The following is a 115,343-nucleotide window of genomic DNA, read 5'->3' as shown; positions in this document are numbered from 1 at the left end:
ATACGCTCGTTCAGTTGGGCAATCAGCTGGGTATGCGCTTGTTCCATTTGTCTTTTTCCTGCCGGGGAGTCTGGTGGGAGTATATCACTGCTTCTTATTTAAGGCGTTTCTTTAATCCCATCAACGAATGCCTGCAACTCCTCCACCGTGCCATTAAATACATTAAAATCCACCGGACCATTGATGCCATCTACCTGTCCACGTTCGGAATGCTGCCAGAAGCGCCAGGCCATTCCGTCATTGTCCGGACGACGTTGATAGTAGTGAGCCACCCACCACGGATATTCATTGAAATAGCCCGCCAGATTCGTGTGATAAAAAACGGCTCCTGAGTAAATAATCGGCTTTTTCCCCGTACTTTTTTCGACCATTTTTAGCCACTGACTTACCCTCTTGCGTAATTCTTTTGCCGATAATTTTCCTCGCTCTTCTACGTCCAGTACCGCAGGGAAATCGCCTTGTGAGAAATCTACCGTTTGCAGAAATAATCGCACCTGAACCGGTGCTGCTACCGACGGGGAGAAATAATGATATGCCCCGCGCAGCAGGCCATTTTCGCGGCTTAGTTGCCAGTTACGCGAAAAATAGGGGTCCTCCAGCTTTTCGCCTTCCGTCGCCTTAATAAAGGCAAATTGTAAGCGAATACCGTTATCGCGCATTTTTGCCACCCGCTGCCAGTCGATCCGCTCCTGCCAGCGCGAAACATCTATTCCGTGAATGGTGTAACTGGCAGGAATACGAATAGCGAAAGATTTAACCGGGCGATAACCGTAGAAGTGGATGTAGTCTGTAATCTGAACTGCTGTCGAATAGAAAAAATTCACCGTCTGACGCGGATAAATTGCAACGATGGAAATTAGCCCAAGAGCGCATAATAGAGCGGTGAGTTTTTTTCGACTGGTAATTCTTAGCTGCATTGGTTTCATCCCTGAATGTCAGTGCCAAAGGCTGACAATAACCAAAGCAGCTATAGTACGGTGCTCACCACCAGGCGTGGAAGTGGTGAACCGGACCAATACCGTGACCAACTTCCAGCGTGTCGGCCTGGGCTAATGCTGATGAAAGCCAGCTTTTTGCCTCCTGTACGGTGTCAGCCCAGTTTGTATGGCGCGGGCGTAGTGCAGCCAACGCCGCAGAGAGCGTACAACCAGTGCCGTGGGTGTTTTTGGTCATAATGCGCGGTGCGGTAAACCGTTGTTCACCCTCGCGGGTAAACAGCCAGTCCGGGCTTTGCTCATCATCCAGATGACCACCTTTCATTAGCACTGCGCCACAGCCCATCGCCAACAGCGATCGCCCTTGTTCCAGCATTTCCTGTTCGGTGCGCGCGTGTGGCGCGTCGAGCAAGGCGGCAGCTTCGGGCAAGTTTGGCGTTATTAATGAAACCTGTGGCAATAATCGACTGCGCAGCGTAGCAACCGCCGAAGGTGAAAGCAGCGGGTCGCCGCTTTTTGCCAGCATAACGGTGTCGAGTACCACGTTTTGGATCTGATAACGTTGCAACCGTTCTGCCACCGCTTCAACAATATCGGTTTCCGCCAGCATACCGATTTTAGTGGTATCGATTCGCACATCGCTGAACACCGAATCGAGCTGGGCGGCGACAAAATCAGGCTCAATGCGATACACCGACTGTACGCCACGGGTATTTTGCGCCACCAGTGCAGTAATAACTGAGCAACCATAAGCGCCAAGTGCCGAGAAGGTTTTAAGATCGGCCTGAATCCCCGCACCACCACTCGGATCAGTACCGGCAATCGTCAGAGCGTTAATTCGTTTCATGCCTGCACCTCCTGCGTCAATTGCCAGAGCGCATCAAGGAAATGTGGAACAAAACTGCCTGGCCCCTCGCTTCTGGCGACTGCGCGTTCTCCGGCTTGTTTCATCCAGTGACAGGCAGATGCGACATTTTCCAGCGTATCGCCTGGTAACGCACAGCAGGCAGCGACAACCGCCGATAATGCACAGCCAGTTCCTACCACTTTGGTCATTAACGGATCACCACCGTGAATACCAATGATACGATGTCCATCGGTAACATAATCCATCTCGCCAGTGACCACGACGATTGCGCCAGTTTCCCGTGCCAGTGTTTGTGCAGCGGGTATCGCGTTAGCTGCGGCGTCAGTGGTATCCACTCCCCGTCCGCCATTAGCAATGCCAGCTAATGCCATGATTTCCGAAGCATTACCACGTATCGCTGCCGGTTTAAAAGATAAAAGTTCATGACAAAAATGGCGGCGATAATCGAGCGCACCCACCGCTACTGGATCAAGCGTCCAGGGTGTTTGAGAGCTTTTTGCTTGCTCAACGGCAGCACGCATCGCCTGAGCGCGTGGCTGCGTCAGTGTGCCAACGTTAATCAACAAGGCACTGGCGATAGCCGCAAACTGACTGGCCTCTTCGGTTTCGATAACCATCGCTGGCGATGCACCGAGCGCCAGCAAGGTATTGGCGGTAAAGGTTTGCACCACATCATTGGTCATGCAGTGCACAAGAGGGGAATGTTGGTGAAAAAGGTGTAACGCGTGCGCAGATTGCGCTGAACCCAGCAGGTCGACTTGCATAGTTTGCTCCTGCCATAACGTGAAGAAGCAATGACCTGGTGGTCCGTGACTTCCCTACGCTGGCATTATCCAGATCAGGTGATACGGGTATTTCTCAGCCTTCACGCAGAAGGGCACCCCGAGTCGTTTGGTTGCGATGATAAATCGCAGAGGAGGATGGTAATGTCCAGCGCACGCGTTGTAAACGAGGAAAAACGGCAGTTTTACAATCGCGTTAATAAATTATTTGATATATGAATCCAGCACCTTCAGAACGACATCCAGATCTTCTTCACGTTTTAGCTCATCCCCCTGGTGAACGATGTGTTCCGTTAGATGACCTTTAATCACTTCCCGCATCAGACCGTTTACCGCGCCACGGATAGCAGCAATCTGTTGTAAAACTGCAGCGCATTCGTGCGGCTCGTCGAGCATTTTCTTGAGCGCCACGACCTGGCCCTGAATCTTACTGGCACGCGCTTTCAGTTTCTGTTTATCACGGATTGTATGAGACATGGCAACACCTGGTTAACAAGAATATGAAAAATCATAGCACTATTAATCTACTGGGGGGTAGTATCAGGTACTGGGGGGGGAGTAGAATCAGATTGCCGAATTAATACTAAGAATTATTATCATGACCGAATTTACAACTCTTCTTCAGCAAGGAAACGCCTGGTTCTTCATCCCCAGCGCCATCTTACTTGGTGCGCTTCATGGCCTGGAACCAGGGCACTCAAAAACGATGATGGCGGCGTTTATCATCGCCATCAAAGGCACCATTAAACAAGCGGTGATGCTCGGACTGGCAGCAACTATTTCGCATACCGCAGTGGTCTGGTTAATTGCCTTTGGCGGGATGGTGATCAGCAAGCGCTTTACTGCTCAATCAGCAGAACCGTGGCTCCAGCTGATTTCCGCAGTGATCATTATTAGCACCGCGTTCTGGATGTTCTGGCGTACCTGGCGCGGCGAACGCAACTGGCTGGAGAATATGCACGGGCATGATTATGAGCATCATCATCACGATCACGAACATCACCACGACCATGGACATCATCACCATCACGAACATGGCGAGTATCAGGATGCCCATGCACGAGCCCATGCCAATGACATTAAACGACGCTTTGATGGTAGAGAGGTCACCAACTGGCAAATTTTGTTATTTGGCTTAACCGGTGGCCTTATCCCCTGCCCGGCAGCAATTACCGTGCTGTTGATATGCATTCAGTTGAAAGCCCTGACACTGGGCGCAACACTGGTCGTCAGTTTCAGCATTGGCCTGGCGTTGGCGCAGCAATCAGCGTTCAGCAGGTCGCAAAACGCTGGAGCGGATTTAACACTCTCGCTAAACGCGCCCCCTATTTTTCCAGTCTGTTGATTGGCTTAGTTGGTGTGTATATGGGCGTACATGGCTTCATGGGCATAATGCGATAACTCAATCCTTTAGGCTTGCATGTTATCTTCAGCCCAGGATGATTCTTAAATCAGCTATTTCCGCTGACTCTCTGCTCGCTAAGGATGCTTTTAGGGCATCCTTTCATTTACACTTTTTACGAAATCATGGGATCACTAACAAAATATCGCTTGTCAGTTATATTGTATGGCAGGAAAGATATGCGACTGATATTACAGATCCCCAAAGTGGAGAGTTTATGACCATTAAAAATAAGATGTTGCTGGGTGCGCTTTTGCTGGTTACCAGTGCCGCCTGGGCCGCACCAGCCACCGCGGGTTCGACCAATACCTCGGGAATTTCTAAGTATGAGTTAAGCAGTTTCATTGCTGACTTTAAGCATTTCAAACCAGGGGACACCGTACCAGAAATGTACCGTACCGATGAGTACAACATTAAGCAGTGGCAGTTGCGTAACCTGCCCGCACCTGACGCCGGAACCCACTGGACCTATATGGGTGGCGCGTACGTGTTGATCAGCGACACCGACGGAAAAATCATTAAAGCCTACGACGGTGAGATTTTTTATCATCGCTAAAAAAAGCCCCCTCGGAGAGAGGGGGAAATGCAGACACCTTATTATTTCTTATTATTAGCCACTTGCTCGTCTTGCTTGTTATTAGTCGTATTTCACGTTGATTAATGCGGTTGCTTCCAGTGCGCCAGATTTAACTTTGTTTGTATCGTAGACGTAGTAACTGGCTGTTATCGGAATTGAAACCGTTGTATCTGTAAGTTTTGACTTTGCCGCAATTTCTTTTAAATTTGTGTATCCTTTACTGCTGTTAGTGATATTTAAAAGTGTGACTGGCGAACTATTACTTTCAAGAATAAATCCTACGCCATTATCTTCCGCACCTTTCAGTATTGTGTTGCTGTTGGTTAACAAGTCAGAACTTGATAAATACACCTGCATTTTCCGTGATGTTTGATTTTGTTGACCTAATAAATTTTTACAACGCAGAATAATATCCCCTTGTTTACTATTTATTGTTGCTTTGTTACCTGTGGCTGGTAATTGTGAAACGGGAATACTGTCTAAAGTAATTAATAAATCGTCCGGTTTGCAGGTTGTGGTTATCGGGTTGTATGACAATGTCAGATTAAAGGAATAGACACCTGCATTTTGTGCCAATGCATTTCTGTAGCTATTTACACATGCATCCCATGACTTGCCACCTAATAAACACAGTAGAAATTGTACTGCGGCACTCCCGCGTGTCGATGATGAAGCACTGGATAATGTTGCAACACCATTAATCATCACTGAACCGCCGCCCCCCGCAGAAACATTCACTTTTGCATTACTGGCCGCAGGTGTCACCGTTACCGAATAACCATTGGTGAAACTGGTCTGATTATTTGACAACGTGATGTTATTTTTATTGGTCCATTCAAAATGTAAATTTAATTTAATGGTATCGTTATAAAGTCCAACAATAATATCCGACGGGCTCATAGGGGTGATAGTATTTGTACTTACGCATGACGAATCATTAAAATTATGCTCATATGTCGCCATTTGTGTTTGAGTAAGTGCAAAATCCCCCTGAACAACCAAGTTGTGCTGAACAGATAACTCACTATAACATGCCGCATAGCTCACAGGCATAACCATCATCATTAATATAAATAGCATTATGCGAATTTCCATAGAACCACCTGACTATTACTGGCAAATATAATTTCTACTTTCATCAATCTCTTTACCGAAGGTGATTGTGCATGAAAGTCCTTGTTGCTTATCAATTGCCACATTAACCGATGGCGGTACTTCATTGGTGCGAATAAATAACTGACTTCCCTGGCCGACAACGCCAATATTATGACCATGGATATCATTGACTTCATAACCAAACGTTAATGATTGCCCATCTGCTCTTAACGCTTTTATAAACCATGGCTTGCGCTGATCGGTATCAAAATTAACAAGTACAACCGCGCCGCGATAAGGGGCGGCAATTTTCCGGTTGCCACGTAATTCTGCTTCGCTATCGCTTTGCGACACATCCAGCATCAGGTGATTTTCCCGATAAGGTGTCATTCCGTCGTATATCACCACTCCATTACGGTTTGTTGTGCGATATTTTTGCCCATTGACATAAGCATCTTTAATTCCTGGCGCATTCATCACAGCAAACGTTTCGGAAAGACGGTTCGCCAGATTAACGCCACCCGACCAGGCGACAATGCCCCCTGAAACACTGGCTCCAGCCTGTCGATAAGTACTCGACTGACTATAACTGCCATTCACTGTCGCAACCGGCGCGTTCCAGGTCAAATTCGCCCCAGCTGTCGTTTCATTTCCCTGATGTTGATGACTCAGGTTGACACCATAATTGAACTGATCCCGACTCCCTACTGTTCCTGATAATCCCGTATTATTTGAGGCAAACCCCTGATCATCAAACGTCGTTGAGTTAGACATATATATTTGCCGACGAGGCGTCGAAACGTCATCACCCCAATCAAAGGGAATCGATATAAAAATATTAAAACGTTTCTCTTCATGATGATTCTCGTCATAAGCCTGGCTTGCCGCGAGGGTATAGCTTATCCGTCGCAGGTTGTTGGAATAACTCAACTGATAATCCTTACTACTGCCGCTACGCCCCCAGTAATCTCGCCATAACGTACTTAATGACACAGACCCCCAACCTTCTGGCAATGACTGGCTCATATTGGCGGAAAAGCTATTTTTGCGGCCAAAATCGTTCTGGTAATAATCGGCAATGTCATAGACATCGTTTTCATCACGGCGATAATTATCTTTATTGTTTGCCCAAACGTGATCGTTAAATGTCCGGTAATCACGCGACGAATAACGCCAGGCCGCCAGACCAAAACGCGTCGACGTTTGGCTCACAAATTTGTTGTAGGCAATTTGATAACTTTGCCCGTCAAACACATCGCCGTTGTCTTGTTTACTATGCGACTTAGTGGCATCGACGGAAATGGCACCAATGCGTGTATTCCAGCCAGCCCCCAAAGTAAACGCGTAATAATTATTCGCGACCATCGAGCCACCATACAGCGTCAATAAATTATTAAAACCATACTGATAACCCGCCTGGACAAAATCACTTTGTTTGCTCGCCCCTTCAATATGGCTACGACCCGCCGCTAAATCATATTTCGACACGCCGGGTTGCAGCATATTTGGCACCGCTGCATAAGGCACCAGATAGGTGGTTACCGAGCCGTCCGCCTCTTTCACGCTGACATCAAGATCTGCTCCACCACCGGCCAACTGCAAATCTGTAATCGCGAACGGGCCAGGAGGAACCTCTTTCTGATAAACCACAAAACCATTCTGTTCAATAGTTACCAGCGCGTTACTCTGAGCAATCCCCTGCACCCGTGGCGTAAAATTTTGTTTCGAGTTAGGCAACATCTGCATATCACGAAACAACCGCACACCTCTGAAGCGAACAGAATCAAAAATATCGCTTGATGTGTACATATCACCCACGCGAAGCGTGCCGAGAAGTTGGGCAAATCCACGTTCCAGATACAGGGTATTGCTTTTCCACACCCCTGGATTGTTATTTGTTTTACTGAAACTGGCATCAGAATGCAGTTGCCACCCCAGTAAATTTAACCCGCTGTTAAAACGTACATATGTACTCTTGTTATTACCCGACGCTTTATAGTCGCTGTAATACTGACTCAGATAATAAGAGGTATAAAACGCATTAATACCCCGCTCCCAGTTTTCCGGTGGAACATAGCCACTTTCCAGTTCTTCCACCCAGGCCTGCGGGACACTGAAATCGAGACGAAAAACCCCGATATCCCAGGTATAGCTCCCACCCTGAACAAGTTGCTCAAATGTTAAACATTGCTTACCGCTGGCGAAGTTATCGCTATTAATGCCTAACCGCTTGATAACTTCTCTTGATAAACATGTTTCTTGCGGGTTGTCTTTAACAATAATCTCATATTTCCCGCGCCATTGCTTATTGACATAAATATCGATGTCATACTGCCCCGGTAAGGGTTGATTATCATCAAGACGAATATTTGCAACCTGCTGGTCTTTCATTCCACCTATCATAAAATGGGTATCAAAGGTTTCTTCAGCTGCATAAGCTTCAATGCCGAGCAATAACGCTACGATTGCTGATGCAAGTGGGGTCATTCTCAACATAGGCAGCTCCTGCAATTAAATTTTGTCACTAATATAGTTGCCATGGTCATCGATAATGGTCAGATGCCAGTTATTTGCATTATTACTTTTGACATTAACACTCTGACTTTCTAAGGGGGCAATCATAATAGTTTCATAATTGACTTTGACATTATTAGCTTTGACATCCGAAATCGTCACCCAATTAGCTGAGTCATTTTTTATCACCAAACCATTGCCACTGCGATTTACCAGCAATTTTTTAAATGTCGCTTTATTTACCGGAGCAATACCCGCTGGCCGGTAAAACAACTTAATTCTGTTTTGCATCGCAAACTTCAGTGCATTCTTACCTTCTTGCTCTGGACTATTTGGTGGAATATCCAGAACATTCAGATAAAAAATGCTTTCTTTATTAGTGGGCAGTTTATTCGGCATAATTTTGATTTTTACTTGCTGCCCGGAATTTGCCCCTATTTTTGCCACTGGTGGCGTTAACATGAAAGGAACCTGAATTTTTTCTGGTGGTAATGACGTATCGCCATCATCAATCCACGCCTGCAGCAGCGAAGAACGGTTTCCCTGGTTCATCAACTGCACCATCACTTCTTTATTTTCTGCCGGGTAAATAATGCGCGTCCCGTAGATAACAATTCCGGCATGTGCAGGAAGGACCATAGAAAAAATGAGTAAAGATAATAATCCTTTCATTTTAATTCCTCTTAAATTAAAAGGCCGCCATGGGATAGCGGCCATGTTTATTACCTGGAGAAACTTACAATTTTATTTATTAATCCTGCGCCACACGCATAACCAGAGAAGATAACACATCACCTGATTGCACTGAGTTATCTGTCAGTTTCAGGTATTTTGCTTTAAACGGAATAGCATATTGACCTTCCGCTTTTTTATAACTCTCAATGTTAAAAGGTGCAGAAACATCCAGGACATCGCTGTTATCACCTAAATAGAGATAGTAACCCACGGTATCGTTGCTACTGGCTATCGCCTTATCGTTACCGGTTATTTTATCGTTGGTAATCAACGAGAGTTTTACACCAGCAACTTCTTTCGGGCAGCTAATTTTTAACATGCTGCTGGTTACACCGACTGCATCATCATAGGTAGAATATTTAGCTTTACCTTCAAAGACACTGGTTGGTACAGTCGGCATATTAATACTTACTGAATCACCACCCGCTTCGAATTTACACGGAGATTCTGCAATATTCCCCTTAATAGTTAATGTTCCGGTATCAACGTCTGCAGCAAATACTCCAGCGCTCATAAAAAAAGAAGAAAAGACAGCGGCAGCAATAATTGAACGTTTCATAATATGTTCCTTAATAAAATTTATTTTTGGTTGTTAAGAGTCTGTATCTCTTGGAAACAAATTTCTCACATCAAAAAAGTTGCCGCAATGTAAACACATTGTTTTATTGATTTAAAACAAATTAACCATTGCAATATAAATACAACAAATATTTAAGAGTATTAACTATTTATCGCATCTATCAATTAATGTAGATTTATGTAAATGGTATTGTTGATATCAATAAAAAAGCCGAAATCATTTATATAAATGATTTCGGCTTTCTAAATGCAATTAAAATCAGGTTGCCAAATTAATCGTAGCGATTTAACACGATTCGACGTTTGCTATCGCTACCTGCAACAACCACTTCTGTCGTTACACCTTTGACGGGCGAAGAAAACAGATGACGGGTGTCAACATTATACGTTAACTGACCACAATGCTGTTGAGGTTGACCATTAACCATAGCCATACTGCATGTTGGGGGACTGATCCTGCCATTAATCGCTAATGTGGCAGTCTCTGAAGAGAATGCGGGAGAAGCCAATCCATAGGCAAGAAAAATAATTCCTGACAGCCAATACTTATTCATTGAACGTTATCCCTGTAGTAAAGGTTATGCCTGGATAGAATGAGTGCATAACAAACTATAGCTGTACATCCACTACACAGCCACGAAGGATGATAATGAAGCATTGCCTGTATGATCAATCGACTTTGTAGAGTTTCGGACGAAGGTCCGCAGAATATTCGCAGTATTAAATAAGTGTTCATTAATGCGGCAAAAACTAATACACCGCATCAATGTAACATCTCTGCGGTGTATGAAGAATAACCAGAATGGTTAATAGGCGTTAGACCGCGCGGAAGGAAATCTCGCCTGGAATGACTTCACCCTGCCAGTAGAGCTGAGCTGCAACGCGGTCAGCCAGCTGGCGGTAGATAGCGGTAAATTCGCTCTCCGGACGGCTGATAACCGTTGGCGTACCTTTATCGAGATCCTCACGTAAGGAGATGTGTAACGGCATCTGCCCCAGCAGCTGTGTATGGTATTTTTCAGCCAGTTTCTCTGCACCACCGGTACCGAAAATCGGTTCATGGTGACCACAGTTACTGCAAATATGCACACTCATGTTCTCGACAATACCGAGCACCGGAACCTCGACTTTCTCGAACATCACAATGCCTTTTTTCGCATCGATCAGCGCGATGTCCTGCGGGGTGGTGACCACGACTGCACCGGTTACTGGAATGTTTTGCGCCAGCGTCAATTGAATGTCACCGGTGCCTGGCGGCATATCAAGCACCAGATAGTCGAGATCCGGCCACAAGGTTTCCTGCAACATCTGCATTAACGCCTTGCTCGCCATCGGTCCACGCCACACCATCGCATTGTCGTCAGTGACCAGATAACCAATTGAATTGGTTGCCAGGCCATGAGACATAATCGGTGCCATATGGGTACCGTCCGGCGAAGTTGGACGCTGATTTTCTGCGCCCAACATTGTTGGGATTGATGGGCCGTAGATATCGGCGTCCAGAATGCCGACTTTCGCCCCTTCTGCCGCCAGCGCCAGTGCCAGGTTTACCGCCGTGGACGATTTACCCACGCCGCCTTTACCGGAACTCACCGCGATAATGTTCTTCACACCGTTAATTCCCGGCTGATTCTTCACGCGTTTCAGAGTGGCTATGTTATGCGACAGTTTCCAGTCGATAGCTTTCGCCCCGGTGATGCGCAGCAGTTCGGCGCTACATTGCTCTTTTAACTCTTCGAACGCGCTATGCCAGACAAACGGCATAACCAGTTCCACATGCAACGTGTCGTCCATCCAGGCGACATGGTGCAACGCTTTCAGCGTGGTGAGGTTATGCTTCAGGGTTGGGTGCTGAAAATTGGCCAGTGTCCCGGCGACCATTGCGCGCAAGGCTTCTGGTGATTTGGCCTGGGATTGTTCGTTCATCCCGACTCCTTTTTTGTATAGATAAACCATCAGCTGATAGTTTACCTGAAGAATATAGAGAAGTACTTACTTAACATTTTCCCATTTGGTACTATCTAACCCCTTTTCACTATTAAGAAGTAATGCCTACTATGACTCAAGTCGCGAAGAAAATTCTGGTGACGTGCGCACTGCCGTACGCTAACGGCTCAATCCACCTCGGCCATATGCTGGAGCACATCCAGGCTGATGTCTGGGTCCGTTACCAGCGAATGCGCGGCCACGAGGTCAACTTCATCTGCGCCGACGATGCCCACGGTACACCGATCATGCTGAAAGCTCAGCAGCTTGGTATCACCCCGGAGCAGATGATTGGCGAAATGAGTCAGGAGCATCAGACTGATTTCGCAGGCTTTAACATCAGCTATGACAACTATCACTCGACGCACAGCGAAGAGAACCGCCAGTTGTCAGAACTTATCTACTCTCGCCTGAAAGAGAACGGTTTTATTAAAAACCGCACCATCTCTCAGCTGTACGATCCGGAAAAAGGCATGTTCCTGCCGGACCGTTTTGTGAAAGGCACCTGCCCGAAATGTAAATCCCCGGATCAATACGGCGATAACTGCGAAGTCTGCGGCGCGACCTACAGCCCGACTGAATTGATCGAGCCGAAATCGGTGGTTTCTGGCGCTACGCCGGTAATGCGTGATTCTGAACACTTCTTCTTTGATCTGCCCTCTTTCAGCGAAATGTTGCAGGCATGGACCCGCAGCGGTGCGTTGCAGGAGCAGGTGGCAAATAAAATGCAGGAGTGGTTTGAATCCGGCCTGCAACAGTGGGATATCTCCCGCGACGCGCCATACTTTGGTTTTGAAATTCCGAACGCGCCGGGCAAATATTTCTACGTCTGGCTGGACGCACCGATTGGCTACATGGGTTCTTTCAAGAATCTGTGCGACAAGCGCGGCGACAGCGTAAGCTTCGATGAATACTGGAAGAAAGACTCCACCGCCGAGCTGTACCACTTCATCGGTAAAGATATCGTTTACTTCCACAGCCTGTTCTGGCCTGCCATGCTGGAAGGCAGCAACTTCCGCAAGCCGACCAACCTGTTTGTTCATGGCTATGTGACGGTGAACGGCGCGAAGATGTCCAAGTCTCGCGGCACCTTTATTAAAGCCAGCACCTGGCTGAATCATTTTGACGCTGACAGCCTGCGTTACTACTACACTGCGAAACTCTCTTCGCGCATTGATGATATCGATCTCAACCTGGAGGATTTCGTTCAGCGCGTGAATGCCGATATCGTTAACAAAGTGGTTAACCTGGCCTCCCGTAACGCGGGCTTTATCAACAAACGTTTTGACGGCGTGCTGGCAAACGAACTGGCTGACCCGCAGTTGTACAAAACCTTCACTGATGCCGCTGAAGTGATTGGTGAAGCGTGGGAAAGCCGTGAATTTGGTAAAGCTGTGCGCGAAATCATGGCGCTGGCTGATCTGGCTAACCGCTATGTCGATGAACAGGCTCCGTGGGTAGTCGCAAAACAGGAAGGTCGCGATGCTGACCTGCAGGCGATTTGCTCAATGGGCATCAACCTGTTCCGCGTGCTGATGACTTACCTGAAGCCGGTACTGCCGAAACTGACCGAGCGTGCAGAAGCCTTCCTCAATACGGAACTGACCTGGGATGGTATCCAGCAACCGCTGCTGGGCCACAAAGTGAATCCGTTCAAGGCGCTGTATAACCGCATCGATATGAAACAGGTTGAAGCTCTGGTGGAAGCCTCTAAAGAAGAAGTGAAAGCAGCTGCCGCGCCAGTTACTGGCCCACTGGCAGATGATCCGATTCAGGAAACCATCACCTTTGACGACTTCGCCAAAGTTGACCTGCGCGTAGCGCTGATCGAAAACGCAGAGTTTGTTGAAGGTTCTGACAAACTGCTGCGCCTGACACTGGATCTCGGCGGTGAAAAACGCAATGTCTTCTCCGGTATTCGTTCTGCCTACCCGGATCCGCAGGCACTGATTGGTCGTCACACCATTATGGTGGCTAACCTGGCACCACGTAAAATGCGCTTTGGAATCTCCGAAGGCATGGTGATGGCTGCCGGTCCAGGCGGGAAAGATATCTTCCTGCTAAGCCCGGATGCTGGTGCTAAACCGGGTCATCAGGTGAAATAATCCCCCTTCAAGGCGCTGCATCGACAGCGCCTTTTCTTTATAAATTCCTAAAGTTGTTTTCTTGCGATTTTGTCTCTCTCTAACCCGCATAAATACTGGTAGCATCTGCATTCAACTGGATAAAATTACAGGGATGCAGAATGAGACACTTTATCTATCAGGACGAAAAATCACATAAATTCTGGGCGGTGGAGCAACAGGGAAACGAGTTGCATATCAGTTGGGGAAAAGTTGGCACCAAAGGGCAAAGTCAGATAAAAAGTTTTTCAGATGCTGCGGCAGCGGAAAAAGCGGAACTTAAGCTGATTGCGGAGAAGGTGAAGAAGGGGTATGTGGAGCAAGCGAAGGATAATTCTTTGCAACCTTCCCAAACGGTAACGGGCTCTCTCAAGGTAGCGGACTTATCCACCATTATTCAGGAACAACCCTCTTTCGTAGCAGAAACCCGTGCGCCTGACAAAAATACAGATGCTGTTTTACCGTGGCTGGCGAAAGATATTGCTGTCGTTTTTCCGCCCGAAGTTGTACACACCACGTTAAGTCATCGCCGCTTTCCCGGAGTTCCTGTTCAGCAAGCAGACAAATTGACCCAATTACGTCGCTTAGCCTGTAGTGTGTCGCAACGGGATAATAAAACAGCCACATTTGACTTCAGCGCCTGTTCTTTAGAATGGCAAAACACCGTCGCCCAGGCGATCAGTCAGATCGACGGCCTGAAAACAACACAGTTACCATCACCAGTAATGGCTGTACTCACGGCACTTGAAATGAAATGCACAAGATATAAAGTGCGTGAGGATGTTATGGATCAGATCGTCCAGGAAGGCGGTCTGGAATATGCTACTGATGTAATAATACACCTTCAACAGATTGATATTGAATGGGATTATGCGAATAATGTCATTATTATTCTGCCGTCTGGCATTGCACCTAGCTACTTGGAGCAATATTCCAGATTTGAATTATGCCTACGTAAACATTTATCACTGACGGAAGAGTCTCTCTGGCAAAAATGTGCACAAAAACTTATTGCCGCAATTCCACATATTCCAGAATGGCGGCAACCATTAATTGCTTTGTTATTACCCGAAAAACCAGAAATTGCACATGAAATTGCCCAGCGTCTACTGGGGCAAAAAAAATTACCCTCGCTTGAGTGGTTAAAAATAGTGGCGACTGATGAGCACATTCTTGCCTCATTAGAAAAATATCACGAACCATATGCCATTTTTGATGATTACTATTGTGGTGCGATATGGTCAGCCACCGTATTACAGGAGCAAGGTGTTGCAGCCCTGCCCCGATTTGCTCCCTATGCCGCAAGTGACTACTGCGCCGATGTGTTGCGTCATATCAATCATCCGTTCGCATTGACACTGCTTATACGTGTAGCCGGGCAAACTAAACGCTGTCACGATCGGATGACGAAAGCCATTGCTGCGTTCCCACATGCAGCAATGGCGGCACTGACGGAACTTCTTGGGCAAAAAGAAGAGAACAGTTGGCGCATTATGCTAATGACAATGCTTATCTCACAACCAGCACTGGCAGAACAGGTCATTCCCTGGCTCTCGACACCCGCAGTTGCCGTACTGAAATCATGCCAGCAACAACTGACACAGCCCTCAAACCATGCCAGCGCCGATCTACTGCCAGCCGTAGTAGTCTCCCCTCCCTGGCTTTCGAAAAAGAAAAAATCGCCGATTCCGGTGCTGGATTTAGCGCCATTAGGCATTGAGCCAATCTGTTATCTGACAGAAGAAATCAGTAATCAACTTTTGGCGAAATATATCTGGTATTCAAAACACATCACGGTTAGCCATGAAGAAAGTACTACCAACCTGTTGGCAAGGATGGGTTTTCAACGACGGATCGCTGGTACATATATTAAAGCTCCCGAAGCGGTAGTTGAGGCATGGCTAAATGAAGATTATTCAACCTTACTAAGTGAATTTAAGGTGTTTCATTCACCTACCGGGCATTATTGGCAGTTGGGGATTTTGACAACATTGCCGCTGGAGAAAGCAGTAAAAGCATGGAATGCCCTTACCCTATCTCCACATACCGATACCGAATACTCCATGTTACATTTTGGACTCAAAGGGTTACCTGGGTTAGTAAACTCACTTGCACGCTATCCACAAGAAGCCTTGCCCATCACGAATTACTTCGCAGCGAGTGAGCTGGCACCTGCCGTCGCCCGCGCCTTCAACAAACTCAAAACCCTACGACAAGACGCCCGTAGCTGGCTGCTAAAATACCCGGAACATGCCATAACCGGCCTGCTACCTGCGGCGCTCGGCAAAGCCGGTGAAGCCCAGGATAACGCCCGCGCTGCCTTGCGTATGCTTACCGAAAACGGTCATCAGCCATTACTGCAAGAAATCGCCCGGCGTTATAACCAGCCGGAAGTAACAGACGCGGTGAACGCTCTGCTTGCGCTCGATCCCTTAGATAATCACCCGACAAAAATCCCCACTCTTCCGGCCTTTTATCAGCCATCGCTCTGGACGCGCCCGGTATTAAAAGCAAACGCCCAATCACTGCCAGATAACGCCCTCCTCCACCTCGGTGAAATGCTCCGCTTCCCTCAGGAAGAGGCTCTATATCCGGGATTATTGCAGGTGAAAGATGCCTGTACCGCCGACTCACTGGCTGAATTTGCCTGGGATCTGTTTACCGCCTGGCAGACCGCTGGCGCGCCGTCGAAAGAAAGCTGGGCGTTCACTGCGTTAGGCGTTCTCGGTAACGATGACACCGCCCGCAAACTGACGCCATTAATCCGCGCCTGGCCTGGCGAATCTCAGCATAAACGTGCCACCGTTGGGTTGGATATTCTCGCTGCTATCGGTAGTGATATCGCCCTGATGCAGCTTAACGGCATCGCCCAGAAACTGAAATTCAAAGCATTACAGGAGCGGGCAAAAGAAAAAATTGCCGACATTGCCGAGAGCCGCGAACTCACGGTGGCGGAGCTTGAAGATCGGTTAGCACCGGATCTCGGTCTGGATGATAACGGTTCGCTGCTGCTGGATTTTGGCCCACGGCAGTTCACCGTCAGCTTTGATGAAACCTTAAAACCGTTTGTGCGTGATGTTTCCGGCAGCCGCCTGAAAGACCTGCCCAAACCGAACAAAAGCGATGATGAAACGCGGGCGAACGATGCGGTTAACCGCTACAAATTGCTGAAAAAAGATGCGCGTACCATCGCCGCCCAGCAGGTAGCAAGGCTGGAATCCGCCATGTGCCTGCGCCGCCGCTGGTCGCTGGAAAACTTCCAGCTCTTCCTGGTTGAGCATCCGCTGGTTCGTCACTTAACCCGCCGTCTGATTTGGGGCGTTTATAGCGCCGAAAACCAGCTACTGGCTTGCTTTCGCGTAGCAGAAGATAACAGCTCCAGCACCGCTGACGATGATCTTTTCACCCTGCCGGAAGGCGATATCTCTATCGGCACTCCTCACGTTCTGGAAATATCACCAACGGATGCTGCCGCCTTTGGTCAGCTTTTTGCCGACTACGAACTGCTACCACCGTTCCGCCAGCTCGACCGTAACAGCTACGCCCTGACAGAAGCCGAGCGCAATGCCAGTGAACTGACCCGCTGGGCAGGCAGAAAATGCCCGAGTGGTCGGGTCATGGGGCTGGCGAATAAAGGCTGGATAAAGGGCGAACCACAGGATGGAGGCTGGATCGGATGGATGATCAAACCTTTGGGTCGCTGGTCGTTAATCATGGAAATCGATGAAGGCTTTACGGTAGGCATGTCGCCAGCCGAACTCAGCGCTGAGCAGCTCTTAAGCAAGCTGTGGCTATGGGAAGGCAAAGCAGAAAGATATGGCTGGGGGAGTAATTCAACACAGGAAGCGCAGTTCTCCGTAATCGATGCCATCACCGCCAGCGAGCTAATTAACGATATTGAAGCCCTGTTTGAATAAGGAAAGAGCATGGACAAGGAATTACCGTGGCTGGCGGATAACGCCCAACTGGAACTGAAATATAAAAAAGGCAAAACGCCGCTCAGTCATCGTCGCTGGCCGGGCGAACCAGTGTCCGTTATCACTGGAAGTCTCATCCAGACATTGGGTGATGAATTGCTACAAAAAGCTGAGAAGAAAAAAAACATTGTCTGGCGTTATGAGAATTTTTCACTGGAGTGGCAGTCCGCCATCACGCAGGCCATCAACTTGATCGGCGAACACAAACCCTCAATCCCGGCCCGGACAATGGCGGCGCTAGCCTGTATCGCGCAAAATGAAAGCCAACAGTTGCTCGACGAAATCGTCCAACAAGAGGGGCTGGAATATGCGACTGAGGTGGTGATTGCACGCCAGTTTATTGCGCGGTGTTATGAGAGTGATCCTCTGGTAGTGACATTGCAGTATCAGGACGAGGATTATGGCTATGGTTATCGCTCAGAAACCTATAACGAATTCGATCTCCGACTGCGTAAGCATCTCTCTCTGGCAGAGGAAAGCTGCTGGCAGCGTTGCGCCGACAAACTCATTGCCGCACTACCAGGAATAACCAAAGTTCGCTGCCCTTTTATTGCGCTGATCCTCCCGGAAAAACCAGAAATAGCCAATGAGTTGGTAGGCCTTGAATGCCCGCGAACTCATTTTCATTCTAAGGAGTGGTTAAAAGTTGTTGCTAATGACCCCACAGCGGTGAGAAAACTCGAACACTACTGGAGCCAGGATATATTTAGCGATCGAGAAGCCAGCTACATGTCGCATGAAAACCACTTCGGCTACGCGGCCTGCGCCGCCCTTTTGCGCGAACAAGGACTGGCAGCCATTCCGCGCCTCGCGATGTATGCCCATAAAGAAGATTGCGGCAGTCTGCTGGTACAAATTAACCATCCGCAAGTCATCCGCACCTTGCTACTGGTGGCTGATAAAAACAAACCCAGCCTGCAACGTGTAGCTAAATACCATAAAAACTTCCCCCATGCGACGCTCGCCGCACTGGCAGAACTGCTGGCGTTAACAGAACCACCAGCCCGCCCTGGTTATCCAATCATCGAAGACAAAAAGCTGCCTGCACAGCAAAAAGCACGCGATGAATACTGGCGTACGCTGTTACAAACGCTGATGGCATCGCAGCCACAACTGGCAGCAGAAGTGATGCCGTGGTTAAGTACTCAACCCCAGTCAGTGCTGAAGAGTTATTTATCGGCACCGCCCAAACCGGTTATTGATGGCACCGATAACAGCAATCTGCCAGAAATCCTCGTTTCACCACCGTGGCGTAGTAAGAAAAAAATGACAGCTCCACGTCTTGATTTGGCACCGCTCGAATTAACTCCGCAAGTTTACTGGCAACCAGGCGAACAAGAGAGGCTTGCCGCCACTGAGCCTGCCCGTTATTTCAGCACGGAATCTCTTGCGCAACGCATGGAACAAAAAAGTGGACGAGTTGTATTACAGGAACTGGGTTTTGGGGATGATGTATGGCTGTTTCTGAATTATATACTCCCCGGAAAACTGGATGCTGCACGCAATTCACTCTTTGTTCAGTGGCATTACTACCAGGGGCGGGTTGAAGAGATCCTGAATGGCTGGAACTCCCCGGAAGCACAATTAGCAGAACAGGCGCTCCGCAGCGGTCACATAGAAGCGTTAATTAACATATGGGAAAATGACAACTACTCACATTATCGTCCGGAAAAGAGTGTCTGGAACCTGTATTTATTGGCACAGTTGCCGCGTGAGATGGCTTTGACCTTCTGGCTGCGTATCAATGAGAAAAAGCATCTGTTCGCGGGTGAGGACTATTTTCTCAGTATCCTCGGATTGGATGCGCTACCAGGTCTGCTGTTGGCTTTTTCACATCGTCCAAAAGAAACATTTCCGTTAATTTTAAATTTTGGCGCAACAGAACTGGCGCTGCCTGTTGCCCACGTCTGGCGACGTTTCGCGGCGCAGCGTGATCTGGCTCGCCAGTGGATTTTACAATGGCCGGAACATACGGCTAGTGCACTTATCCCTCTTGTCTTTACCAAACCCAGCGATAATAGCGAAGCCGCATTACTTGCCCTGCGTTTACTGTACGAACAGGGACATGGCGAATTGCTACAAACCGTGGCAAACCGCTGGCAGCGTACAGATGTATGGTCTGCCCTGGAGCAGTTGCTTAAACAGGGTCCAATGGACATTTACCCGGCACGCATTCCAAAAGCCCCTGATTTCTGGCATCCGCAAATGTGGTCCAGGCCGCGCCTTATCACTAATAATCAAACTGTTACCAATGACGCTCTGGAAATTATCGGCGAAATGCTGCGCTTTACCCAGGGGGGACGTTTTTATAGCGGGCTGGAACAACTGAAAACGTTCTGCCAGCCACAAACGCTGGCAGCTTTTGCTTGGGATCTCTTCACTGCGTGGCAACAAGCTGGTGCCCCCGCAAAAGACAACTGGGCATTTCTGGCGTTAAGTCTCTTTGGTGACGAAAGCACGGCACGGGATCTGACGACACAGATCCTCGCCTGGCCACAAGAAGGCAAATCTGCCCGTGCTGTCAGCGGCCTGAACATCCTTACCCTGATGAATAATGATATGGCGCTGATACAGCTGCATCATATATCGCAACGGGCTAAATCCCGCCCCTTACGTGATAACGCGGCGGAATTTCTTCAGGTGGTCGCAGAAAATCGCGGGCTAAGCCAGGAAGAGCTAGCGGACAGATTAGTCCCAACCCTGGGCCTTGATGATCCGCAGGCGTTGAGTTTTGATTTTGGTCCCCGGCAGTTTACCGTTCGCTTCGATGAAAATCTCAACCCGGTTATCTTTGATCAGCAAAACGTTCGCCAGAAAAGCGTTCCCCGTTTGCGCGCCGATGACGATCAACTGAAAGCGCCCGAGGCACTGGCCCGACTAAAAGGGCTAAAAAAAGATGCTACTCAGGTGAGCAAAAACCTGCTCCCGCGTCTTGAAACGGCCCTACGTACCACCCGACGCTGGTCGCTGGCAGATTTTCATTCTCTGTTTGTTAATCATCCCTTTACCCGTCTGGTTACCCAGCGATTAATATGGGGGGTTTATCCGGCAAATGAACCGCGTTGTTTACTCAAAGCCTTTCGTGTGGCCGCAGAGGGGGAGTTCTGCAATGCGCAAGATGAGCCAATTGACCTGCCTGCGGACGCTCTGATTGGCATTGCCCACCCGTTAGAAATGACAGCAGAAATGCGCAGTGAATTTGCACAGCTTTTTGCCGATTACGAAATTATGCCGCCTTTTCGCCAGTTGTCGCGCCGCACGGTGCTGCTCACACCTGACGAGTCAACCAGTAACAGCCTGACTCGCTGGGAAGGTAAATCCGCTACCGTTGGGCAACTTATGGGAATGCGATACAAAGGCTGGGAGTCAGGCTATGAGGACGCATTTGTCTATAACCTGGGTGAGTACCGGCTGGTCCTTAAGTTTTCACCCGGTTTTAACCACTACAATGTTGATAGCAAAGCGCTAATGAGCTTCCGTTCTCTTCGAGTGTACCGTGACAATAAATCCGTCACTTTTGCCGAACTTGATGTGTTTGATTTGAGTGAGGCGTTAAGCGCACCTGACGTCATTTTCCATTAAAACACAGCGGGCAGTGATGCAACTGCCCGTTATCAACACGACTTACCAGCGGGGAAAGCGATGATCGTGCAAAAAGAGCTGGTTGCTATTTACGATTATGAGGTCCCTGTACCTGAAGATCCGTTTTCCTTCAGACTTGAGATCCATAAATGCTCTGAATTATTTACAGGTTCCGTCTATCGACTGGAGCGATTCCGGCTACGTCCAACATTTCATCAACGTGATCGAGAAGATGCTGACCCGCTAATAAATGATGCGTTGATTTATATAAGAGATGAGTGTATTGATGAGCGGAAATTACGAGGTGAATCACCTGAAACTGTAATAGCAATTTTTAATCGTGAACTACAGAATATATTCAACCAAGAAATAGAATAATATACTCTAAATAATTCAAATTGGTCCGATCCGGCGCAACGTCCCAATGGCCTGGATTATAAATCTCATTATCTTAATTGCAACGGGGTCCAGCCGTGGTTATAATTCGTTCGTTGGAACACGATGTTGCACAGGCTGTGGTGTTAGGCCTGAAAATAGTAAATAAAAGAACCTGCCTCACCAGCAGGTTTTTTTATTTACTGTGATCTGCTTTCCAGATATTTTTCGCTCAAACAACTAATGCGCCAAACATTTATTGCGCGTAAAATATCGTTTATTTCATTAATACATTTCAGGGATGAATATATGTCACCGCAGAATAATCATCTGCAGCGTCCGCCTGCTGCTGTGTTATACGCCGATGAACTGGCAAAATTAAAACAAAATGATAACGCACCTTGCCCGCCCGGTTGGCAGTTAAGTTTGCCTGCGGCCCGTGCTTTTATCCTTGGCGACGAAGCGCAAAATATCAGCCGTAAAGTGGTGATTAGCCCCTCCGCTGTCGAACGTATGTTAGTCACTCTTGCTACCGGCCGCGGTTTGATGTTGGTGGGGGAACCGGGTACCGCAAAATCTCTTCTTTCTGAATTACTGGCAACCGCTATTAGCGGCGATGCCGGGTTAACCATCCAGGGCGGGGCATCTACCACCGAAGATCAAATCAAGTATGGCTGGAACTACGCCCTGCTTATCAATCATGGTCCGTCAACGGAAGCGCTGGTCCCTGCCCCGCTTTATCAGGGAATGCGCGACGGCAAAATCGTCCGTTTCGAAGAGATAACGCGTACACCGCTGGAAGTGCAGGACTGTCTGTTAGGTATGCTTTCTGACAGGGTGATGACGGTGCCGGAACTCACTGGTGAAGCCAGTCAGCTCTATGCGCGAGAAGGCTTTAATATTATTGCCACTGCCAATACCCGCGATCGCGGCGTCAATGAAATGAGTGCTGCGCTAAAGCGTCGCTTCGATTTTGAAACGGTTTTTCCGATTATGGATTTCGCCCAGGAGTTGGAACTGGTCGCCAGTGCTTCGGCGCGTTTGCTGGCCCATAGCGGTATTCCGCATAAAGTGCCTGACGCGGTACTGGAATTACTGGTCCGCACCTTCCGCGATCTGCGTGCCAACGGCGAAAAGAAAACGTCAATGGATACACTGACAGCGATTATGTCCACCGCTGAAGCCGTGAACGTGGCCCATGCTGTGGGCGTCCGCGCCTGGTTTTTAGCGAATCGCGCGGGGGAGCCTGCCGACCTGGTGGAATGTATTGCCGGAACCATCGTCAAAGATAACGAAGAAGATCGCGCGCGTCTGCGCCGTTACTTCGAACAGCGTGTCGCCACACATAAAGAAGCTCACTGGCAGGCTTATTATCAAGCCCGCCACCGCCTGCCGTGAGGAAAGATGCATGAGCGAGCCGTTAATTGTCGGCATCCGGCATCATAGTCCGGCCTGCGCCCGGCTGGTGAAATCGTTAATCGAAAGCCAGCGGCCACGATACGTGTTGATTGAAGGCCCGGCTGATTTTAATGACCGGGTAGACGAACTGTTTTTAGCCCACCAGCTTCCGGTAGCTATTTACAGTTATTGCCAGTATCAGGACGGTGCAGCCCCCGGGCGTGGTGCCTGGACGCCATTTGCTGAATTTTCGCCGGAGTGGCAGGCGCTACAAGCCGCACGTCGCATTCAGGCACAAACTTACTTCATCGATTTGCCTTGCTGGGCGCAGAGTGAAGAAGAGGACGATTCGCCTGATACGCAAGATGAAAGCCAGGCCTTACTGCTGCGTGCCACCCGCATGGATAACAGCGATACCCTGTGGGATCACTTGTTCGAAGATGAAAGCCAGCAAACTGCATTACCCTCTGCGCTGGCGCACTATTTTGCCCAACTGCGGGGCGACGCCTCCGGCGATGCGCTCAATCGTCAGCGCGAAGCCTTTATGGCCCGCTGGATTGGATGGGCGATGCAGCAAAATAATGGCGACGTGTTAGTTGTCTGCGGTGGCTGGCACGCTCCGGCACTGGCAAAGATGTGGCGCGAATGCCCTCAGAAAATTAACAAGCCAGAATTGCCCTCGCTGGCAGATGCCGTTACAGGTTGTTATCTCACACCCTACAGTGAAAAGCGCCTTGATGTGCTGGCAGGATACCTTTCAGGAATGCCTGCCCCGGTATGGCAAAACTGGTGCTGGCAGTGGGGCTTGCAGAAGGCCGGTGAACAACTGCTAAAAACTATCCTTACCCGTTTGCGCCAGCACAAATTGCCCGCTTCTACCGCGGATATGGCTGCCGCTCATCTGCATGCGATGGCGCTGGCACAGTTGCGCGGTCATACACTACCGTTACGCACTGACTGGCTGGATGCCATAGCAGGCTCGCTGATTAAAGAAGCCCTGAACGCGCCGTTGCCGTGGAGCTATCGCGGCGTTATTCATCCCGATACCGATCCGATTCTGCTAACGTTGATAGACACATTAGCGGGTGACGGATTCGGTAAACTTGCCCCTTCTACGCCACAACCGCCTCTGCCAAAAGATGTCACCTGCGAACTGGAACGTACCGCAATCTCCCTTCCGGCGGAGCTTACCTTAAATCGCTTTACCCCCGATGGGCTGGCGCAAAGTCAGGTGTTACATCGGCTGGCAATACTGGAGATCCCTGGGATTGTACGCCAGCAGGGAAGTACACTGACACTTGCAGGCAACGGTGAAGAACGCTGGAAATTAACCCGCCCGCTTAGCCAGCATGCGGCATTGATTGAGGCCGCCTGTTTTGGTGCCACACTCCAGGAAGCCGCACGCAATAAATTAGAAGCCGATATGCTGGACGCGGGCGGAATCGGCAGTATCACCACATGTCTTAGCCAGGCGGCGTTAGCGGGTCTGGCGTCCTTCAGTCAACAATTACTGGAGCAACTCACACTATTAATCGCCCAGGAAAATCAATTTGCCGAAATGGGCCAGGCGCTGGAAGTGCTTTATGCCTTATGGCGGCTGGATGAAATTAGCGGTATGCAAGGCGCGCAGATATTACAAACGACGTTATGCGCGACTATCGATCGCACGCTGTGGCTGTGTGAATCTAACGGCAGATCGGATGAAAAGGAGTTTCACGCTCACCTGCATAGCTGGCAAGCGCTTTGCCATATTCTGCGCGATCTACATAGCGGCGTTAATTTACCCGGCGTTTCTCTTTCTGCGGCGGTAGCCTTACTGGAGCGACGCAGTCAGGCAATTCATGCCCCGGCGCTGGATCGCGGCGCGGCTCTTGGCGCACTAATGCGTCTGGAACATCCCAACGCCAGTGCCGAAGCGGCGCTGACGATGCTGGCGCAGTTATCCCCGGCACAATCTGGTGAGGCGCTGCACGGTTTGCTGGCGCTGGCCCGCCATCAACTGGCCTGTCAGCCGGCATTTATCGCCGGTTTCAGCAGTCATTTAAATCAACTGAGTGAAGCCGATTTTATTAACGCCCTGCCCGATTTACGCGCGGCGATGGCCTGGCTACCACCACGAGAACGCGGGACGCTGGCGCATCAGGTGCTTGAGCATTATCAACTGGCGCAACTTCCCGTTTCGGCGCTGCAAATGCCGTTGCATTGTCCACCACAGGCCATTGCACATCATCAACAACTCGAACAGCAGGCACTGGCATCGCTGCAAAACTGGGGAGTTTTCCATGTCTGAACTGAACGATCTTCTGACCACCCGTGAGCTACAACGCTGGCGATTAATTCTTGGCGAAGCGGCAGAAACGACGCTTTGTGGGCTGGATGACAACGCCCGGCAGATAGACCACGCGCTGGAGTGGCTGTATGGGCGCGATCCTGAACGGCTCCAGCGTGGTGAACGTTCCAGTGGATTAGGTGGCTCAAATCTCACCACCCCTGAGTGGATCAACAGTATTCACACGCTGTTTCCGCAGCAGGTGATTGAGCGGCTGGAAAGCGATGCCGTGCTGCGCTACGGCATTGAAGATGTGGTGACGAATCTCGACGTGCTGGAACGTATGCAGCCTTCTGAAAGCCTGCTACGCGCTGTTTTGCACACCAAACATCTGATGAACCCCGAAGTACTGGCTGCCGCCCGCCGGATAGTGTGCCAGGTTGTTGAAGAAATTATGGCTCGACTGGCAAAGGAAGTTCGTCAGGCTTTTTCTGGTGTCCGCGATCGCCGTCGCCGTTCATTTATTCCACTGGCGCGAAACTTTGATTTCAAAAGTACTCTGCGCGCCAACCTGCAACACTGGCACCCGCAACACGGCAAGTTGTATATCGAATCCCCCCGCTTTAACAGCCGCATTAAACGCCAAAGCGAACAATGGCAACTGGTCTTACTGGTTGATCAAAGCGGATCGATGGTCGATTCGGTGATCCACTCTGCGGTGATGGCGGCCTGTTTGTGGCAGTTACCCGGCATTCGTACCCATCTGGTGGCGTTTGACACAAGCGTCGTTGATCTCACGGCAGACGTTGCCGATCCGGTAGAGTTATTAATGAAAGTACAGTTGTGCGGCGGGACCAATATCGCCAGTGCCGTGGAGTATGGTCGGCAACTTATTGAACAACCAGCGAAAAGCGTCATTATCCTCGTGAGCGATTTTTACGAAGGGGGTTCATCATCATTACTGACGCATCAGGTGAAAAAGTGTGTCCAGAGCGGCATCAAAGTGCTGGGACTGGCAGCGCTCGATAGCACCGCAACACCTTGCTATGACCGCGATACGGCCCAGGCGCTGGTTAATGTCGGCGCACAAATAGCCGCCATGACGCCGGGCGAGCTGGCATCATGGCTTGCGGAGAATCTTCAGTCATGAATTCACTACGTCCGGAATTATTAGAACTGACACCGCAGGCCCTGACGGCGTTAAGCAATGCCGGTTTTGTTAAGCGCAGTCTTAAGGAACTGGAAAATGGCAACGTCCCGGAGATCAGCCATGAGAACGACGCTTTAATCGCCACCTTCAGTGACGGTGTCCGTACCCAGCTGGCGAACGGCCAGGCACTGAAAGAGGCTCAGTGCAGTTGCGGGGCCAACGGTATGTGCCGTCATCGCGTGATGCTGGTGTTAAGTTATCAACGACTTTGTGCCACCACTCAGTCTACGGAAAAAGAAGAAGAGTGGGATCCGGCAATCTGGCTGGAAGAACTGGCTACCCTTCCCGATGCTACCCGCAAACGCGCACAGGCGCTGGTCGCTAAAGGCATCACCATTGAGTTGTTCTGTGCGCCGGGTGAAATTCCCTCTGCCCGCTTACCGATGAGCGATGTGCGTTTTTATTCCCGCAGCAGTATTCGTTTCGCCCGTTGTGATTGTATTGAAGGCACACTTTGCGAACATGTCGTACTGGCGGTACAGGCCTTCGTCGAGGCCAAAGCGCAGCAAGCAGAATTTAACCATTTAATCTGGCAGATGCGCAGCGAACACGTCACATCATCTGACGATCCGTTTGCCAGCGAAGAAGGCAACGCGTGTCGTCAATATGTTCAGCAATTAAGCCAGACATTATGGCTTGGCGGCATCAGCCAGCCGCTCATCCATTACGAGGCAGCATTCAACCGCGCATTGCAGGCGGCAGAGACCTGCAACTGGCGCTGGGTGAGTGAATCGCTACGGCAACTGCGCGCCAGCGTTGATGCCTTCCACGCCCGCGCCAGCCACTATAATGCCGGAGAATGCTTACATCAGCTTGCGGCATTAAACAGTCGATTAAATTGCGCACAAGAGATGGCCCGGCGCGACAGTATTGGTGAAGTTCCTCCTGTGCCGTGGCGCACGGTCGTTGGCTCTGGCATTGCCGGAGAAGCAAAGCTTGATCATCTGCGGCTGGTGTCTTTAGGTATGCGTTGCTGGCAGGATATTGAGCATTATGGTTTACGCATCTGGTTTACCGATCCCGACACCGGCAGTATTTTGCACCTTTCGCGCAGTTGGCCGCGAAGTGAACAGGAAAACTCACCGGCAGCTACGCGTCGGCTGTTTAGTTTTCAGGCTGGCGCACTGGCGGGCGGGCAAATTGTTTCACAAGCAGCAAAACGCAGTGCCGATGGCGAGCTGCTGTTAGCTACCCGCAACCGCTTAAGCAGCGTTGTGCCGCTGTCGCCTGATGCCTGGCAAATGTTGAGCGCGCCGTTACGCCAGCCGGGCATTGTGGCTTTGCGGGAATATTTACGCCAGCGTCCCCCCGCCTGCATACGGCCTCTTAATCAGGTCGATAACTTATTTATTCTGCCGGTCGCTGAGTGTATTTCGCTCGGTTGGGACAGCAGCCGCCAGACGCTGGATGCGCAGGTCATTAGCGGCGAAGGGGAAGATAATGTGCTGACGTTATCATTACCAGCCTCAGCCAGCGCACCTTATGCCGTTGAACGCATGGCGGCGCTTTTGCAACAAACAGACGACCCCGTGTGTCTGGTTTCTGGCTTTGTCAGTTTTGTTGAAGGGCAATTGACACTGGAACCACGGGTGATGATGACAAAAACCCGTGCCTGGGCGCTGGACGCAGAAACTACGCCTGTGGCACCGCTACCTTCTGCCAGCGTTTTGCCTGTGCCGTCTACTGCTCATCAGTTGCTGATACGCTGCCAGGCGTTACTTATTCAACTGCTCCATAACGGCTGGCGCTATCAGGAACAGAGTGCTATTGGTCAGGCAGAGTTGCTGGCGAATGACCTCACCGCGGTGGGTTTTTATCGGCTGGCACATGTGTTGGGACAATTTCGTAATACAGAAAGCGAGGCACGGGTAGAAGCAATGAATAACGGTGTTTTGCTTTGCGAACAATTATTCCCCATGCTTCAGCAACAAGGATGAAATAGTGCTTTTTACTAAGAGTTCTACTCCAGTTCCGGACTGCTCACGCCACGGTATTAGGCATATCCTATATAGTCCCTGGTGAGAGTCACCAGTTCCTTGATTAAATAAAATGGAGTTTTACATGAAGGCTTTCAATAAGCTGTTTTCCCTCGTTGTTGCATCTGTTCTGGTTTTCTCTCTTGCTGGCTGCGGTGACAAAGAAGAATCGAAGAAATTCAGCGCCAATCTGAACGGCACTGAAATTGCCATTACCTATGTCTACAAAGGTGACAAGGTGCTTAAGCAATCTTCTGAAACCAAAATTCAATTTGCCTCCATTGGTGCAACCACCAAAGAAGATGCTGCCAAGACACTTGAGCCGTTAAGCGCCAAATACAAAAACATCGCGGGTGTTGAAGAAAAATTAACCTATACCGATACCTACGCGCAGGAAAACGTGACTATCGATATGGAAAAAGTGGATTTTAAAGCCCTGCAGGGTATTTCAGGAATCAACGTTTCTGCTGAAGATGCCAAAAAAGGTATCACTATGGCGCAAATGGAACTGGTGATGAAAGCCGCTGGTTTTAAAGAAGTGAAATAATCGGTTGGCGGTCATGCTCTAAACATGACCGCCAATTTTTTAGCCTTTTTTCACATGCTGGCGCGCTGCCAGTCCACGCAGAAAATAACGTAAAAATTGATCGCCGCATTCGCGGAAGTTTTTATGATCCGGTGCGCGCATCATCGCTGTAATTTCCGGCATCGAAACGCGGAACTGCTGTTCGGTGAGGATAGCCAGAATGTCATCGGTTTTCAGCGAAAACGCGATGCGTAATTTTTTCAGCACGATGTTGTTATTAATGCGACGTTCCGGCTCCAGTGCCGGAGCAGACTCATCCTTGCCGCGTTTTTCATAAATCAGGCCATTGAGGAATGACGACAAAACAATGTCCGGACAACGCTGAAAACCCTCTTCGTCTTCTTTACGTAGCCAGACGGCGATCTGTTCCGCGGTGGCTTCGACATTACCCAGCGCCAGAATACGCACCAGGTCATTATTATTGGCTTTCAAAATGTAGCGCACGCTGCGCAGAATATCGTTACTTAGCATGAGGCCTTCAGGTGTTGATGAGGCAAAAAGCCATTTTAGCAGTCTTTTACAGGCCAATCGCCTCTTTTAAGCTTTTCAGATAACGGCGGCTGACCGGCACGGTTAAGCCATTACGCAAAATCAACTCGGCCTGGCCGTTATCTTCCAGACGAATCTCCTGTAAATGCGCGAGGTTAACCAGATACTGACGATGGCAGCGCAGTAGTGGTGTACGACTTTCCAGGGTACGTAATGTCAATTCGGTAAAGCCCTCTTTCCCTTCGTGGCTGGTAACGTAGACACCGCTCATCCGACTGCTGACAAATGCCACATCTTTCATTTGCAGCAAATAAATCCGACTATGCCCCGTACAAGGGATAAATTTCAGCGCCTGTTGATTTTCCGGTAACAGCGAAACATCCTGCTTGCTGCGCTCCTGACGCAATCGCGCCAGCGTTTTCTCCAGTCGCGCTTCATCAATTGGCTTCAGCAGATAATCAAAGGCATGTTCTTCAAAGGCTTTAATTGCGTATTCGTCAAACGCAGTGAGAAAAACAATATACGGGCGATGTTCCGGGTCAAGCATCCCCACCATTTCCAGACCACTGATGCGCGGCATCTGGATATCGAGAAACAGCACATCCGGGCGCAGTTTATGCACCGCGCCGATCCCTTCCACGGCGTTTGAACACTCTCCAACGATTTCAATATCGCTCTGCTCCTGCAAAAATACACGCAGGTTCTCCCGTGCTAACGGTTCATCATCGACAATTAAGACTTTAATCATGCCTCGTCCCTCCATGGTAGTCGTAACGTTATTCGGGTGTAACTATCAGGCTCACAGGCGACGCTTATTCCATAGTCATCGCCAAACCGTTCACGTAAACGCTTATCCACCAGATTCATCCCCAGCCCACTGGCATTGGTTACCGGTTGATACAAACCGGCATTGTCTTCGATCTCCAGCATCAAATGTTGCCCCTCACGTCGGGCGCTGATTGCCACTCGCCCTGTATCCAGCAGTTGTGATGTCCCATGTTTAATGGCGTTTTCCACTATCGGTTGCAGGGTAAACGCGGGCAATTGCTGCTGGGATAATTCTTGCGGAATAGCAATGTTGACCTGCAACCGCGACTGGAAGCGCGCCTTTTCAATTTGCAGATAAGCATTCACATGTTCAATTTCGTCGGCGAGAGTAACAAACTCCGAAGGCCGCTTTAAGTTTTTGCGGAAAAAAGTGGAAAGATACTGCACCAGCTGGCTGGCCTGTTCGCTGTCGCGGCGGATCACCGCTTTAATGGTGTTAAGCGCATTAAACAAAAAATGGGGATTCACCTGGGCGTGAAGCAGTTTGATCTCTGACTGGGTGAGCATCGCTTTTTGCCGCTCATATTGCCCGGCAAGGATCTGCGCCGAAAGCAATTGCGCAATCCCCTCACCCAACGTGCGGTTGATTGAACTGAATAAACGGTTTTTGGCTTCATACAATTTGATGGTGCCCATCACCCGCTGATTTTCACCACGCAACGGAATTACCAGCGTCGACCCCAGTTTGCATTGCGGATGCAAAGAGCAACGGTAAGGTACTTCGTTGCCATCAGCGTAGACCACTTCACCGGTTTCAATCGCTTTTAAAGTATAAGTTGAAGAAATCGGTTTGCCGGGTAAATGGTGGTCGTCACCAATTCCGGTAAAGGCCAGCAATTTCTCTCGATCGGTAATCGCGACTGCACCAATATCCAGTTCCTGATACAGCACCTGAGCCACTTTCATGCTGTTCACTTCGTTAAACCCCTGGCGCAAAATGCCTTCCGTCGAGGCTGCCACTTTCAGCGCAGTGGCAGAAAAAGCCGAAGTGTATTTTTCAAACATCGCGCGTTTATCGAGCAATATACGCATAAACAGCGCCGCGCCGACGGTATTGGTGACCATCATTGGCGCAGCAATATTACTCACCAGACGCACCGCATCTTCATAAGGTCGGGCGATCGCAAGGATGATCAGCATTTGCACCATTTCAGCGACGAACGTGACGGCACCGGCGGTAATGGGGTTAAAGACTTTATCAGTGCGCCCGCGGCGGATCAGGATGCTGTGTACCAGGCCACCGAGTAATCCTTCAACGATGGTCGAGATCATGCAACTTAACGCGGTCATGCCCCCCATCGAATATCGATGTAAGCCGCCGGTCAGCCCAACCAGCCCACCGACGACCGGACCGCCGAGTAAGCCGCCCATTACCGCGCCTATCGCACGGGTATTGGCAATAGAATCGTCAATGTGCAACCCAAACCAGGTGCCCATGATGCAGAAGATGGAAAAGACGATGTAGCAGAGAAATTTATGCGGCAGACGAACCGTGACCTGCATTAACGGTATGAATAATGGCGTTTTACTCATTAACCATGCAATGACTAAAAAAACGCACATCTGCTGAAGCAGCAGCAACACCAGATTAAAATCGTACATACCCGCAAACCACACTTCCCTTTAAAACGCGTAACATACATTGCCTGCGTTTAACTTTCTTTGAACTCTTGCAGAAAAATGAGAATTCGTGAGTACGATCACTCAAAATCGCCTGGCAAAAATAAAATCACCCTATAGATGCACAAAAAACGGGCAAAACTACCTGGTTCGCAAAACTGCGTCTAAAGTTAAACCGGGACCTCGCGAGCAAGGGTGAGACGATGGCGCTTTACACAATTGGTGAAGTGGCGTTGCTTTGTGATATTAATCCTGTCACGTTACGCGCGTGGCAGAGGCGTTACGGATTGCTGAAACCGCAACGGACAGACGGCGGTCATCGGCTGTTCAACGATGCCGATATTGACCGGATCCGCGAGATCAAACGCTGGATCGACAACGGCGTGCAGGTCAGCAAAGTTAAAATGCTGCTCAGTAATGAAAATGTTGATGTGCAGAACGGCTGGCGCGATCAGCAAGAAACATTACTGACTTACCTGCAAAGCGGCAATCTACATAGCCTGCGAACGTGGATCAAAGAGCGCGGTCAGGATTACCCCGCCCAGACACTCACCACACATCTGTTTATTCCTCTGCGCCGACGGCTTCAGTGCCAACAACCGACTCTCCAGGCGCTGCTGGCGATCCTCGACGGCGTACTGATCAACTACATCGCCATTTGTCTGGCTTCGGCACGTAAAAAACAGGGTAAAGATGCGCTGGTGGTTGGCTGGAATATTCAGGATACCACCCGTCTGTGGCTGGAGGGCTGGATTGCCAGTCAACAAGGATGGCGCATTGATGTCCTCGCCCACTCGCTCAATCAACTACGCCCTGAACTATTCGAAGGCCGTACATTGCTGGTGTGGTGCGGTGAAAATCGAACCTCCGCCCAACAGCAGCAACTCACCAGTTGGCAAGAACAAGGCCATGATATTTTCCCACTCGGCATTTAATGATTCGTTAACAAATGCGCTTTACTGTACAATCCTTTCGTTAACATAAGGAGTGCATTATGCGCATAGCTAAAATTGGGGTCATCGCCCTGTTCCTGTTTATGGCGTTAGGCGGAATTGGTGGCGTCATGCTCGCAGGTTATACCTTTATTTTGCGTGCTGGCTAAGCGCCTGCACCAGCCTTTCAAACAGGCGGTCTGCGATGATCGCCGCCAGTGCCACCAGTAACGCCCCCTGGATCACATACGCGGTATTAAATCCGCTAAGCCCGATGATGATGGGCGTACCCAGCGTGCTGGCCCCTACCGTTGAGGCGATCGTCGCCGTACCAATGTTGATAATCACCGAAGTTCGCACGCCCGCCAGAATCACCGGAGCCGCCAGCGGTAGCTCGACCTTACGCAGTCGCTGACCACGACTCATTCCCATACCTTTCGCAACTTCTGTCACGCTGGCATCAATCGCTCCCAGCCCGGCAAGTGTCGCCTGCAGGACGGGCAGCACACCGTAAAGGATCAAGGCGATAATCGCTGGTTGCAGACCAAAGCCGATCACCGGAACGGCGATCGCCAGCACTGCGACGGGCGGAAAAGTCTGTCCAACGGCGGCAATAGTTTCCACCAGTGGGCGAAATTCCGCGCCCCACGGGCGAGTGACAGCAATTCCGGCACCAGTGCCAATGATCACCGCAAACAAACTCGAAATTCCCACCAGCCAGAAATGAGCCAGTGCCAGAGCTGCAAAACTTTCTTGCTGATAAACGGGTCGTGGCAGTTGTGGGAACAAGGCAGCAAACAGCGGCTGGCTGTAAGGCAGCCAGAAAATCAGCGCCACAAACAGAGCAATGAGCCAGAACAGCGGATCGCGCAACATCTTCATACGCTTACGCCTCCACCAGCAGATCCTGAAAATGCAGCGTGCCGCAAGGCTGGCCCTGCATGTTCACCACCGGCAGCACCTCGCATCCCCGCGCAACAAACAGAGAGAGCGCATCGCGTAGCGTCATCTCTTCTGCCAGTGCCTCACCATCTGCTCGTTCTTCGCGACGCACGTAATCCGCCACACTACGTAACGAAAGCAGGCGCACACCCAGTTCACTACGTCCAAAAAACTGGCGGACAAAATCATTCGCCGGACGAGTCAGCATCGTCAGCGGATTGCCCTGCTGCACTACTTCACCGTGATCCATCAATACCAGATGTTCTGCCAGCCGTAGCGCCTCATCAATATCATGAGTGACCAGCACAATGGTACGCCCCAGCAAACGGTGAATGCGCGTCATCTCTTGTTGCAACGCGCCGCGCGTTACCGGGTCCAGTGCGCCAAAAGGTTCATCCATTAGTAAGACTTGCGGATCGGCAGCCAGTGCACGCGCCACTCCCACACGTTGCTGCTGACCACCGGAAAGCTGATGCGGATAACGCTCACGCAAATTTGACTCCAGCCCCAGTAGCGCCATTAATTCGTCGATACGATCGTCAATCCGCGCCCGCGACCATTTTTGTAATTGCGGCACGGTAGCGATGTTTTGCGCCACGCTCCAGTGGGGGAACAGGCCAATAGATTGAATGGCATAGCCCATCCGGCGGCGCAACTCCAGTACTGGCAGCGAGCGAATTTCTTCTCCGGCAAAGCGGATCACTCCGCTGTCATGCTCCACCAGGCGGTTAATCATTTTCAGGGTGGTGGATTTGCCGGAGCCAGATGTGCCAATCAGCACCGAAAAACTCCCTTCCTGAAAATTGAGATTGAGATCGTTAACGGCTTTTTGTGCGCCGAACAGTTTGCTGACATGGCTAAATTCAATCATTACGTTTCACCTTCAGCAGTGCGATAAGCAAATCGAACAGCGCGTCGGTAAGCACCGCCAGAACAATTACCGGGATCACCCCCAGCAACACTAAATCAATGGCGCTGCTTAGCAGCCCCTGGAAAACCAGCGCACCAAAACCGCCTGCGCCGATTAACGCCGCAATCACCGCCATACCTACAGTTTGCACCATCACCACCCGCAGGCTGCGCAGAAATACCGGTAACGCCAGTGGTAACTGAACATGCAGGAATCGCCGCGCCCCGCTCATGCCCATCGCTCTGGCGCTCTCCAGCACATCGCGCGGGATCTGGTTCAAGCCGACTACCACGCCGCGCACCAGCGGCAGCAAGGCATAGAGCACCAGCGCAATCAGTGCGGGTGTCATTCCGGTTCCTGCTATGCCGAGCTTCCCCAGCCACGGAAAGGCCGTCACCAGCGCGGCAAGCGGCGCAATCAACAGGCCAAAGAGCGCCACCGAAGGCACGGTCTGAATGACATTGAGCAGAGAAAAAATTGCCCCCTGCCGAGCAGTGGAAAAGTAGCACCAGATGCCCAACGGCACACCAATCACTAACGCAGGCAGCACCGCACCAAACAGCAACGTCAGATGTTGTGCCAGCGCGTCGTCAAACACATCCTGACGGTTGGCGTATTCTTTCATTAGTGAGAGATCGTTAAGCGTGCCGGAGTACAGCAACCACAGCGGAATAATGGCAATCTGCATATGCAACAACCAGCGCCACAGCGGATGCGTGGAGATTCGGCGGATAGCATCGCTACAGGCCAGCAATGCCAGCGCCGCAGCCAGCCAGAAACCACTGCCGAGGCTGGTACGCGCCAGCGCACTGCCATTTTGCGCCAGTTGGGTCGCCGCCTTTCCAGCTCCCCACACCAGCAATACGAAGACGAATTGCGCCAGAATGAGTGCACAAATGCTGCCTTTTTTACCGGGAATAAAACAGGCCGTCAGCCAGGCGCAACCAACGCCCACCAGCATCCAGATCGTTTGCGGCCACAGCTGCCAGAGATGACGCCCCTCACCCGAAACTAAACGATTAGGCGCGTAACTGATAAACGGCAGCGCCGCTGCGATTGCCGTCAGCAACAGCAGCAGCGCCAGAACAGGATTAATACGGAAATAAGTCACGGGAAATTACTTCGTCCACCCTTTTTGTTTCAGGTAGTCGGCAGCCACTTTTTTGGCATCCAGTCCTTCCACAGCAATGCTGGCATTCAGTTGCTGCAATGTTTTTGCATCGAGGCTGGCGAAGACTGGCTGTAGCCACTGTGCCATTTGCGGATACTCCCTCAACACCGACTCACGCACCACTGGTGCAGGCGCGTAGATAGGTTGCACACCTTGCGGATCGCTTAAGGTTTGCAGCCCCAGCGCCGCTACCGGGCCGTCAGTGCCGTAAGCCATTGCAGCATTAACGCCAGAGGTTTGCTGGGCAGCGGCTTTGATCGTCACCGCCGTGTCGCCACCAGCCAGTGACAGCAACTGATCCTGACCGAGCTTAAAGCCATAGGCTTTTTCAAACGCGGGTAACGCATCGGCGCGTTCGATAAACTCTGCCGAGGCTGCCAGTTTGAAGGTGCCGCCCTCTTGCAGATAACGACTCAGGTCGGCAAGCGAAGTGAGTTTATTTTTCTCTGCCACATCCTGACGCACGGCGATAGTCCAGGTGTTATTTGCAGGCGCGGGCGTCAGCCAGATTAACTTGTTGTGCTCCGAATCGAGCTTTTTGACTTTCTCGTAACCTTGCTGCGCGTTTTTCCACGCTGCATCGTTTTCATCTTTAAAGAAGAAAGCGCCATTGCCGGTATATTCCGGATAGATATCCAGTTCACCGGAAGTAATCGCCCCGCGCACCACAGGAGTCGTTCCGAGTTGCACTTTATTCACCGTCGGTACGCCGTGGCTTTCCAGCACCTGCAAAATGATATTGCCGAGTAGCGCACCTTCGGTATCGATTTTTGAACCGACTTTAACGGGGGAAGCCGCCTGTAGCGGCAGGCTCACGGCTGCCAACATAACCAGTGAACCTGCCCAGAGCTTTAAGAGTGGCATGATGCTTTCCTCATTCTTTTACTGTTGTTTTCAGCGAATTAAGAGAAAAGCATAGTTGATAATGGCGGGGTTAGCTTGAGCGGAAGGATTCAGTTGCAGAATCAGATAAATACTTAAGAGGCATATTCGGTCCGGCGTTTCCTGCCGGATGCGGCGCGAGCGCCTTATCCGGCCTACAAAGGGCGAAAATTCAGCAAGTTAAGATATGAACATCAGGCAAAGGGCGCAAACGTCGCGCCCTTACAAAAGCATTACAGCAACTCAAACTCGCCTTTCTTAACGCGTGCGGAATCAGTGCCGATAAAGACATTGAACTTGCCAGGCTCGGCGTCATATTTCATCTGTTGATTCCAGAACTTCAGCGCCTCAATATCAATCGGGAAGCTGACGGTCTGAGTTTCGCCCGGCTTCAGGGTGATTTTCTCAAAGCCTTTCAGCTGTTTCACAGGGCGACTCATGGAAGCCGTCACATCCTGCAAGTACATCTGCACTACCGTGGCACCCTCGCGCTTACCGGTGTTCGTCACCTGCACGCTGGCCGTCACTTTGCCGTCACGCTTCATGGTCGGCGCAGAAAGTTTCACATCAGAGACGGTGAAAGTGGTATAGCTCAGACCATAGCCGAACGGATAAAGCGCCCCGTTAGCTTCATCAAAATAACGCGAAGTGTATTTGTTCGGCTTGTCGGCATTATACGGACGACCGGTGTTCAGATGGCTGTAGTACACCGGGATCTGCCCGACAGAACGCGGGAAGGACATCGGCAGCTTGCCGGACGGGTTGTAATCGCCAAACAACACATCGGCAATTGCATTACCGCCTTCAGTCCCCGCAAACCAGGTTTCCAGAATCGCATCAGCCTGCTGATCTTCTTTCACCAGCGCCAGCGGACGCCCGTTCATAAGCACCAGCACCAGCGGTTTACCGGTGGCTTTCAGCGCCGCAATCAAGTCACGTTGGCTTTGCGGAATAGTGATATCGGTCCGGCTGGAGGCTTCGTGCGCCATCCCCTGTGCTTCACCGACTACAGCCACCACCACATCAGATTGTTTCGCCGTCTGCACCGCTTCATCAATCATCTCTTGCGGCGAACGCGGATCGACTTTGACCGCTTCTTCATACTGATTCAGGAAATCGATAATGCCTTTGTCACTGGTAACGTTCGCCCCTTTGGCATACAGCACTTTACCGTTTTCACCGACGGCATTTTTAATCCCGGTCAGTACGGTCACGGATTGATCGGCAACACCGGCTGCGGACCAGCTGCCCATCACGTCACGTTTACTGTCCGCCAGTGGCCCAACCACCGCAATGGTGGCCGATTTTTTCAGCGGTAACGTTTCGAGACGGTTTTTCAGCAACACCAAGCTTTCGCGCGCCACTTCACGCGCTTCTTTACGGTGCAGGCGGCTTTCGGCATTGGTATCCACCGGGTCAGACTCTTTCGGCCCCAAATGGCTGTATGGGTCGTTAAACAACCCCATATCATATTTAACGTTCAGTACATGGCGGGCAGCATCGTCCAGCTCTGCCATCGTCACTTTGCCGGATTTAATCAACCCAGGCAGATACTTCGAGTAGTACTCGTCGCTCATGCTCATGTTGATTCCGGATTTCAGCGCCACGCGCACCGCATCTTCCGGGTCTGCCGCCGTGCCATGTTTAATCAGCTCTTTGATTGCACCGTGATCGGAAACGGTGATGCCTTTAAAGCCCCACTGGTCGCGCAGAACATCTTTCAGCAGCCAGGAATCGGAGGTGGCTGGCGTGCCGTTCAGCGAGTTCAGCGCCACCATCACCGCGCCGCTGCCTGCGTCCAGCCCCGCTTTGTACGGCGGCATATAATCATTAAACAGGCGCTGCGGACTCATATCGACGGTGTTGTACTCTTTACCGCCTTCTACCGCGCCGTATGCGGCAAAGTGTTTGACGCTGGTCATCACCGAGTAGCGATCTGCCGGGCTTTTACCCTGCATCGCTTCCACCATGGTTTTACCCATTGTTGAGGTGAGATACGTATCTTCGCCAAAACCTTCGGAAGCACGTCCCCAGCGCGGATCGCGCGAGACATCGACCATCGGTGCCCAGGTCATATTCAGGCCATCATCTGCCGCTTCATAAGCAGAGACACGTCCGACCGTTTTCACTGCATCGAGGTTAAAAGACGAGGCCAGACCGAGGCTAATCGGGAACACCGTGCGCTGACCGTGCAGCACGTCGTAAGCAAAGAAAAGAGGAATTTTCAGGCGGCTTAATTCCATCACCTGATCCTGCATGGCGCGGATATCCTGACGGGTTACGGTGTTGAAAATCGCCCCAACCTGACCGTCTTTGATCATCTCGCGGATCGCCTCTTTCGGGTTATCCGGGCCGACGCTGATTAAGCGCAGCTGACCAATTTTCTCATCAACTGTCATTTTCTTAAGCAGTTCGGTGACGAACGCATCCCGCGCTTCGGGCGTTAATGGATGGTTGCCGAATAAATCATCCGCCAGTGCTGGCTGCAGGGCCAGACTCACCGCGATTCCTACTGAACATAGCCATTTCATATGGATTTTTCTTCCTCTGTTGCCCGACGAGGCAGCGAAAATGGTGCAAAAACCGTAGTTTGCCATAAGCATGATGGAGAGAGAAAAAGAATGCTCAGTTTATTGTCTGAATTTTCAAAATATTCACTCGCTGAATTGTCATACAAGGCGCTATTCTAGTTTGTGATATTTTTTCGCCACCACAAGGAGTGGAAAATGTCTTCCATGACAACAACTGATAATAAAGCCTTTTTGAATGAACTTGCCCGTCTGGTCGGTCATTCACACCTGCTCACCGATCCCGCAAAAACGGCCCGCTATCGCAAGGGCTTCCGTTCTGGTCAGGGCGACGCGCTGGCTGTCGTTTTCCCTGGCTCACTACTGGAATTGTGGCGGGTGCTGAAAGCCTGCGTCACCGCCGACAAAATTATTCTGATGCAGGCTGCCAATACAGGCCTGACCGAAGGATCGACGCCAAACGGTAACGGCTATGATCGCGATATCGTGATCATCAGCACCCTGCGTCTCGACAAGCTGCACGTTCTTGGCAAGGGCGAACAGGTGCTGGCCTATCCGGGCACCACGCTCTATTCGCTGGAAAAAGCCCTCAAACCGCTGGGACGCGAACCGCACTCAGTGATTGGATCATCGTGTATAGGCGCATCGGTCATCGGCGGTATTTGTAACAACTCCGGCGGCTCGCTGGTGCAACGTGGCCCGGCGTATACCGAAATGTCGTTATTCGCGCGTATAAATGAAGACGGCAAACTGACGCTGGTGAACCATCTGGGGATTGATCTGGGCGAAACGCCGGAGCAGATCCTTAGCAAGCTGGATGATGATCGCATCAAAGATGACGATGTGCGTCACGATGGTCGTCACGCCCACGATTATGACTATGTCCACCGCGTTCGTGATATTGAAGCCGACACGCCCGCACGTTATAACGCCGATCCTGATCGGTTATTTGAATCTTCTGGTTGCGCCGGGAAGCTGGCGGTCTTTGCAGTACGTCTTGATACCTTCGAAGCGGAAAAAAATCAGCAGGTGTTTTATATCGGCACCAACCAGCCGGAAGTGCTGACCGAAATCCGCCGTCATATTCTGGCTAACTTCGAAAATCTGCCGGTTGCCGGGGAATATATGCACCGGGATATCTACGATATTGCGGAAAAATACGGCAAAGACACCTTCCTGATGATTGATAAGTTAGGCACCGACAAGATGCCGTTCTTCTTTAATCTCAAGGGACGCACCGATGCGATGCTGGAGAAAGTGAAATTCTTCCGTCCGCATTTTACTGACCGTGCGATGCAAAAATTCGGTCACCTGTTCCCCAGCCATTTACCGCCGCGCATGAAAAACTGGCGCGATAAATACGAGCATCATCTGCTGTTAAAAATGGCGGGCGATGGCGTGGGCGAAGCCAAATCGTGGCTGGTGGATTATTTCAAACAGGCCGAAGGCGATTTCTTTGTCTGTACGCCGGAGGAAGGCAGCAAAGCGTTTTTACACCGTTTCGCCGCTGCGGGCGCAGCAATTCGTTATCAGGCGGTGCATTCCGATGAAGTCGAAGACATTCTGGCGTTGGATATCGCTCTGCGGCGTAACGACACCGAGTGGTATGAGCATTTACCGCCGGAGATCGACAGCCAGCTGGTGCACAAGCTCTATTACGGCCATTTTATGTGCTATGTCTTCCATCAGGATTACATAGTGAAAAAAGGCGTGGATGTGCATGCGTTAAAAGAACAGATGCTGGAACTGCTACAGCAGCGCGGCGCGCAGTACCCTGCCGAGCATAACGTCGGTCATTTGTATAAAGCACCGGAGACGTTGCAGAAGTTCTATCGCGAGAACGATCCGACCAACAGCATGAATCCGGGGATCGGTAAAACCAGTAAACGGAAAAACTGGCAGGAAGTGGAGTAAAAATTACGGATGGCAGAGTATCGCCATCCGAATTCACTTAATCGTTCTGTGCCGTCTGCCCCGCCGCCGCCATTTGGGCGGCTTTTTGTTTTTTATAGCTCAACGCTGCTGCCGGCACAGGCATCACTTTACCGGTTTCAATCCAGGTACGCAGGCGGCTGGCATCGGCAAAATGGGTATATTTGCCAAACGCGTCCATCACTACCAGCGCCACCGGTTTATTATTGATAACCGTACGCATCACCAGACAATGGCCCGCCGCATTGGTAAAGCCGGTTTTGGTTAACTGAATATTCCAGTTATCGCGATACACCAGATGATTAGTATTGCGGAACGGCAGCGTATACGTCGGATTAGAGAAGGTTGCCATATCTTCCCGGGTAGTACTTAACTGCCCGATCAACGGATATTGTTTGCTGGCAATGAGCAGTTTGGTTAAGTCACGGGCAGTTGAAACGTTATGCACCGACAATCCGGTAGGTTCAACAAAGCGCGTGTTGTTCATTCCGAGCGATTTCGCTTTCGCATTCATTGCCTTAATAAAGGCTTTGTAACCACCGGGATAATGGTGCGCAAGGCTTGCCGCCGCGCGGTTTTCTGAAGACATCAGCGCCAGCAACAGCATATCTTTACGGCTGATTTCGCTATTCAGTCGTACGCGCGAATAGACCCCTTTCATCTCCGGCGTCTGGCTGATATCCACTTTTAGTTTTTCATCCAGCGGCAGTCGTGCATCCAGCACAACCATCGCGGTCATTAATTTGCTGATAGACGCAATCGGACGCACCAGATCCGGGTGGTTCGAATAGATCACTTTGTTGGTATTCAGATCAACAATCATCGCGCTACCGGAGGCAATTTCCGGTTGTGAAGCGGTGGTAGCGGCTGCCGTTTTCGCAACGGCCTGCGGTGCCAAAGGCACAGCCAGCATCAGGGCCAGGCTAAATAAAGAAACTCGAAATTTCGGCATGATGAGCATTCAGATAGTGGTTCACGCGCACGGGTTGCGCACCGCCGGAGTAAGGATTTACTGAGGCTAGCGACGCCATCATAACGAGCAAAAAGTGCGATCGTCAAAGGAGAATCGTGAGGAAATGCTGCATTGCTGACATTTACGCCAGCAATGCAACGTCAAAGAACTTTCTAGAACAAACGATAACCGTAGCCCCATAGTATAACGGTTAGGGCGAGCAGCACTTCCAGTACCAGCACGCCAATCGCCAGCGTCGAACTAGAGAAGCTAAGGCCTTCCTCTTTGTTGATATTCAGGAAGCTCGGAATACCAAGGTAAAGCAGGTAGCCGGTGTAAAACAGCGCCACCGTGCCGACCAGCGCACACAACCAGACCAGTGGATAAAGCGCCACCAGACCGCTTAAAAACAGCGGAGTTGCAACGTAGCCCGCGAAGACCATGCAGTGCGCAAGTGACGGACGCTGCGGATAATTACGCGCCATCCACCAGATGACCCGCCCCATTACCGCAACCCCAGCCAGCATAACGCCATAAAACAGGACAGCCAGCGCCAGTCCGGTAAACCAGGATAACTTCAGGATAGTGCCATCGCCAAAATTCCAGCCAATCTGTGTAGTGCCAATGAAGGCGCAAATCACCGGAATCGCCGCCATCAGCAAAACGTGGTGGGTGTAATGGTGAGAAATCGTTTCGTTTTCGCGATTAATCACCTGCATTTCACGATCGGGATGGGAAAACAGTCCCCAGACATGGCTCATACCGCCCCCTTGTTGTGAGTTCATGAACCTGACAGTTCAAGTATAAGTCAGCTTGTGATTATTTTTTGTTCGCTCATGTAATTTGCACCGTCTGATGTACGTCCTTTTTCAGCGTGAATGATTTCCAGGGTGTATGCTTAAAGGCAACCAAAGGGAGACAGACTGGCCTATGGATCTCAATACACTCATCTCACAATATGGTTATGCCGCGCTGGTGATCGGTAGCCTGGCGGAAGGTGAAACCGTGACTTTGCTGGGAGGCGTTGCGGCACATCAGGGGCTATTAAAGTTCCCGCTGGTGGTACTTTCTGTGGCGCTTGGCGGCATGATTGGCGACCAGGTGCTTTATCTGTGCGGGCGGCGGTTTGGCGGCAAGCTGTTACGCCGTTTCTCGAAACATCAGGATAAAATTGAGCGGGCGCAGAAACTTATCCAACGCCATCCGTATCTGTTTGTCATTGGTACGCGCTTTATGTATGGCTTTCGGGTGATTGGCCCGACGCTGATTGGTGCCAGCCAGCTGCCGCCGAAAATCTTTCTGCCGCTTAATATTCTCGGCGCATTTGCCTGGGCGTTGATTTTTACCACTATCGGTTACGCTGGTGGTCAGGTGATTGCGCCGTGGTTGCACACTCTCGACCAGCATTTGAAGCACTGGGTCTGGTTGATTCTGGTCGTGGTTCTGGTGGTAGGCGTGCGCTGGTGGCTGAAACGGCGCGGGAAGAAAAAGCCGGATCATCAGGCGTAAAACCATTGCCCTGGGTAAGGCGTTCGCGCCGCATCCGACATCCGGTGCACCATGCCTGATGCGACGCTTGTGCGTCTTATCATGCCTACCAAAATTTTACCCATTGAAATAACCACGCACCTCACTGCGCTATTCTGGGTTGAACTGCGGATTCGCCAACATAAAGCCGCCATCCACTATCAACGACTGCCCGGTGGTGTAATTTGCGCCCTCTGAGCACAGCCACGCTACCAGGCTGGCAATCTCATGCGTTGCGCCAAAACGCCGCAGAGGAATCGAAGGCTCCGCGTCGGGCTTCACGTCGCTGTCATCCATGCCATTCATTGGCGTGGCGATCGCCCCAGGCGCGACTGCGTTCACCAAAATCTTATGCCTGACCAGCTCCAGCGCCATCGCTTTGGTTAACCCACCGAGCGCATGTTTAGCGGCTGTGTAGGCGCTGGCATCCGGCAGCGGCGTATGTTCATGTACCGACGTAATGTTGATGATGCGACCGCCCTGCCCTTGTTTCACCATCTGGCGGGCCGCAATTTGTGAGCATAAAAATGCACCATCGACATCAACGGTAAAAATCTTGCGCCACTCATCGAAAGCCATATCAAGAAACGGCGCTTTGGTCATTGCGCCCGCATTATTCACCAGCACATCAATACGCCCCAGCCGTTGAATGAGTTTCTCCAGCGCCTGCGCACCTTCTGGCAGTTTACCGAGATCCAGCTGCACGATCTCCGCACGTACGCCGTGGCTAACTACCTCACGCGCGGTATCTTTTGCCCCTTCTTCATCTGAGTTCCAGGTAATACCAATATCAAACCCCTGCTGCGCCAGTAATAACGCGCACTCTTTGCCGATCCCCGAATCGGAGGCGGTAATAATCGCAACCTGTGCCATCGAGTTCTCCACTTAACGCTGAATAAACGTTAAGTATAGAAGGCGCATATCATCAGCGTTTGTAACCCCCGCCCAACGCACCAGTGAGTTGAATGGAGGCATCCAGCCACTGCCCTTGCAATAACAGGCCATTGGCCCGCTCACGCAGCGCGGGGATTCTGGCTTCGCTGACGCGGGAACCAGCAATGATGCCCGCGTTAAAGCGCGCCTGCGCAAGACCTACCACACGCAAGGCATCGCGCTCAATTTGCGCCTGATGCTGGTTTTTCTCCGCCAGTGTCTGAACCTGACTGGCTGCCCGCGCCACGTCATTCACCGCTTCAACCACCGCTTTGTTGTAGCTGGCGATAGACAAGTTGCTTTCGGCTTTTGCGATATCGAGATTGGCGTTAAGACGACCACTATCGAAAATGGGTAGCGTCAGGCCTGCCGTAACGCCCATTTGCTGCGCGGAATGACGGAACAGATCGCTTAAGTGCAACGCATCCTGTTGCAGGAAGGCCATCAGGTTGATGTCAGGATAAAATGCCGCTTTTGCCGCATCAATGGTGCTTAGCGATGACTCAACGTACCAGTGCGCCGCCTGCAAATCTGCCCGCCGGGCCAGTAAGGAGTACCCCAGTTCATCAGGAAGCTGGCTTGCCACTTTCGGCAACGCGACCGGTTTAAGCTTCAATGACTTTGTCTGGTTATTTGTAAGTGCGCTTAACCGTGCCTCAATAATTTTCATTTTCCCCGCGACATCGTTGAGCTGCTGCCGGGTTTTGCTGGCATTAATATCGGTTTCCACACCTTCAACTGAAGAAGTAATCCCGTTCTGATATAGCTGGCGATCGGTCGCGATAATGGTGTTCTGCTCTTTTTCTATTTGCTGCAAGACCGTGTTTAACGCCGCCTGGGTTTGCCACTCCCAGTACAGGCGGGCTACGCTGCCAGCCAGCAATTGGCGGGTTTGCTCGCGTTCCGCCGCCCGTGCTTTAACCGTACCCAGGCGGGCAGTAACCTCCGCCCGATTCTTTCCCCAGATATCGAGATGCCAGCCCGCCGTTAAGCCAAAAGTACCGTTGGTGTACCACGGGCCGGTCGTACCTGCGGCCGGATCGTTCAGAGCAAACGGCCCCATTAAGCCTTCTGCCGACATTTTTTGCCGCTCCATATCCGCCGAAAAGTCGATCTGCGGACCATCCTGAGTGGCAACTGCCTTCGCCTGGGCTTCAGCTAGCTGAATGCGCTGTTCAGCCACCTGCATATCCGGTGCGTTCTGTAGTGCATTGTTAATTAAGGAAGTGAGTTGATTATCGTGATACTCCAGCCACCATTGGCTGTCTGGCCAACCATTTTTCAGCGCCGTGGGTAATGCGGTGTCAACTTGTGCAGCGGGCGTTTGCTGGCTTAACGCCTGGCGGGTTTCATGCATAGGCGCACACCCGGCCAGCATCAGTAACAGCGGAAAACAGGCGATGGCTGGATAAAAGGAATCACGATTCATGGGGAAATAATCAGGTAAGAAAAGGTGCGCGGAGATTACCGTGTGTTGCGATATATTTTTTAGTTTCGCGTGGCAATACATCAGTGGCAATAAAACGACATATCCAGAAAAATATACACTAAGTGAATGATATCTTCCGATTTATCTTAATCGTTTATGGATAACGGCAAAGGGCTTCGTTTTTTCCTATACTTATTCAGCACTCACAAATAAAGGAACGCCAATGAAAATTATACTCTGGGCTGTATTGATTATTTTCCTGATTGGGCTACTGGTGGTGACTGGCGTATTTAAGATGATATTTTAAAATTAATTAATGTCATCAGGTCCGAAAATAACGAGAATATTTCAGTCTCTCATCCTGTTGCGCTCCTGTCATGTGCATTGCTTCATATAATCACTGGCGCAAGGAGCGCGCAGGGGGCGGCCAATCGCCGCCGCCCCCTGCACCCCCGGGCTCTGGCGAACAAAATCGCCGCTGCGCGGTGCCCTCGGCTTATCCCTTACGGCTACCGGGTCGGGCGCGAGGTAACATCCCTGTAAAACGCGCCCTCAGCCCACATCCATGTGGGCTGCCCCGGCCTTCAGGGAACGCCTCGGCAATTTTGACGCCACCAAACAACCGTGCGGCCTATTGATAAAGAGCTAACACATTGTCAAAAAACATCACTATGGTTTTTTAGAGTTTCTCGATATCAATTGCCTGAATAGCCCTTGCAATATCAGGGGAATTATTCAACACCCGAACATGCTGAAATAATTCCGTTGCTTCATCGTATTCTTTACGCAAATAACTCAACCACTGTTTAATCCGCGCAACGTGATATAACCCGGTATCGCCCTGCTTTTCCAGACGGGTATATTTTTGCAGCAAAGCAACCACCTCCGGCCACGGCATTCGCGGTTCGTTATATTTTACCACCCGGCTCAGGTTAGGAATATTGAGCGCCCCGCGACCAATCATCACTGCGTCGCAGCCGCTGATCGCCATGCATTGTTGCGCGCTCTGCCAGTCCCAGATTTCACCGTTGGCAATCACCGGAATATTCAGCCGCTGGCGAATATCGCCAATCGCCTGCCAGTCAATATGCTCCGCGCGGTAACCCTGCTCTTTCGTCCGCCCATGCACCACCAGCTCCGTAGCGCCAGCCTGTTGAACCGCATCGGCGATTTCAAATTTCTTCTCACCGCTGTCCCAGCCCAGACGCACTTTCACGCTGACGGGCAAATGCGCCGGTACAGCTTCACGCATCGCTTTTGCACCCTGGTAGATGAGTTCAGGATCTTTGAGTAACGTCGCCCCGCCGCCGCTACCGTTAACCGTTTTCGACGGGCAGCCGCAATTGAGATCCACGCCCCAGGAACCTAACTCCACCGCACGGGCGGCGTTCTCTGCCAGCCATTGTGGGAACTGACCTAACAACTGCACGCGCACCAGCGTACCAGATGGTGTCCGGCTGGCGTTTTGTAGCTCAGGGCAAATGCGATGAAAGACTTTTACCGGCAGCAGTTGATCCACCACGCGGACAAACTCGGTGATGCACAGATCGTAGTCGTTAACTTCGGTCAGCAATTCACGCACCAGAGAGTCAAGCACTCCCTCCATCGGTGCCAGTAACACACGCATATCATCACCCGCAAAAAAATGAGGCGCTATGTTAGCGCCTATGGTCAGCGGATTAAAGGTCTGCAAAGAGGGATTGCTGCAAACTGCAATCCCTCTCTATGCTTGATGTATGCCTGAGTTCGCTGCGCATTGCGTAATGCCGGGGAGCGAAAAAATAAGCGCTGATTTCTTAATGTGATCGGTAGCACGTTTTACGAATTAATTGTATGATGAATCCATCTCATCTGGGGTGTTGATTATGAGTAAGACACTGAACATTATCTGGCAATATTTACGCGCTTTCGTCCTGATTTATGCCTGCCTGTATGCAGGCATTTTCATTGCTTCCCTGCTACCGGTAACCATTCCGGGCAGCATCATCGGGATGCTGATCCTGTTTGTCCTGCTGGCCTTGCAAATTCTTCCGGCAAAATGGGTCAATCCGGGGTGCTACGTACTGATTCGCTATATGGCGCTATTGTTTGTGCCGATTGGCGTAGGCGTCATGCAATATTTTGATTTGCTCCGCGCACAGTTTGGCCCGGTAGTGGTTTCCTGTGCAGTCAGTACGCTGGTGGTTTTTCTGGTGGTGAGCTGGAGTTCGCAACTGGTACACGGTGAACGTAAAGTCGTAGGTCAGAAAGGATCAGAAGAATGATGGCGAATATCTGGTGGTCATTACCGCTGACATTGATTGTCTTTTTTGCCGCCCGCAAACTGGCGGCACGGTATAAGTTTCCCTTGCTTAACCCGTTGCTGGTAGCAATGGTGGTGATCATTCCTTTTTTAATGCTGACTGGCATCTCTTACGACAGCTACTTTAAAGGTAGCGAAGTGCTAAACGATCTGCTGCAACCGGCGGTCGTCGCGCTGGCCTATCCTTTATATGAGCAGCTACACCAGATCCGCGCGCGCTGGAAATCGATCATCACCATCTGTTTTATCGGCAGCGTGGTTGCGATGGTGACGGGGACTTCCGTGGCATTGTTGATGGGCGCTTCACCGGAAATCGCCGCGTCAATCCTGCCGAAATCAGTCACCACGCCTATTGCAATGGCGGTTGGCGGCAGTATTGGCGGTATTCCGGCAATCAGCGCAGTTTGCGTGATTTTCGTCGGCATCCTCGGCGCGGTATTTGGCCATACATTGCTTAATGCGATGCGTATTCGTACCAAAGCTGCGCGCGGTCTGGCAATGGGGACTGCCTCGCACGCCCTCGGTACGGCGCGCTGCGCCGAGCTGGATTATCAGGAAGGTGCATTTAGTTCGCTAGCGCTGGTGTTATGCGGGATAATTACTTCGCTGATCGCACCGTTCCTTTTCCCGATTATTCTGGCAGTAATGGGCTAAAATTTGCGATGCGTCGCGCATTTTTGATGTATGTTTCACGCGTTGCATAATTAATGAGATTCAGATCACATATAAAGCCACAACGGGTTCGTAAACTGTTATCCCATTACATGATTATGAGGCAACGCCATGCATCCACGTTTTCAAACCGCTTTTGCCCAACTTGCGGATAACTTGCAATCTGCACTGGAACCTATTCTGGCAGACAAGTACTTCCCCGCTTTGTTGACCGGGGAGCAAGTCTCATCGCTGAAGAGCGCAACGGGGCTGGACGAAGACGCGCTGGCATTCGCACTACTTCCGCTGGCGGCGGCCTGTGCGCGTACGCCATTGTCGAATTTTAATGTTGGCGCAATTGCGCGCGGTGTGAGCGGAACCTGGTATTTCGGTGCCAATATGGAATTTATTGGTGCGACAATGCAGCAAACCGTTCATGCCGAACAAAGCGCGATCAGCCACGCCTGGTTGAGTGGTGAAAAAGCGCTTGCAGCCATCACCGTTAACTACACGCCTTGTGGTCACTGCCGTCAGTTTATGAATGAACTGAACAGCGGTCTGGATCTGCGTATTCATCTGCCGGGCCGCGAGGCACACGCGCTGCGTGACTATCTGCCAGATGCCTTTGGGCCGAAAGATCTGGAGATTAAAACGCTGCTGATGGACGAACAGGATCACGGCTATGCGCTGACGGGTGATGCGCTTTCTCAGGCAGCGATTGCGGCGGCAAACCGTTCGCACATGCCTTACAGTAAGTCGCCAAGCGGTGTCGCGCTGGAATGTAAAGACGGTCGTATTTTCAGTGGCAGCTACGCTGAAAACGCCGCATTCAACCCGACTCTGCCACCGTTGCAGGGAGCGTTAATTCTGTTGAATCTCAAGGGTTATGATTACCCGGATATCCAGCGCGCGGTTCTGGCAGAAAAAGCCGATGCGCCGTTGATTCAGTGGGATGCCACCTCCGCAACGCTGAAAGCTCTCGGCTGTCACAGTATCGACCGAGTGCTTCTCGCTTAAGCCTGGTGCCGGATGCGGCGTGAACGCCTTGTCCGGCTTGCCAGCCCTCTCCTGGTGTCGAAATTCCCGGCAAACAGTTTGCCGTTTCTTGCGCAAAACCAGCGGGTAAAGTAGCCTGATGGAAATTTTCCTTAGATCGAGTCTCCTGCATGTTAAAGCGCGTGTTCCTCAGCCTGTTAGTCCTGATCGGCTTGCTGCTGTTGACTGTGCTCGGCCTCGATCGCTGGATGAGCTGGAAAACCGCGCCTTATATCTACGACGAATTGCAGGATCTCCCCTACCGCCAGGTCGGTGTGGTGCTCGGAACAGCAAAATATTATCGTACTGGCGTAATTAATCAGTATTATCGCTACCGCATTCAAGGAGCGATTAATGCCTATAACAGCGGTAAGGTAAATTATCTATTACTGAGCGGCGATAACGCATTGCAAAGTTATAATGAGCCGATGACCATGCGCAAAGATTTAATCGCTGCTGGTGTCGACCCATCAGATATTGTTCTCGATTACGCAGGCTTTCGTACGCTGGATTCCATCGTGCGTACACGCAAAGTTTTCGATACTAATGATTTCATTATTATCACCCAACGTTTCCACTGTGAGCGAGCATTATTTATTGCGCTGCATATGGGGATTCAGGCTCAGTGTTATGCCGTACCGTCACCGAAAGATATGCTGTCAGTACGTATTCGTGAATTTGCCGCCCGTTTCGGTGCGCTGGCTGACCTTTATATTTTTAAACGTGAACCGCGTTTTTTAGGGCCGCTGGTCCCTATTCCGGCTATGCACCAGGTACCGGAAGATGCGCAGGGGTATCCCGCCGTCACACCCGAACAGTTACTTGAATTACAAAAGAAACAAGGAAAGTAGTTATGGATGTACAGCAGTTTTTTGTCGTTGCCGTTTTTTTCCTTATCCCGATATTTTGTTTCCGCGAAGCATGGAAAGGCTGGCGCGCAGGCGCGATTGATAAACGGGTTAAAAATGCACCGGAACCGGTGTATGTCTGGCGAGCAAAAAATCCCGGACTCTTTTTCGCTTATATGGTGGCATATATCGGCTTCGGAATTTTATCTATCGGCATGATTGTTTATCTTATTTTCTATCGTTAATATTCCCCTCTCCAGTTAATTATTGAGAATAATTATTACTTCACCTGATAAGCTGCGGATATCACATTCCTAACCGCAGCTATTTGTGAATCTTTTCACAGTTTAAATTCCCCCGCACGCTTAGCCTTAATATCAGTACATTATTATTTACTAAACGCTCGCCTTAATTACCTATAGCATTAAGGAAGATCACATGCCGCAACAAAATTATCTGGATGAACTCACTCCGGCTTTTACGTCTTTACTGGCGATTAAAGAAGCCTCTCGCTGTTTATTATGTCACGACGCTCCCTGTAGTCAGGCTTGCCCGGCACAGACCGATCCGGGGAAATTTATTCGCTCAATCTACTTTCGTAATTTTAAAGGCGCTGCCGAGACAATTCGCGAAAATAATGCCCTCGGTGCCGTTTGTGCCAGAGTGTGCCCGACGGAGAAATTATGCCAAAGCGGTTGTACCCGTGCCGGTGTTGATGCTCCCATTGATATCGGCCGCTTACAGCGTTTTGTTACTGATTTTGAACAACAAACCGGAATGGAAATTTATCAGCCCGGTACTAAAACGCTCGGCAAAGTCGCGATTATTGGCGCAGGTCCTGCCGGATTGCAGGCCAGTGTGACACTGACAAACCAGGGTTATGACGTCACGATTTATGAGAAAGAAGCGCACCCCGGTGGCTGGTTGCGTAACGGTATTCCGCAATTCCGGTTACCGCAATCAGTGCTGGATGCAGAGATCGCCCGTATTGAAAAAATGGGCGTGACCATTAAGTGCAACAACGAAGTCGGTAACACACTCACCCTTGAGCAGCTGAAAGCAGAAAACCGCGCGGTACTGGTCACCGTGGGGTTATCAAGCGGTTCCGGGCTACCGCTGTTTGAGCATAGTGACGTTGAGATTGCCGTCGACTTCTTGCAACGTGCACGACAGGCGCAAGGCGATATCAGCATTCCACAAAGCGCATTAATTATCGGCGGCGGTGATGTCGCGATGGACGTAGCCAGCACGCTGAAAGTTCTCGGCTGTCAGGCGGTAACTTGCGTAGCGCGTGAAGAGTTAGATGAGTTTCCGGCAAGCGAAAAAGAGTTTACCAGCGCCCGGGAGCTGGGCGTTTCGATCATCGATGGATTCACGCCAGTAGCCGTGGAAGGCAATAAAGTCACGTTTAAGCATGTACGGTTATCGGGCGAACTGACGATGGCGGCAGATAAAATTATTCTCGCCGTCGGTCAGCATGCCAGACTAGATGCCTTTGCGGAGTTAGAGCCGCAGCGTAACACCATCAAAACACAAAATTACCAGACCCGCGACCCGCAAGTCTTTGCTGCTGGCGATATTGTTGAGGGTGACAAAACCGTGGTCTATGCCGTGAAAACCGGGAAAGAAGCCGCCGAGGCGATTCATCACTATTTAGAGGGAGCTTGCTCATGTTAACGAAAGATCTTTCGATTACTTTTTGCGGCGTGAAGTTTCCCAACCCGTTCTGCCTCTCTTCTTCGCCGGTAGGCAACTGCTATGAGATGTGTGCCAAAGCCTACGACACAGGTTGGGGCGGTGTGGTGTTTAAAACGATCGGCTTTTTTATCGCCAACGAAGTCTCGCCGCGTTTTGATCATCTGGTGAAAGAAGATACCGGTTTTATCGGCTTCAAAAATATGGAGCAGATTGCTGAACATCCGTTGGAAGAGAATCTGGACGCCCTGCGTCGGCTGAAGGAAGATTACCCGGACAAAGTATTGATCGCTTCGATCATGGGGGAAAATGAGCAGCAATGGGAGGAGCTGGCGCGCCTGGTGCAAGAAGCTGGCGCGGATATGATCGAGTGTAACTTCTCCTGTCCGCAAATGACTTCTCATGCGATGGGTAGCGATGTCGGGCAAAGCCCGGAGCTGGTAGAAAAATATTGTCGGGCAGTGAAACGGGGTTCCACGCTGCCAATGCTGGCGAAGATGACGCCGAATATCGGTGATATGTGCGAAGTGGCGCTGGCGGCGAAGCGCGGCGGCGCAGATGGCATTGCGGCGATTAACACCGTTAAATCCATCACCAATATCGATCTTAATCAGAAAATCGGTATGCCGATCGTTAACGGAAAATCGAGTATTTCCGGATATTCCGGTAAAGCGGTAAAACCGATCGCCCTGCGCTTCATTCAGCAAATGCGCACCCATCCAGAACTGCGCGATTTCCCAATCAGCGGTATCGGCGGCATTGAAACCTGGGAGGATGCGGCTGAGTTTTTATTGCTCGGCGCAGCAACGTTACAGGTGACCACCGGCATCATGCAGTACGGGTATCGGATAGTGGAAGATATGGCAAGCGGGTTGTCGCATTATCTCGCCGATCAGGGATTTGATTCGCTGCAGGAGATGGTAGGTCTGGCGAATAACAATATTGTCCCGGCGGAAGATTTAGACCGCAGTTATATTGTCTATCCCCGTATCAATCTTGATAAATGTGTTGGCTGTGGACGCTGTTATATTTCCTGTTACGACGGCGGTCACCAGGCGATGGAATGGAGCGAGAAAACCCGCACACCGCATTGTAATACCGAGAAATGTGTGGGTTGTCTGCTTTGTGGTCACGTCTGCCCGGTGGGTTGTATTGAGCTCGGGGAAGTGAAGTTTAAGAAAGGCGAGAAAGAACACCCGGTAACGTTGTAAGACCAGAGACGCATCCGGCATTTGGTTCCTGTCGCCGGATGCGGCTTGAACGCCTTATCCGGCCTACAAAACCATACAAATCAGTATGTTGAGCTTATTGTAGGCCGGATAAAACGCGCCAGCGTTGCATCCGGCATTTGGCTCCTGTTGCCGGATGCGGCGTGAACGCCTTATCCGGCCTACAAAACCACACAGATCATGATGTTATGTGCGTTTATGACCGAATGCGGACCACATTCACATCATTTCTTACGCGCGTATTTCAGTGAATCCAGCGCTACGGCGAAGATAATAATCGCCCCTTTGATGATGTACTGCCAGTATGGGTTTACGCCGATATACGTCAGGCCATAGTTGATGACGGTAAAAATAATTACCCCGGTCACCACGCCAATCACCGTCCCCACACCGCCGCTGAACGATACACCGCCTACCACGCACGCCGCGATAGCATCCAGCTCATACATAAAGCCGAGGTTGTTGGTGGCAGAGCCGATACGTCCGGCTTCTAACATCCCGCCAAAGGCATAGAACACGCCAGACAACGCGTAGATCATCAGCAGGTTCAGGCCGACGTTGACACCAGATACTTTTGCCGCTTCCGGGTTACCGCCAATGGCAAAAATGTTCTTACCGAAGCGGGTTTTGTTCCACAACACCCAGACGAACGCCACCGCAATCAACGCGTAGAAGGTGATGTAAGAGAGACGGAAACTCCCCAGCGCGACAAAGCCCTGAGCAAAGGTAGAGAAGCCACTGTCAAAACCAGAAATTGGCGACGCCCCGACAAAGTCGTAATAGAGCGAGTTGATGCCATAGACGATGATCATCGTGCCGAGCGTGGTAATGAACGGCGTCACGTTGAGATAAGCGATAATCAGACCGTTGATCAAACCGATCACCGCACCAATGGCACAGACAATCAGAATAACCAGCGCAATCGGCATCGTCGCCATTTCCGGGAACACTTTGTTGGCGTTATCCATGGACTGCAATAATGTCGCAGCCACCACTGCCGCCAGCCCTACCTGACGACCAGCAGAAAGATCGGTCCCCTGGGTGACAATTAACCCTGCCACACCGAGCGCGATAATAATACGCACCGATGACTGGGTGAGAATATTACTTAAGTTCAACAGACTTAAAAATGTTGGGTCCTGGAAAATAATAATCGCCAGCAAAACTAAAAGAACGACGTAAATACCGCCCTCTTTCAGGTAAGTAAGAAAACTTTTCTTATTTAACGCACTCATGGGAAGCCCCTAATCTTAAAGGTGCAAAGACGCAAGACGCAGAATTTCGTTTTGCGTTGTTGTTTTTGTATCGGCAATTCCGGAAACGAGACCATTGCTCATGACCAGAATACGGTCTGTTATCCCTAACAACTCAGGCATTTCAGAGGAGATAATAATAATCCCCTTGCCTTTCTTCGCCAGTTCGGCAATTAACTGATAGATCTCAAACTTCGCCCCGACATCAATACCGCGCGTCGGTTCATCGAGCATTAATATTTCTGGTTGCGTTAGTAGCCAGCGACCAATAATCACCTTTTGCTGATTACCACCGGAGAGCGAACCAATTTGCGTCCGATGACCCGGCGTTTTTACCCGCATCGAATCAATCACCCACTGGGTATCGCTTTTCATCCGCGAGTTATCCAGTAAACCAACTTTATTTTTGTAGTTGCGAATATTGGAAATTAACGAGTTAAAACCGATATCCAGATAGGCATAAATTCCCGTTGAGCGGCGCTCCTCAGTTACCAGAGCAAATCCGTGGTTTATGGCTTCATTGGCATTATGGTTATTGATCTTTTTGCCGTGCAACGTAATGGTGCCAGCCGATTTCTCGCGAATACCAAATAACGTCTCAACAATATCGGTACGTTTCGCCCCCACCAGACCGGCAATACCGAGGATCTCCCCTTTATGCAGATCAAACGAGACATCGCGAATCGACGGCTGGCGCAGTGACGTCAGGTTACGCACCTCGAGGATGACTTCGCCCGGCTTGTTTTCTTTGTCAGGGAAACGCTGGTTAAGAGAACGCCCAACCATCATGGCGATGATCTTGTCCATCGTCAGTCCTGCCAGCGGTTCAGTGGCGATCCACTGACCGTCGCGCAATACGGTAACTTCATCACATAACTGGAAGATTTCTTCCATTTTATGCGAGATATAAACAATACCGCAGCCGCGCTCTTTTAATTTACGAATAATAGTGAACAGATGATTGACCTCTTTTTCGGTTAACGAAGAAGTCGGTTCATCCATAATCACAATTTTCGCGTTATAGGAAAACGCTTTGGCGATTTCGATCATCTGCATTTGCGAAACAGATAATGTGCCGACGCGCGCACGCGGATCGATATCAATATCCAGTTCATCAAAAATCGCTTTGGTTTCGCGGTACATTTTGTCCTGATCGACAAACATGCCTTTGGTGGGGTATCGCCCCAGCCACATGTTATCCATCACCGAACGTTGTAATACCAGGTTTAACTCCTGGTGTACCATCGAAATACCATTTTCCAAGGCTTCTTTTGCAGAATGGAAATCGATCTCTTTACCCTGGAATAAAATGGTGCCGGAGTCTTTTTGATAAATACCAAACAGGCATTTTAATAATGTCGATTTTCCTGCACCGTTTTCCCCCATTAATGCATGGATAGAATGTGGCCGGACTTTTAAATTAACGTTATCAAGTGCCTTAACACCAGGAAAGGACTTGTTGATACCGCTCATTTCCAACAAGTATTCCCCGGAGGACGGAGTCGTTGAGCTGACCATATAATTTTACCTTGTTGGTCATACAATAAGGGCGCAGTAATAGACTGCGCCCAATCAGTCTTATTTCTTGCTGAATTCAGCCAGGTTGTCTTTATCTACGCCAACATAAGGTACGCGGACCACTTTGTTGTCGATTTTCCAGTTGGTGCCATCAGCCGCACCTTTGCCATCGGCCAGGTTTTTCGCCAGATCAAAGGTCGCTTTCGCCTGGTTGTTAGCATCGTTCAGTACGGTGCCCGCCAGTGCACCGGATTTCACCAGCGCCAGCGCTTCTGGCAGCGCATCGACGCCAAACACCGGAATGCTGGACTTGTTGTGTGCTTTCAGTGCTTCTACCGCGCCCATTGCCATCGCATCGTTGTTGGCGATAACCACTTCGATTTTGTTGGCGTTCGGGCCAGACAGCCAGGCGTCCATCTTATCTTTCGCCTGAGCGGTATCCCACATAGCGGTATCTAACTGTAACTGTTCAGTTTTAATGCCTTTGTCGTTCAGCTCTTTAATCACGTAAGTGGTACGTGCTTCTGCATCCGGATGGCCCGGTTCACCTTTCAGCAATACGAATTGAATCTGACCGTCTTTGTTCAGATCCCAACCCTGATTCGCCGCCCAGTGTTTAGCAATCAAATCGCCCTGAATAATGCCGGACTCTTTGGAATCAGTGCCAACGTAGTAGGCTTTGTCGTAGCTATCCAGCGCCTTACGAGACGGTTCTTTGTTGAAGAAAACCACCGGCACGTTTTGCCCACGCGCTTTCTCAATCACCGTACCCGCAGCTGCCGGGTCAACCAGGTTGATTGCCAGTGCCTTCACCCCTTTCGCCAGCAATACGTCGATCTGATCGTTCTGCTTGGACTGGTCATTCTGAGAATCATTCATCAGCAGCTGAACATCTGGCGCGGCTTTCGCATCTTGCTCAATAGCCTTGCGCACTACAGACATAAAGTTATCGTCGTACTTATAGATTGTTACACCAATGCGAGTATCAGCAGCGTGTGCAGCGGCACCGAATAACATGCTGGCCATCACAGCAGACAGGGTTAACACCTTCTTATTCATGGTATCTCCGGTTTTTCTTATGCAGGGTAGTGCTTGAGATAAATGCTCGGCGGGGCAGTAGAGTTAATGAAGTGTTACTGAACGCCGAAGCTCACTTTTTAAAATTCGTTCTTCCATGCCCGGTAACGCTCCAGAAAACGGCTTTAATTGTTGTTATGACGCTATTACCTCGGTGAAAGTGATTATTCACTGTTACATACGGGTTACAACGTTAAAACGGTGCAATCATAGCCATCACATTGTTAAGATACTGTGAAATCACTCACAGATTGAAAGCGGTTACATCGCCTGATTTGTTGAGTTAGTGATCGCCGCCGCATTCTGGCGCGTTGCGACAGAATGGCGACGCACTAACGTCGGCATAAAACAGTGGCTGGCACGAGGATCAATATTGCCTGCTGCCCCCTGCAAGGCCAGTTCGGTGGCTAATTTAGCCATTGAAGCAATGGGATAACGCACGGTCGTTAATTGCGGGTCGGTGTAACGGGCGATGGGAATATCATCGAAACCGATGATTGAGAGATGTAACGGAATCGCAATGCCATTATCTTTTAATGCTGTCAGTGCGCCAGCGGCCATATTGTCGTTATAAGCAAATACAGCGGTAAGTTGTAGATTGCGCCCCAGCAGTTCAACCATCGCCGCCTCACCGCCCGGCATGTCCGGCGTACCAGTGCCAATCCAGCTTTCCGGCGGAATAATATCCTGCTCTTTCAACGCACTCATCCAGCCTGCTTTACGCATGGCGTCATCTTCAATGCCGTGACTGGAAGAAAGATAACCAATACGTTGATGACCGTTATTCAGCAACATGCGCGTCGCCATTCGGGCACCGCTGAGATTATCCAGGCAAACGCAACGATGGGCGTACCCCGGCACAACGCGGTTGATTAACACCATACCGGGAATGTTATCCATAAATTGCGCCAGTTCATCGTCACTCAATGCTTTTGAGTGAACAATCAACGCATTACAACGCTGGCGAATTAACACCTCAATGGCGTGACGCTCTTTTTCCGCTTCATGATAGCTATTGCCGATTAGCACGTATTTCTGATGCTGCTGAGCGACTAGATCCACCGCTTTTACCAGCGCGCCGAAAAACGCATCAGAAACGTCCATCACCACCACGCCAATGGTGTCGCTAACCTGAGTTGCCAGCGCCTGGGCATTGGCGTTTGGCCGATAATCCAGCTCACTCACGGCTTTCATTACTGCTTCACGCGTGTCGGCACTGACCAGCGTGCTGTTATTGAGCACCCGGGAAACCGTTGCCACAGAGACGCCAGCCTGACGCGCTACATCACGAATGGTGATCATATTCACTACCTGTTATGAGATTGCAGTAAATGACTGCTTGCTGGCGGCTATTTTGTCAGCACTGAATACAGGACTTCGTGAATCGAGTCACAGCAATGGAAACGGTTACAGCCGTTTTGTTAACGAATGTGATCCAGATCGTTATCTTGATGTTTTAGATATTGCCGGTCCGGCAGCACGCAAAGTTAACTGACGCCAGAGCCATTCCACCGGCCCCTGGCGGAAGAAACGCAGCCAGATAACAGAGAAGAGGATATTCGCCAGCCATACCGGAATAACAAACGCCAGCAGCTCCAGGCGGTCAAAATGCATAAACAAACCGAGGTGGTAAAAAAGCGTGGTACAAATCAGCGTTTGCAATAGATAGTTGGTCAGCGCCATCCGTCCGACGCAGGCGATCGCAAGCACCAGCTTAAAGCGGCTCAATTGCGGCCAGAAACCATAAAACAGCGACGCATAGCCTATCGCCTGAAACGGCGCACTCAGTTCCCGCGGCATCTGAAGTAAGAAGGCGCACCAGCGATATGCCCAGTCCAGCCGCCATTGCAGGGCGATGGCAGGAAGGTTAATGATCACCCCAATCGCCACCAGCACAAAACCAGTACGACGATAGTGACGTAAGCTGAACTGCCCTTTCAGCCAGCCACTGCGCATCAATGCGGCACCAATGAGCATCATCCCAGCCAGTTGCCAGCCATACTGTGCGCCCAGTGCCAGTAAACTGTTGCCAACACCATCGGCACGATTACTGATCGCATCAACGCCGCCGTGAAGCTTCCAGTATTTTTCATACAAAATAGCCGATGCATCCGGCGTCCAGGCGCGGCTGGTCTGGCTATCGGAAATCAACCCCAATAACAGCAAAACGCCAAGCCCCACCAGATAAAGCATGACGCCTGTATTAAACAGGCTTTTTACCGATGGCGCATCGCGCACCAGCCGCCAGCAGATTAAGCCCACCAGCCCGTAAGCCAGCAGAATATCGCCGTCCCAGAACAGTAAACCGTGAATAAAGCCCAACAAGACTAACAGCGTTAACCGCGACTGGATCCAGCGTCTGCCACGGGGCAGCAACATTTGCAGGCCCGCACCAAACAGCAGCGCAAAAAGCGTGAGGAATTTCACCTGGCCGACGAGATCAAGAAATGCCCAGGTCCATGCATCCTGCGGCGTAATAGCGCCGTACCAGGCGGGATTAAGATAAGCCGCCTTTGGTAGCCCAAAGGCGCTGATGTTTAATAGCAGGATCCCCAGAATGGCGACGCCGCGAACAAAATCGAGCGTGACGTTGCGCTCCATGGTTCCTGCCTTTTAATCAGTTGTGATGACGCACAGCGCGCAGAAACTCGTGGCGCGTATTCTGACTGGATTTGAACAATCCACCAAGAGAGGTCGTTGTCGTGGCACTGGTTGCATCGCGGATGCCACGCGCCTTCACGCAGTAATGCACCGCGTCGATCGAGACAGCCACGTTATTGGTGCCCAGCAGCGTTTGTAGCGCAATAAGAATTTGCTGCGTCAGACGTTCCTGCACCTGCGGACGCTGGGCAAAGAACTGCACGATACGGTTAATTTTTGACAGACCGATCACCGAATCTTTCGGGATATAAGCCACCGTCGCTTTGCCATCGATGGTAACAAAATGGTGTTCACAGGTACTGGTCAGAGTGATATCGCGCACGGTGACCATTTCATCGACCTTCATTTTGTTTTCAATGAGGGTGATTTTCGGGAAGTTGGCGTAATCCAGACCGGAGAAAATTTCATCGACATACATTTTAGCGATGCGATGCGGCGTTTCCATCAAACTGTCATCAGCCAGGTCGAGATTCAGCAGCTGCATGATTTCGGTCATATGACCAGCAATAAGGCTTTTGCGCGTTTCGTTATCCATTTCATGCACGGGCGGGCGCAGCGGTGTTTCCAGTCCTCGCGCAACTAACGCTTCATGAACCAGGGCCGCTTCTTTACTGAGTGATGGCATTTATGATTTCTCCTGCAGGTGTGACGCCTCCGCCCTGCGTGGGGGCAAAGTTATTAAGCTGATTTACAGCCTGATTATTGTGCGTGAGGCGGCGCACATAATCCAGTATTCACAGCGATAATTATTGTAATTGCCGCTGCCTTTCATCAGCAGATGTTAAAACATCGTTATGCAAATACGGAAGTGAAAGTTACTCACAGCACATTGAATAAACGGTATGATGAAGAAATTGCAAACAACACAACAAGGAGCCACGCATGGAAATGCTCGAAGAGCACCGCTGTTTTGAAGGCTGGCAGCAACGCTGGCGACACGACTCCAGTACCTTAAACTGCCCGATGACGTTCAGTATCTTTCTCCCTCCACCTCGTGATCACACTCCGCCACCAGTGCTGTACTGGCTTTCCGGATTAACCTGCAATGACGAGAACTTCACCACCAAGGCGGGTGCCCAGCGGGTAGCGGCGGAACTGGGGATTGTACTGGTGATGCCAGACACCAGCCCGCGCGGCGAAAAGGTTGCCAACGACGATGGCTACGATTTAGGCCAGGGCGCAGGCTTTTATCTTAATGCCACGCAACCGCCGTGGGCGACGCATTACCGGATGTATGATTATCTGCGCGATGAATTACCGGCGCTGGTTCAGTCGCAATTTAATGTCAGCGACCGCTGCGCCATTAGCGGTCACTCAATGGGTGGTCACGGTGCGCTGATTATGGCGCTGAAAAATCCGGGTAAATACACCAGCGTTTCGGCCTTTGCGCCAATTGTGAATCCGTGCAGCGTCCCGTGGGGAATCAAAGCGTTTAGCAGCTATTTAGGTGAGGACAAAAATGCATGGCTGGAATGGGACAGTTGCGCACTGATGTATGCCAGTAACGCGCAGGATGCGATCCCGACGCTTATCGATCAGGGCGATAATGATCAGTTTCTTGCCGACCAGTTGCAACCTGCGGTACTGGCAGAAGCCGCGCGCCAGAAAGCGTGGCCGATGACGCTGCGTATTCAGCCGGGATATGATCACAGTTACTACTTCATCGCCTCTTTTATAGAGGATCACCTGCGCTTCCATGCGCAGTATTTACTGAAGTGAAAGTCCGCCCGGTTCGCCGGGCATCTTCTCATCAGAAGCGATAATCCACTGCCATAAAGTAACGACGTCCGTCTTCGTTATAGCTGTAGTCGTCACGACTGAGATCCTTGTCGCCAAGGTTCAGCACGCCTGCGCGCAGTTTGACGTCTTTAGTCACCTGCCAGGCCGCGCCGGTATTCCAGATGGTATAACCGCCCGGTGTTTTAGCCGTCGCGCTGTCGGCGCGTTTCTGCCCGGTATAGTGCCCAGAAACATAGAATGACCAGTCTTCCAGCGCCAGCGGTTTCCAGTCCAGCGTACCGTTAGCAGTATGGAACGGCAGATCGGATAGCGGTTTGTTTTCGCCGTTGCTGACATCACGACCATCGTTGTAGGTGTAGTTGATCGACAGTTTCCATTCATCGTTGAACGGAATTTTCAGTTCGGTTTCCACGCCCTGAATACGAGCTTTGTTAACGTTGTAGTAGCTAAATACCGGTATGCGCCGTCCGTTAGCGCCCGTCTCAAAACCAACAAAGTTTTGGTAGCCCGGTGCAGCGTTGACGTCAGACGTACGGCTGATGCTGATACGATCTTTCACATCGTTACGGAAAACGGTAACGCTGGATTCAACCCCTTCCAGCCAGCCTTCTTCACCCATGTAGTAAAGCCCCAGCTCCCAACTTTCGCTGGTTTCTGGTTTCAGATCCGGGCTACCCACAATCTTACATGCGCCACGGCAGGAATTGCTCGTCCAGTCAGGGCTAAGTTGCAACAGAGAAGGTGCTTTAAATGCCGTCGCCCAGCCCCCTTTCACCGTTACGGTGTCGGTGGCGTTATAAACCAGGTAGGCACGCGGACTCCAGTGTTCACCGTAGGTTTCGTGATCGTCCATACGCACGCCGGTCGTCAGCGCCAGCGGCTCGAAGATCCGCCATTCATCTTCCACAAACAGCGCGTACTGGCTGGCAGACGTTTTGGAGCTGGTTCCCCCGGTCAGGTTCACCGCATCGCTAAGTTTGTCGTGACGCCATTCACCGCCAACCGTGAGAAACTGATTAATCGCCGTCAGCGGCAACGTGTATTTGCCGTCGACCGTATTGCTTTCGGAAGTTATCGGGCTGCTGTTGCCAGGGTTTTTGTTCTCGACTTTCTCACCGTAGTATTTCAGTTCGCTGGTGCCGTAATCCCAACGCCCATTATGGCTGACGGAGTAGTTCTGGCGTTCCAGGCGGTTTTTGTCCAGCGAGTCGGAATCACGATCCTGACGGTCGAAACCGTATCCGGCAGTAAAATCGTGATTTTGATTCGGTGTCCAGGCAAATTCGACATTGCCGTCGCGGCTGGAGAATCCTTCAATACGCGGCGTTTCTCCGGTATCGGTGGTCGTTGAGTTTTGCGGGTCATCCTTTTCACGTTTTGCCAGGCTGCCGTAAGCTTTCATTCCCAGCACACCATCAATTAATGGTCCACTGGTAAAGAACTGACCGTTATAGGTGTCACCGCGATCGCGATGTTCCTGAATGGTGGTATCGACGGTAACGGTACCCGACCATTTCTGACCGATTTTTTTGGTGATGATATTCACTACACCGCCGAGCGCATCGGAACCGTACAGCGACGACATCGGGCCACGGACCACTTCAATACGTTCGATGGAATCGACCGGGATCCAGTTCAGATCGAAATCATTGTGGCGGAAGACGGCATTGCGGGAGTTCACGCGTTTACCGTCGACGAGAATCAGGGTATAGCTGCTGTCCAGACCACGAATACTAACGCCCTTACGGTTATCCCCTTCGTTCGTCAGTTGTACGCCAGGCACTTCTTTGAGGACATCCTTCAGATTCTGTACCGGTTTTCGCTGCAGGTCTTCCTGGGTAATGACGCTGATACTGGCAGGTGCATCTTTAAGATTTTGTTCCACGGAAGATGCAGTGACAACCATCGTTTCGCCATCATCATCGACCGCTAACACAGGCCATGCACAAGAAATAGCGGACAAACACAGCCCGACCCGTACGAAAGGGTTCAACCTAAACATTCCATATCTCCATGAGGTAACTACGAAAATAAAATGGGTTATCGCTCACATCTTCTTCACGTCCCCTTGCGTACGGCAGCATCGCGGTGGACTTATTTTTTATGCAGGTGATCATCCCAGAAAGCCGGAACAGCCTCTGATTTGTCAGCCTTTTTTAATTGCGGCGTAACGATAATGCAAACGATAACAATTATCAATCCAAATGTTAAATTTTATATCTGCATGATTTGTCAGGGAAATGGAATTGAAAAAGCCCTCTCGGTTGAGAGGGCTTAGCAAGGAAGGGAGGAAACTTATTTCTTATCGTTCTGCGGGAACTTCATTTCGCTGTAGCGTACGAAGTGAGTTCCTTTAATCAGCTTGTAGCCGAACCAAATAATCAGGAACAGCGGGATACCAATATACGTTGCCGCTACGCCGCCCCAGTCAATAGTATCTTTCAGGAACGCTTCGTAGTTCTGGCCCAAAGTGATAATCAGACACAGAATGAATGCGAAGATCGGCCCCAATGGGAAGAAACCTGAACGGTACGGCAGATCGTTAATGTCGTGTCCCTGCAATACGTAACCGCGACGGAAGCGATAGTGGCTAATGGCAATCCCCAGCCAGGCGATAAAACCCGTCATCCCGGAGGTATTCAGCAGCCACAGGTATACCGTCTGGTTGCCAAACATGGAGGTCAGGAAGCACAGACCGGCAATCACCGTCGTCGCATACAGCGCATTACGCGGCACGCCACCACGCGACAGTTTAGCGAAAATGCGCGGCGCTTTACCGTCACACGCCAGGGTGTACAGCATACGAGTAGACGCATACATACCGGAGTTACCGGCTGACAGCACCGCCGTCAGAATAACTGCGTTCATCACCGCCGCCGCAGAGAGCAGACCCGCGTGCTGGAACACCAGGGTGAACGGACTAACGCTGATGTCTTTAACATCGTTACGCAGCAGGCTCGGATCGGTGTACGGAATAATGAGGCTGATAATCAGGATCGCGAACACATAGAACAACAGGATTCGCCAGAACACCTGACGTACCGCGCGTGGAATGTTTTTCGCCGGATCTTCGGACTCGCCTGCAGCAATACCGATCAGCTCGGTTCCCTGGAAAGAGAAGCCGACAATCATAGCTACGCCGATCATCGCCGCAAAACCACCAGCAAACGGCGCTTCGCCGATTGTCCAGTTGCTCCAGCCCGCAGGCTGCGCGCCTTTGAAGATACCGATAATCATCAGCACGCCAACGATGATAAAGACAATAACTGTCGTGACTTTGATCAGTGAGAACCAGTATTCCGCTTCACCAAAGCCACGAACTGAGATGTAGTTCAGCAGGAAGATAACGCCGAGGAACAACGCACTCCAGATCCAGCCCGGTGTATCCGGGAACCACCAGCTCATGACCAGCTGAGCTGCAACCAGGTCAACGGCGATAGTCACCGCCCAGTTGTACCAGTAGTTCCAGCCCAGCGCGAAGCCAAAGCCTTCTTCAACATAGTTCTGACCGTAAGTGGCAAACGAACCGGAAACCGGCATATATGCAGCCAGTTCACCGAGACTGGTCATCAGGAAGTAAACCATCAGGCCAATCAACATATACGAGAGCAATGCCCCGCCCGGACCTGCCTGAGAAATCGTTGCGCCAGAGGCAACAAAAAGACCTGTACCGATGGAACCGCCAATGGCAATCATCGTCAGGTGACGCGCCTTTAATTCACGGCGTAAGCCCGGCGCTTCTGTGGTTTTAGTTTCGGAAACCATACAAAAATGCTATCCATCTAAAAAATGAGGCGCGATTGTAGCAGACGATTGGCAATCCTTCCGGCAGAAATACACGGTTATAAGACACCTTCATGATCGCCCAGGGATTATAAGTAAAGCAGCCAATCTCTTTTCTGGCGAATGCATGCTGAAGGCGCTGCGTCACGAAATCGACACAGCACCAGCATGTTCTTGTACAGCAACTTAACGCGGTACATTCGCGGGATCGCAATAGTCCAGAAAGCGCCGTAGCGCGTTGGAAAGGTGTTTTTGCCGATGATGTATACGCCACAACGTACGCATCAGGCGCGGCAGAGGGACCGCAACTTCACTTAATGTGCCTGCCTGCAATTGATCTTCAATCACCCGTCGCGACAGGCAACTAATTCCCAACCCATGACGCACCGCATGTTTGATTGCCTCGGAGTTACCTAATTCCATCGCCATCTCAAACTTCGGTAAATGTGACAGCAATAGATAATCGACAATCTCCCGCGTGCCGGAACCGCGTTCACGCAGGATCCACGGCGCAGCGGCCAGCTGCTCTAAGGTGACCGGACCACGGGCCAACGGCGAAGTCGGCGCGGCGAAAACCACCAGCTCGTCTTCCAGCCACGGTTCAGAAATGATTTCAGTGCTGTGGCACGGTCCTTCAATAAAGCCAATATCAACGCGGAAATCCAGCACCGCTTGCATCACGTCCTGGCTGTTCCCAACGCTAAGTTCAATCGGCAACTGCGGATAATCATGGCGATAACGGGCAATAACTGCAGGCAGAATGTAGTTACCGATGGTACTACTGGCATAGATACGAATCGCGCCGTTGTCTTCGCGAAACAGTTGTTCGATTTCAACCGCCTGTTCAAGCAGTGCCAACGCACGCGGATAGAGCAGCCGACCGTGTTCATTAACTACCAGTCTTTTCCCCACGCGATCAAACAGTTGAACGCCAAGCTGCCCTTCCAGGTCGGTCAAGGCTGCGCTCACTGCTGATTGCGACAACGCCAGCATCACCGACGCCTGGGTGGTTGATCCACTTTTCAATACTTCTGCAAAAACTTCCAACTGCCGGAGGGTGATGTGCATAGTCGCTTACCACTTATAAAGATTAATTATAAATATATAATCAATTTTATTTTTAAACCAGTTAGTCGTAACCTTATGCCCGGATAAAGGAGAGGGTTATGACGAATATCACCTTACAGAAACAACATCGTACACTGTGGCATTTTATTCCGGGGTTAGCCCTGAGTGCAGTTATCACCGGGGTCGCCCTGTGGGGTGGTTCCATTCCCGCGGTTGCGGGTGCCGGGTTTAGTGCCCTCACCCTCGCAATCTTGTTGGGGATGGTTTTAGGCAACACCATCTATCCGCACATCTGGAAAAGCTGTGACGGTGGTGTGCTGTTTGCCAAGCAATATTTATTACGTCTGGGTATCATTCTTTATGGCTTCCGTCTGACGTTCTCGCAAATTGCCGATGTCGGTATCAGTGGGATCATCATTGACGTGTTGACGCTGTCCAGTACCTTCCTGCTGGCTTGCTTCCTGGGGCAGAAAGTGTTTGGTCTGGATAAGCACACCAGCTGGTTGATCGGTGCCGGTAGCAGTATCTGTGGTGCTGCCGCGGTACTGGCGACTGAGCCGGTAGTGAAAGCGGAAGCCAGTAAAGTAACCGTGGCTGTTGCAACCGTTGTTATCTTCGGGACCGTCGCGATTTTCCTCTACCCGGCGATATATCCGCTGATGTCTCAATGGTTTAGTCCGGAAACTTTCGGTATCTACATTGGTTCTACTGTGCACGAAGTGGCGCAGGTGGTGGCGGCAGGTCATGCCATCAGCCCGGATGCGGAAAACGCAGCAGTTATTTCCAAAATGCTGCGCGTGATGATGCTGGCTCCGTTCCTCATCCTGCTGGCGGCGCGTGTTAAACAGCTGTCTGGGGCGAACAGCGGCGAGAAAAGCAAAATCACTATTCCGTGGTTTGCCATCTTGTTCATCGTCGTTGCCATCTTTAACTCGTTCCACCTGTTACCGCAGAGCGTGGTGAACATGCTGGTAACGCTGGATACCTTCCTGCTGGCAATGGCGATGGCGGCGCTGGGTCTGACCACTCACGTCAGCGCGCTGAAAAAAGCCGGGGCGAAACCTCTGCTGATGGCACTGGTACTGTTTGCCTGGCTGATTGTTGGTGGTGGTGCGATTAACTATGTGATTCAAAGCGTCATCGCATAAACCACTACATCTTGCTCCTGTTAACCCGCTATCATTACCGTTTTCCTCCAGCGGGTTTAACAGGAGTCCTCGCATGAAATACATTGGAGCGCACGTTAGTGCTGCTGGCGGTCTGGCAAATGCCGCAATTCGCGCCGCCGAAATCGACGCAACCGCGTTTGCCTTGTTCACCAAAAACCAACGTCAGTGGCGTGCCGCACCGCTCACGACGCAAACCATCGATGAATTCAAAGCCGCCTGTGAAAAATATCACTACACATCGGCGCAAATTCTTCCCCACGACAGTTATCTGATTAACCTCGGACATCCGGTTGCTGAAGCTCTGGAAAAATCGCGCGATGCCTTTATAGATGAAATGCAGCGTTGCGAACAGCTGGGGCTTTCTTTGCTCAACTTCCACCCTGGCAGCCATCTGATGCAGATTTCAGAAGAGGATTGCCTTGCGCGTATTGCCGAATCCATCAACATTGCGCTGGATAAAACTCAAGGTGTCACCGCGGTGATTGAAAACACCGCCGGTCAGGGCAGTAACTTAGGGTTTAAATTCGAACATCTCGCAGCGATTATCGACGGCGTAGAAGATAAATCCCGCGTCGGCGTCTGCATTGATACCTGCCATGCTTTCGCTGCCGGGTATGATTTGCGTACTCCAGCCGAATGCGAAAAAACGTTCGCTGATTTTGCCCGTATTGTCGGCTTTAAGTATCTGCGCGGGATGCACCTTAACGATGCGAAAAGTACCTTTGGCAGCCGCGTTGACCGCCATCATAGCCTCGGTGAAGGCAATATCGGTCATGATGCGTTCCGCTGGATCATGCAAGACGACCGTTTCGACGGCATTCCGCTGATCCTTGAAACCATCAACCCGGATATCTGGGCAGAAGAGATCGCCTGGCTGAAAGCGCAACAAACTGAAAAAGCGGTAGCCTGAAGATGAATAACCGGGAAAAGGAGATCCTTGCAATTTTACGGCGTAACCCGCTGATTCAGCAGAACGAAATTGCGGACATGCTGCAAATCAGTCGTTCGCGCGTTGCGGCGCATATTATGGATTTAATGCGCAAAGGGCGGATTAAAGGCAAAGGTTACATTCTCACCGAGCAGGAATACTGCGTAGTGGTGGGGACAATCAATATGGATATTCGCGGGATGGCGGATATCCGTTACCCGCAAGCGGCTTCTCATCCCGGTACAATTCATTGCTCGGCGGGCGGCGTGGGACGCAACATCGCCCACAATCTGGCGCTGTTAGGCCGTGACGTCCATTTGCTTTCAGTGATTGGCGATGACTTTTATGGCGAAATGCTCCTGGAAGAAACGCGCCGTGCCGGCGTGAATGTCTCCGGCTGCGTTCGTTTGCATGGTCAAAGCACATCGACGTATCTGGCAATTGCCAATCGAGACGATCAAACCGTGCTGGCGATTAACGATACCCATCTGCTGGAACAGTTGACACCGCAACTACTGAACGGGTCGCGCGATTTACTTCGTCATGCGGGCGTGGTACTGGCTGATTGCAACCTGACAGCCGAGGCGCTGGAATGGGTCTTTACCCTCGCTGATGAAATCCCGGTGTTTGTCGATACCGTTTCAGAATTCAAAGCGGGCAAAATCAAACACTGGCTGGCGCATATTCACACCCTGAAACCCACTTTACCGGAGCTGGAAATTTTATGGGGACAGGCGATCACCAGCGATGCTGACCGTAATGCCGCAGTGAATGCATTGCATCAGCAAGGTGTTCAGCAACTGTTTGTTTATTTGCCCGATGAGTCAGTTTATTGCAGCGAAAAGGATGGAGAACAATTTTTGCTGACCGCGCCAGCGCATACGACAGTAGACAGTTTTGGTGCTGACGATGGTTTTATGGCGGGCCTGGTATATAGCTTTCTTGAAGGATACAGTTTCCGCGACAGCGCCCGTTTTGCGGTAGCCTGCGCGGCAATTTCGCGCGCCAGCGGCAGCTTAAACAACCCTACCCTGTCTGCCGATAACGCGCTTTCATTAGTGCCAATGGTGTAACAATGTTGCCGGATTCGACGCTTGACCGCATCTTATCCGGCTCATAAATTGCGCACTACGCTAAACCAATAAAGAATCCTGCAATAGTAGCACTCATCAGGTTAGAAAGTGTCGCCGCCGCCAGCGCGCGTAAACCAAGTTGGGCGATTTCCGGCGCACGGTGTGGCGCAACCGCAGAAAACGCCCCCACCACCACCCCGATAGAACCAAAGTTAGCGAAACCGCACAACGCGAAAGAAATAATCGCCACGGTTTTAGCATCCAGAGTGCCACCCGTTTGCAGATATGGCGAGAAATTGAGATAAGCGACAAATTCATTGATCGCCAGCTTCTGCCCAATCACACTCCCGGCAAGATTTGCATCACTCCAGTCACCCCCCATCACCCACGCCAATGGGGCCAACAGGTAACCTAAAATGGACTCCAGCGAGGCATGTGCAAAACCAAACCAGCCGCCAACGCCGCCGATAATACCATTAATTAACGCAATGATGGCGACAAATGCCATAACAACTGTCGCTACACCGGCGGCGATTTTCAGCCCGGTCATTGCCCCTGTCGCAGCGGCTTCAATAATGCTTTTTGGCGGTGTTTCGGTGAAAGAGAGGTTATTAAAGGAAACCTGCGAAGATTCCGTAGCCGGGCTTAACAGGCGGGCAAACAAGATCCCGCCTGGGATCGCCATTAACGATGCCGCCAGCAAATATTCCACAGGTACGCCCAGGGCGGCGTAACCAATCATTATCGAACCAGCAATCGAGGCCATGCCACTACAAATCGCTGTAAATAATTCATTGCGATTCAGACGATCGATAAAGGGTTTGACGATCGCCGGAATTTCGTTTTGCCCGAGGAAAATGGTGGTGACCGCGACGAATGACTCAATCTTGCTGATATTTAATGCTTTCTGGAATATACCGCCGAGAATGCGAATTAAAATCCCCATCACACCGATGTAGTAGAGAATACTCACCAGTGCGGTGACGAAGATAATTGCCGGTAATACCCTGAAACCAAAGATAAATCCTGCGCCATCAAACAGCGTGTCCATTTTCGGCCCGACCAGCGAACCGAAGATAAATGCGCTACCCGCGTCGCTGTACGCCATCACTTTATGCACGCCAAAAGCGACTTTTTCAGCGACCCAACGCCCTGGCGGTAACCAAAGCATAATCCCGCCAATCACGACCTGTAACACTAACGCCGCGCCAACGGTACGCAGGCTGATCTTCTTCTTGTTTACTGACAGCAAAAACGCAATCGTCAGCAATACCACCATTCCCAGAACACTTCTCATGACATCCATAGTTATTATCTCTTCATGTCATATTGGGCGACGGCTTTCTGCCCATCAGAAATAGCCGGGCTTGGATCTTGCGATACTGACCCGGCTTGTTATCAACACTTAATGGGTTTTGATGTAGCCGCGCACGCACTCTTCGACTAAGCCCCAGAACCAGTCGGTATCAATAGTGATGCCGACTTTGGTATTAGCGGGCTTGCCAAGAACGCCCAGCTCGTCGCAGACGGTACGCCCATAGCAAGGGCCACTGTTGACGTCCACTTCGACGTACATCTCCTGGGTTTTAATGCCATCAGGGTTAATCAGATAACCGATGCAGGTGGCGTCGTGCACCGGGCCGCCAGCCAGGCCGTAGTTTTCGAACTGCGTTTTGAGAGTGAAGTTCATGATGTCGCTGAACAGCTCTCCGGCAGGGCCGCCTGCCCTTTCCATCCGTGCAATCACGTCCGGGGTGCAAACGGTCTGGTTGGTGAGATCGAGGCCCATCATCACTAATGGAACGCCGGAGGTGAACACCACGCGGGCTGCTTCCGGATCAGCAAAGATGTTGAACTCGGCAGATGGCGTGAAGTTGCCTGTACCGTAAGCGCCGCCCATTAGCACAATTTCACGGATTTTGGGCAGGATCGCGGGTTGCATACGCATTGCCACCGCGATATTTGAAAGCGGACCAACCGGCACCAGAGTGATATCGCCATCGCTTGCCATCAGGGTATCAATGATGTATTTCACCGCGTGGGTACTTTCTGCCTGGCGGGTCAGCGGCTCGAATACCGGGCCATCCAGTCCGGTTTCACCGTGAATATTATCGGCAACGATTTGTTTACGCATAATGGGTTGCGGCATCCCCGCATAAACCGGAACATTAATCTCCAGTTTCTGGCAAACATTCAGGCCATTAATTAATGTTTTATCAAGCGTCTGATTACCCGCTACAATAGTGATGCCTAATAAATCTATTGCCGGATGTTTCGCTGCCATCATCATTGCAATAGCATCATCATGACCCGGATCACAATCCAGAATAATTTTTCTCTTTTCCATTGTTTATTTCCTCTGTTTCCAGTTGCGTTATTTTTTCTACAGCAAAGAAAATTCGACCGGGCCGATGATTGAATCTTACCAACCGCGTACGTATGCTAAATATGAGAAATCTCATAGCGGATAAACATCGTGAAAGAAATCCACAATAATGATCTTAAGCAGCAATTGATGAGTGAATCCGCGTTTAAGGATTGCTTTTTAACGGATGTTTCAGCCGATACGCGGCTGTTTCATTTTTTAGCGCGTGACTACATTGTGCAGGAAGGGCAACAGCCGTCCTGGCTGTTTTATCTGACGCGAGGCCGCGCCAGGCTTTACGCCACGCTTGCTAATGGTCGCGTGTCGCTGATCGATTTCTTTGCCGCCCCCTGTTTTATTGGTGAGATTGAGTTAATCGACAAAGACCATGAACCGCGTGCGGTGCAGGCTATTGAAGAGTGTTGGTGCCTTGCGCTCTCTATGAAACATTACCGCCCGCTGTTATTAAACGACACGCTATTTTTACGAAAACTCTGCGTCACCTTAAGTCATAAAAATTATCGTAATATTGTTTCTTTAACTCAGAATCAATCATTTCCGTTAGTTAATCGCCTGGCAGCTTTTATATTACTCTCGCAGGAAGGTGATCTTTATCACGAAAAGCATACGCAAGCGGCAGAGTATTTAGGCGTTTCTTATCGACATCTTTTATATGTTCTCGCGCAATTCATTCACGACGGTTTATTAACTAAAAGCAAGAAAGGGTATCTCATTAAAAACAGAAAGCAGTTGTCAGGACTGGCGCTGGAGATGGACCCGGAGAATAAATTCTCCGGGATGATGCAGTAAAAATTATTTGCAATAGCGCGATTGCCGGATGCAACGCTTAATACGTTTTATCCGGTCTACAAATCGAGCATTACGCCAGACCAATAAAGAACCCGGCAATAGTCGCACTCATCAGGTTGGAAAGCGTTGCTGCTGCCAGCGCCCGTAAACCAAGCTGGGCGATTTCTGGAGCACGTTTTGGCGAAATAGCCGAAAATGCGCCAACGACAACACCGATAGAACCAAAGTTAGCAAAACCACAAAGCGCAAAGGAGATAATCGCAATGGTTTTCACTTCCAGCGTGCCGCCCGTTTGCAGGTATGGGGAGAAACTCAGGTAAGCGACGAATTCGTTAATCGCCAGTTTCTGCCCAATCAGGCTACCCGCAAGATTGGCATCACTCCAGTCCACACCCATGATCCACGCCAGCGGTGCCAGCACATAGCCAAAAATACTTTCCAGAGAGGCATTGGCGAAACCAAACCAGCCACCAATTCCGCCGATAATGCCGTTGATCAGCGCAATAATTGCGACAAACGCCATTACCACCGTCGCTACACCAGCGGCGATTTTCAGCCCAGTCATCGCACCGCTCGCCGCCGCTTCGATAAAGCTTTTTGGCGGCGTTTCGCTGAACGACAGATTTTCAAATGTGACCTGCGAAGGCTCGGTGGCCGGGCTAAGAATACGTGCAAACAAAATACCACCTGGGATCGCCATCAGCGATGCCGCTAACAGGTAGTCAATTGGTACGCCCATTCCGGCATAACCAATCATCATCGAACCAGCAATGGACGCCATCCCGCTACAAATTGCGGTAAACAACTCGTTGCGATTCATGCGATCGATAAACGGTTTAACGATCGCCGGGATCTCATTTTGCCCGAGGAAAATAGTTGTGACTGCGACAAAAGATTCGATTTTGCTGATGTTAAGAGCTTTCTGGAAAATGCTGCCAAGGATGCGAATCAGCAGCCCCATCACGCCAATGTAGTACAGCAGACTGATGAGCGCAGTAACGAAAATAATCGCCGGAAGTACGCGAAAGGCGAAGATAAAACCCGCACCGTCAAACAGGACATCCATTTTCGGCCCAACCAGCGAACCAAAAATGAAGGCGCTACCGGCATCACTGTAAGACATCACTTTATGAACGCCTAATGCCGCCTGTTCTACTGCCCATTTTCCCGGTGGGAAGTAGAGCATGATGCCACCAATAGCGATTTGCAGCAGCAGTGCGGCTCCAACCGTACGCAAACTGATGCTCTTTTTATTCACTGACAACAGAAATGCTATTGCCAGTAACACCACCATCCCCACAACACTTCTCATTATGTCCATAATGATTTTCCCTTCATGCCAGTAAACCCGGCGTCAGCGCCAGGTTTTGGTATGTTTGATGAGTACGGGCGACGGCTTTCTGCCCGTCAGAAATTAACCCGCGAGACGCTGGTATTCTTTGGCAATTTCACTCGCCAGAATGGCGTTGTTGAACACCAGCTGGATATTGGATTTCAGGCTGTCACCGCCGGTCAGTTCAGCAACGCGCGCCAGCAGGAACGGTGTACTTTCTTTACCAATAACGCCCTGCTCTTCGGCTTCGGCGACGGCTTGATCTATGGCTGCATTGATAGATTCCTCCGGCATCGCAAACTGTTCCGGGATCGGGTTCGCTACCACGAGGCCACCGTTCAGCCCGCTTTGCCATTTCACCGCCATTGCACGGGCAATTTCACTGGCGCTGTCGAGACGAATGCTGACGTCAAACGAGCTGGTACGGCAGAAAAACGCAGGCAGCGCTTTAGTCTGATAGCCAATTAACGGCACACCGAAGGTTTCTAAATACTCAGTGGTTAATCCTAAATCGAGAATAGATTTCGCCCCGGCACAAACAACGGTGACATTAGTATTTGCCAGTTCTTGCAAATCGGCAGAAATATCGAAGGTATGTTCCGCCCCGCGATGCACACCACCAATTCCCCCGGTGGCAAATACTTTAATTCCGGCAAGCGCCGCAATAATCATCGTTGAAGCCACAGTGGTTGCGCCATTTTTTCCGGCGGCAACAACAAAAGGTAAATCGCGACGACTAACTTTGGTCACGTTATGCCCTTCACGACCCAGTAATTCAATTTCTTCTTTACTTAAACCCACTTTCATCACGCCGCCAATAATGGCGATAGTGGCAGGTACTGCGCCCTGTTTACGAATAGTTTCTTCTACTTCAATTGCGGTCTGGGCATTTTGTGGGAACGGCATCCCGTGAGAAATAATGGTCGATTCCAGCGCCACAACCGTTTTTTTGTTTTTTAAAGCTTCCTGCACTTCCGGGGAAATTTGTAATAATTCAGGGGAAATTTTTAATTTAGACATTCTGCGTTCTCCACTAACGATATAACGTTGGCAATCGATAAATCGGGGTTATTGGTGTATTCACAGGAGAGCGCCATTGACGAACATCCCTGTGCGAAACGAACAGATTCGGCAAACGGCATTCCGTCTACCCAACACGAAGCAAGTCCCGCCATCATGGCATCGCCCGCTCCGGTAACATTAATAACATTGGTTTTGATCGGCGCAGACCAGCCATTTTCACCTCTGATATCGCTGTAATAAACGCCGTCGCCGCCCATGCTCAATACCAGTCGGTTCAGGCCATGTTGATGGAACCAGGCAGCAACTTTTGCCACATCGTCACGCCCTGACAGCGCAATCCCACTCAGGGTTTCCGCTTCAAGGCGGTTTGGCTTCAGAGTGTGGATCTGATTTAGACGGTCGCGCACTTTGACACATTTCCATGCGGAAACCGGATCGACAAATACGGGTACGTTGGCGGCATTATCCAGAATCCATGCCAGTGCCTCTTCACTGATATTACAGTCCGCAACAATGACCTTTGCCCTCTGAATAAATTCACGGTGCTGTGCGAGATATTCAGCTGTAATAGCGTTGCTAATATTCATGTCATTTATAGCAACCAGCATTTCACCGGTATTATCGAGTAATGATAAATAACTAGACGTATTTTCTCCCGGCACAATCAGGCATTTATCGACATAAACGCCAGATTGATTGGTTTGCGTTAGCAGCGATTGACCATAAAAATCACTGCCTACTGCGCTCAGTAGCCAGGCTTTGTTACCCAGCAACGCCAGGTTTTGTGCAATATTGCGCCCTACTCCACCAGGCGTAAATTTTATTTTACCTGGATTTGAATCCGCATAATTTAATGATTCATGTGAATATCCGGCGACATCAATATTCGCCGAACCTATAATTACGACATAATCCTTTTCGCGCATAGCACGTCCTCTGGTAAAAAATTACCAACCCTGTCAATCCACAAGAATATAGATACTGCAAAGACGGTTTAAACATGTGTTCATATTTAAACATGTGCTCATAGTATGCATGTTTTACGTAAAGTAAATTACCGCCAGAGAGGCTAAATGGGCAGATTTGAGCAGGCTCACAAAATGCGATTAAATGCCTGAATTACAAAAGCGAGGAATTTGTGACGGGATGCACAGAACAGGAACAATAAAAAAGGGCAGAAAATAATCTGCCCTTGAGGAAATAACCTTAGTGTTTGATGAACGTTTCAAGTTTCTACTGAAAGATAAAACCATTTAAATTCATAAAATTACATTCACAAGCTGGTCATTCCCTTTGCGCTCATCCAATGATACAGGGCAGGAAATTTCTGCCCTGTAACACACCTTTTATTACGCTGCTTTCGCTACTGCGTCCACTTCCGGACGTTTCAGGAAGGCATAGGCCAAACCCGCCACCAGCGTACCGGCAATAATTGCTACCAGGTAACCCAGTACCGGCGTAATAGCGCCAGGGATCAGCAGAACAAACAGACCACCGTGTGGTGCCATCAGTTTCGCACCAATCGCCATTGAGATTGCGCCAGTCAGCGCACCACCCACGATACAGCACGGCAGCACACGCATCGGATCACGAGCAGCAAACGGAATTGCACCTTCCGAAATGAAGCACAGTCCCAATACCAGAGCGGCTTTGCCACCTTCCTGCTGCGCTTTGTCGAATTTGCGACGCGCCACCATTGTTGCCAGACCCATTGCCAGCGGTGGCACCATACCTGCCGCCATAATCGCCGCCATCGGGCCATAGGTTTGAGTACTCAGCAGACCCACACCGAATGCGTACGCTGCTTTGTTTACCGGACCGCCCATGTCAGTACACATCATGCCACCGAGGATCGCCCCCAGCAGAACCGCATTCGCAGTCCCCATGGTCTGCAGCCAGTGAGTCAGCCCTTCGAGAATGCCAGCAACCGGTTTACCGATCAGGTAGATCATCGCCAGACCGACCACCAGACTGGAAATTAGCGGAATGATCAGGATTGGTTTCAGCGCCTCCATACTCTGTGGCAGTTTCAGTTGCGTACTGATTAACTTCGCAATGTAACCAGCCAGGAAGCCCGCAATAATACCGCCAATGAAGCCAGAACCGGTGCTGACCGCCAGCATACCGCCAATCAGACCCGGCGTGAGGCCCGGACGATCGGCAATGGAAAAGGCAATATAACCTGCCAGTACCGGCACCATCAGCGCAAAGGCTGAACCACCACCAATCTGCATCAGCGCCGCTGCCAACGTACCCGGCTCTTTAAACGCTTCGATACCAAAAGCAAAAGAAAGCGCGATACACAGACCACCAGCAACGACCATCGGCAGCATGTAAGAGACGCCCGTTAGCAAGTGACGATAAGCGCCTGCACTCTCTTTCTTACCTTCAGTGGTCGCCGTTTGAGCTTTGCCCGCCGGTTCATACGGCGTTGCTTCAGCAACCGCTTTATCCAGTTCCTGCGCGGTTTTCTTCAGCGCCAGACCGGTAGAGGTACGATACATCGGTTTACCAGCAAATTTCGCCAGATCCACTTCGATATCTGCCGCCACAATCACCAGATCCGCTGCGGCTACTTCCTCGGGAGTGATTGCATTACCCGCGCCAACAGAACCACGGGTTTCAACTTTCACCCACCAGCCACGTTTTTTCGCTTCGGTTTCAATGGCTTCAGCCGCCATAAAGGTGTGTGCTACGCCAGTCGGGCAAGCAGTCACCGCAACTACGCGTTTCGGACCGCTGGCGGCAACCGGTGCTGTCGCAGTGACCGGCGCAGTGTAAGGTTTCGCATGGCCTTTGGCTTCACTCAGGAACAGCTCAGGGTGCGCAACTGCCCGGGAAATATCACCCAGCCAGACATTTTTACCGTTCAGCGCGCTGTCATTCGGGATGGAATCACCGAGAACAATCGCCATTTCAGCGTCGTTCGGATTGTCGATGATTTCCAGTTTTGCTTTTCGCGCCGCCGCGCCCAGCAGGGTCTTCGCCATATAGGCGCGTGCCTGACCGAGATTAGCGTCAATAATCAGCAGCGTTTTCATTATGCCTCTCCTGCTGTCAGTTAAAAGGTTGTAAGTCGACGCGCGCCATCATTGCGGCCAACTGCGGACGATCGGTAATACCCACATTGCTTTGACTTACCGCCAGGGCTGCAACAGCTGTCGCCAGACGCAGTGTGTGTTCACTGGATTCACGCATCAGCAAGCCATAAATCAGGCCACCAACCATAGAATCCCCTGCGCCAACGGTGCTTACGACATCGACTGACGGTGGTTTGGCGATCCATTCGCCGGAGGCATTAACCCAAAGCGCGCCTTCGGCACCCAGTGAAATAACAACATGCGCGATACCTTGTTCACGCAGCGCATGCGCAGCTTCAATCACATCTTTCATTTCAGGCAGTTTACGGCCTGCCCAGATTTCCAGCTCGCGGCGGTTAGGTTTCACCAGCCACGGTGCCGCTTTCAAACCTGCTACTAACGCTTCACGGCTACTATCAAAGATAATGCAAGGACACTGACTACGCAGGCGAGTCATCCAGTCGGTGAACGCTTCCGGGCTGACGCCTGACGGTAAGCTTCCGCTGACACAGACCATATCGAACTGACCGAGCCAGCTCAGAGAATCAGTCACAAAGCGTTCCCAGTCGGCGGGGGTGACTTCAAAACCCGAGAAGTTGAAGTCGGTCACTTCGCCGTCTTTTTCCGTCAGCTTAACGTTAATTCGAGTGCGCCCCTGTACAACCTGGAAACGGTTGGCAATGCCCAGCTCGCTGAACAGTTGCTGAAAACCATCCTGATTGTCTTTACCGAGGAAGCCGCCAACGGTGACATCAATTCCCAGGTCTTTTAATACTTTGGCCACGTTGATGCCTTTACCCGCCGCATGCAGACCGGTGGTTTTCACCAGGTTCACTTCGCCGCGTTCAATTTCCGGGCAGAAACCAACAAGGTCATAAGCCGGATTAAGGGTGATAGTAGCAACACGTCTGCTCATTATGCGCCCTCCCCAAGACCAGCAGCGATAGCGTCGCCGATTGCTTTCAGCGCCTGTTCAGCATCTGCACCCTGGGCGGTAAAGCGTAGGCGATGACCTTTCTTAACGCCAAGTGCCACAACTTTCATCAGACTACGTCCGTTTGCCGGTTTGCCGGTACCATCGAGGTTTGTCACGGTAATATCACTGTTAAATTGTTTAATGGTATTGACCAGCATGGTACCTGGACGAGCATGCAGGCCGTGTTCATTGCGCACCACAAACTCCGCGCTTAACACGTCGTCGGTCGGCGCATCATCGCTGGTCAGCAGCGCCAGCAACGTTGCCGCATCCGCTTTCAGCAAGCGGTCAGCTTTATTGTCGAGCAATAAATCAGCGAGACGCTTAAGAACCGCGATGGGCTGATCGTCATTCATCGCCACACTCACCAGCATGGCTGCCGTTTCGCCGTCCACATCAAAAGCATTTGCCGCACGGCTTACCGCAATCGCGCTACGCAGATTGCCTTCGGCGCTATCGCTCAGCCAGATACCCTGTCCGAGATTCAGCGGTTGTTCATTGATGGCTTTGGTGACGAAAGTGGCGTCAACTGCCCCCGCCTCTTTCAGACGCGCAGCGTTCAGCGCCTGAAGAGTCAGCAGATCGCTGGCGACGATATCCAGTGTCAGCATTTCGTTGTCGAGCTTCAGCTGCTCACTCTGCTTTTCGCCCATCAGTAATGCGCGAAGTTCTTCTGCTGTTGTTGCTGACTTCAGTTGTTCAGCAACGGAATCATCGCTCAGTACGTGGGTCAGCTGGCGTAGCAGGCCCAGATGTTCATCCGAGCTGGCAGCAATACCGATTGCCACGTACGCTACCTGACTGTCACCCCAGGTGACGCCTTCCGGGAACTGAAATACCTGAACGCCGGTTTTCAGCACCTGATCGCGGGTGTCGGTAGTGCCGTGTGGAATAGCAATACCATTGCCGAGGAACGTTGAGGTTTGCTGTTCGCGCGCCAGCATGCCATTGACGTAGCCTTCTGCTACATTACCGGCCTGCACCAGCGCCGCAGCGACCTGGCGAATCGCCTCTTCTTTGTCTCCGGCCTTTTCGCCCGGATGGATGTCCTGTACGGATAACTGGAACATAGTTCTCCTCTCTTGCTGAATTGAAACGATTCAGCCTCTATGAGAAAAAAAGCGCCAACCTGGCTTAGGGTTAAAGACAAGATCGCGCTGAAACGTTTCAAGAAAGCATAATACTTCTGTTTCAGCACGCAAGGAAAGCCGTAAAGTTATGAGCAAAAGTTTGATGTGCTGCACAATTTTTTGCCATTTTTCCTAATTGCTGATGGGAAAATCCGTTATCAGCAATTTCATTTCAGCAGCGTCAGCAGCCAATCAGCAACAGTGAAATGGCATTTTGACTATTCGTGGCGCTTTTGATTTCGCTGTCTGTTTATTTTCTGACAAGCAGCGTAAACTCCGCGTCTTCCTCTTCCAGTGATCGACCAGCATGCATAACTCCCCCGCAGTCTCCAGCGCGAAATCGTTTGACCTGACCTCGACGGCGTTTTTAATCGTTGCCTTTCTCACCGGTATTGCGGGCGCTCTGCAAACCCCGACACTCAGTATTTTTCTTACCGATGAAGTACATGCCCGTCCGGCGATGGTGGGATTCTTCTTTACCGGCAGCGCTGTCATTGGGATTCTGGTAAGTCAGTTTCTCGCCGGGCGCTCTGATAAGCGCGGCGATCGCAAATCGCTGATTGTCTTTTGCTGCCTGTTAGGCGTGCTGGCCTGCACCCTTTTTGCCTGGAATCGCAACTACTTTGTTTTGCTATTCGTTGGCGTCTTTCTTAGCAGCTTTGGCTCGACCGCTAACCCGCAAATGTTTGCCCTTGCCCGTGAACATGCCGACAAAACCGGACGTGAGGCGGTGATGTTCAGCTCTTTTTTACGCGCTCAGGTTTCACTGGCATGGGTCATTGGCCCACCGCTGGCTTATGCCTTAGCGATGGGTTTCAGCTTTACGGTAATGTATCTGAGCGCAGCGGTAGCGTTTATTGTTTGCGGTGTGATGGTGTGGCTGTTTTTACCGTCGATGCAAAAAGAGCTTCCGCTGGCGACCGGCACGATCGAAGCGCCGCGCCGTAACCGTCGCGATACGCTGCTGCTGTTTGTCATTTGTACATTGATGTGGGGCTCGAACAGCCTGTACATCATCAACATGCCGCTATTTATTATCAACGAACTGCATCTTCCCGAGAAACTGGCCGGTGTGATGATGGGGACCGCCGCCGGGCTGGAAATCCCGACGATGTTGATTGCCGGATATTTCGCCAAACGTCTGGGTAAGCGTTTCTTAATGCGCGTTGCTGCCGTGGGTGGCGTCTGTTTTTACGCAGGAATGCTGATGGCGCATTCACCTGTCATTCTGTTGGGCTTGCAGCTGCTAAATGCTATTTTTATTGGCATTCTGGGCGGCATCGGGATGCTCTATTTTCAGGATCTGATGCCCGGTCAGGCGGGTTCAGCCACCACGCTCTATACCAACACTTCGCGCGTGGGCTGGATCATCGCAGGATCAGTGGCGGGCATCGTCGCCGAGATCTGGAATTATCACGCTGTGTTCTGGTTTGCGATGGTGATGATTATCGCCACTCTGTTTTGCTTACTGCGGATTAAAGATGTTTAAGGCGCGGTCAGCATTTCCAGATCGATAAGCCAGGTCATGGCCTGCTGACGCGAGTTACCGCACATTTCAGCGCTGGCTTGTAAGCCTGCACAGACTTTCGGTCGCAGTGGCGAGGTGAAAATTTTACAGCGTTGCTGTTCATCAAGCTGAATGCAGGGCGTATTGGCGGGCTTGCCATCTGGCATACCGGGAATAGGGCTGGAAATTGAAGGGGCAGTGCAACACGCCCCGCAACCCGGACGGCATTCCATACGTTGTTCTCTTAAGGTTAACCACCGGATTGATGAGCGCGCACAGTACCACCTTTTTTGCACCAGCAAAAGTGCGAATACCACTTGCCCGAAAGGCCCGTCGCGAGTACTTTGTCGCGATATTTTTGACATTTTCGACTACAGGAATTTTTCGATGCCAAGAGCGAACGAAATTAAAAAAGGTATGGTACTGAATTACAACGGCAAACTGCTGCTGGTTAAGGATATTGATATTCAGTCGCCCACTGCCCGCGGTGCCGCTACGCTGTACAAAATGCGTTTTTCTGATGTCCGTACCGGGCTGAAAGTAGAAGAGCGTTTCAAAGGTGATGATATCGTTGACACCGTGACGCTGACCCGCCGTTACGTTGACTTCTCCTATGTCGATGGCAACGAATATGTCTTTATGGATAAAGAAGACTATACCCCGTATACCTTCACCAAAGATCAGATTGAAGAAGAGTTGCTGTTTATGCCAGAGGGCGGCATGCCGGACATGCAGGTGCTGACCTGGGACGGTCAACTGCTGGCGCTTGAGCTGCCGCAGACCGTTGATCTGGAAATCGTTGAAACCGCACCAGGCATCAAAGGGGCATCTGCCAGCGCCCGTAACAAACCGGCGACATTGAGCACTGGTCTGGTGATTCAGGTACCAGAATACTTAAGCCCGGGCGAAAAAATTCGTATCCATATCGAAGAACGCCGTTATATGGGGCGTGCTGACTAACTTCAGCCGCATGCAGAAAAGGGATAGCTCAGGCTGTCCCTTTTTTAATTTATTATACCAATCTTCTATTTTGCGCTTCCTGAACACCTTACGCCCTCAATTTTCACTCGTTGATTGATCGCCCTCACACTTCATCGCATTAACAATCCAGACCAATTTCAATTGCTGTCATATAACTTTACACTGTCGTTGTTAATTAATCGTTACTAAGACGTGACTCCTATGAATACAATCGCCTCCGTTACGCTCCCGCATCATGTACACGCTCCACGCTATGATCGCCAGCAGTTGCAATCACGTATCGTTCATTTTGGCTTTGGAGCCTTTCACCGCGCTCATCAGGCGTTACTGACCGATCGTGTGCTGAATGCCCAGGGCGGCAACTGGGGGATCTGTGAAATCAGCTTGTTCAGCGGTGATCAACTGATGAGCCAGCTCCGCGCACAGAACCATTTATATACCGTGCTGGAGAAAGGTGCGGACGGCAATCAGGTGATAATTGTCGGTGCCGTTCACGAATGCCTTAATGCAAAACTGGATTCCTTAGCGGCAATTATTGAGAAATTTTGCGAGCCACAGGTGGCAATTGTTTCCCTGACGATTACCGAAAAAGGCTATTGTATTGACCCGGCCACCGGTGCACTCGACACCAGTAATCCGCGGATTATTCACGATCTACAAACCCCTGAAGAACCTCACTCCGCACCGGGTATTCTCGTCGAAGCACTGAAACGCCGCCGTGAGCGCGGCCTTACACCGTTTACCGTGCTCTCCTGCGACAATATTCCCGACAATGGTCATGTGGTGAAAAACGCGGTGCTGGGAATGGCAGAAAAACGTTCGCCAGAACTCGCCGGGTGGATAAAAGAGCACGTCAGTTTTCCGGGAACCATGGTCGACCGCATTGTTCCGGCTGCAACCGACGAATCACTGGTGGAAATCAGCCAGCATCTGGGGGTGAATGATCCCTGCGCGATTAGCTGCGAACCGTTTATCCAGTGGGTGGTGGAAGATAACTTCGTCGCTGGGCGTCCTGCCTGGGAAGTCGCAGGTGTACAAATGGTGAATGATGTCCTGCCATGGGAAGAGATGAAACTGCGGATGCTTAATGGCAGCCACTCTTTTCTCGCTTATCTGGGTTACCTCTCAGGATTCGCCCATATCAGTGATTGCATGCAGGATCGCGCATTTCGCCATGCCGCCAGAACATTAATGCTGGATGAGCAAGCGCCGACACTGCAAATTAAAGATGTCGATTTAACACAATATGCGGATAAGTTAATTGCACGTTTTGCTAATCCGGCGCTGAAACATAAGACCTGGCAAATCGCGATGGATGGCAGCCAGAAATTACCGCAACGCATGCTGGCAGGTATTCGCATACATCAGGGGCGCGAAACGGACTGGTCGTTGCTGGCATTAGGCGTTGCAGGCTGGATGCGTTACGTCAGCGGCGTTGATGATGCCGGAAATGCCATTGATGTTCGCGATCCGCTTAGCGATAAAATTCGCGAACTTGTTGCGGGCAGCAGCAGTGAACAACGCGTAACCGCCCTGCTTTCCCTGCGTGAAGTTTTCGGTGATGATCTGCCAGATAACCCGCATTTTGTGCAGGCCATCGAACAAGCCTGGCAACAAATCGTACAATTCGGCGCACATCAGGCGCTATTAAACACCCTCAAAATTTAACGATTTCTGCGGTTAAAGCGGATGAAGCTCACCTTCGTCCGCTCTCCCCTTCTCTTTTCTGCCTTTTTTAGCCAGGATTAACGCTCAGTTAACTTACCAGAGTATTGCGGAGCCGTTGTGACCAGGACCAACCTCATCACCGGTTTTCTCGGCAGCGGGAAAACCACGTCGATTCTTCATCTGTTAGCCCATAAAGATCCCAACGAAAAATGGGCGGTACTGGTTAATGAATTTGGGGAAGTCGGAATTGATGGTGCTTTGCTCGCCGATAGCGGCGCATTGCTGAAAGAGATCCCCGGCGGCTGCATGTGCTGCGTTAATGGTTTACCCATGCAGGTAGGGTTGAATACCTTACTGCGTCAGGGAAAACCAGACCGCTTGTTGATAGAGCCGACCGGGCTGGGCCATCCGAAACAGATCCTCGATCTGTTAACCGCACCAGTCTATGAACCGTGGATAGATCTGCGCGCCACCTTGTGCATTCTCGATCCGCGCTTGCTGCTGGACGAAAAAAGCGCCAGCAATGAAAACTTCCGTGACCAGCTGGCTGCCGCAGACATCATTGTCGCCAATAAATCCGACCGTACGACGCCCGAAAGTGAGCAAGCGCTACAGCGTTGGTGGCAGCAAAATGGTGGCGATCGACAATTAATTCACAGTGAGCATGGGAAAGTTGACGGTCATCTTCTGGATTTGCCGCGTCGCAATTTAGCCGAGTTGCCCGCCAGCGCCGCGCATTCTCATCAGCATGTCGTGAAAAAAGGGTTAGCAGCGTTAAGCCTGCCAGAGCATCAACGCTGGCGTCGCAGTCTGAACAGCGGGCAAGGATATCAGGCCTGCGGCTGGATATTCGACGCTGATACGGTATTCGACACCATTGGCATTCTGGAATGGGCGCGACTTGCACCGGTGGAACGCGTCAAAGGCGTGCTGCGTATTCCCGAAGGGCTGGTGCGAATCAACCGTCAGGGCGATGACCTGCACATTGAAACGCAAAACGTTGCGCCACCGGACAGCCGTATTGAGCTGATTTCCAGCAGCGAAGCTGACTGGAATGCCTTGCAGAGCGCGCTGTTGAAGCTTCGTTTAGCGACTACCGCGTAAGGTTGCCTGCGTTTTTCAGTAAGATAATTAGAGAAAATATGATTAAAAATTTGCCGCAAATAGTGTTGTTGAATATTGTCGGCCTCGCGCTGTTTCTTTCCTGGTATATCCCCGTTAATCATGGATTCTGGTTGCCGATTGATGCGGATATTTTTTATTTCTTTAATCAGAAACTGGTCGAAAGTAAGGCCTTTTTGTGGCTGGTTGCATTGACCAACAATCGCGCCTTCGACGGTTGTTCACTGCTGGCGATGGGTATGTTGATGCTGAGTTTCTGGCTGAAAGAAAACGCCCCTGGCAGACGACGTATCGTGATTATTGGTCTGGTCATGCTATTAACTGCAGTGGTATTAAACCAGCTGGGTCAGGCATTAATTCCTGTAAAACGGGCCAGCCCAACATTGACTTTTACCGATATTAACCGCGTCAGCGAACTGCTCTCTGTTCCCACGAAAGATGCCTCACGAGATAGCTTTCCCGGCGATCACGGCATGATGCTGCTTATTTTTTCGGCATTCATGTGGCATTATTTCGGCAAAGTTGCAGGCCTTATCGCCCTTATTATTTTTGTGGTTTTTGCATTTCCCAGAGTAATGATTGGCGCACACTGGTTTACTGACATCATTGTCGGTTCGATGACCGTGATATTGATCGGTTTGCCCTGGGTGTTGCTGACGCCATTAAGTGATCGATTAATCACCTTTTTTGACAAATCACTACCAGGAAAAAACAAACATTTCCAAAACAAATAACTCACAGTAATTAACATCATCAGGGTTATTTTTATAGTGAGGATAATCCTGATGATGCGCGCCGTGCTTTCATCTATCGAACGCAAAAATCATTCTCTAAGTAAATGAATGGATTGCATGCGTTTCACTCAATTGTACTTTAATTGACCAACCCCGCTTATTAACTTTCTGTATCACTTTTTCTTATAAAAAATCATGTAAAACCGCTCGCCAAGACCGCACCAATCGGGTAATCTCGAACTCCTTTTGCCTCGGCGGTAGATTATCCTCACAGCATATAATTTTGTGCGTTAGTCCACAGATTTGGCCTTAAGGAATTGTTTCAACATGCCCAGGTAATTAGTCTCGTGTCGCTTGGCATTTTTTTATAACGATATTTGTCGTTAAGGACTTCAAGGGAAAACAAACAACATGGTCAAATCTCAACCGATTTTGAGATATGTCTTGCGCGGGATTCCCGCGATTGCAGTAGCGGTTCTGCTTTCTGCATGTAGTGCAAATAACACCGCAAAGAATATGCATCCTGAGACACGTGCAGTGGGTAGTGAAACATCATCACTGCAAGCTTCTCAGGATGAATTTGAAAACCTGGTTCGTAATGTCGACGTAAAATCGCGAATTATGGATCAGTATGCTGACTGGAAAGGCGTACGTTATCGTCTGGGCGGCAGCACTAAAAAAGGTATCGATTGTTCTGGTTTCGTACAGCGTACATTCCGTGAGCAATTTGGCTTAGAACTTCCGCGTTCGACTTACGAACAGCAGGAAATGGGTAAATCTGTTTCCCGCAGTAATTTGCGTACGGGTGATTTAGTTCTGTTCCGTGCCGGTTCAACGGGACGCCATGTCGGTATTTATATCGGCAACAATCAGTTTGTCCATGCTTCCACCAGCAGTGGTGTTATTATTTCCAGCATGAATGAACCGTACTGGAAGAAGCGTTACAACGAAGCACGCCGGGTTCTCAGCCGCAGCTAATAAACCGTTTGGATGCAATCCCTTGGCTATCCTGACGAGTTAACTGAAAGCACTGCTTAGGCAGTGCTTTTTTGTTTTCATTCATCAGAGAAAATGATGTTTCCGCGTCTTGATCCAGGCTATAGTCCGGTCATTGTTATCTTTTAAATGTTGTCGTAATTTCAGGAAATTAACGGAATCATGTTCATACGCGCTCCCAATTTTGGACGTAAGCTCCTGCTTACCTGCATTGTTGCAGGCGTAATGATTGCGATACTGGTGAGTTGCCTTCAGTTTTTAGTGGCCTGGCATAAGCACGAAGTCAAATACGACACACTGATTACCGACGTACAAAAGTATCTCGATACCTATTTTGCCGACCTGAAATCCACTACTGACCGGCTCCAGCCGCTGACCTTAGATACCTGCCAGCAAGCTAACCCCGAACTGACCGCCCGCGCAGCGTTTAGCATGAATGTCCGAACGTTTGTGCTGGTGAAAGATAAAAAAACATTCTGTTCATCTGCGACCGGTGAGATGGACATTCCACTCAATGAATTGATTCCGGCGCTCGACATTAATAAAAACGTCGATATGGCGATCTTACCCGGCACGCCGATGGTGCCGAACAAACCCGCAATCGTCATCTGGTATCGCAACCCTTTGCTGAAAAATAGCGGCGTCTTTGCCGCTCTGAATCTCAACCTGACGCCTTCACTCTTTTATAGTTCACGGCAGGAAGATTACGATGGCGTCGCCCTCATTATTGGCAATACTGCGCTATCTACCTTTTCTTCACGTTTGATGAACGTTAACGAATTAACCGACATGCCAGTCCGTGAAACTAAAATTGCGGGCATTCCTCTGACCGTTCGGCTTTATGCAGATGACTGGACATGGAACGATGTGTGGTACGCATTTTTACTGGGCGGCATGAGTGGAACTGTCGTTGGCCTGCTCTGCTATTACCTGATGAGCGTACGTATGCGCCCCGGCAGAGAAATCATGACCGCCATCAAGCGCGAACAATTTTACGTGGCGTATCAACCGGTGGTGGATACACAAGCTTTGCGAGTAACGGGCCTGGAAGTACTGCTACGCTGGCGGCATCCTGTCGCGGGAGAAATTCCCCCGGATGCCTTCATTAACTTTGCCGAATCGCAAAAGATGATTGTGCCGCTGACTCAGCACCTGTTTGAGTTAATTGCCCGCGATGCCGCAGAATTAGAAAAAGTGCTGCCGGTAGGCGTCAAATTTGGTATTAACATTGCGCCGGACCATCTGCACAGCGAAAGCTTTAAAGCAGATATCCAGAAACTGCTCACTTCCCTGCCCGCACACCATTTCCAGATTGTGCTGGAAATTACCGAGCGCGATATGTTGAAAGAGCAAGAAGCCACACAACTCTTCGCCTGGCTGCACTCGGTCGGCGTAGAAATTGCTATTGATGACTTCGGCACCGGGCACAGCGCGCTTATCTATCTTGAGCGTTTTACGCTCGATTATCTGAAAATTGACCGTGGATTTATCAACGCCATCGGTACGGAAACGATCACTTCCCCCGTACTTGACGCGGTGCTGACGCTGGCGAAACGCCTCAATATGCTGACGGTTGCTGAAGGGGTCGAAACGCCGGAACAGGCGCGATGGCTAAGCGAACGCGGCGTTAATTTCATGCAAGGCTACTGGATTAGCCGCCCGTTACCGCTGGACGATTTTGTTCGCTGGCTAAAGAAACCGTATACGCCGCAGTGGTAAGGTGTGCTTACGTCCCTTATTATTCATAGTGAAAGCATGCCGGATTGCGGCTAATGATGAGTAAAAGGAAATCCGTTGCAGATGATTGTGCGCATACTGCTGCTGTTTATCGCTCTGTTCACCTTTGGTGTGCAGGCGCAGGCTATCAAGGAAAGCTATGCCTTTGCCGTGCTGGGCGAACCCCGGTACGCGTTTAATTTCAACCATTTTGATTATGTGAACCCCGCCGCGCCAAAAGGTGGGCAGATAACGTTGTCAGCCCTCGGCACCTTCGATAATTTCAACCGCTATGCACTGCGCGGCAACCCGGGCGCACGCACCGAGCAGCTGTACGACACGCTATTTACGACTTCCGATGACGAACCAGGCAGTTATTACCCGCTGATTGCTGAAAGCGCACGCTATGCTGACGATTATTCCTGGGTGGAGGTCGCTATTAATCCGCGCGCCCGTTTTCATGATGGTTCGCCCATTACTGCCCGCGATGTAGAGTTTACTTTTCAAAAATTTATGACCGAAGGCGTGCCGCAATTTCGTCTGGTCTACAAAGGCACCACCGTCAAAGCCATTGCACCGTTAACCGTGCGCATTGAGTTAGCTAAACCCGGCAAAGAAGATATGCTGAGTCTGTTTTCGCTGCCGGTATTTCCAGAAAAGTACTGGAAGGATCACAAACTTAGCGACCCGCTCGCCACGCCTCCGCTTGCCAGTGGTCCGTACCGCGTTACGTCCTGGAAAATGGGGCAAAATATTGTCTATTCCCGTGTGAAAGATTACTGGGCAGCAAACTTACCGGTAAACCGTGGACGCTGGAATTTCGACACCATTCGCTACGATTATTACCTCGATGATAATGTCGCCTTTGAAGCGTTTAAAGCAGGTGCCTTTGATTTGCGTATGGAAAACGACGCCAAAAACTGGGCCACGCGTTATACCGGTAAAAATTTCGATAAAAAATACATCATCAAAGATGAGCAAAAGAACGAATCAGCCCAGGATACGCGTTGGCTGGCGTTTAATATCCAACGTCCGGTATTCAGCGATCGCCGGGTCCGGGAAGCTATCACTCTCGCCTTTGACTTTGAATGGATGAACAAGGCGTTGTTTTACAATGCCTGGAGTCGCACGAACAGTTATTTTCAGAATACCGAATACGCGGCCAGAAATTACCCCGACGCCGCGGAGCTGGTGCTTCTGGCACCAATGAAAAAAGATCTACCGTCAGAAGTCTTCACACAAATCTACCAGCCGCCGGTATCCAAAGGCGATGGCTACGATCGTGACAACCTGTTAAAAGCCGACAAACTTCTCAACGAAGCGGGCTGGGTGCTGAAGGGTCAGCAACGCGTTAATGCCACAACGGGTCAGCCACTCAGCTTTGAATTATTGCTTCCCGCAAGCAGCAATAGTCAGTGGGTATTGCCGTTCCAGCACAGCCTGCAACGGCTGGGTATCAACATGGACATTCGCAAGGTGGATAACTCGCAAATCACTAACCGCATGCGCAGTCGCGACTATGACATGATGCCGCGCGTATGGCGGGCGATGCCGTGGCCCAGTTCCGATTTACAGATTTCCTGGTCATCGGAATATATCAATTCCACTTATAATGCCCCCGGCGTGCAAAGCCCGGTTATCGACTCGCTGATCAACCAAATTATTGCCGCGCAGGGAAATAAAGAAAAATTACTGCCGTTGGGGCGAGCACTGGATCGCGTATTAACGTGGAATTATTACATGCTGCCAATGTGGTACATGGCGGAAGACCGTCTCGCCTGGTGGGATAAATTCTCCCAGCCGGCCGTGCGCCCCATCTATAGCCTCGGTATCGATACCTGGTGGTATGACGTCAATAAAGCGGCCAAACTGCCGTCCGCCAGCAAACAGGGAGAGTAGATGGGCGCTTACCTGATTCGCCGTCTGTTGCTGGTGATCCCAACATTATGGGCGATTATCACCATCAACTTTTTCATCGTGCAAATTGCGCCTGGCGGTCCGGTCGACCAGGCCATCGCCGCCATTGAGTTTGGTAATGCCGGAGTATTACCCGGCGCAGGCGGTGAAGGTGTTCGTGCCAGCCATGCGCAAACGGGTGTCGGCAATATCAGCGACAGTAATTACCGTGGCGGACGCGGATTAGATCCAGAAGTGATCGCTGAGATCACTCATCGCTACGGTTTTGATAAGCCGATCCACGAACGTTACTTCAAAATGCTCTGGGACTACATCCGCTTTGATTTTGGCGATAGCCTGTTTCGCAGCGCCTCGGTGCTGACGCTGATTAAAGACAGTCTGCCGGTTTCCATCACCCTCGGATTGTGGAGCACGCTGATTATCTATCTGGTGTCGATTCCGTTAGGCATTCGCAAAGCTGTTTATAATGGGAGCCGCTTTGACGTCTGGAGTAGCGCATTTATCATCATCGGCTACGCCATTCCGGCCTTTTTGTTTGCCATCCTGCTGATTGTCTTCTTCGCGGGCGGCAGCTATTTCGACCTGTTCCCTCTACGCGGCCTGGTTTCCGCTAACTTTGATTCGCTGCCGTGGTATCAGAAAATCACCGATTATCTGTGGCATATCACGCTGCCGGTGCTGGCGACAGTGATTGGTGGCTTTGCGGCGCTGACCATGCTGACAAAAAACTCATTCCTTGATGAAGTGCGCAAGCAATACGTGGTGACCGCGCGTGCGAAAGGGGTAAGTGAAAAAAATATTCTCTGGAAACATGTGTTCCGCAACGCCATGCTGCTGGTGATTGCCGGTTTTCCGGCGACGTTTATCAGCATGTTTTTTACCGGCTCGCTGCTGATTGAGGTGATGTTTTCACTCAATGGTCTGGGCTTACTGGGCTACGAAGCGACCGTCTCGCGCGATTATCCTGTAATGTTTGGTACCTTGTATATTTTCACCCTGATTGGCCTGCTGCTGAATATTGTCAGTGATATCAGCTATACGCTGGTTGATCCGCGTATTGATTTTGAGGGACGTTAATGTCGCGACTCAGCCCCGTCAATCAGGCCCGTTGGGCGCGTTTTCGTCATAACCGTCGCGGCTACTGGTCGTTATGGATTTTCCTCGTCTTGTTTGGTTTGAGTTTGTGTTCTGAACTTATCGCCAACGATAAACCGTTGCTGGTGCGTTATGACGGCAGTTGGTATTTCCCGTTATTGAAAAACTACAGCGAAAGCGATTTTGGCGGCCCGCTGGCAAGTCAGGCTGATTATCAGGACCCGTGGCTGAAACAACGGCTGGAAAATAACGGCTGGGTACTGTGGGCACCGATTCGCTTTGGTGCTACCAGTATCAACTTTGCTACCGATAAGCCCTTCCCTTCTCCACCCTCCCGGCAAAACTGGCTGGGAACGGATGCCAACGGCGGCGATGTGCTGGCACGCATTCTCTATGGCACGCGGATCTCGGTTCTGTTTGGCCTGATGCTGACTCTCTGTTCCAGCGTGATGGGCGTGCTGGCGGGGGCGCTACAAGGCTATTACGGCGGTAAAGTCGATCTCTGGGGACAACGCTTTATTGAAGTATGGTCGGGGATGCCGACGCTGTTTTTGATTATTTTACTTTCCAGCGTCGTACAGCCTAACTTCTGGTGGCTGCTGGCAATTACTGTCTTGTTTGGCTGGATGAGTCTGGTCGGCGTGGTGCGGGCGGAGTTTTTACGTACTCGTAATTTCGACTACATTCGTGCGGCACAGGCGCTTGGCGTCAGCGATCGCAGTATCATCCTGCGTCATATGTTGCCTAATGCCATGGTCGCGACCCTCACCTTTTTACCGTTTATTTTATGTAGTTCGATAACCACCCTGACCTCGCTCGATTTCCTCGGCTTCGGTCTACCGCTCGGTTCACCGTCACTCGGTGAACTGCTGTTACAAGGGAAAAATAACCTTCAGGCCCCGTGGCTTGGGATCACCGCCTTCTTGTCGGTGGCGATATTATTGTCTTTGCTGATCTTTATTGGTGAAGCCGTCCGCGACGCATTTGATCCTAATAAGGCGGTGTAGCATGATGCAAACTCTGTTAGCGATTGAAAATTTGTCGGTGGGTTTTCGCCATCAGCAAACCGTACGTACAGTAGTCAATGATGTTTCACTACAGATTGAGGCTGGCGAAACGCTGGCGCTGGTGGGTGAGTCAGGTTCAGGCAAAAGCGTTACCGCGCTGTCAATTTTACACCTGCTCCCTTCCCCGCCGGTTGAATATCTCTCCGGCGATATTCGTTTTCATGGCGAATCGCTGCTTCACGCCAGCGATCAAACGTTGCGCGGCGTACGCGGTAATAAGATCGCCATGATTTTTCAGGAACCGATGGTGTCGTTAAATCCATTGCATACCCTGGAAAAACAGCTTTATGAAGTGCTTTCACTCCACCGCGGGATGCGTCGGGAAGCGGCTCGTGGCGAAATTCTTAACTGCCTTGATCGCGTTGGTATCCGCCAGGCGGCAAAACGGCTGACAGATTATCCGCATCAGCTCTCCGGCGGCGAACGGCAGCGGGTGATGATTGCGATGGCGCTGTTAACGCGACCGGAATTATTAATTGCCGATGAACCGACCACCGCACTGGACGTCTCTGTCCAGGCGCAGATTTTACAGCTGTTGCGCGAACTGCAAGGCGAGCTGAATATGGGCATGCTGTTTATTACTCATAACCTCAGCATTGTCAGAAAACTGGCCCACCGCGTGGCGGTAATGCAAAACGGTCGCTGTGTCGAGCAAAATTACGCCGCTACGCTATTTGCATCACCCACTCATCCTTACACACAAAAGCTACTCAACAGTGAACCGTCAGGCGATCCAGTGCCGTTGCCAGAACCTGCCTCAACGTTGCTGGATGTTGAACAGCTTCAGGTTGCCTTCCCCATTCGCAAAGGGATTTTGAAGCGCATTGTGGATCATAATGTGGTGGTGAAAAACATCAGTTTTACGCTACGAGCGGGTGAAACACTGGGTTTAGTGGGCGAGTCCGGTTCCGGGAAAAGTACGACGGGACTGGCGCTGCTGCGACTGATTAATTCTCAGGGCAGCATCATCTTTGACGGTCAGCCACTGCAAAATTTAAATCGCCGCCAGCTGTTACCTATTCGTCATCGCATTCAGGTGGTATTTCAGGATCCAAACTCCTCGCTCAACCCACGACTCAACGTTTTGCAGATTATTGAGGAAGGCTTACGGGTTCACCAGCCGACGCTTTCTGCCGCACAACGCGAACAACAAGTGATAGCCGTGATGCATGAAGTGGGATTAGATCCTGAAACACGCCACCGTTATCCGGCGGAGTTCTCTGGTGGTCAGCGACAACATATTGCGATTGCCAGGGCATTAATTCTTAAGCCCTCGCTGATCATACTTGATGAACCGACATCATCACTCGACAAAACGGTACAGGCGCAAATATTGACGCTATTGAAATCATTGCAACAAAAGCATCAACTGGCCTATTTGTTTATCAGCCACGATTTGCACGTTGTCCGCGCGTTATGTCATCAGGTTATCATACTGCGACAAGGGGAAGTAGTGGAACAAGGACCGTGCGCGCGCGTGTTTGCCACACCGCAGCAGGAGTATACGCGTCAGCTACTGGCGTTGAGCTGACGCTTAAAAAGGATTGTAGTTTGAAAAGGGTTCGGCAATTGCCACACCAAAATTTTTCAATCGGCATGTTGCAGCAAACTCGTCCTGGCGATTTACAAACAGGCACGGCTCACCTTCACACTCCAGCACCGAACATGGAACTTCGATGTCGCTTAACGCCTGGCTTAGTTTATACATCACCGACCATGCATTATCACCATCCGGGCTAAGCAATTTAAGCGCCACCAGGCTGTTGTCACCGCACGGTCCATTTTGCGGAATCGGTTCAACCTTCGAACCTGCGAAACCAGCAGACCAGCGATAGTTCTGCGGCAGTCGATGGACGATTGAGAGTTGTAATGAAGTCACTTATTTTCCCCGGAAGCACATTCACTTCACAATTTGTTTACATCAATTTTAACACATCATCAACAATCCGTCTTTATACAGATCGTAAAGATTGATGCCTCGCCTGCGTGGCCTCTATGGCTCTGATTTAAGTAATATCTGCGGGCGTGGTCACGTTTGCGGGGCTATATGTACCCGTTTCTGCGATCTAACTCAACCTTTTTAACTACAATGATGTGACTTTTTACATAAATTGATTTTACATAAAATAAACATATATCGGGGGAATGATAGATTTGTGGTTGACATGCATCAACAAAGGAAGCCTTTTAGCTTCCTCGTTGTGCAATAGATCACCGTTTTTTCGGCCGACTGGCGTACAGACAGAAGAGAATGGAGCTGGTTGCGCAGAATGCAATTGACCAAATCATCGGCCATGCAGAGTTAAAGGTCGCAAGAGAAAGCAATGCGCCAACAATTGCCCCTATGCCAAAACGGAAGGTTCCTGCCAGCGAAGATGCCGTTCCCGCCATATGGGGAAACTCATCAAGAATGACCGCCATCGCATTGGATGACACCATCGACACGCAGCCCACAAACGCCGCAACGCCAACCACCAGCGACCAAAATCCCAGCCCCAGCAGCGCACTGATGACCATCCACGCTGCCATAATAAATTGTATCCACAACCCCGAGCGGAACATATTTAACGCGCCAATGCGGCGGACGAAGCGGCTGTTAAAGATGGTCATCACGAACAGAAAAACAATGTTTAGCGCAAAGTAATAACCAAAGTTTTCCGGCGCGACGTGGTTAATTTCAATATAAACAAACGGTCCGGCGCTTAAGAATGAGAACATCCCGGCAAAGCTGAAACCACTGGCAAGCATGTAGCTCAGGACACGTTTATGGCGGAACAGCGCCGCAAAGTTACCAATAGTGGTACGAATGTGAAATGGCTGACGACGCTCCGGTGGTAAGGTTTCTTTAATCAGGAAGAAAATCATTGCCGAAGCCAGAATCGCCGCTAATGCCAGGATCCAGAAGATGTAATGCCAGCTCAGCCACACCAGCACCCAGCCGCCAACTATCGGTGCCATCAGCGGTGCAATGGTTGTCACCAGCATGACAAACGACATCATCCGCGAGAACTCTTCTTTCGGGTAAATATCGCGCATCAGGGCGTTAATGACCACGCTGGCCGCAGCCGCAGCCAGCCCGTGGAAGAAACGCATCACAATCAGCTGATCGATGGTGTTTGCCAACGCACACGCCACCGCGGCGGCGGCAAACACCAGCGTACCGCCGAGCACCACCGGCTTACGCCCGAAGCTGTCTGCCATCGGCCCGTAGATTAACTGCCCCAACGCAAAGCCCAGAATATAAGTACTGAGGGTCATCTGCGTACTGCCCGCCGGTACGCCAAACTGCGCTGAAATTACCGGTAGCGCGGGCAGATACATATCAATCGACAGCGGCATCAACATGGCCAGCAGGCCAAGGATAAAAACAATAGCAAACGACGAATGCTGTCGGGTGGTCACAACGGGCTCCTGAAAGTCATTGAAAAGTTAGACGACGCTGGCAATTTCTTCTTCAGTTAACGGACGATATTCACCGGGGGCTAAATCAGCATCCAGCGTAATACCGCCAATACGTTCACGATGCAGCTCAACCACGTGGTTACCCACGGCGGCGAACATGCGTTTCACCTGATGATAACGCCCTTCGCTGATGGTCAGACGAACCTGCGTTGGGGTAATCACTTCCAGCACCGCAGGCTTAGTGAGATCTTTTTCGTTATGCAGCTGCACGCCTTTAGCAAATTGCTCTGCCGTATCGTCAGCTACAGGTGATTCCAGTGTCACCAGATAGGTCTTCTCGCAATGATGGCGCGGAGAAGTAATGCGGTGCGACCACTGACCATCATCAGTCATCAGCACCAGACCGGTGGTATCAATATCCAACCGCCCCGCCGCATGCAGTTTCCACGCTACCGGTTCATCAAGAAAATAGAGCACCGTTGGGTGATCAGGGTCGTCCGTGGAGCAAACATAGCCCTGAGGCTTATTGAGCATGAAGTAACGTGGACCGTGTTGCTGCGCCAGCGGGTTGCCATCGTAAGCGACATCATGTTCAGGAAGCAGTTTGAACGCTGCATTACGGACGATTTCGCCATCGACGGTGACACGATTGCCGCGGATTTCACGCCCGGCAATAGCACGGCTAACGCCGAGTTGCTGTGCGATAAATTTATCAAGTCGCATGTGTGTGATTTTGCCTGTAAAAACGGAGGTCGGGCATTGACCCGAAAATCTGAACTGTTGTCTGCCCAGTATAGCGGTCTAATAACATCCCTCAAGGGAAAAAGATCCATGGCATACTATTAGCAGAATAATCTACCTACGCGAGACCATGATTTTTACACTTCGCCCATATCAGCAAGAAGCCGTGGATGCCACGCTCAACCATTTTCGTCGTCATAAAACCCCTGCCGTTATCGTGCTGCCCACCGGCGCAGGTAAAAGCCTGGTGATAGCGGAACTGGCACGGCTGGCTCGTGGTCGCGTGCTGGTGCTGGCACACGTTAAAGAACTGGTGGCGCAAAACCATGCAAAGTATCAGGCGCTGGGGCTGGAAGCCGATATTTTTGCCGCCGGGCTAAAGCGCAAAGAGAGCCACGGTAAAGTGGTATTTGGCAGCGTGCAGTCTGTCGCCCGTAATCTTGATGCCTTTCAGGGTGAATTTTCGCTGTTGATTGTCGATGAATGTCACCGTATTGGTGACGATGAAGAGAGCCAGTATCAGCAAATCCTCACTCACCTGACAAAAGTGAATCCCCACTTACGCCTGCTGGGGCTGACTGCCACGCCTTTTCGATTGGGCAAAGGCTGGATCTACCAGTTTCATTATCACGGCATGGTACGCGGCGATGAGAAAGCCCTTTTCCGTGACTGCATTTATGAGCTGCCGCTGCGTTATATGATTAAACACGGCTATCTGACGCCGCCAGAACGACTGGATATGCCAGTAGTGCAATACGATTTCAGCCGCTTGCAGGCACAGAGTAACGGGCTGTTCAGCGAAGCCGATCTCAACCGTGAGCTGAAAAAACAACAACGTATTACCCCGCACATCATCAGCCAGATTATGGAGTTTGCTGCAACGCGCAAAGGGGTGATGATTTTTGCCGCGACGGTTGAACACGCAAAAGAGATTGTGGGATTACTGCCTGCCGAAGATGCAGCACTGATTACTGGCGACACCCCCGGCGCTGAGCGCGATGTGTTAATTGAAAATTTTAAAGCCCAGCGTTTTCGCTATCTGGTCAACGTCGCGGTACTGACCACCGGATTTGACGCCCCGCACGTCGATCTTATCGCCATTCTGCGCCCTACCGAATCAGTGAGTCTTTACCAACAAATTGTCGGGCGCGGTCTGCGTCTCGCTCCGGGCAAGACTGATTGCTTAATTCTTGATTATGCGGGTAATCCTCACGATCTCTACGCGCCGGAAGTTGGTACACCAAAAGGCAAAAGTGACAACGTTCCGGTACAGGTTTTCTGCCCTGCCTGCGGTTTTGCCAACACCTTTTGGGGGAAAACGACCGCCGACGGGACATTGATTGAACACTTTGGTCGTCGCTGTCAGGGATGGTTTGAAGATGACGACGGTCATCGCGAACAATGTGACTTCCGTTTCCGTTTTAAAAATTGCCCGCAATGTAACGCGGAAAACGATATTGCCGCCCGCCGCTGCCGCGAATGTGACACCGTACTGGTTGATCCGGACGATATGTTAAAAGCGGCGCTACGACTGAAAGACGCGCTGGTATTACGCTGTAGCGGCATGTCTTTGCAACATGGGCACGACGAGAAAGGCGAATGGTTGAAAATCACCTATTACGATGAAGACGGCGCGGATGTGAGTGAGCGTTTCCGTCTGCAAACACCTGCCCAGCGTACCGCCTTCGAGCAGCTTTTTATCCGCCCGCATACGCGCACACCGGGCATCCCGCTGCGCTGGATCACCGCCGCCGATATCCTCGCCCAGCAAGCCTTATTGCGACACCCGGATTTTGTCGTCGCCCGCATGAAAGGCCAGTACTGGCAGGTGCGTGAAAAAGTGTTCGATTACGAAGGTCGTTTTCGTCTGGCGCACGAATTACGCGGTTAATGGTAGTTTTGATTGATGTATAAGGCGATTGAGTATAGAATCTCGCCCGCTTTTGCATACGCAAAGCAGATCACTTACCTGTTGCTGGGTCGCCTGTAGCAGGATTAATTTAAGAGAGAAAGAAATGTTTACTATCAACGCAGAAGTACGTAAAGAGCAGGGTAAGGGTGCGAGCCGCCGCCTGCGTGCCGCTAACAAGTTCCCGGCAATCATCTACGGTGGCAAAGAAGCGCCGCTGGCTATCGAGCTGGATCACGACAAAGTCATGAACATGCAAGCTAAAGCTGAATTCTACAGCGAAGTTCTGACCATCGTTGTTGACGGTAAAGAAATCAAAGTTAAAGCTCAGGACGTACAGCGTCACCCGTACAAACCGAAGCTGCAGCACATCGACTTCGTTCGCGCTTAATTGCTGAATAAGTTGTAAAAAACCCCGCTCCGGCGGGGTTTTTTGTATCTGCAGATTATGCCTGATTACGGTATTGCTATTTTTTGCAGGCCAGATAAGGCGTTCACGCCGCATCTGGCATTCAGAACACAAAACCGATTAATTGCCGCCAGACGTCCGGCGCTGCAATTGGTCGCGCAAATTCGGCGGCGTGCCTTTAATGGTCAAGGTATCGGTTGCTGGATCCCAGAAGATGCGTTCACCTAACAGCATCGCATCAAAGTTAATAGTCAAGCCACCGCCGCTACCGGCAAACTTCGTCAACTGACGCAGTGTGCTACGGTCTGCCGGGAAGCTCTCTTCCAGTTCGTAGCCTTTTTCAGCCGCAAACTCCGTGAAGCTCACTTCGCTTACGCCTGCCAGCTCTTTCGACAGCGATTTCAGTTCGATCTCTTCGCCTGCCTGCAGCTGCTCATTACAGTAGCTATAAACCTGCTGGCGCACGTTCTGTCGCTCTGCTTTATCCAGTTGTGCTTCGGCAGTGAAATCATCAACCGCTTGCAACAGCCCACGGTTTTGCGCTTTCGCGTTTAACCCTTCGCTGGCCCCGAGGAAATCCATAAAGAAATCCGCCACTTTGCGCCCTACTCGCCCTTTCAGGAAAGTGAGATAGCGGGTGGACTCTGGATTGGTTTCCCATTCGGTTAAATCGATACGCGCAACAATATCCGCATGATTGATATCAAGATAATGGGTTGGGTTGATGTCGAGATTTTCGTTAACGCGCATACTGCTCAGGTTGCTCAGAACTGCCACCAGCAAATACTCCACCGCCAGATAGCGATAGTGACAAAACAGCACGAATCCACCGTCAGCAAAAGGATATTTCGCTAATTCGTCACGCAGGCGGCCGGTTGCCGCGCGGCTAAATGCCAGGAAGTCCTCTTCGCCCTGACGCTGTAAGCGCAGCGTCTGCGCCAGTTCACTCTCTTCGCTAAACAAGCCGTAAGCTTTATTTTTGGCGCTATAGACCCGATGCAGTTCTGCCACCATCTCAACGACGGTTTCTGTCGGTTCCAGCAATGAATCGCGCAACACCAGCTCAAGGTTCTGCTCATCACGCTTGATAAGCTGGTGCAGAGCAATCTGGTTGATATCCAGACTCATGATAAACTCTCCTTTAAGACCGGGCGGTATTCAACCACCGCCGGTTAAGCGACGCAATAAAAGATGGCGGTCATTTTACAGAAGGCAGCGTAACGAGAATGATTTAACGCATAAAAAAGCAGAAAAAAAACCGTTGCTACGGTAATATGTTGCCCTTTCATCAACTAACTGATTTCGATTTATGCCACAAATTTCCCGCTACAGTGATGAACAGGTTGAACAATTGCTCGCAGAGCTGCTCAACGTACTGGAAAAACATAAGGCTCCGACCGACCTTTCCCTGATGGTGTTAGGCAACATGGTCACTAACCTTATCAACACCAGCATTGCCCCGGCCCAACGCCAGGCAATTGCCAACTCTTTTGCCCGCGCCTTACAGTCCTCTATCAACGAAGACAAAGCGCACTAAGGGAAACAGATAACAGGTTATGGTAACTCATCGTCAGCGCTACCGTGAAAAAGTCTCCCAGATGGTCAGTTGGGGGCACTGGTTTGCACTGTTCAATATTCTGCTTTCGCTCGTCATTGGCAGCCGTTACCTGTTTATCGCCGACTGGCCGACAACGCTTGCTGGTCGCATTTATTCCTACGTAAGCATTATCGGCCATTTCAGCTTCCTGGTGTTCGCCACCTACTTGCTGATCCTCTTCCCGCTGACCTTTATCGTCGGCTCCCAGAGGCTGATGAGGTTTTTGTCCGTCATTCTGGCAACGGCGGGAATGACGCTATTACTGATCGATAGCGAAGTCTTTACTCGTTTCCATCTCCATCTTAATCCCATCGTCTGGCAACTGGTTATCAACCCAGACGAAAATGAGATGGCGCGCGACTGGCAGCTGATGTTCATCAGCGTGCCGGTTATTTTATTGCTTGAACTGGTGTTTGCGACGTGGAGCTGGCAAAAGCTGCGCAGCCTGACGCGTCGTCGACGCTTCGCGCGCCCGCTGGCCGCATTCTTATTTATCGCCTTTATCGCCTCGCATGTGGTGTATATCTGGGCCGATGCCAACTTCTATCGCCCGATCACCATGCAGCGCGCTAACCTGCCGCTTTCGTACCCGATGACGGCGCGACGTTTTCTTGAGAAGCATGGTCTGCTTGATGCGCAGGAGTATCAACGCCGTCTTATTGAGCAAGGTAATCCAGACGCCGTTTCCGTTCAGTATCCGTTAAGCGAACTGCGCTATCGCGATATGGGCACCGGGCAGAATGTGCTGTTGATTACTGTCGATGGCCTGAACTACTCACGCTTCGAGAAGCAGATGCCTGCGCTGGCAGGTTTTGCTGAGCAAAATATTTCGTTCACGCGCCATATGAGCTCCGGCAACACTACAGACAACGGCATCTTTGGCCTGTTCTATGGCATCTCGCCGAGCTATATGGACGGCATTCTGTCGACCCGTACGCCTGCGGCATTAATTACTGCGCTTAATCAGCAAGGCTATCAGCTGGGGTTATTCTCATCAGATGGCTTTACCAGCCCGCTGTATCGCCAGGCATTGTTGTCAGATTTCTCGATGCCGAGCGTACGCACCCAATCCGACGAGCAGACCGCCACGCAGTGGATCAACTGGCTGGGACGCTACGCACAAGAAGATAACCGCTGGTTCTCGTGGGTTTCTTTCAATGGTACTAACATTGACGACAGCAATCAGCAGGCATTTGCACGGAAATATAGCCGGGCGGCAGGCAATGTCGATGACCAGATCAACCGCGTGCTCAATGCACTGCGTGATTCTGGCAAACTGGACAATACGGTGGTGATTATCACTGCCGGTCGGGGTATTCCACTGAGCGAAGAGGAAGAAACCTTTGACTGGTCCCACGGTCATCTGCAGGTGCCATTAGTGATTCACTGGCCAGGCACGCCGGCGCAGCGTATTAATGCTCTGACTGATCATACCGATCTGATGACGACGCTGATGCAACGCCTGCTACATGTCAGCACACCTGCCAGCGAATATTCGCAAGGTCAGGATTTGTTCAACCCTCAACGCCGTCATTACTGGGTTACCGCAGCGGATAACGATACGCTGGCAATTACCACCCCGAAAAAGACGCTGGTACTGAACAATAACGGTAAATACCGCACTTACAACTTACGTGGTGAAAGAGTGAAAGATGAAAAACCACAGTTAAGTTTGTTATTGCAAGTGCTGACAGACGAGAAGCGTTTTATCGCTAACTGATTAATTATAAATCAGTTAGCGAAATATCTTACTTGCAATCGGTGTGGAAAACGGTAGTATTAGCAGCCACGAGTCGGCACGTAGCGCAGCCTGGTAGCGCACCGTCATGGGGTGTCGGGGGTCGGAGGTTCAAATCCTCTCGTGCCGACCAAAAATCCCAAAAAAAACCAACCCTTACGGTTGGTTTTTTTATATCTGCAATCAATTCGATAAACAGACCGTGACACATCACAGCCTGTTTATTTTCTGTTATCAGAACGTCCAGACCACACCCGCCTGAGTATTCCACGGCGATTCTACCCCTGCGCCATTGCCATAGCTGACTGACAAATGACCGCTTAACGTCGGGGTAAACGATGACCTTATCCCAGCCTGATAAACGCCACGGGTTCCAGCCACATCATTATTAAATTTGCCATCGTCATTAACTTTCACCTGGTTAGAATCGGCGTATTCCTGACGTACGGCGGCTTTCAGCCAGGGTTCCAGCGTCGTACCATTTTGCAGGTCCATGTGATAGCTTACCGCCGTTCCCGCTTCAGCGCGTAATATCCGGGTATTTCCCACATCAGCGCGCATGCCGTTTGATAACGTGTAGTCCTGACCATCTGTGGTAAAGCCGGTAAAGGCCAGATAGGGTCTAACACTCCACAATCCGTCAACCCAACGGAACCCGCTCTCAACATGAGCACCCGCGCCGTTACTATTGTAATCGCCAAACGCTGTTGCCCCATTACTCATCTTGCCATGGATGGTGTTGGCAAAACGGTCAACTTTCACCACCCCATCAACATAGGCACCGTTCTGATGCTCCCAACCGGCATAAGCCCCCAGGGTATAGCTATCGATATTACCTTTTCCGCCGCGATCAAAACCAATATCAGAATGAGAGTAACCAAAGAACAAGCCGCGAATTGTACTGCTTTCTTCACGGGAGAAACGGCTATCGATACCGAGCGTCAGGCCCGTCAATGTTTGCTCAAAACCAGCTCCCGCATCAGTGGTCACGTTGTTGCGGGTGTTAATTGCCGAACTCCACATCGCCGTATCGTAACTAACGCCTTTTACGCTACCAAGACGCTCACGCACGGTGTCCAGTTCTGCATCAAATACCAGCGGTTGTGCGGCCGCCATATTCAGCACATCAGTGGTTGAAGGGGTAATTTGCGCGCGATTCTCTGCCAGACTCCAGCTATGGTTGCCATTATCCAGCAAGGTATATTCATACGTACCGATATCAACAACGCCTCCGGCATTGCCCAACGTAAATGCAGCATCACCGCCGCCCGTCGTTACCAGTGTAAGGCTATCACCTGCTGCCGGGCTGGCCCCCGTGTCCGTCACGAATATTTTGAAATCACCTGTTGCCTGTCCGGCCACGTTGAGCTGATCGCTCTGATGATTGGCCATATCGGTACGCATATAAAAATTGCCGTTTCCCGACAGGGTATTGGTGGTCAACGTTATGAAATTTTCCGCACTTGCTGTCACAGATGAACGAGTCACTGGCTCAGCCATCATAATCACATTTGCGCCAGACATCGCAAGGTTGGCTAAGTTGAGGCGAGTGTTTTGGTTCGTCGTAGTGATATCGGCAATGATGGTCCATGCGCTATTTTCGAGCGAAACATCCGCTTTGCTGGTATCCACGGCACCATGCGTTCTAAAAGAAGCGCCCTCAGAAACCACTACCTTACCCACCAACATAGCGGGTGCATAATTTATTTGCGGCTTCATGACCTCAAGAATGCCATCATTCCCTCTGACTGAAACGTTAACCATTGTGCCAGCCCAGACATTAGCGCGGCCATTGTTGATAACCATATTTTCAGAGATGGCTTTAGAGGAATACGTGATACTTCCATTCTGATCTGATCGACCGAGATCATATACCGCATTTGCCTGCACTTTCGTACCAGTATCCTTTCCCAGCGATTGCATAGTGGCATGCTCATCAAGGATAGTGTCAATGGCCTGCGTGTCCTCCATAACAATAAGCCCGGAACCATCATCCAGTTCATAATTTTTTGACACACCATCTTTTATACTAAATTGGCCTTTACTGTTTGTACCACTCACTTCCAGCGCATTCGTTGAGACAATTAATTTTCCGCCTGCTTTTTTATCAACGCCAGTTGCAGTCCCGCCATCCATAACCTCCAGTAAGCCGCCACTATCTACAGTAGTATTATAAGCGAAGTCATTTTCTTCAACTCGCAAACTTCCGCCGTTTTCCAACAGCATATTGTTAGCAATACCATTCTTGATTTCGAACTGACCGAGACGGTTTGTTCCGAATACCTCCATGACCCGCGTGGTTGCTTTAATAGCACCGCCTGCTTTCTGATCTACCGCAAATGCAAATCCCCCCCCTTTAACCTCCAGTAGTCCTCCCTTTTCGATAGCGGCAAAGACGGTCCCCCCATCTTTTTCAACGATTAAGCGCCCGCCTTTAATCGTGGGATCATTCGCCGCGCCATAAACCTGTAGCACTCCATTATTGATCGTAGTCTGGTTTGCCGCGCCACCCATTTGAACAATTTGATAACCGTCATTTAATACTGAGTATTCTGCGGCGCCATTCATTTCAATGTACTGATACCCTCCGTTAATTTCAGTATTATTACTTACACCAAATTCTTTTATATGCTGTTCTCCGCCAGGATTGATTTTCGTATTATTGGCGGTCCCATAAACCAGCTGGATATCTTTTTCCAGGACAACACCATCAACTGTCTCACCATACTCAACAGTTGATGCCAATGCTATGGGTGAATATAACGCTGTAGCCACCAGAACAGATATTGCGGAACGACAAAGAGAAACAGAACCAGATTGATGCATTGAGCTTTCATCCTATGAAATTAATTGCTGTTAAAAGCATTGGGTACAGAAAATACCCATAGCTCCATACCCGGAGTCAGTTTTTAAAAACTGTTTAAAGAAATGCACAAGTATTGTGATTGATTTTTTAGTTGTTTTTCTTGATGAGAAGCTGATGCAAAATTCCGTCTTTATAATGAAAATGATGCCAAAGCGAACGACAAGGTTGTAGTTTTCACTACATGTCCATACATAAAATGGGGTAACATTCACGCGCCTGGTAGCGTTACCAACGCTACGCTCAAACATAATGATTCTAATAAAACCTCAGGAGACTACTATGCCTGAAGCAACGCCTTTTCAGGTGATGATTGTGGATGATCATCCACTTATGCGACGCGGTGTTCGTCAGTTACTGGAGCTTGATCCTGGCTTTGAAGTGGTCGCCGAAGCGGGCGACGGCGCGAGCGCTATCGATCTGGCGAATAGACTGGATATCGACGTGATCTTGCTGGATCTCAATATGAAAGGTATGAGTGGCCTGGATACTCTCAATGCCTTGCGCAGGGATGGCGTTACCGCGCAAATTATTATCCTGACCGTATCCGATGCCTCCAGCGATGTCTTTGCGCTGATAGACGCAGGCGCAGACGGTTATCTGTTGAAAGACAGCGACCCGGAAGTATTGCTGGAAGCGATTCGTGCCGGAGCGAAAGGCAGCAAAGTCTTTAGCGAACGCGTCAATCAGTACTTACGTGAACGTGAAATGTTTGGCGCGGAAGAAGATCCCTTCAGCGTGCTGACGGAGCGCGAGCTGGATGTTCTGCACGAGCTGGCACAGGGGCTGTCAAATAAACAGATTGCCTCGGTGTTGAATATTTCAGAGCAGACAGTAAAAGTACATATTCGCAATCTGCTGCGCAAACTCAATGTCCGCTCACGCGTGGCGGCCACCATTCTGTTCCTGCAACAACGCGGGGCACAATAAAAATAGCCCGATGGATTTATCATCGGGCTGAGATTTATGACAAACGCAAAACTGCCTGATGCGCTACGCTTATCAGGCCTACGTGGATCGATCAATTTATTGAATTTACACAATTTTGTAGGCCGGATAAGGCGTTCACGCCGCATCCGGCATAAACTAAGCGCACTTTGTCAACAGTCTAGCCCGATGGCATCACCATCGGGCCTCTTTTTATTTACTCTCCTGCGGCGACAAATGTTGCATCGCCTGCGCGATACTACGTTCAATCACCGCACGGCGAGTATCGTTGGCAGGTAAGAGTTTCAACATCATCTCCCACGCGGCAACGGCTTCGCCAAATCGCTGCTGCTCAAAGGCATTAAACGCATACATGCTTAGCACACGGATATTGCTATGGTCCGTTCTCACCAGCTGACGTAGCAGTTCACCGCCGAGGCGGTTGTCGTTGGGATCAGATGAACGAGTCAACGCTTCAGCGTATCCCAGTGCAGCATCACTGTTTTTCGGATCGAGGCGATACGCAGTGGCGTATGCATCGGTGGCGATACTGGCGTTACCCAGCGCCATGCCAACGCGGCCCAACATAATCCAGCCTTCTATATCTCCCGGATTTTTTTGCAGTTGAGTACGCATCCCCAGCGCAAGACGCGACATCTCTTCTTCGTTGAGCGGATCGGCTTTCGGATCCAGCGCCCTGTCCAGCAACGCCGGAGTCTGTGCCGTGGCCTGCTGCCAGATTTTCACCTGCTGATAATTGCCAGTCTGGTAGTAGCTGACGCCAGCCACAATTAACGCCACCACAATACCCGGCAGATAAACAACATATCCGGCACGCTTACCTTCCGGCACGCTTTGTTCAGGAAACGCTTCCGGCACCACGCGTACCCGACGCCGCGAGCGGGCGTATATGACCCAACCGCCAATGCCAATAGCCACTACTGGCAGCACCCACAGCAGCACGGTCAGCGGCGTTAACGGCGGATCGTAAGTGACGAAGTTGCCGTAACGCGCCACCATATAATCGACAATCTCTTTTTTACTTTTACCTTCCTGCATCAGTTCATACACTTTCTGACGCAGGTCGGTGGCAATCATCGAGTTGGAATCGGCAATGCTGTTGTTCTGGCATTTCGGGCAGCGCAGTTCTTCAGTGAGCTGACGGAACTGTTGTTCCTGTGCTTCATCTTTAAACTGCAACACATCGATGGTCGCCAGCGCTGAGCCGGAGATCATCAGCATCAGCACGCCCAATAAAAACCTCATTGTGCGGCCTCCTTACTGTATTTCTCCCACAGCGGCTTGATCTCTTCTTCCCAGACGCGAGGATTCAGATCGCCCGCATGGCGATAGCGAATGATGCCGTTGCCGTCAATAAGAAACGTTTCTGGCGCGCCATAGACACCGAGATCCAGCCCTAACATGCCATCGCCATCAAACAGGCTTAGCGCGTAAGGATTGCCCAGCTCTTTCAGCCAGCTGATTGCCTTCTGGCGATCGTCTTTATAGTTCATGCCGACCACGCGGATGCCCTGCGCAGAAAGCTGATTCAGATATTGATGTTCCGCACGGCAGGTCGGACACCAGGTCGCCCAGACGTTAAGCAGTACTGGTTTGCCCTGAGTCAGCACATCCGCCTGATAAAACTGCCCCGGATTGTCCAGTGATTCGAGACGAAACTTCGGCACAGGCTTGCCAATGAGCGCCGATTCCAGATTGGTCGGATCATCCCCTTCGGCATTACGCGCCAGCTGCCACAGCAGCGCCGCGGCAATCGCCAGGAAGATAATCAACGGAATTAACAATACTTTGCGCTTCATACGGCCTCCGGCGCAGTTTTTTGCGGACTCACGCGCTTACGATAGCGAGGATCAAACAGACACAGCAGTCCGCCCAACGCCATCATCAGCCCGCCCGCCCAAATCCAGCGAACAAATGGTTTGTAGTAAAGACGCACGGCCCACGCGCCGTTTTCCAGCTCTTCACCGAGCGCGGCGTACAGGTCACGCGTGATGCCGCCGTCAATTGCCGCTTCGGTCATCATCGACCCGGCAGTGTTGTAATAGCGTTTTTCCGCATACAGCACTGTTTCCGGTTTACCCTCTCGCGTTACGCCGATAGTCGCCACACCGCCACGCCAGTTCGGGCCAGTCACCTCTTTGACATCACGGAAGGTGAAGCGATATTCATGAATATCGACGCTATCGCCGGACTTCATGCGCACATCACGCTCAACGCTGTAGTTCTGACTAAAGGCAATGCCAACAATTGTCACTGCCAGCCCCAGGTGAGCAGCCACCATCCCCCAATAACTGAAGGTGGTTTTCGTGCCGCGTGAAATACGCAGCACAGCTTCCGCAATTGCCAGCACCGCAATCCAGCAGGCCATTGCCAGGCCGAGCACCGTCATTGCCACAACTTTGCTTTCGAACAGCCACGGCAACAGCAGAGACAGCACCAGCGTAGAGATGAAGGCGATAATCAATAAATTGCGGATTTTACGTGGGCGATCGCGCCCCCAGCGCACCAGAGGACCGACACCCAGCAGTAGCGCAAACGGCACCATCAGCCAGGTAAACATGGTGTTGAAGAACGGTTCGCCAATCGAAATACTGCCCAGTCCCAGTTGCTTGTGCACCAGCGGCAGCAGCGTCCCCAGTAATACCACCAGCATCGCGGCGACCAGCAAAACGTTGTTCGCTAACAGCAAAGATTCCCGCGACCACAGCGCATTGTTTACGCGTGAGCGAACTTTGTGTCCACGCGCGGCAAACAGCAGCAGCGAACCGCCAATCACCAGCACCATAAAGGCGAGGATAAACATACCGCGCGCCGGATCAGACGCAAACGCGTGTACCGATACCAGCACGCCGGAACGCACGAGGAAAGTCCCCAACAGACACAACGAGAAGGCACTGATTGCCAGCAGTAATGTCCACGCTTTGAAGCTGGCGCGTTGTTCAGTGACCGCCAGTGAGTGCATCAGCGCAGTCCCCACCAGCCACGGCATAAACGAGGCGTTTTCTACCGGATCCCAGAACCACCAGCCACCCCAGCCGAGTTCGTAATAGGCCCATGCGGAACCGAGCACGATGCCGAGCGTCAGGAAGATCCACGCTGCCAGCGTCCACGGACGAGTAAAACGCGCATAAGTGCTGTCCAGACGCCCGCTCAGCAAAGAAGCAATGGCAAAAGCAAACGCCACCGAGAAACCCACGTACCCCATATAAAGCAGAGGCGGATGGAAGATCAGCCCCGGATCCTGCAATAGCGGGTTAAGATCGCGACCTTCAATCGGGAAGTTCGGCAACGTGCGAGAGAACGGGTTAGAGGTAAAGAGAATGAACAGCAAAAAGCCGACACTGACCATCCCCATTATCGCCAGTACACGGGCCACAATATCCAGCGGAATACGCTGACTAAAAATCGCTACCGCAAAGGTCCAGCCGCTCATCAGCAGCACCCACAGCAGGAGCGAGCCTTCATGCGCGCCCCAGGTAGCCGCCACGCGATACCACACCGGAAGCTGGGTATTGGAGTTGCTGGCAACATAGGTGACGGTGAAGTCGTTGACCACGAAGGCATTGACCAGTACCAGAAATGCGCCAGCCACAGACATAAACAGCAGCCAGGCAAACAAGCGGGAAGACGCCATCATGCGCGCATCTCCGCGCGCTACGCCCCATAGCGGATACACGGACAGCAGCAGCGCAATTCCTAGCGCCAGACACAGCAGCCCGTTACCAATTTCCGGCATCATGATGCTGGGTCCTTATAAACACTCGCCGGGCGACGGTGATTGGCTTCCATCGCTTTCTCAACTTCTGGCGGCGTGTAGTTTTCGTCGTGTTTCGCCAGCACTTCTTTTGCGAGGATATGATTGCCTTTTTCCAGTTCGCCCTGCACCACAACGCCCTGCCCTTCACGGAACAGATCCGGCAAAATGCCTTCGTAAGAGACATCTACTGAACCTTCAGCGTCGTAAATGGTGAAAGTTACTTTTAGCGAATTGGGATCGCGCTGCACGCTACCCGGCATCACCATCCCGCCAACGCGCAGACGCTGACCGACTTCCGGCATTTGCTGAGTTTCACGCTTGCCGTAGAGAATTTCCCCCGGCGTATAAAAGAGATCGATATTCGAGCGCAGCGCATATAGCACCAGACCGATAGTCAGCGCCAGCCCTGCCAACACGGTACAGGCAATCCACAAGCGGTTTTTACGGCGAATATTCATGCAGCCTCCTGCTGTTGCGCAGCACGTAAACGCGCCTCACGCGCCCGCTGTTGCGCCACACCACGCAGAATTGCGCGATGTTGCATCACCGAGTGCACGACCAAAACCACCAGCGGAATAACGGTCATCACCACCGCCAGCCAGACAAAAAAGGCGTAACCGCCCATTGCGAAAAATTCATTCCAGGAAGCAAATGCAGGGGTCATTTACGGCCTCTTTTCAGTATCAGTTCACTCACCCACGGACGGCGTTTTTCCATCAGCAAAATCAAATTACGCATCCGCATCAGCGTCAGCGTGGCAGACAGGAGCAGGAAGCCAAAAATCGACCAGCGCAGCGGCGAACGCATCGCCGGATCGATACTTTGCTGCATCCGCGTTGATCCCTGATGCAGGGTGTTCCACCACTCCACGGAGTAATGAATAATCGGCAGATTCACCACGCCAATCAGCACCAGGATACCTGCCGCACGGCCCGCCAGACGGCGGTCGTCGAAGGCGTGCCACAGGGCAATCACACCCACATACAAAAACAGCAGCACCAGTTCAGAAGTCAGACGTGCATCCCATACCCACCAGGTGCCCCACATCGGTTTTCCCCATGCAGAGCCGGTAACCAGGGCAATAAAGGTAAACACGGCACCAATGGGGGCCATCGCCGCCACCGCCAGGTTGGCCATTTTCATCTGCCAGACAAGGCCAATAAACGCTGCCACTGCCATTGATGCATAAATGCCCATCGACCAGATCGCCGCAGGCACATGCAGGTAGATAATGCGGTAGCTATTTCCCTGCTGATAATCAGCCGGAGCAAAGCCGAATCCCCAGATCCAGCCGACGGTAAGCACGACCACACTGGCAATTGCCAGCCACGGTATAAACCAGCCACAGATTTGATACAGCCGTGGTGGGATCGCCAGTTGATGCAGTGTTTTCCACATAGTTTCGATACCAGACTCGAACAAAAATCAGTAATCCAGCGTTATTGAATGCTGATTCGTAACGCTGCCGCCGTCGCAAAAGGACTTAATGTCGCGGTGCCTGCCAGCAACGCGCCTAAAATTGCCAGATACCCGTCAACGGGCAAATGCATAGAAGCCGCGTCCATCGCGGCGGTGGCAAAGATGAGTAATGGGATAGTCAGCGGTAACACCAGTATGCTGAGCAGCACACCACCGCGCTTAAGTCCCACTGTCAGCGCCACGCCCGGTGCACCGAGAAAGCCAAGCGTAGGCGTTCCCAGCAGCAGCGTCAGCGCCATCACTTGCCAGCCATAAACATCCATTCCCAGTAGCATTGCTACCAGTGGCGAAAGGATGAGTAACGGCAGACCGGTTACCATCCAGTGCGCCATCACCTTCGCCAGCACAACGGCGGGCAAGGGTAACGGCAACAACATCAATTGTTCAAGACTGCCGTCCTGCAAATCGTCACGGAACAGTCGTTCCAGCGCCAGCAAGGATGAAAGCAGCGCAGCAACCCAGATAATGCCCGGTGCAATACGCGCCAGCAGTTGCGGCTCCGGACCGATACTGAGCGGAAAAAGGGTAATTACAATCAGGAAGAACCACAGCGGGTTGGCGATTTCGGCGCTATGGCGAAACGCTACACGCAGCTCAAGACGGAAAATGCGCCAGAACATCATGCGGCCCTCGTTTGCGTCAGTGAAATGCGGCGAATTTTACTTTCAGCAACGTTGAGCGGCTGGTGGGTAGTCAGAATCACAATCCCCCCCTGCTCCGTATGCTGCGCCATACGCTGGGTCAGACGATCGACACCGTTAACGTCAATCGCGGTAAAAGGCTCGTCGAGGATCCATAACGTGGCACGGGTCAGCCACAGACGCGCTAAAGCGACGCGGCGTTGTTGCCCGGCCGAGAGCTGATTTACAGGAATATCTTCGAATCCGGCAAGCCCGGCCTGCGCCAGGGCTTCCAGACATTGTGCGGTATCGCCATCGCGATGATAAAAGTGCAGATTTTCTAACGCCGTCAGCCGGGTTTTGATCCCCGGCTGATGGCCTATCCATAACAGGTTTTGATGGTAGCTGTCGCGTACCTGATGCAAGGGCTGCCCTTGCCAGAGAACCTCGCCTGCGTCAGGGCGAGACAACCCCGTCAGCAAACGGAGAAGCGTTGTCTTCCCCGCGCCGTTGCTACCGGTGATTTGTACCCACTCTCCTGCGTTCAGCGTAAATGACAAGCCACTAAATAAGGTTCGTTCATCCCGCTCACAAAGTAACTCTCTGGCTTCAAGCATACCCACGCAATAACCCTGTTAAAAACCTGGCTCGACTTCACGCATATCGGGCAGCTTGTGCGCTATCCCTTTATGGCAATCAATACAGGTTTGCCCATCTTTCACCGCCTGGTCATGCATCTTCGCGGCAACCGATTTCTGGGCGGTTGTATCCATATACTCGAAGTTGTGACAGTTACGGCACTCCTGCGAGTTATTGTCCTTCATGCGCCGCCACTCATTCTGTGCCATCGTCAGACGATGAGCTTCAAATTTCTGCGGCGTGTCAATAACGCCAAAAATTTTACCATACAGCTCTTTACTTGCTTTGAGCTTGCGTATCATCTTCGGCACAAACTCGTGCGGAACGTGACAATCCGGACAGGTCGCACGGACGCCGCTACGGTTGTTGTAGTGCACGGAATCCATGTATTCCTGATACACCGTGTTGCGCATTTCGTGGCAGCTAATGCAGAACTCTTCGGTATTGGCTTTTTCCATCCCGGTGTTAAAGCCACCCCAGAAGACGATGCCGCCAACAAAACCGATCAACAGCAGCGTCCCCAGCGCCAGACGGCTGGGGGTACGCCACCATTTCCACAGGCGCTTAATCAGACCAGGCTTACGGTCAGAATTTCCCATAATAACCTCTTATTTCCCGTAACCTTTTGATGGGGTAAAGGTATTCCCCACGATTGGCGCGGTATCGGCCTGCGGTACGTGACATTGCAGACAGAAATAACGACGCGGAGCCACTTCCGCGCCCACTTTGCCGTCGCTGTCCATAAAGTGAGTAGGACTGATACGCGGCGCGCCAGTGGTGCGATAGCTTTCGACACCGTGGCACTGCAAGCAGCGATTGGTATTGGTCGTTACCTGATAACCTTCAACGCTATGCGGGATCATTGGCGGCTGATTCACATAGTTCAGCGGCATCCGATCCTGCTCTTTTGGCATCCGAATGGCCCCTTCCTGTGTCCCGGATACTTCCGGCGACTGGCTAAAATCGACGCCATTAGCCGCCCAAACCGCGCCGCTTACCACCAGGGCCAGCATCGCCGTCCATTGACACAGCGCTTTCTTCAGGTCATGGCTTTTCATGATTTCGCTCCCGAACTCCATCGTGTAGTTATTGTAAATACATCCTCAGAACAGACATCCACGCAGCGACCGCACGTCATGCAATCGCGGCTGGTGACCTGCACCGGGCTTTGTTCATCCAGCACCGGGGCACGTAGCACATGCGGTTCCGGGCAAACATGAAAACAATCCATACAGCGGTTACATTTCTGCCGATCGGTGGCCGCAACGGTAATCACACCTTTGCTACCCAGCACGCCATACAGCGCGCCAACCGGACAAATGTGCCCGCACCAGCCGTGTTCAACGACCAGTAGATCAAATAAAAACAGCGCGAGAATAAGCAGCGCGCCGCTGCCGAAGCCCATTACCAGGCTACGCCCCATCAGAGAAACGGGGTTGATCCATTCCCAAATGAGCGTGCCAGTTAAGGCTGATCCCACCAGAATGACCACCAACAGCACGTAGCGAATGTGGCGAGGGATCGTCGCAGACTGATTGAGGTCAAAGCGCCTGCGTAACCAGTTCGCTAAGTCGGTAATCGGGTTCAGCGGGCAGACCCAGCTGCAAAATAATCGCTTTCCCGCCAGGGCGTAGAGCACGGTGATAA

At 50.9% G+C, this 115,343-nt stretch carries 101 protein-coding genes, 1 tRNA gene, 1 pseudogene and 1 riboswitch (2 of these 104 cut by a window edge); of the genes and pseudogenes, 45 read left to right on the top strand and 58 right to left on the bottom strand.

The window, feature by feature from the left end:
* The 5 genes from AB4H76_RS08800 to rcnR all read right to left on the bottom strand — a co-directional run.
* Positions 1-47, bottom strand: the 5' portion of a protein-coding gene (locus AB4H76_RS08800; protein WP_000434038.1) for a GntR family transcriptional regulator. Its footprint begins 700 nt before the window's first position; only the first 47 of its 747 coding nucleotides appear in the window; it begins with the start codon at positions 45-47; its stop codon lies beyond the left edge, outside the window.
* A gap of 51 nt (positions 48-98) precedes the next feature.
* The gene (locus AB4H76_RS08795; protein WP_077491867.1) at positions 99-917 is read right to left on the bottom strand and encodes a glycoside hydrolase family 25 protein; all 819 of its coding nucleotides are present in this window, start codon (positions 915-917) and stop codon (positions 99-101) included.
* Positions 918-981: 64 nt separating this feature from the next.
* Entirely contained in the window at positions 982-1,782 is an 801-nt protein-coding gene (thiD, locus tag AB4H76_RS08790) for a bifunctional hydroxymethylpyrimidine kinase/phosphomethylpyrimidine kinase (protein WP_000822274.1), read from the bottom strand.
* On the bottom strand, positions 1,779-2,567 hold the full coding sequence (gene thiM, locus AB4H76_RS08785) for a hydroxyethylthiazole kinase (RefSeq protein WP_001195564.1): 789 nt from the start codon (positions 2,565-2,567) through the stop codon (positions 1,779-1,781). Before thiM ends, thiD begins: the two co-directional genes overlap by 4 nt.
* A 34-nt stretch (positions 2,568-2,601) precedes the next feature.
* Positions 2,602-2,698, bottom strand: a riboswitch (TPP riboswitch).
* Between the two features lie 91 nt (positions 2,699-2,789).
* A complete protein-coding gene (gene rcnR, locus AB4H76_RS08780) occupies positions 2,790-3,062 on the bottom strand; it encodes a Ni(II)/Co(II)-binding transcriptional repressor RcnR (RefSeq protein ID WP_000019944.1) in 273 nt (90 codons plus the stop codon).
* Between the two features lie 121 nt (positions 3,063-3,183).
* Between rcnR and rcnA the strand changes: the two are divergent.
* Positions 3,184-3,986: pseudogene (gene rcnA, locus AB4H76_RS08775) on the top strand (nickel/cobalt efflux protein RcnA).
* A 218-nt stretch (positions 3,987-4,204) separates the two neighbouring features.
* Complete coding sequence (gene rcnB / locus AB4H76_RS08770; protein ID WP_000153067.1) at positions 4,205-4,543, top strand: Ni(II)/Co(II) efflux transporter accessory subunit RcnB; 339 nt, start codon at positions 4,205-4,207, stop codon at positions 4,541-4,543.
* A gap of 81 nt (positions 4,544-4,624) precedes the next feature.
* Here rcnB and AB4H76_RS08765 read toward each other — a convergent pair whose 3' ends face one another.
* From AB4H76_RS08765 to apbC, 6 genes are all read right to left on the bottom strand, one after another.
* Entirely contained in the window at positions 4,625-5,659 is a 1,035-nt protein-coding gene (locus tag AB4H76_RS08765) for a putative fimbrial-like adhesin protein (RefSeq protein WP_000405694.1), read from the bottom strand.
* Positions 5,660-5,674: 15 nt separating this feature from the next.
* The gene (locus AB4H76_RS08760) at positions 5,675-8,155 is read right to left on the bottom strand and encodes a fimbrial biogenesis outer membrane usher protein (RefSeq protein WP_000945454.1); all 2,481 of its coding nucleotides are present in this window, start codon (positions 8,153-8,155) and stop codon (positions 5,675-5,677) included.
* 15 nt (positions 8,156-8,170) lie between these two features.
* On the bottom strand, positions 8,171-8,845 hold the full coding sequence (locus AB4H76_RS08755) for a fimbria/pilus periplasmic chaperone (RefSeq protein WP_000677393.1): 675 nt from the start codon (positions 8,843-8,845) through the stop codon (positions 8,171-8,173).
* 79 nt (positions 8,846-8,924) lie between these two features.
* Positions 8,925-9,467, bottom strand: coding sequence for a fimbrial protein (locus AB4H76_RS08750; RefSeq protein WP_077491863.1), 543 nt, complete (start codon positions 9,465-9,467; stop codon positions 8,925-8,927).
* A gap of 292 nt (positions 9,468-9,759) precedes the next feature.
* Positions 9,760-10,041 (bottom strand): YehE family protein, encoded by a 282-nt coding sequence (locus tag AB4H76_RS08745; RefSeq protein ID WP_001324851.1) that lies wholly within the window; start codon positions 10,039-10,041, stop codon positions 9,760-9,762.
* 262 nt (positions 10,042-10,303) lie between these two features.
* Positions 10,304-11,413: an iron-sulfur cluster carrier protein ApbC gene (apbC, locus tag AB4H76_RS08740; protein ID WP_001005448.1), complete on the bottom strand. Its 1,110-nt coding sequence runs from the start codon at positions 11,411-11,413 to the stop codon at positions 10,304-10,306.
* Positions 11,414-11,544: 131 nt separating this feature from the next.
* Here apbC and metG point away from each other — a divergent pair, with 131 nt between their 5' ends.
* The 9 genes from metG (at position 11,545) to AB4H76_RS08695 (ending at position 28,930) form a co-directional block, all read left to right on the top strand.
* Complete coding sequence (gene metG / locus AB4H76_RS08735; RefSeq protein WP_001300883.1) at positions 11,545-13,578, top strand: methionine--tRNA ligase; 2,034 nt, start codon at positions 11,545-11,547, stop codon at positions 13,576-13,578.
* Positions 13,579-13,718: 140 nt separating this feature from the next.
* Positions 13,719-17,513: a DUF4132 domain-containing protein gene (locus AB4H76_RS08730; protein WP_077491861.1), complete on the top strand. Its 3,795-nt coding sequence runs from the start codon at positions 13,719-13,721 to the stop codon at positions 17,511-17,513.
* Between the two features lie 9 nt (positions 17,514-17,522).
* Positions 17,523-21,155, top strand: coding sequence for a DUF4132 domain-containing protein YehI (gene yehI / locus AB4H76_RS08725; protein WP_159189399.1), 3,633 nt, complete (start codon positions 17,523-17,525; stop codon positions 21,153-21,155).
* A gap of 60 nt (positions 21,156-21,215) precedes the next feature.
* Entirely contained in the window at positions 21,216-21,533 is a 318-nt protein-coding gene (gene yehK, locus AB4H76_RS08720) for a protein YehK (RefSeq protein WP_000636925.1), read from the top strand.
* 306 nt (positions 21,534-21,839) lie between these two features.
* A complete protein-coding gene (locus AB4H76_RS08715) occupies positions 21,840-22,928 on the top strand; it encodes an ATP-binding protein (RefSeq protein ID WP_001300974.1) in 1,089 nt (362 codons plus the stop codon).
* Positions 22,929-22,938: 10 nt separating this feature from the next.
* Positions 22,939-25,218, top strand: coding sequence for a DUF5682 family protein (locus tag AB4H76_RS08710; protein WP_032266293.1), 2,280 nt, complete (start codon positions 22,939-22,941; stop codon positions 25,216-25,218).
* Entirely contained in the window at positions 25,211-26,347 is a 1,137-nt protein-coding gene (locus tag AB4H76_RS08705) for a VWA domain-containing protein (RefSeq protein WP_077491859.1), read from the top strand. Before AB4H76_RS08710 ends, AB4H76_RS08705 begins: the two co-directional genes overlap by 8 nt.
* Positions 26,344-28,344 carry an SWIM zinc finger family protein gene (locus AB4H76_RS08700; protein WP_001375261.1) on the top strand — a complete coding sequence of 667 codons (2,001 nt, stop codon included), beginning with the start codon at positions 26,344-26,346 and terminating at the stop codon, positions 28,342-28,344. Before AB4H76_RS08705 ends, AB4H76_RS08700 begins: the two co-directional genes overlap by 4 nt.
* 124 nt (positions 28,345-28,468) lie before the next feature.
* Entirely contained in the window at positions 28,469-28,930 is a 462-nt protein-coding gene (locus AB4H76_RS08695; protein ID WP_001295429.1) for a YehR family lipoprotein, read from the top strand.
* Positions 28,931-28,969: 39 nt separating this feature from the next.
* On the opposite strand, the gene AB4H76_RS08690 is transcribed toward AB4H76_RS08695, so the two are convergent.
* The 3 genes from AB4H76_RS08690 to btsS are packed head-to-tail and all read right to left on the bottom strand — an operon-like array spanning position 28,970 to position 31,888.
* Complete coding sequence (locus AB4H76_RS08690) at positions 28,970-29,440, bottom strand: DUF1456 family protein (RefSeq protein ID WP_000950409.1); 471 nt, start codon at positions 29,438-29,440, stop codon at positions 28,970-28,972.
* 46 nt (positions 29,441-29,486) lie between these two features.
* A complete protein-coding gene (gene btsR, locus AB4H76_RS08685) occupies positions 29,487-30,206 on the bottom strand; it encodes a two-component system response regulator BtsR (RefSeq protein WP_000598641.1) in 720 nt (239 codons plus the stop codon).
* The gene (gene btsS / locus AB4H76_RS08680; protein WP_001295431.1) at positions 30,203-31,888 is read right to left on the bottom strand and encodes a two-component regulatory system sensor histidine kinase BtsS; all 1,686 of its coding nucleotides are present in this window, start codon (positions 31,886-31,888) and stop codon (positions 30,203-30,205) included. The genes btsR and btsS overlap by 4 nt, the downstream gene beginning before the upstream one ends.
* A gap of 221 nt (positions 31,889-32,109) precedes the next feature.
* Here btsS and mlrA point away from each other — a divergent pair, with 221 nt between their 5' ends.
* Positions 32,110-32,841, top strand: coding sequence for an HTH-type transcriptional regulator MlrA (gene mlrA / locus AB4H76_RS08675; RefSeq protein ID WP_001240401.1), 732 nt, complete (start codon positions 32,110-32,112; stop codon positions 32,839-32,841).
* 59 nt (positions 32,842-32,900) lie between these two features.
* Positions 32,901-33,008 carry a protein YohO gene (locus AB4H76_RS08670; RefSeq protein ID WP_001216963.1) on the top strand — a complete coding sequence of 36 codons (108 nt, stop codon included), beginning with the start codon at positions 32,901-32,903 and terminating at the stop codon, positions 33,006-33,008.
* Here the strand turns inward: AB4H76_RS08670 and yehW are convergent.
* From yehW to bglX, 5 genes are all read right to left on the bottom strand, one after another.
* Positions 32,989-33,720, bottom strand: a complete 732-nt coding sequence (gene yehW, locus AB4H76_RS08665; protein WP_000783120.1) for a glycine betaine ABC transporter permease YehW — start codon at positions 33,718-33,720, stop codon at positions 32,989-32,991. The two genes, AB4H76_RS08670 and yehW, sit on opposite strands and share 20 nt — an antisense overlap.
* A 4-nt stretch (positions 33,721-33,724) precedes the next feature.
* Complete coding sequence (gene yehX / locus AB4H76_RS08660) at positions 33,725-34,651, bottom strand: glycine betaine ABC transporter ATP binding protein YehX (RefSeq protein ID WP_000569357.1); 927 nt, start codon at positions 34,649-34,651, stop codon at positions 33,725-33,727.
* A complete protein-coding gene (gene yehY / locus AB4H76_RS08655) occupies positions 34,644-35,801 on the bottom strand; it encodes a glycine betaine ABC transporter permease YehY (RefSeq protein WP_000220833.1) in 1,158 nt (385 codons plus the stop codon). Before yehY ends, yehX begins: the two co-directional genes overlap by 8 nt.
* 6 nt (positions 35,802-35,807) lie before the next feature.
* Positions 35,808-36,725 (bottom strand): glycine betaine ABC transporter substrate-binding protein OsmF, encoded by a 918-nt coding sequence (gene osmF / locus AB4H76_RS08650; protein WP_001130308.1) that lies wholly within the window; start codon positions 36,723-36,725, stop codon positions 35,808-35,810.
* A 251-nt stretch (positions 36,726-36,976) separates the two neighbouring features.
* A complete protein-coding gene (bglX, locus tag AB4H76_RS08645) occupies positions 36,977-39,274 on the bottom strand; it encodes a beta-glucosidase BglX (RefSeq protein WP_000871504.1) in 2,298 nt (765 codons plus the stop codon).
* 195 nt (positions 39,275-39,469) lie between these two features.
* Here bglX and dld point away from each other — a divergent pair, with 195 nt between their 5' ends.
* Positions 39,470-41,185 carry a D-lactate dehydrogenase gene (gene dld / locus AB4H76_RS08640; protein ID WP_000097392.1) on the top strand — a complete coding sequence of 572 codons (1,716 nt, stop codon included), beginning with the start codon at positions 39,470-39,472 and terminating at the stop codon, positions 41,183-41,185.
* Between the two features lie 37 nt (positions 41,186-41,222).
* On the opposite strand, the gene pbpG is transcribed toward dld, so the two are convergent.
* Together pbpG and AB4H76_RS08630 are read right to left on the bottom strand one after the other, a co-directional pair.
* On the bottom strand, positions 41,223-42,155 hold the full coding sequence (gene pbpG, locus AB4H76_RS08635) for a D-alanyl-D-alanine endopeptidase (RefSeq protein ID WP_001295432.1): 933 nt from the start codon (positions 42,153-42,155) through the stop codon (positions 41,223-41,225).
* A 173-nt stretch (positions 42,156-42,328) separates the two neighbouring features.
* Positions 42,329-42,916, bottom strand: a complete 588-nt coding sequence (locus tag AB4H76_RS08630; RefSeq protein WP_001295454.1) for a Yip1 family protein — start codon at positions 42,914-42,916, stop codon at positions 42,329-42,331.
* Positions 42,917-43,085: 169 nt separating this feature from the next.
* On the opposite strand from AB4H76_RS08630, the gene AB4H76_RS08625 reads away from it, so the two are divergent.
* Positions 43,086-43,664, top strand: a complete 579-nt coding sequence (locus AB4H76_RS08625) for a DedA family protein (RefSeq protein WP_001300768.1) — start codon at positions 43,086-43,088, stop codon at positions 43,662-43,664.
* Positions 43,665-43,793: 129 nt separating this feature from the next.
* On the opposite strand, the gene AB4H76_RS08620 is transcribed toward AB4H76_RS08625, so the two are convergent.
* Together AB4H76_RS08620 and mdtQ are read right to left on the bottom strand one after the other, a co-directional pair.
* Positions 43,794-44,555 (bottom strand): SDR family oxidoreductase, encoded by a 762-nt coding sequence (locus tag AB4H76_RS08620; RefSeq protein ID WP_000079564.1) that lies wholly within the window; start codon positions 44,553-44,555, stop codon positions 43,794-43,796.
* A gap of 52 nt (positions 44,556-44,607) precedes the next feature.
* Positions 44,608-46,044: a multidrug resistance outer membrane protein MdtQ gene (gene mdtQ / locus AB4H76_RS08615; protein WP_001078139.1), complete on the bottom strand. Its 1,437-nt coding sequence runs from the start codon at positions 46,042-46,044 to the stop codon at positions 44,608-44,610.
* Positions 46,045-46,267: 223 nt separating this feature from the next.
* On the opposite strand from mdtQ, the gene yohP reads away from it, so the two are divergent.
* The gene (yohP, locus tag AB4H76_RS08610; RefSeq protein WP_000691708.1) at positions 46,268-46,351 is read left to right on the top strand and encodes a small membrane protein YohP; all 84 of its coding nucleotides are present in this window, start codon (positions 46,268-46,270) and stop codon (positions 46,349-46,351) included.
* A gap of 372 nt (positions 46,352-46,723) precedes the next feature.
* Here yohP and dusC read toward each other — a convergent pair whose 3' ends face one another.
* Complete coding sequence (dusC, locus tag AB4H76_RS08605; RefSeq protein WP_001264861.1) at positions 46,724-47,671, bottom strand: tRNA dihydrouridine(16) synthase DusC; 948 nt, start codon at positions 47,669-47,671, stop codon at positions 46,724-46,726.
* 238 nt (positions 47,672-47,909) lie between these two features.
* Here dusC and AB4H76_RS08600 point away from each other — a divergent pair, with 238 nt between their 5' ends.
* The 7 genes from AB4H76_RS08600 (at position 47,910) to preA (ending at position 53,786) form a co-directional block, all read left to right on the top strand.
* The gene (locus tag AB4H76_RS08600; RefSeq protein ID WP_001295452.1) at positions 47,910-48,308 is read left to right on the top strand and encodes a CidA/LrgA family protein; all 399 of its coding nucleotides are present in this window, start codon (positions 47,910-47,912) and stop codon (positions 48,306-48,308) included.
* The gene (locus AB4H76_RS08595) at positions 48,305-49,000 is read left to right on the top strand and encodes a CidB/LrgB family autolysis modulator (protein ID WP_000968208.1); all 696 of its coding nucleotides are present in this window, start codon (positions 48,305-48,307) and stop codon (positions 48,998-49,000) included. Before AB4H76_RS08600 ends, AB4H76_RS08595 begins: the two co-directional genes overlap by 4 nt.
* A gap of 129 nt (positions 49,001-49,129) precedes the next feature.
* Entirely contained in the window at positions 49,130-50,014 is an 885-nt protein-coding gene (cdd, locus tag AB4H76_RS08590) for a cytidine deaminase (protein WP_000553555.1), read from the top strand.
* 149 nt (positions 50,015-50,163) lie between these two features.
* The gene (sanA, locus tag AB4H76_RS08585) at positions 50,164-50,883 is read left to right on the top strand and encodes an outer membrane permeability protein SanA (RefSeq protein ID WP_000920064.1); all 720 of its coding nucleotides are present in this window, start codon (positions 50,164-50,166) and stop codon (positions 50,881-50,883) included.
* A gap of 2 nt (positions 50,884-50,885) precedes the next feature.
* Complete coding sequence (locus tag AB4H76_RS08580; RefSeq protein ID WP_000383096.1) at positions 50,886-51,125, top strand: DUF2542 family protein; 240 nt, start codon at positions 50,886-50,888, stop codon at positions 51,123-51,125.
* 193 nt (positions 51,126-51,318) lie between these two features.
* A complete protein-coding gene (gene preT, locus AB4H76_RS08575; RefSeq protein ID WP_001136389.1) occupies positions 51,319-52,557 on the top strand; it encodes an NAD-dependent dihydropyrimidine dehydrogenase subunit PreT in 1,239 nt (412 codons plus the stop codon).
* A complete protein-coding gene (gene preA / locus AB4H76_RS08570; protein ID WP_077492699.1) occupies positions 52,551-53,786 on the top strand; it encodes an NAD-dependent dihydropyrimidine dehydrogenase subunit PreA in 1,236 nt (411 codons plus the stop codon). Before preT ends, preA begins: the two co-directional genes overlap by 7 nt.
* 242 nt (positions 53,787-54,028) lie before the next feature.
* On the opposite strand, the gene mglC is transcribed toward preA, so the two are convergent.
* The 6 genes from mglC to folE all read right to left on the bottom strand — a co-directional run bounded on the left by mglC (position 54,029) and on the right by folE (position 60,938).
* On the bottom strand, positions 54,029-55,039 hold the full coding sequence (gene mglC / locus AB4H76_RS08565; RefSeq protein ID WP_001275118.1) for a galactose/methyl galactoside ABC transporter permease MglC: 1,011 nt from the start codon (positions 55,037-55,039) through the stop codon (positions 54,029-54,031).
* A 15-nt stretch (positions 55,040-55,054) separates the two neighbouring features.
* Entirely contained in the window at positions 55,055-56,575 is a 1,521-nt protein-coding gene (gene mglA, locus AB4H76_RS08560) for a galactose/methyl galactoside ABC transporter ATP-binding protein MglA (RefSeq protein WP_077492702.1), read from the bottom strand.
* A gap of 60 nt (positions 56,576-56,635) precedes the next feature.
* A complete protein-coding gene (mglB, locus tag AB4H76_RS08555; RefSeq protein ID WP_001036964.1) occupies positions 56,636-57,634 on the bottom strand; it encodes a galactose/glucose ABC transporter substrate-binding protein MglB in 999 nt (332 codons plus the stop codon).
* 279 nt (positions 57,635-57,913) lie between these two features.
* Positions 57,914-58,954, bottom strand: coding sequence for an HTH-type transcriptional regulator GalS (gene galS, locus AB4H76_RS08550; RefSeq protein WP_000628659.1), 1,041 nt, complete (start codon positions 58,952-58,954; stop codon positions 57,914-57,916).
* A gap of 141 nt (positions 58,955-59,095) precedes the next feature.
* Entirely contained in the window at positions 59,096-60,253 is a 1,158-nt protein-coding gene (gene yeiB, locus AB4H76_RS08545) for a DUF418 domain-containing protein YeiB (protein ID WP_000440919.1), read from the bottom strand.
* Positions 60,254-60,269: 16 nt separating this feature from the next.
* Positions 60,270-60,938 carry a GTP cyclohydrolase I FolE gene (gene folE, locus AB4H76_RS08540; RefSeq protein WP_001139613.1) on the bottom strand — a complete coding sequence of 223 codons (669 nt, stop codon included), beginning with the start codon at positions 60,936-60,938 and terminating at the stop codon, positions 60,270-60,272.
* Positions 60,939-61,195: 257 nt separating this feature from the next.
* Here folE and yeiG point away from each other — a divergent pair, with 257 nt between their 5' ends.
* Complete coding sequence (gene yeiG / locus AB4H76_RS08535; protein ID WP_000425438.1) at positions 61,196-62,032, top strand: S-formylglutathione hydrolase; 837 nt, start codon at positions 61,196-61,198, stop codon at positions 62,030-62,032.
* A gap of 31 nt (positions 62,033-62,063) precedes the next feature.
* Here yeiG and cirA read toward each other — a convergent pair whose 3' ends face one another.
* The 3 genes from cirA to yieE form a co-directional block, all read right to left on the bottom strand.
* Positions 62,064-64,055: a catecholate siderophore receptor CirA gene (gene cirA / locus AB4H76_RS08530; protein ID WP_000489247.1), complete on the bottom strand. Its 1,992-nt coding sequence runs from the start codon at positions 64,053-64,055 to the stop codon at positions 62,064-62,066.
* Between the two features lie 293 nt (positions 64,056-64,348).
* A complete protein-coding gene (lysP, locus tag AB4H76_RS08525; RefSeq protein WP_000253273.1) occupies positions 64,349-65,818 on the bottom strand; it encodes a lysine-specific permease in 1,470 nt (489 codons plus the stop codon).
* Positions 65,819-66,022: 204 nt separating this feature from the next.
* Positions 66,023-66,904, bottom strand: coding sequence for a DNA-binding transcriptional regulator YeiE (yieE, locus tag AB4H76_RS08520; RefSeq protein WP_000548294.1), 882 nt, complete (start codon positions 66,902-66,904; stop codon positions 66,023-66,025).
* Between the two features lie 98 nt (positions 66,905-67,002).
* On the opposite strand from yieE, the gene AB4H76_RS08515 reads away from it, so the two are divergent.
* From AB4H76_RS08515 to AB4H76_RS08505, 3 genes are all read left to right on the top strand, one after another.
* Positions 67,003-68,052: a YeiH family protein gene (locus tag AB4H76_RS08515; RefSeq protein WP_000182053.1), complete on the top strand. Its 1,050-nt coding sequence runs from the start codon at positions 67,003-67,005 to the stop codon at positions 68,050-68,052.
* Between the two features lie 73 nt (positions 68,053-68,125).
* A complete protein-coding gene (nfo, locus tag AB4H76_RS08510) occupies positions 68,126-68,983 on the top strand; it encodes a deoxyribonuclease IV (protein WP_000873880.1) in 858 nt (285 codons plus the stop codon).
* Positions 68,984-68,985: 2 nt separating this feature from the next.
* Complete coding sequence (locus AB4H76_RS08505) at positions 68,986-70,074, top strand: sugar kinase (RefSeq protein ID WP_001065002.1); 1,089 nt, start codon at positions 68,986-68,988, stop codon at positions 70,072-70,074.
* A 55-nt stretch (positions 70,075-70,129) separates the two neighbouring features.
* Here AB4H76_RS08505 and AB4H76_RS08500 read toward each other — a convergent pair whose 3' ends face one another.
* The gene (locus tag AB4H76_RS08500; protein ID WP_077492706.1) at positions 70,130-71,380 is read right to left on the bottom strand and encodes a NupC/NupG family nucleoside CNT transporter; all 1,251 of its coding nucleotides are present in this window, start codon (positions 71,378-71,380) and stop codon (positions 70,130-70,132) included.
* Positions 71,381-71,479: 99 nt separating this feature from the next.
* Complete coding sequence (gene rihB, locus AB4H76_RS08495; protein WP_000415446.1) at positions 71,480-72,421, bottom strand: ribosylpyrimidine nucleosidase; 942 nt, start codon at positions 72,419-72,421, stop codon at positions 71,480-71,482.
* 129 nt (positions 72,422-72,550) lie between these two features.
* Here rihB and AB4H76_RS08490 point away from each other — a divergent pair, with 129 nt between their 5' ends.
* Positions 72,551-73,249, top strand: a complete 699-nt coding sequence (locus AB4H76_RS08490; protein ID WP_000658583.1) for a transcriptional regulator YeiL — start codon at positions 72,551-72,553, stop codon at positions 73,247-73,249.
* Between the two features lie 70 nt (positions 73,250-73,319).
* Here the strand turns inward: AB4H76_RS08490 and AB4H76_RS08485 are convergent, their stop codons facing one another.
* From AB4H76_RS08485 to fruB, 6 genes are all read right to left on the bottom strand, one after another.
* Positions 73,320-74,570: a NupC/NupG family nucleoside CNT transporter gene (locus AB4H76_RS08485; protein WP_000353878.1), complete on the bottom strand. Its 1,251-nt coding sequence runs from the start codon at positions 74,568-74,570 to the stop codon at positions 73,320-73,322.
* A 93-nt stretch (positions 74,571-74,663) separates the two neighbouring features.
* Positions 74,664-75,602 (bottom strand): pseudouridine-5'-phosphate glycosidase, encoded by a 939-nt coding sequence (psuG, locus tag AB4H76_RS08480; RefSeq protein ID WP_000040209.1) that lies wholly within the window; start codon positions 75,600-75,602, stop codon positions 74,664-74,666.
* Complete coding sequence (locus tag AB4H76_RS08475; protein WP_001208132.1) at positions 75,590-76,531, bottom strand: pseudouridine kinase; 942 nt, start codon at positions 76,529-76,531, stop codon at positions 75,590-75,592. Before AB4H76_RS08475 ends, psuG begins: the two co-directional genes overlap by 13 nt.
* A 423-nt stretch (positions 76,532-76,954) precedes the next feature.
* Complete coding sequence (gene fruA / locus AB4H76_RS08470) at positions 76,955-78,646, bottom strand: PTS fructose transporter subunit IIBC (protein WP_000854467.1); 1,692 nt, start codon at positions 78,644-78,646, stop codon at positions 76,955-76,957.
* A gap of 16 nt (positions 78,647-78,662) precedes the next feature.
* Positions 78,663-79,601 (bottom strand): 1-phosphofructokinase, encoded by a 939-nt coding sequence (gene fruK, locus AB4H76_RS08465; RefSeq protein ID WP_000091263.1) that lies wholly within the window; start codon positions 79,599-79,601, stop codon positions 78,663-78,665.
* A complete protein-coding gene (gene fruB, locus AB4H76_RS08460; protein WP_000487266.1) occupies positions 79,601-80,731 on the bottom strand; it encodes a fused PTS fructose transporter subunit IIA/HPr protein in 1,131 nt (376 codons plus the stop codon). Before fruB ends, fruK begins: the two co-directional genes overlap by 1 nt.
* A gap of 367 nt (positions 80,732-81,098) precedes the next feature.
* Here fruB and setB point away from each other — a divergent pair, with 367 nt between their 5' ends.
* Positions 81,099-82,280 (top strand): sugar efflux transporter SetB, encoded by a 1,182-nt coding sequence (setB, locus tag AB4H76_RS08455; RefSeq protein ID WP_000551969.1) that lies wholly within the window; start codon positions 81,099-81,101, stop codon positions 82,278-82,280.
* Here setB and AB4H76_RS08450 read toward each other — a convergent pair.
* Positions 82,277-82,531, bottom strand: a complete 255-nt coding sequence (locus AB4H76_RS08450) for a YkgJ family cysteine cluster protein (protein ID WP_000389030.1) — start codon at positions 82,529-82,531, stop codon at positions 82,277-82,279. The two genes, setB and AB4H76_RS08450, sit on opposite strands and share 4 nt — an antisense overlap.
* A gap of 154 nt (positions 82,532-82,685) precedes the next feature.
* Between AB4H76_RS08450 and yeiP the strand changes: the two genes are divergently transcribed.
* The 10 genes from yeiP to yejF all read left to right on the top strand — a co-directional run bounded on the left by yeiP (position 82,686) and on the right by yejF (position 95,125).
* Positions 82,686-83,258: an elongation factor P-like protein YeiP gene (gene yeiP / locus AB4H76_RS08445; RefSeq protein ID WP_001136827.1), complete on the top strand. Its 573-nt coding sequence runs from the start codon at positions 82,686-82,688 to the stop codon at positions 83,256-83,258.
* Between the two features lie 222 nt (positions 83,259-83,480).
* Positions 83,481-84,947: a mannitol dehydrogenase family protein gene (locus AB4H76_RS08440; RefSeq protein ID WP_001400663.1), complete on the top strand. Its 1,467-nt coding sequence runs from the start codon at positions 83,481-83,483 to the stop codon at positions 84,945-84,947.
* Positions 84,948-85,064: 117 nt separating this feature from the next.
* Positions 85,065-86,051 carry a zinc-binding GTPase YeiR gene (gene yeiR, locus AB4H76_RS08435; protein WP_000198828.1) on the top strand — a complete coding sequence of 329 codons (987 nt, stop codon included), beginning with the start codon at positions 85,065-85,067 and terminating at the stop codon, positions 86,049-86,051.
* A gap of 38 nt (positions 86,052-86,089) precedes the next feature.
* Positions 86,090-86,803, top strand: coding sequence for a Kdo(2)-lipid A phosphotransferase (gene lpxT / locus AB4H76_RS08430; RefSeq protein WP_047645230.1), 714 nt, complete (start codon positions 86,090-86,092; stop codon positions 86,801-86,803).
* A 411-nt stretch (positions 86,804-87,214) separates the two neighbouring features.
* The gene (mepS, locus tag AB4H76_RS08425) at positions 87,215-87,781 is read left to right on the top strand and encodes a bifunctional murein DD-endopeptidase/murein LD-carboxypeptidase (RefSeq protein WP_072731124.1); all 567 of its coding nucleotides are present in this window, start codon (positions 87,215-87,217) and stop codon (positions 87,779-87,781) included.
* A 180-nt stretch (positions 87,782-87,961) separates the two neighbouring features.
* The gene (locus tag AB4H76_RS08420) at positions 87,962-89,518 is read left to right on the top strand and encodes a cyclic di-GMP phosphodiesterase (protein WP_000470560.1); all 1,557 of its coding nucleotides are present in this window, start codon (positions 87,962-87,964) and stop codon (positions 89,516-89,518) included.
* Between the two features lie 81 nt (positions 89,519-89,599).
* Entirely contained in the window at positions 89,600-91,414 is a 1,815-nt protein-coding gene (locus AB4H76_RS08415) for an extracellular solute-binding protein (protein ID WP_000637046.1), read from the top strand.
* The gene (locus AB4H76_RS08410) at positions 91,415-92,509 is read left to right on the top strand and encodes a microcin C ABC transporter permease YejB (RefSeq protein ID WP_000501604.1); all 1,095 of its coding nucleotides are present in this window, start codon (positions 91,415-91,417) and stop codon (positions 92,507-92,509) included.
* Positions 92,509-93,534: an ABC transporter permease gene (locus tag AB4H76_RS08405; protein WP_000088916.1), complete on the top strand. Its 1,026-nt coding sequence runs from the start codon at positions 92,509-92,511 to the stop codon at positions 93,532-93,534. The genes AB4H76_RS08410 and AB4H76_RS08405 overlap by 1 nt, the downstream gene beginning before the upstream one ends.
* 1 nt (position 93,535) lies before the next feature.
* A complete protein-coding gene (gene yejF, locus AB4H76_RS08400; protein WP_420062583.1) occupies positions 93,536-95,125 on the top strand; it encodes a microcin C ABC transporter ATP-binding protein YejF in 1,590 nt (529 codons plus the stop codon).
* A gap of 3 nt (positions 95,126-95,128) precedes the next feature.
* Here the strand turns inward: yejF and AB4H76_RS08395 are convergent, their stop codons facing one another.
* The 3 genes from AB4H76_RS08395 to rsuA all read right to left on the bottom strand — a co-directional run bounded on the left by AB4H76_RS08395 (position 95,129) and on the right by rsuA (position 97,719).
* Complete coding sequence (locus tag AB4H76_RS08395) at positions 95,129-95,473, bottom strand: YejG family protein (protein ID WP_000202798.1); 345 nt, start codon at positions 95,471-95,473, stop codon at positions 95,129-95,131.
* Between the two features lie 332 nt (positions 95,474-95,805).
* Complete coding sequence (gene bcr / locus AB4H76_RS08390; protein ID WP_000213361.1) at positions 95,806-96,996, bottom strand: multidrug efflux MFS transporter Bcr; 1,191 nt, start codon at positions 96,994-96,996, stop codon at positions 95,806-95,808.
* Between the two features lie 27 nt (positions 96,997-97,023).
* Positions 97,024-97,719 (bottom strand): 16S rRNA pseudouridine(516) synthase RsuA, encoded by a 696-nt coding sequence (gene rsuA / locus AB4H76_RS08385; protein WP_001234850.1) that lies wholly within the window; start codon positions 97,717-97,719, stop codon positions 97,024-97,026.
* A 148-nt stretch (positions 97,720-97,867) separates the two neighbouring features.
* Here rsuA and AB4H76_RS08380 point away from each other — a divergent pair, with 148 nt between their 5' ends.
* Both AB4H76_RS08380 and rplY read left to right on the top strand, forming a co-directional pair.
* Positions 97,868-99,628 carry a DEAD/DEAH box helicase gene (locus tag AB4H76_RS08380; protein WP_000578061.1) on the top strand — a complete coding sequence of 587 codons (1,761 nt, stop codon included), beginning with the start codon at positions 97,868-97,870 and terminating at the stop codon, positions 99,626-99,628.
* Positions 99,629-99,752: 124 nt separating this feature from the next.
* On the top strand, positions 99,753-100,037 hold the full coding sequence (gene rplY, locus AB4H76_RS08375) for a 50S ribosomal protein L25 (RefSeq protein ID WP_000494183.1): 285 nt from the start codon (positions 99,753-99,755) through the stop codon (positions 100,035-100,037).
* Between the two features lie 138 nt (positions 100,038-100,175).
* On the opposite strand, the gene yejK is transcribed toward rplY, so the two are convergent.
* Positions 100,176-101,183, bottom strand: coding sequence for a nucleoid-associated protein YejK (gene yejK, locus AB4H76_RS08370; RefSeq protein WP_000050793.1), 1,008 nt, complete (start codon positions 101,181-101,183; stop codon positions 100,176-100,178).
* A 181-nt stretch (positions 101,184-101,364) separates the two neighbouring features.
* Between yejK and AB4H76_RS08365 the strand changes: the two genes are divergently transcribed.
* From AB4H76_RS08365 to AB4H76_RS08355, 3 genes are all read left to right on the top strand, one after another.
* On the top strand, positions 101,365-101,592 hold the full coding sequence (locus AB4H76_RS08365) for a YejL family protein (protein WP_001135667.1): 228 nt from the start codon (positions 101,365-101,367) through the stop codon (positions 101,590-101,592).
* A 19-nt stretch (positions 101,593-101,611) separates the two neighbouring features.
* Positions 101,612-103,372, top strand: coding sequence for an LPS biosynthesis-modulating metalloenzyme YejM (gene yejM / locus AB4H76_RS08360; RefSeq protein WP_000256203.1), 1,761 nt, complete (start codon positions 101,612-101,614; stop codon positions 103,370-103,372).
* 74 nt (positions 103,373-103,446) lie between these two features.
* Positions 103,447-103,523 (top strand) — tRNA-Pro (locus tag AB4H76_RS08355).
* 101 nt (positions 103,524-103,624) lie between these two features.
* On the opposite strand, the gene yejO is transcribed toward AB4H76_RS08355, so the two are convergent.
* Positions 103,625-106,216: an autotransporter YejO gene (yejO, locus tag AB4H76_RS08350; protein ID WP_141218665.1), complete on the bottom strand. Its 2,592-nt coding sequence runs from the start codon at positions 106,214-106,216 to the stop codon at positions 103,625-103,627.
* 319 nt (positions 106,217-106,535) lie between these two features.
* On the opposite strand from yejO, the gene narP reads away from it, so the two are divergent.
* Positions 106,536-107,183 (top strand): nitrate/nitrite response regulator protein NarP, encoded by a 648-nt coding sequence (gene narP / locus AB4H76_RS08345; RefSeq protein ID WP_001113637.1) that lies wholly within the window; start codon positions 106,536-106,538, stop codon positions 107,181-107,183.
* Between the two features lie 210 nt (positions 107,184-107,393).
* Here the strand turns inward: narP and ccmH are convergent, their stop codons facing one another.
* The 11 genes in view from ccmH to napH are tightly spaced (at most 41 nt apart) and all read right to left on the bottom strand, a layout consistent with a single transcriptional unit that may run on beyond the window.
* On the bottom strand, positions 107,394-108,446 hold the full coding sequence (ccmH, locus tag AB4H76_RS08340) for a cytochrome c-type biogenesis thiol:disulfide oxidoreductase CcmH (protein ID WP_001211582.1): 1,053 nt from the start codon (positions 108,444-108,446) through the stop codon (positions 107,394-107,396).
* Positions 108,443-109,000: a thiol:disulfide interchange protein DsbE gene (dsbE, locus tag AB4H76_RS08335; protein ID WP_000824439.1), complete on the bottom strand. Its 558-nt coding sequence runs from the start codon at positions 108,998-109,000 to the stop codon at positions 108,443-108,445. Before dsbE ends, ccmH begins: the two co-directional genes overlap by 4 nt.
* The gene (gene ccmF / locus AB4H76_RS08330) at positions 108,997-110,940 is read right to left on the bottom strand and encodes a cytochrome c-type biogenesis heme lyase CcmF (protein WP_001459926.1); all 1,944 of its coding nucleotides are present in this window, start codon (positions 110,938-110,940) and stop codon (positions 108,997-108,999) included. Before ccmF ends, dsbE begins: the two co-directional genes overlap by 4 nt.
* The gene (gene ccmE, locus AB4H76_RS08325) at positions 110,937-111,416 is read right to left on the bottom strand and encodes a cytochrome c maturation protein CcmE (protein ID WP_242386741.1); all 480 of its coding nucleotides are present in this window, start codon (positions 111,414-111,416) and stop codon (positions 110,937-110,939) included. Before ccmE ends, ccmF begins: the two co-directional genes overlap by 4 nt.
* Positions 111,413-111,622, bottom strand: a complete 210-nt coding sequence (gene ccmD / locus AB4H76_RS08320; RefSeq protein ID WP_000186540.1) for a heme exporter protein CcmD — start codon at positions 111,620-111,622, stop codon at positions 111,413-111,415. Before ccmD ends, ccmE begins: the two co-directional genes overlap by 4 nt.
* Complete coding sequence (gene ccmC / locus AB4H76_RS08315; protein WP_001295447.1) at positions 111,619-112,356, bottom strand: heme exporter protein CcmC; 738 nt, start codon at positions 112,354-112,356, stop codon at positions 111,619-111,621. The genes ccmD and ccmC overlap by 4 nt, the downstream gene beginning before the upstream one ends.
* 41 nt (positions 112,357-112,397) lie before the next feature.
* Positions 112,398-113,060 carry a heme exporter protein CcmB gene (gene ccmB, locus AB4H76_RS08310; RefSeq protein WP_000971730.1) on the bottom strand — a complete coding sequence of 221 codons (663 nt, stop codon included), beginning with the start codon at positions 113,058-113,060 and terminating at the stop codon, positions 112,398-112,400.
* On the bottom strand, positions 113,057-113,680 hold the full coding sequence (ccmA, locus tag AB4H76_RS08305) for a cytochrome c biogenesis heme-transporting ATPase CcmA (RefSeq protein WP_000525587.1): 624 nt from the start codon (positions 113,678-113,680) through the stop codon (positions 113,057-113,059). Before ccmA ends, ccmB begins: the two co-directional genes overlap by 4 nt.
* A 12-nt stretch (positions 113,681-113,692) precedes the next feature.
* Entirely contained in the window at positions 113,693-114,295 is a 603-nt protein-coding gene (gene napC, locus AB4H76_RS08300; protein WP_000528376.1) for a cytochrome c-type protein NapC, read from the bottom strand.
* Positions 114,296-114,304: 9 nt separating this feature from the next.
* The gene (gene napB / locus AB4H76_RS08295; RefSeq protein ID WP_000835174.1) at positions 114,305-114,754 is read right to left on the bottom strand and encodes a nitrate reductase cytochrome c-type subunit; all 450 of its coding nucleotides are present in this window, start codon (positions 114,752-114,754) and stop codon (positions 114,305-114,307) included.
* Positions 114,751-115,343, bottom strand: partial view of a quinol dehydrogenase ferredoxin subunit NapH gene (napH, locus tag AB4H76_RS08290; RefSeq protein WP_000013515.1) — the 3' portion only. It continues 271 nt past the right edge of the window; the window shows 593 of its 864 coding nt (coding positions 272-864); the start codon falls outside the window, past its right edge; its stop codon occupies positions 114,751-114,753. Before napH ends, napB begins: the two co-directional genes overlap by 4 nt.

The sequence above is a fragment of the Escherichia sp. UTM R2 genome (assembly GCF_048593455.1).
GTDB classification, from domain to species: domain Bacteria; phylum Pseudomonadota; class Gammaproteobacteria; order Enterobacterales; family Enterobacteriaceae; genus Escherichia; species Escherichia coli.
Note: the sequence above shows the minus strand (reverse complement) of the source record. Positions and strands in the feature narration are given on the sequence as shown.

Excerpts from the sequence above, each read along its gene's own strand:
- AB4H76_RS08505 (WP_001065002.1), top strand. The coding sequence starts at position 68,986 with ATGAATAACCGGGAAAAGGAGATCCTTGCAATTTTACGGCGTAACCCG.
- yieE (WP_000548294.1), bottom strand. The coding sequence starts at position 66,904 with ATGCACATCACCCTCCGGCAGTTGGAAGTTTTTGCAGAAGTATTGAAA.
- AB4H76_RS08365 (WP_001135667.1), top strand. The coding sequence starts at position 101,365 with ATGCCACAAATTTCCCGCTACAGTGATGAACAGGTTGAACAATTGCTC.
- preA (WP_077492699.1), top strand. The coding sequence starts at position 52,551 with ATGTTAACGAAAGATCTTTCGATTACTTTTTGCGGCGTGAAGTTTCCC.
- yeiB (WP_000440919.1), bottom strand. The coding sequence starts at position 60,253 with ATGGAGCGCAACGTCACGCTCGATTTTGTTCGCGGCGTCGCCATTCTG.
- AB4H76_RS08415 (WP_000637046.1), top strand. The coding sequence starts at position 89,600 with ATGATTGTGCGCATACTGCTGCTGTTTATCGCTCTGTTCACCTTTGGT.
- cirA (WP_000489247.1), bottom strand. The coding sequence starts at position 64,055 with ATGTTTAGGTTGAACCCTTTCGTACGGGTCGGGCTGTGTTTGTCCGCT.
- thiD (WP_000822274.1), bottom strand. The coding sequence starts at position 1,782 with ATGAAACGAATTAACGCTCTGACGATTGCCGGTACTGATCCGAGTGGT.
- psuG (WP_000040209.1), bottom strand. The coding sequence starts at position 75,602 with ATGTCTAAATTAAAAATTTCCCCTGAATTATTACAAATTTCCCCGGAA.
- setB (WP_000551969.1), top strand. The coding sequence starts at position 81,099 with ATGCATAACTCCCCCGCAGTCTCCAGCGCGAAATCGTTTGACCTGACC.
- AB4H76_RS08730 (WP_077491861.1), top strand. The coding sequence starts at position 13,719 with ATGAGACACTTTATCTATCAGGACGAAAAATCACATAAATTCTGGGCG.
- AB4H76_RS08620 (WP_000079564.1), bottom strand. The coding sequence starts at position 44,555 with ATGGCACAGGTTGCGATTATTACCGCCTCCGATTCGGGGATCGGCAAA.
- yehK (WP_000636925.1), top strand. The coding sequence starts at position 21,216 with ATGATCGTGCAAAAAGAGCTGGTTGCTATTTACGATTATGAGGTCCCT.
- yehX (WP_000569357.1), bottom strand. The coding sequence starts at position 34,651 with ATGATTGAATTTAGCCATGTCAGCAAACTGTTCGGCGCACAAAAAGCC.
- AB4H76_RS08760 (WP_000945454.1), bottom strand. The coding sequence starts at position 8,155 with ATGTTGAGAATGACCCCACTTGCATCAGCAATCGTAGCGTTATTGCTC.
- ccmF (WP_001459926.1), bottom strand. The coding sequence starts at position 110,940 with ATGATGCCGGAAATTGGTAACGGGCTGCTGTGTCTGGCGCTAGGAATT.
- AB4H76_RS08755 (WP_000677393.1), bottom strand. The coding sequence starts at position 8,845 with ATGAAAGGATTATTATCTTTACTCATTTTTTCTATGGTCCTTCCTGCA.
- AB4H76_RS08475 (WP_001208132.1), bottom strand. The coding sequence starts at position 76,531 with ATGCGCGAAAAGGATTATGTCGTAATTATAGGTTCGGCGAATATTGAT.
- AB4H76_RS08630 (WP_001295454.1), bottom strand. The coding sequence starts at position 42,916 with ATGAGCCATGTCTGGGGACTGTTTTCCCATCCCGATCGTGAAATGCAG.
- yehW (WP_000783120.1), bottom strand. The coding sequence starts at position 33,720 with ATGAAGATGTTGCGCGATCCGCTGTTCTGGCTCATTGCTCTGTTTGTG.
- rcnB (WP_000153067.1), top strand. The coding sequence starts at position 4,205 with ATGACCATTAAAAATAAGATGTTGCTGGGTGCGCTTTTGCTGGTTACC.
- dsbE (WP_000824439.1), bottom strand. The coding sequence starts at position 109,000 with ATGAAGCGCAAAGTATTGTTAATTCCGTTGATTATCTTCCTGGCGATT.
- rplY (WP_000494183.1), top strand. The coding sequence starts at position 99,753 with ATGTTTACTATCAACGCAGAAGTACGTAAAGAGCAGGGTAAGGGTGCG.
- yejK (WP_000050793.1), bottom strand. The coding sequence starts at position 101,183 with ATGAGTCTGGATATCAACCAGATTGCTCTGCACCAGCTTATCAAGCGT.
- pbpG (WP_001295432.1), bottom strand. The coding sequence starts at position 42,155 with ATGCCGAAATTTCGAGTTTCTTTATTTAGCCTGGCCCTGATGCTGGCT.
- AB4H76_RS08405 (WP_000088916.1), top strand. The coding sequence starts at position 92,509 with ATGTCGCGACTCAGCCCCGTCAATCAGGCCCGTTGGGCGCGTTTTCGT.
- btsS (WP_001295431.1), bottom strand. The coding sequence starts at position 31,888 with ATGTACGATTTTAATCTGGTGTTGCTGCTGCTTCAGCAGATGTGCGTT.
- ccmB (WP_000971730.1), bottom strand. The coding sequence starts at position 113,060 with ATGATGTTCTGGCGCATTTTCCGTCTTGAGCTGCGTGTAGCGTTTCGC.
- AB4H76_RS08600 (WP_001295452.1), top strand. The coding sequence starts at position 47,910 with ATGAGTAAGACACTGAACATTATCTGGCAATATTTACGCGCTTTCGTC.
- AB4H76_RS08625 (WP_001300768.1), top strand. The coding sequence starts at position 43,086 with ATGGATCTCAATACACTCATCTCACAATATGGTTATGCCGCGCTGGTG.
- mepS (WP_072731124.1), top strand. The coding sequence starts at position 87,215 with ATGGTCAAATCTCAACCGATTTTGAGATATGTCTTGCGCGGGATTCCC.
- yeiG (WP_000425438.1), top strand. The coding sequence starts at position 61,196 with ATGGAAATGCTCGAAGAGCACCGCTGTTTTGAAGGCTGGCAGCAACGC.
- ccmE (WP_242386741.1), bottom strand. The coding sequence starts at position 111,416 with ATGAATATTCGCCGTAAAAACCGCTTGTGGATTGCCTGTACCGTGTTG.
- AB4H76_RS08420 (WP_000470560.1), top strand. The coding sequence starts at position 87,962 with ATGTTCATACGCGCTCCCAATTTTGGACGTAAGCTCCTGCTTACCTGC.
- preT (WP_001136389.1), top strand. The coding sequence starts at position 51,319 with ATGCCGCAACAAAATTATCTGGATGAACTCACTCCGGCTTTTACGTCT.
- bglX (WP_000871504.1), bottom strand. The coding sequence starts at position 39,274 with ATGAAATGGCTATGTTCAGTAGGAATCGCGGTGAGTCTGGCCCTGCAG.
- thiM (WP_001195564.1), bottom strand. The coding sequence starts at position 2,567 with ATGCAAGTCGACCTGCTGGGTTCAGCGCAATCTGCGCACGCGTTACAC.
- AB4H76_RS08695 (WP_001295429.1), top strand. The coding sequence starts at position 28,469 with ATGAAGGCTTTCAATAAGCTGTTTTCCCTCGTTGTTGCATCTGTTCTG.
- fruA (WP_000854467.1), bottom strand. The coding sequence starts at position 78,646 with ATGAAAACGCTGCTGATTATTGACGCTAATCTCGGTCAGGCACGCGCC.
- yejM (WP_000256203.1), top strand. The coding sequence starts at position 101,612 with ATGGTAACTCATCGTCAGCGCTACCGTGAAAAAGTCTCCCAGATGGTC.
- AB4H76_RS08380 (WP_000578061.1), top strand. The coding sequence starts at position 97,868 with ATGATTTTTACACTTCGCCCATATCAGCAAGAAGCCGTGGATGCCACG.
- folE (WP_001139613.1), bottom strand. The coding sequence starts at position 60,938 with ATGCCATCACTCAGTAAAGAAGCGGCCCTGGTTCATGAAGCGTTAGTT.
- rihB (WP_000415446.1), bottom strand. The coding sequence starts at position 72,421 with ATGGAAAAGAGAAAAATTATTCTGGATTGTGATCCGGGTCATGATGAT.
- lpxT (WP_047645230.1), top strand. The coding sequence starts at position 86,090 with ATGATTAAAAATTTGCCGCAAATAGTGTTGTTGAATATTGTCGGCCTC.
- lysP (WP_000253273.1), bottom strand. The coding sequence starts at position 65,818 with ATGGTTTCCGAAACTAAAACCACAGAAGCGCCGGGCTTACGCCGTGAA.
- fruB (WP_000487266.1), bottom strand. The coding sequence starts at position 80,731 with ATGTTCCAGTTATCCGTACAGGACATCCATCCGGGCGAAAAGGCCGGA.
- nfo (WP_000873880.1), top strand. The coding sequence starts at position 68,126 with ATGAAATACATTGGAGCGCACGTTAGTGCTGCTGGCGGTCTGGCAAAT.
- yejO (WP_141218665.1), bottom strand. The coding sequence starts at position 106,216 with ATGCATCAATCTGGTTCTGTTTCTCTTTGTCGTTCCGCAATATCTGTT.
- rsuA (WP_001234850.1), bottom strand. The coding sequence starts at position 97,719 with ATGCGACTTGATAAATTTATCGCACAGCAACTCGGCGTTAGCCGTGCT.
- mglA (WP_077492702.1), bottom strand. The coding sequence starts at position 56,575 with ATGGTCAGCTCAACGACTCCGTCCTCCGGGGAATACTTGTTGGAAATG.
- galS (WP_000628659.1), bottom strand. The coding sequence starts at position 58,954 with ATGATCACCATTCGTGATGTAGCGCGTCAGGCTGGCGTCTCTGTGGCA.
- AB4H76_RS08515 (WP_000182053.1), top strand. The coding sequence starts at position 67,003 with ATGACGAATATCACCTTACAGAAACAACATCGTACACTGTGGCATTTT.
- fruK (WP_000091263.1), bottom strand. The coding sequence starts at position 79,601 with ATGAGCAGACGTGTTGCTACTATCACCCTTAATCCGGCTTATGACCTT.
- yohP (WP_000691708.1), top strand. The coding sequence starts at position 46,268 with ATGAAAATTATACTCTGGGCTGTATTGATTATTTTCCTGATTGGGCTA.
- osmF (WP_001130308.1), bottom strand. The coding sequence starts at position 36,725 with ATGCCACTCTTAAAGCTCTGGGCAGGTTCACTGGTTATGTTGGCAGCC.
- AB4H76_RS08440 (WP_001400663.1), top strand. The coding sequence starts at position 83,481 with ATGAATACAATCGCCTCCGTTACGCTCCCGCATCATGTACACGCTCCA.
- btsR (WP_000598641.1), bottom strand. The coding sequence starts at position 30,206 with ATGATTAAAGTCTTAATTGTCGATGATGAACCGTTAGCACGGGAGAAC.
- napB (WP_000835174.1), bottom strand. The coding sequence starts at position 114,754 with ATGAAAAGCCATGACCTGAAGAAAGCGCTGTGTCAATGGACGGCGATG.
- AB4H76_RS08750 (WP_077491863.1), bottom strand. The coding sequence starts at position 9,467 with ATGAAACGTTCAATTATTGCTGCCGCTGTCTTTTCTTCTTTTTTTATG.
- ccmC (WP_001295447.1), bottom strand. The coding sequence starts at position 112,356 with ATGTGGAAAACACTGCATCAACTGGCGATCCCACCACGGCTGTATCAA.
- dld (WP_000097392.1), top strand. The coding sequence starts at position 39,470 with ATGTCTTCCATGACAACAACTGATAATAAAGCCTTTTTGAATGAACTT.
- AB4H76_RS08595 (WP_000968208.1), top strand. The coding sequence starts at position 48,305 with ATGATGGCGAATATCTGGTGGTCATTACCGCTGACATTGATTGTCTTT.
- dusC (WP_001264861.1), bottom strand. The coding sequence starts at position 47,671 with ATGCGTGTGTTACTGGCACCGATGGAGGGAGTGCTTGACTCTCTGGTG.
- AB4H76_RS08670 (WP_001216963.1), top strand. The coding sequence starts at position 32,901 with ATGCGCATAGCTAAAATTGGGGTCATCGCCCTGTTCCTGTTTATGGCG.
- mglB (WP_001036964.1), bottom strand. The coding sequence starts at position 57,634 with ATGAATAAGAAGGTGTTAACCCTGTCTGCTGTGATGGCCAGCATGTTA.
- ccmH (WP_001211582.1), bottom strand. The coding sequence starts at position 108,446 with ATGAGGTTTTTATTGGGCGTGCTGATGCTGATGATCTCCGGCTCAGCG.
- AB4H76_RS08745 (WP_001324851.1), bottom strand. The coding sequence starts at position 10,041 with ATGAATAAGTATTGGCTGTCAGGAATTATTTTTCTTGCCTATGGATTG.
- AB4H76_RS08690 (WP_000950409.1), bottom strand. The coding sequence starts at position 29,440 with ATGCTAAGTAACGATATTCTGCGCAGCGTGCGCTACATTTTGAAAGCC.
- rcnR (WP_000019944.1), bottom strand. The coding sequence starts at position 3,062 with ATGTCTCATACAATCCGTGATAAACAGAAACTGAAAGCGCGTGCCAGT.
- sanA (WP_000920064.1), top strand. The coding sequence starts at position 50,164 with ATGTTAAAGCGCGTGTTCCTCAGCCTGTTAGTCCTGATCGGCTTGCTG.
- yejF (WP_420062583.1), top strand. The coding sequence starts at position 93,536 with ATGATGCAAACTCTGTTAGCGATTGAAAATTTGTCGGTGGGTTTTCGC.
- AB4H76_RS08700 (WP_001375261.1), top strand. The coding sequence starts at position 26,344 with ATGAATTCACTACGTCCGGAATTATTAGAACTGACACCGCAGGCCCTG.
- ccmD (WP_000186540.1), bottom strand. The coding sequence starts at position 111,622 with ATGACCCCTGCATTTGCTTCCTGGAATGAATTTTTCGCAATGGGCGGT.
- mlrA (WP_001240401.1), top strand. The coding sequence starts at position 32,110 with ATGGCGCTTTACACAATTGGTGAAGTGGCGTTGCTTTGTGATATTAAT.
- AB4H76_RS08450 (WP_000389030.1), bottom strand. The coding sequence starts at position 82,531 with ATGGAATGCCGTCCGGGTTGCGGGGCGTGTTGCACTGCCCCTTCAATT.
- AB4H76_RS08710 (WP_032266293.1), top strand. The coding sequence starts at position 22,939 with ATGAGCGAGCCGTTAATTGTCGGCATCCGGCATCATAGTCCGGCCTGC.
- AB4H76_RS08485 (WP_000353878.1), bottom strand. The coding sequence starts at position 74,570 with ATGGACATAATGAGAAGTGTTGTGGGGATGGTGGTGTTACTGGCAATA.
- AB4H76_RS08410 (WP_000501604.1), top strand. The coding sequence starts at position 91,415 with ATGGGCGCTTACCTGATTCGCCGTCTGTTGCTGGTGATCCCAACATTA.
- AB4H76_RS08500 (WP_077492706.1), bottom strand. The coding sequence starts at position 71,380 with ATGGATGTCATGAGAAGTGTTCTGGGAATGGTGGTATTGCTGACGATT.
- yehI (WP_159189399.1), top strand. The coding sequence starts at position 17,523 with ATGGACAAGGAATTACCGTGGCTGGCGGATAACGCCCAACTGGAACTG.
- yeiP (WP_001136827.1), top strand. The coding sequence starts at position 82,686 with ATGCCAAGAGCGAACGAAATTAAAAAAGGTATGGTACTGAATTACAAC.
- mdtQ (WP_001078139.1), bottom strand. The coding sequence starts at position 46,044 with ATGAATCGTGATTCCTTTTATCCAGCCATCGCCTGTTTTCCGCTGTTA.
- AB4H76_RS08580 (WP_000383096.1), top strand. The coding sequence starts at position 50,886 with ATGGATGTACAGCAGTTTTTTGTCGTTGCCGTTTTTTTCCTTATCCCG.
- napC (WP_000528376.1), bottom strand. The coding sequence starts at position 114,295 with ATGGGAAATTCTGACCGTAAGCCTGGTCTGATTAAGCGCCTGTGGAAA.
- narP (WP_001113637.1), top strand. The coding sequence starts at position 106,536 with ATGCCTGAAGCAACGCCTTTTCAGGTGATGATTGTGGATGATCATCCA.
- metG (WP_001300883.1), top strand. The coding sequence starts at position 11,545 with ATGACTCAAGTCGCGAAGAAAATTCTGGTGACGTGCGCACTGCCGTAC.
- cdd (WP_000553555.1), top strand. The coding sequence starts at position 49,130 with ATGCATCCACGTTTTCAAACCGCTTTTGCCCAACTTGCGGATAACTTG.
- apbC (WP_001005448.1), bottom strand. The coding sequence starts at position 11,413 with ATGAACGAACAATCCCAGGCCAAATCACCAGAAGCCTTGCGCGCAATG.
- AB4H76_RS08705 (WP_077491859.1), top strand. The coding sequence starts at position 25,211 with ATGTCTGAACTGAACGATCTTCTGACCACCCGTGAGCTACAACGCTGG.
- AB4H76_RS08795 (WP_077491867.1), bottom strand. The coding sequence starts at position 917 with ATGCAGCTAAGAATTACCAGTCGAAAAAAACTCACCGCTCTATTATGC.
- mglC (WP_001275118.1), bottom strand. The coding sequence starts at position 55,039 with ATGAGTGCGTTAAATAAGAAAAGTTTTCTTACTTACCTGAAAGAGGGC.
- AB4H76_RS08765 (WP_000405694.1), bottom strand. The coding sequence starts at position 5,659 with ATGGAAATTCGCATAATGCTATTTATATTAATGATGATGGTTATGCCT.
- AB4H76_RS08715 (WP_001300974.1), top strand. The coding sequence starts at position 21,840 with ATGTCACCGCAGAATAATCATCTGCAGCGTCCGCCTGCTGCTGTGTTA.